The organism is Butyrivibrio sp. VCD2006 (assembly GCF_000423925.1).
Taxonomy (GTDB): domain Bacteria; phylum Bacillota; class Clostridia; order Lachnospirales; family Lachnospiraceae; genus Butyrivibrio.
This window is the reverse complement of record NZ_AUIX01000021.1, coordinates 1-108,706: the sequence shown is the minus strand read 5'-3', so window position 1 is coordinate 108,706 and position 108,706 is coordinate 1. Positions and strand designations below refer to the sequence as shown.

Sequence of the window (108,706 nt, the reverse complement as noted above, 5' to 3'; positions counted from 1 at the left end):
TTGTCAACTACCACGCACCTAAAGGTACGTGGCTTGCGACTCCCCTGTAGTTTGTTGCAATAACTCCTACATTTTGTCGGTGTAACTTCCGTGGGGTCGCATCATGGGACGGTCGACACCGCCCCTTACAGACAAGACATGCTTATCTGTAACTGTATCAGGTACTCTATATATTAACCTCACGGATAATATATTCCCATGCCGTACAGTAAACGCTAATGCTTGAGTATATTTTACGTAACACCAAGACTTATGTGTTACAACCTCATATATACTTGCCAATGTACAAAGAGTGCCTTTGGTGAACAGCGCACCTAACGGTTTTCTCGTAAAACTTGCTGTTGAGTACATTATAGCATGTATGTTCTTGGATAACAATTTACAAGGCTCCTCCCACCGCCCAAGGGCAGTGGGTTTCCGCCTACGACAACCGAAAGGAATTTATTTATGAAACGGTCCGTATTCCTTGTGTAACTTGTTCTTTTCTTCTTTTTCTTTTTTTGCCATAATTATTCCCCATTATATTAGCCCCCTCTAAACTCTTAGTATCTTATCTTTTTTGTAAGTGATTGGCTTAGCCTCATACCGTAAAAACAAATCTTTTTATAAGGTATATCACCAGTAAATGCCCCGGATAGAAAGCGTAGAAAAACCATTTTAATCCCTTACCCCTTTTACCGTTATACATAGCCAGCGGTATGAAGCTGAGTCCTGTCGTGCAATAGTACCCCATGGTTCTCGTCAAAGCCAAAAATCCCACACCTACCCCGCTCCTTATGAGATGTTTGGAATCCTTGAAAACATAGAACAGGAATACCGATATCACAGCGAAAAACGTATAGTCTGCCCTAAGTAAGAGTGCAAGAAAAGCGAAAACTATAATCACCAAAACTCCAAGAATAGTTTTAAATACGCTGTACTTACCACTGGTTGCAATCTTCTCCCCTCGAATAAGATCAAACAACCTCAGCGCAATAATGGACAAGAAAAATGTCAGCATAATATTCTGATGTTCAAGTCCTATTACCCCATCAAAAGCCAGATCAAATGGTGCTTTGCTTATAAGCGCGAATATCCCAAGCCTTAGAAGATATCTGTTCTTATCCCTCGTATGACAGTACCCCTCGGCGATACAGAATGCAAACAAAGGCATAGCAAGCCGTCCTACCATTCTTAGCCATAACACTCCGGGAAAAAACACATCTCCTACATGATCAAAGACCATACTGATAATAGCTATTACTTTTAACGTAGTTACGTCAAATATTTGATACTTTTTTGTGGTATTCATTAAGAACTTATCCCCAATAAGAATCCCCATGATCAGAGACTTCCGTGTTAATTAAACGCTTATAACATCTTAACATTAATACAAAACTATGGCACTAAGAATATATGTAAAACGGCATAGTATCTACACGAAAAATCGGAAAGTGTAACGGCACCTGTCAAATATTAGTGACATATAATCATTATAGGTGTAGTATAGATAAGTTGCACTATAAACGAATCTGTTTTGTAAAAAAAGGATTTTAAATTTAGGAGGTATTGAAAAAATGGATTCTAAACGTATGAAATGGACCACGCTTGCGTTCATGGCTTTCTCAACGGTTTGGGGCTTTGGTAACGTATTAAATGGTTTCGTTTACTTCAATGGTATTCAGGTTATTTTCAGCTGGATACTTATGTTCGCACTTTATTTTGTTCCTTACGCGCTCATGGTTGGTGAGCTTGGTTCTGCATTCAAAAATTCAGGTGGTGGTGTAAGCTCCTGGATTCTCAATACAACAGGCAAAAAGGTTGCTTATTATGCAGGCTGGACTTACTGGGCTTGCCACATCACTTATATCGCATCAAAATCATCAGGCGGTCTTAAGGCTCTTAGCTGGGCTGTTTTCAGAAATGGTGAGACATATGACACATTCCCTACACTTGCAGTTCAGCTTGTAACACTTGCGATCCTTCTGTTCTTCTGCTGGGTTGCATCAAAGGGTCTTAATCCTCTTAAGAAGCTTGCAACACTTGCAGGAACAAGTATGTTTGTAATGTCCATTCTTTACATCATCATGATGTTCGCTGCACCTGCAATCAATCCCGGTGCAAGCTTTGTATCAATGGATTTTTCAGCAAAAAGTCTCATCCCCCAGTTTGATGTTAAGTACTTTACATCACTTTCAATCCTTGTATTTGCTGTCGGTGGATGTGAGAAGATTTCTCCTTATGTAAATAAGGTTGAGAATCCCAGTAAGGGCTTCCCTAAGTCCATGATCACTCTGGCAATCATGGTTGTTGTCTGCGCAATGCTCGGAACAATAGCTATGGGCATGATGTTTGATCCCGCTGAGATCAACGCATCAACAGAGAGCTTCAACGCTTACAACTCAAACGGAAGCTACTGGGCTTTCCAGAAGCTTGGCAACTACTATCATGTTGGTAACCTGCTTCTTATCATCTATGCTGTATGCAACATGGTTGGTCAGCTTTCAACACTTGTTATCAGTATTGATGCTCCTCTTCGTATGCTTCTCGACAACGAGGATGCAAGAGAGTTCATTCCTTCCGGTCTTCTTAAAAAGAACGAGTCCGGCGCTTATATCAACGGAATCAAAATGGTTGCTATCCTTTCAGGTTCAATCATCCTGATTCAGTCATTCGTTCCCGGTGCTGCTGCAGTACTTAAGCAGCTCACAAAGCTCAATTCAGTATGTATGCCTCTTCGTTACCTCTGGGTATTCTTCGCATACATTGCACTTAGAAAGTCAGCTGATAAGTTCCCAGCTGAGTATCGCTTTGTTAAGAACCAGGGAGTTGCACTTTTCTTTGGTGGATGGTGCTTCCTTGTAACAGCAGCAAGCTGCATACTTGGTATGTATGACACTGATCCTTTCACCTTTGCACTTAACGTAATCACTCCTCTTGTGCTCACAGCACTCGGAGTAATTCTTCCTATCATTGCAAAGAATGAGAAGTCAAAAGCAGCTTAATTCAAATTAAAGCACATCAGAAAATCGCCACGGATAAAATCAATCCGTGGCGATTTTTTATACATCAATATTTCATTCACCCAATAGTTACCATACAGATAAGTCTCACAATCATAGCCACAATCCACGCAACAGCGCATTGCCATAATACCACGCAGATCGCATACTTGCGGCCAAGCTCACGTCTTATGGAAGCGATTGCTGCCACGCAAGGTGAATAAAGAAGTGAAAATACAAGCAGTGTTGCTGCTGCGGTAGCAGTAAGAGCTGTCTCTACTCCTCCGTCAAAGAGGACTCCCATTGTGGAGACAACGCTCTCTTTAGCGATAAATCCTGTAATAAGTGAAGTTACAACTCTCCAGTCTCCAAGTCCTAAAGGTTTAAATATCGGAACAAGGAGTCCGGCGATAACTGCCATTATGCTTGTGCTTGAATCACTAACAATATTGAAGTGAAGATCAAAGCTCTGCAAAAACCATACAACAAGTGTTGCAAGGAAAATTATCGTGAAGGCTCTTGTCAAAAAGTCCTTAGCCTTTTCCCAAAGGAGCTGAAATACACTCCTTGCTCCCGGCATACGATAGTTTGGAAGCTCCATTACAAAGGGAACAGCTTCACCCTTAAACAATGTATGCTTATAAATCAGAGCGATAATTATTCCAACAAGTATTCCAAGAAGATACAGTCCTATCGTAATGATTCCGCCCTGCTTAGGGAAAAATGCATTTACAAAGAACGCATAAATCGGAAGCTTTGCCGTACAACTCATAAAAGGTGTAAGAAGAATTGTCATTCTTCTATCTCGCCTTGAAGGAAGCGTTCTCGTGGACATTACTGCGGGAACCGTACATCCAAAGCCTATCAGCATCGGCACTATACTTCGGCCGGAAAGTCCAATCCTTCTGAGTATCTTGTCCATGAAGAATGCGACTCTTGCTATATATCCACTGTCCTCCATAAGGGACAGGAAGAAAAACAAGGTAACAACAATCGGCAAGAAGCTCAGCACGCTTCCTACACCCTCGAAGATTCCCTGAAGCACCAGTTCCTGAACCACTTCATTAACTCCGGATGAAACCATCCAGCTCTCCGTAGCTGATTTAAAAGCATCTATTACTATCTCAATAATGCCCTGTAAAAATGGTCCGACTGCGATGAATGTCAGATAAAATACCAGTCCCATGATGAGAATGAAGCATGGAATTGCTGTCCATTTTCCGGTCAGAATCTCATCAATCTTCTCTGATCGAATGCGCTCCTTACTCTCACCGGGCTTAACAACTGTCTGCTCACAGACACGCTCAATAAAGTCGTAGCGCATATCCGCAATAGCGGCTGCTCTGTCCATGCCACTATCTTTTTCCATCTGAACAATAGTATGCTCGATCATTTCAAGTTCGTTGTCATCAAGACCAAGCTTATTAAATACAAGTTTGTCTCCCTCTATTGCCTTTGTTGTGGCAAATCTTATCGGAAGTCCTGCTTTCTCAGCATGATCCTCTATGATATTTTGAACCGTATGAATCGCTCTGTGAATTGCTCCGCCGTGATCACTCTTTTGGCAAAAATCCTGCTCAACAGGTTTTTCCTGATAAGCTGCAATATGCACTGCGTGTCTTACAAGCTCTGCAACACCCTCGTTTTTTGCGGCAGATATCGGTACGACAGGCACTCCCAAGAGTTCCTCCATCTTATTGATATCGATGGAGCCGTTATTGCCCTTAACCTCATCCATCATGTTGAGCGCAACTACCATGGGAATTCCCATCTCGAGAAGCTGCATCGTGAGGTAAAGATTTCTCTCGATATTCGTCGCATCAACGATATTGATTATTGCTTTGGGATGCTCGGATAAAACAAAATTTCTTGATACGATCTCCTCACTACTGTAGGGAGACATTGAATAAATTCCGGGAAGATCGGTAACCAGTGTGTCAGGAAATTCCTTAATAGGTCCGTCCTTCCTGTCTACGGTTACGCCGGGGAAATTGCCCACGTGCTGGTTTGAACCTGTAAGCTGATTGAAAAGTGTTGTCTTTCCGCAGTTCTGATTACCTACGAGCGCAAAGGTTAAAAGGGTTCCCTCGGGAAGCTTTTCTCCCTCACCCTCTTTATGGAAAATACCATCCTCGCCGAGTCCGGGATGGAAAGAATTCTCTATCTTAGTGATTCTGTCGTGTTTGTTTGTACGCTCAGGTATCGTCTCAATCTCTATCTTCTCCGCATCCGCAAGACGAAGAGTGAGCTGATAACCATGTACCTGAAGCTCCATTGGGTCACCCATCGGTGCAAATTTTATAACGGTAACCTCCGCTCCGGGAATAACTCCCATATCTAAAAAGTGCTGGCGAAGTGCACCGCTTCCGCCAACGGTTTTGATAACAGCCGACTGCCCTATCGGCAATGATCTTAAATTCATGAAATCTCCTTAGAGCCCTTATTAATTATATTTCTTATATTTAGATTATCGTCCATCAGAACGATATTGGCAAATTTTCCTACCGAAATACTTCCGTAATCCTTATCGATTCCGATGGATTTTGCGGGATTAATTGTAGCAGCTCTCAGCGCAACTTCAAGTGGAATATCCATTTCAAGCACGGCTGTTTTCATACAGTCAAAAAGATTTGTCACAGAGCCGGCAATAGTTTTACCATCATCGGAAAGCACAGCCTTTTTACCGGAGACAGTAACTGACTGTCCTCCCAGCTGATAAGTGCCATCCTCAAGTCCGGTGGCTTCCATGCTGTCCGATATAAGGATCACCTTATCCTCTGAAAACATGTCGAAGGTCTGCCTTACCATAGCAGGGTGAACATGGATGCCGTCAGCTATGATTTCAACCTCCGCGTCAGCCTCCCTTGCCGCAGGAATGGGCCCGGGAGTTCTGTGATTAATTCCAGGCATTGCATTGAAAAGATGCGTCATATGCTTTGCGCCAAGTAAAAATGCCTTTTTAGCAGTATCGTAATCACAGGCAGTGTGCGCGATAGATATCACTGCTTCCTTTGAAAAACGCTCTATAAACTCCATCGCTCCATCCATCTCAGGTGCCATATCAACGAGCTTAATTAGTCCTCCGCTTCGTGACTGGAGCCTTAAAAACATTTCCCGGTCAGGCTTCATTATATACTCGGGATTCTGTGCTCCTGCCTTTTCAGGATTGATGAAGGGTCCCTCCATATTGATGCCCACTAAAGAAGCGACTGAATTTTTATCAGAAGGCGCTGACACTTCTTCAAAATTCTCATAAGCAGCAGCAAATGCCCTCGCAGCATCAATGACATTATCAAGAATCTCTTCGTTATAACTCATGGTCGCAGGACAGATTGCCAGGACTCCGTTTGCCGCCTCATACTTTGCTATCTCTAAAAGAGCATCCGCATCGGCATCACAAAAGTCGTGCCCCACTGCACCATGAAAATGAATATCAACAAGCCCCGGAACCGCAAAAAGCCCCGATGCATCAAGGATATCTTCTCCTTCACTATTTGCATCAGGGTTCTCTTTAGCATCGGCGATACGCGTAATACGACCTCCGGTTATATATATTGTTTTTTCTTCGAAGCTGAAATTATCGGTGAAAACTTTAGCATTCTTTATGATCATAAGCCCTCATTCAATATTATTTTTCGAAGTATGCACAGGCAATGGCACCGGGTCCCGCATAGGTACCGATGGTAGCTCCGACATTTGCTATCGGAATGTCAGCGACATCGCCCTCATAAATGTGTTTACTGTCCTCCCTATATTTTATCAAAAGTGCATCGGAAAGTCCTGTATAACCTAACATATATGGCTTACTAAAATCGATTCCGCCGTGCTTATCGATATATTGGATCAGCATATTGTTTCCGTTCTTGGATCCTCTTGCCTTTCCGATAACCGCAACCGCACCATCCTCAATCGTAATAACAGGCTTGATTGAAAGAACTCCTCCTGCAAAAGCTGCGGCGGAAGAAATTCTTCCACCTAGCTTTAGATATTCCAGAGTGTCGAAGACAGCAACAACTCTCGCTTTCTTTTTCTCCTCTTCAATTATGTCTACGATTTCCTTGGCGCTCTTGCCTTCATCTCTGAGCCTTACAGCGCGTAAGACAATTATGGCTTCCGATATGCAAAACTGCAGGGTATCGATGACGTGCACCTTACCGTCAAAATCATCAGCGGCAATACATGCGCTCTGGTAACAGCCGGACACCTTACTTGAAAGCGTGAAGCATATAACCTCATCACCTGCTTCTACAGCCTTCCCAAATTCCTCTCCATACTCAAAGGGCGGAATCTGACTGGTCTTGGGAAGCTCATCAGACTCAACAAGCCTCTCGTAGAACTTATTGTAGGGCATGGTCACCCCATCAAGAAATTCTTCTTCACCGAATCTTACCTTCAAAGGAAGAACTGTGATTCCAAGCTCATCGGCCTGCTTCTGTGATATATCGGTTGCTGAATCTGTGATTATTCTTAGGCTCATGTGATTTTTCTACCCCTCATCCGGCGCTACGCGCCACCTTCTCCCAAAGGGAGAAGGCTTTTTTGTGTATACCTTCCTCCAGAGGGAGAAGGCTTTTTGTGTATGCCTTCCTCCAGAGGGAGAAGGCTTTTTGTGTATACCTTCCTCCAGAGGGAGAAGGCTTTTTGTGTATGCCTTCCTCCAGAGCAGGAAGGCTTATTTCTATACGATGCTCGCACAAAAATTATGACATCTTTGAAACGTGCTCGAACTCTCTTACCATATCCTCATCAGGCTCAGCTGTTGCAAGACTTACAACAACGATCATGATGATTGCTACTAAAAATGCAGGAGCAAGCTCGTAGAGATTCCAGAAGCCTCCGATAGGTCTTACAAGGTATTTCCAGATAAATACCATGGCACCGCCGGATACCATACCTGCGATTGTTCCGAACTTGTTTGCTCTTTTCCAGTAGAGAGACATAATCATTGCAGGTCCGAATACTGCACCAAATCCTGCCCATGCAAAGGATACGATTCCGAATACTGAGCTGTTGGGATTCCATGCGATGATAACACCGAAAACTGCAACTGCGATAAGTGTTGCTCTTGCAGTCAGCATAGCTGCTGTCTCTGTAAGGTTGATTCCAAGAGTCTCCTGAATAACATTCTCGGAAACCGCGGATGAAGCAGCGATGAGCTGTGAATCTGCAGTAGACATTGTTGAAGCAAGAATACCTGCGATGATCATACCTGCGATAAGTGCAAAGATGAAATTGTGCTCACTTATCTGCTGCGCAAGAACTACGATAAGAGTCTCTGCTTTTGATGCACTTGTGGGATCTTCAATAAGTGATTCCAAAGCTCCACTCTGTGTCATTGCACGTCCGACAATACCAAGGATAACCGCAATACCAAGTGAGAATACAACCCATACGGAAGCAATTCTTCTTGAAAGCTTAAGCTCTGATGACTTGCGAACAGCCATGAATCTCAAAAGGATATGAGGCATTCCGAAGTATCCAAGTCCCCAGCAGAAGGTTGTAACCTTACTGAAAAAGCCATAAGAATCAGCACTGCCTGTAGCATTATTGTATGTGGCATTGATATCCAAAAAGCCCTGCATGTTCTGAAGATTATTGCTTACTGCAGATAATCCTCCGGCTGAGATAATTCCATAACCAACTACAAAGAACAGAGCTGCAGTCATAACTATAGACTGAATAAAGTCGGTTTTTGATGCTGCAAGAAATCCGCCGGTTGTTGTATATCCGACGATGATTACAGCTGAAACGATCATAGCAAGCTGATAGTTTACACCAAACAAAGATGAGAAAAGCTTACCGCATGCTGAAAATCCTGAAGCTGTATAAGGAACGAAAAAGATCAGAATGAAAGCAGCTCCGATACACAGCAGTATATTACTGTCATCCTTGAAGCGCTTTTTGAAATAATCCGGAATTGTGATAGCATCCAGTGACTCTGTATAGTTACGAAGTCTCTTTGCTGTGAAAAGCCAGTTAAGATATGTACCAACTATAAGTCCTGCTGCCGTCCAGCCCGCATCAGCGATACCGGAGAAATAAGCAACACCGGGCACACCCATAAGCAGATATGAGCTCATATCCGAAGCCTCGGCACTCATGGCCGTTACAAACGGTCCGAGCTTTCTGCCGCCAAGATAGAAATCCTTGACGTCATTAGTATCCCTTGAACTTACAAATCCAACCAGAAGCATTCCGGACAGATAGACCAGAATAGAAATGATAATACCAATTTGTGAGAGTGTCATTTTCTTATCCCCTTTAACTTTTTTCATAATGATAACGCTTTATCATTTTAGCACATTAAAGGGGTAAAGAAAACAACTTTCTAAATCAATCACTCATTTTTATGAATTCGAAACTAAGCATAGTAATATCATCGAACTGCTCAGCTTCACCTTTAAACTTTGTAAGGCTCTCCGACATGGCTGAGAGGGTTTCGTCAACAGACATCGAAGTAGTGGTATTTAAGTTTTCTATCATCCTCTCAGTGCCGTACTGTTCGATTTTTTCATTCAGAGCCTCTGCCACACCGTCAGTGTATACAAAGAGTCTGTCACCCGGCTGCAGCTGTATCTCATATTCCTTAGGCTTTGTCATCGGCATTGCCGCAAGGGCCAGAGTATGCTTATCCATTATAAGTTCATACTCTCCGCCCTTATGGCATATAGCAGGATACTCATGGCCTGCATTTGCACAGCGCATGACACCTGTTCTCAGATCAACTATTCCTATCCATGCCGTGACAAACATCTCTGCTTCGTTGCCCTCGCAGAGCTCTGTGTTTGCCTTTATGAAAATCTCCTCGGGAGATCCGCCCATTTCAGCAAAGCTTCTTATGGCAGTTTTACTGCGCATCATAAACAGCGCTGCCGGTATTCCTTTTCCGGATACATCAGCAATTACGAGAGCGATCTTATCCCTGTCAATAAAGAAGAAATCGTAGAAATCGCCACCTACTACCTTTGCTGCCTTCATGGATGCAAAGAGCTTAAACTCATCCCGGTCAGGGAATTCAAAGTTTCCGGGAAGAGCTGATTCCTGGATTGTTCTTGCGAGAATCAGCTCCTGCTCTATTCTCTTCTCCGCAGCTGCAATATACCCTTTTAGTGTAACTACGGTCTGATTGATATCATCTGAAAGTGACGCAAATTCAGATGAATTCCTGACAGTTACCACCTCGTTCAGATTACCGTTTGTAATCTTGGAAAGTGACTGGTTGATCAGCCTGATATTATTAACAACGATCTGGTTTACAAGATATGCGATCAAAACATAAATAACCGTGAAAAGAAGTATGTCAGCCAGCGCTATCTCATAAGCCTCAGCATCTCTGTACCAGTAAACCTCGCTTTTCTTCATGGCACATACAAGAATTGTCTTCTCATTTACCTCATTAACATAAATCAGTGATTTCTCACCCCACAGCAGGCCTTCAAAAAACTTTTCCCTGTTTTCGCTAAAACGCTCATATTCATCCGCAGGTAACTCTTTTCCCTCACTCTGACCTCTTATTACGACATGGTCAGGTCCGATAATTTCATAATTAACATTGTGATCAGCTTCAAGGTTAAACCTGTCCAGCAAAAAGTTTTTCCTGATAGTCTCAACATTCTCTGAGATAGTATTCGTGCTATCCTGATATGCGGATTGTGTCTGAAGAATATATGTGAATATAAAATTCCCAAGTATTACTATCGATATTACCGCAAACAGATATCTCTGGAATTTCTGGGAAATCGGAGTCCGCTCATCCTCAGTTTTTTCAAAGGGATTTATCCACTCATCCGTAAACACCTGAAGCAAAATGGATGATACGGAAAGTCCAAGGCCGGTAAATATAATCATCGGAACGCAGCAGGTGCTTACTACCGTGAATGCCATTCTCATGTCCTGATGATGTGTTATAAACACAACATACATATGGAAAACTTCCATCACCGCGCCCATGAAGAAAGCATACAGAGGCGCCGGTTTTTTCCCGTTAAATACCTTAACCCTCATGACAAGAGCCACAAAGCCGGCAAGACATGTTGAAACGCTACAGGCTATTCGTGTGTAGGAACCGATCCCGAAATATGTGCCTACAATGTATCTCTCAATACCTCCTATAAGTCCGGCAATCACACCGGCAGAGGGCGAAAAGAACAAACCTGCGGCAAGCGGGCCTATATCTCTTACGTTTATTACCATATTCTCAAAGGCAACTCCGAAATGAGTGGATAAAACCGAGCTTATTCCGAATACAATTCCTATAACGAGCTTATGGAATATCGCAAGTTCCTTTTCCTTGGTCCAATACCAGACTGCTACGGTAAGTAAAATATAAAGCAGTGTGATCCCGGACATTTTAATGATCATTGTAAGCATAGACTACCTCTGAAAAAACATTTTCATAACTCTTTATTCTGTGATGGTAATTCTTCCTTCTCCAAATGGATCTGCGTATTCCTCTCCAACAGATCCGCCAAGAGTATCAACTATATAATCAATAAGAACCTGATTATCCAGTTTAATCCTATCCTGCACTACCTTTGCTCCGTCAAATGCAGTGAATCCATCACCATTTTGCTGCATTAAGTATTCATTTCCGGCAACTGTATAGGTCTTTTTAGGATCAATATCCTTTCCGTCCACCTTGACATTCTTAACTCTTCGCGTACCCTTAATTCCGGTACACATAGAGTTTTCATCTTCTGAGCAGGGACTCTTTACGGAAGCATCGATCTCATAGGTAAGTCCTGAAACCTGAAGGAATCCGCCTGATTCATCAGGTACAGATCTTGCTCCCCACTCAAGGGCATCAAGTATCTGCTGTCCTGATAGCTCAAGCACACTTACCATATTTCCATAAGGATGAACATTGATTATGTCTTCATAAGTAATATTGCCCTTCTCAATAACAGCACGAATGCCACCGCCATTTACAAAGGCAATGTCAGCTCCTGTCTGATCCCTACATGCGTCCGCGCAAAGATCACCAAGATTGGTCTCAGATCTGCGAACCATGCGGATAGGATTTCCCGAATCATCCTTTTCCTTAGGATCAAATATCGTCAGCTCTATACTTGTCTTAGCCACAACCTTTTTAAGTGTGTTTTCAAGCTCATCTTCCTTTTTTGCAACCTTGTCAGCCATATCGTTTTCAATGTTAAGAAGCTTTGGTGCAGATTCACTGTTAGGCCAGCTCCACACATCAGTCTCCACTATTTCCTTATCAGCTGAAATATGACTATAGCCGATACAGTTGAGCTTTGTTCCGACTGCTGCCCTTGTTACCTCATCACCGTCTTTATTCTTCATGACAACCTGGTCGGTATCATGGCTGTGCCCATCAAGAAAAACATCAATACCGTTTGTATTTTCAATTACATCGGCATATGTCCAGGGCTCACAGATATCTTGATTTCCAAGATGTCCCATAACATAAACGAAGTCTGCTCCTTCTTTTCTTGCGGCATCAACAGCTTCCTGGACAGCTTTGTAAACGCCTTCGCCTGTCTTATCCCCCATGAAGCCATAAATATAATTTCCTTTATTATCCTGGAAATAAGCAGGAGTCGAAGTGGTAATGGTTTCGGGAGTTGTAACGCCAACAAAGGCAATCTTCATTCCGGCTGCCTCTATAATTGTGTAGGGATCAAAAATAAGCTCTCCATCTTTATTAAAATTGCAGCTTATGTATTTAAACTTTGCCTTTTTATTTGCAAGATTCAGAAATGTATCCATTCCATAATCAAACTCATGATTGCCGGGAATTGCCACATCGTACTGAAGATCATTCATAAGGTCTACGATGGCCTCACCATCTGTAATGGTCCCCATGGCTTCACCCTGAATTGAATCACCGTCATCAACAAGGATAGTTTCATATCCCTGCTCCTCAAGGTTCTTTCTGATCTCATATAATCCGGTATATCCAAATCCCTTGGAAACACCGCAGTGCACATCACTTGTAAAAAGGATATACACGTCACCGTTTTTCTCTGTGCCTTGTTCCTTCTTATCATTTGCTCCGGCAGCCTTTACCGTGCAGGGATAAATTACAAGAATCAACATCAGCACAGTCAGAAAAACTGAAATTATCCGCCTCATACTTATTCTCTCCATACTCATTCTCTCCTTCATAAAAATTAATATGTTAATCCTGCACCTCTTTTATACAGGTACTCAGTACCATAACTTAATGTCCCATCCTGCTGCTCTTCTACAACCGGAACATTTACAGGGAGTTTTCCTTTAGGTGAATTTGCACCGCAAATTGTTTCTATGGCCGCAATTATGTTTGCGTTTATTGCCTGCATTCCACCGTTGTCGGATTTATCGGTGGGATCAACTCCCAGTCCCGATCCCATATACGCAAGAACGATTGCATCAGCATCGTCATAAATGGCTGCATCGTAGGGAAGATTTTCGCTAAGCAAAACGAATTTCCCTCCTCCCTTATGCACATCATCAAGTGCATTGTGAAGAGCTATAAACTGCTCACTCTCCTTGTCCAGCGCACCATTTCCTCCTGCATATGAAAAAGCTATTACCGCATCAGCTTTTTCTATATCCGACTTCATCTCATCGGTATAATTTAGTTTCTCATCAGCGGAAGAGTCATAGTAGTAATACACCCTGGATACTGCATCCTCAGAGATATATCCCTGTTTTTTCATGTTGTCTATTGCATAGCCTATATTTGTCAGATCCGCCGGCTGTCTTCCGAAAAATACAATACTCTTCATTTCTTTTGAAAGCGGAAGAAGATTATCATCGTTTTTCAGAAGCGTAATAGCCTCCTTAGCCATATTCATTTCTTCATCATGATGAGCCTTTGAGCCCACAATTTCCTTACTATTCTCTATTCTTGTCTCGATGTCTTCCTCCTCAGGAGCTTTGTTTTCAGGATCAAAGATTCCATATTTTGCTTTGAGCATCAGTATGCGTTTTACGCTCTCATTTATTCTCTCTTCACTTATTTCTCCGGACTCTACCTTATTCGAGAGTCCTTCTATGTATTCGTCATAGAATGTAGCCACCTCAGAGTTATTAAGGTCCTTTGGAAGAAGCAAAATATCAGCACCGGCATTGATAACCTCTGTTGCAATATTTACATGGTATTCCGAAGAATCCTCCTTGCCGGGTACGAGTCCTGCAGTTCTTATGGCATCCATTTCAAGTGCATCTGTTACAACGACGCCATTAAAGCCAAGATCACCTCGAAGGATATCTGTGATGATCTTCTTCGACATAGTAGCCGGATAGAATCCCTTTGTTACTCCATCACCATATGTAACTTCCTCATCTATTAGCGGGAAGGTTATATGCGCTGTCATTATCATATCCGCGCCATGACCAATAGCTTCTTTGAAGGGAACAAGCTCCGTCTTTTTTATCTCATCATAGGTTTTCTCAACAGATGGTGTTCCTATGTGACTATCAACACTTGTATCGCCGTGTCCCGGGAAGTGCTTAAATGTAGCAATAATATTGTTCTTTTCAAGTCCTCTTGCGTATGCTATGCCAAGTTTTCCGACCTTTGCGGGATCATCAGAAAAGGATCTGGTTCCGATAACCGGGTTTGAAGGGTTATTGTTTACATCAACATCAGGTGCATAGTTGGCGTTAAAGCCTACAGCCGCGAGCTCTTCCCCAAGAATTTCTCCTGTCTTTTTCGCATTATTCTCAGCATCAGGAGTTGCTCCTATGGCCATATTTCCTGTCATACGTGTTCCTGCAGTAAGACGTATAACTATTCCGCCCTCCTCATCCACCGGTAACAAATAGGGGATATTTGTCGACACTTCCGAATTTTCGCTGTTATTCTTCTGAAGGTCATTTATAAGCTGTGTGATCTGATCATTTCCTGTTATATTTGAGCCAAAAAGAATAATGCCACCATACTGATGCTTTTTAAGTACTTCCTTAAGTACGGGAAAAGCTTCAAGATCTGTTACATTTTCCTCATTCCAGGTTCTTATGGCAGGTATTATCATCTGGGATATTTTCTCATCCAGTGTCATATTCTCGATTGTTTCATCTACCTGTACCTCAGGAATATAGCCCCCTGCATATGCCGGCATTAAAAATGTACCGGCTGCCAGTATAGCTACCACACCAGTAGAAATAATTCTTTTACAAAAGCCCTTCATTAGCCTAGCCTCCATCCTTTTTTATTATCTTCTGTCCTTATCTATTCTCTCCAGTATTATCACCGCTACCAGAATATAAAAAAGTGTCCATCCTATGATCCATCCCCAGCACGTGTAAACTACATTCACATCAAATGCATAATTGGGATTCTGATTCTGCTCTGCGCATTTCAAAAGAATTTCCTCTCGTTTATTCTTTTTTTCTATTTCAACGAGAGCATCCTGAAGCGGTTTCTCACCACCTACCTCATAGTTCTTCATCTTTACTGCATTATTCCAAAGACTGACCATGGGAAGCGAGTTATAATCGCCCTGCGCACACAGGGCTGTGAGCCCCCATTTTGTTGCGGTAAGTTTTGTAAACGGCATAGCCTGCTCAGGGAGATTGAAAAATGCCCCGGAAAACAGAAGCTGCACTATGAGCATGAACGGCATGATTGTCATAGCTGCCGTCGTTGTCTTTGCAAAGGATGAAATCAAAAGTGCCAGCATATCAGCACAATATGTTATAAGGAACAATGATATCCCAATATCAACTAGCGGAAATGAGGTGACAAGACTCTTATCCGGCATCTTTACCCCCATCCTCGTGCTGACAAGAATCATTATCACTACCTGTAGAAGACAAAGAACTGCCTGATATATCATGTGCGCCAGGATATAAGAGCTTATGTGAAGCCCGGACCTGTGCTCTCTTTTTACTATTGCCCTCTCTCGACAGATAGACTGAATTGAATTAAAAAATCCGTTCCATATGCAAACGCACGACAACGCGAAGGTTCCCATTAAGGTTCCTTCCATAGTCTTGAAGATGTTGCCACCCACCGCAAAGGCCACAAGCCCCGCGATAACTGCTGACATAGGAAGCACCTTCCAGTCGTTTTGAAAAAGAAACATTCGAAACAGCTTCCCCAGATAAATAATCGTTTGCGATACCCTGCCTCTTCGTCTTACAATCTTTCTTCTTCCATTCACCATTGATCACCCCACCATTTTTCCTATTCTGTCCGCATATTTAGAGACAAATTCGTCGGCTCTTCCCTCACCGCCTTCATCCTTTTGATTGATTGAAAGAAGGATCTCTTCCATGGATGTTTTTCCAAAGAATTCATAGGCGTCCTTCACAGGGCCATACCAGGCAAGACGTCCTGTTTTATTTGCATCCTTCGCAAGAACAATAACATCGTCAAATAGATCTATTACTCTGTCAGGTGTGTGTGTTATGACAACAACAATTTTTCCTTCATCCGCAATTGAACGAAGCTTTTCAAAAAGGTTCCTTGCTACCACGCCATCGAGTCCGGAATCAGGCTCATCAAGTATGAAAAGTGTGGGATCAGATATAAATTCCATAGCAATAGACAATCTCTTCCTCTGCCCACCGGAGAGCTTCTCTACAAGACTGTCCTTTACAGCCGTAAGTCCGAACTGCTCAAGAACCGCATTTATTCTTTTATTTCTTTCACCAAGGGAAACACTTGAAGGAAGACGCAGCGTTGCCGCATCGTAAAGAGTAAGCCATACGGTATCATTCCCCCTCATAAGATCCTGCTGTGGCACAAAACCTATGTCATACATCATTTCCGCGTAGTCGAGATACACATCATTATTGCCAAGCAGAATATGTGCATCAGCAGGTTCATATCCGGTTATAGCGTTGAGATATGTCGTCTTACCGGCACCGGAACCGCCAAGAAGAAGCACCATATGCCCTTTGGGGATACACATATGAATGTCCTTTAACAGGACCTTTTTGCGGAAAAAATCTATAGCTGTACGCTCTTTGATGTTTACCGTAAGGCCTTCCTGAATACTCTCTATATCCGTGCCAAACACCTTAGCTGCAGCTATCTCAGACACATCCGCTGCCCTCTTTGTGGGTTTATAGTCAGAGTTAAAGCCCCAGTATAATACTGCTATCGCCTCAAATAAAACCAAAACAGGTACCCATTTTCTTGATTTTCCAAACAGCTTGACAAGACCTGTATAAATTCTGGTCAAATACACAAGCTCGGTGATATTCATAGCAAAAGCCAAAATACCAAATACACTTACAGCTATAGACAATATGTAATTATTAAAATTATGTGGAATAGCTGTAAAAATACTATGAAGGTATAAAAAAGCACGAATCCCAACGTAAACTTTCCCTTCTTCTTCCCTATCAGCACAAAGTGCCAGATGGTATTCCTTTGTAAGCGGAATCCATGCCCATCGTTTACTAATACCGCATTTTTCAAACAGTTTCATATACCCCAAAGAAGTCAGGATATACAAAATAACATCAATAATGTGGCCTATATTTAAATTCATTGTGCTTGCCATATAATCCTCCTAAAACGCAAAAAAGACCAGAGACGTCAAATCTCTTTGACGCCCAAAGCCTTTTTCAATACCGTTTTCCCATCTCCCCAATTTATATGTCTATTATAATAATTTAGGGGATGAAAAATCGAGCCATTGTATTCGTTTTTTAGAAAACTTTAATCTTTTTATATATCAGCTTGCAAGGTCTCTTCTGTTGTAATTCCAAAATGCGAACAAAACTCCAAGAGCAAGCACTATTACTGCCACCACAAGTGCTTTTGCAGGCGTATCAGCTCCTGTGAAAATCTCAGCGGCATTGCAGTAGGAATAAGGCCCCCAAAAAAGGCTGTCCTTAAGATCAGGCACTACTCTGCCCATGACATCATAGCTGTATAGGAGAAGTGCAATTCCAAGTCCAAGACCTATTCTGTTTTTGCCGGCAAGAGAGGATAGACCGAAGCATATACCTGCAATCTCCGCGTTCATAAGGAGCTGACTCCCCATAAAGGTGAAGAACTGATCCATTGGCATATCTTCACCAAGAATCTTAAATCCAACGATATAAAATACAGTACAGACTGCTGTGAAAACAACCAGCATGATTGCAACACATATTCCCTTTGCAGCAATGATCTTAGACCTTGAAAGCGGCAGGGAAAAGGTGAATTCTCCTGTATGCCCATCCTCTTCCTTTGAAATGATGCTTATGGCTGTAATTGCGGCAAACATTCCACTTCCAAGGCCATGTACAGCACCAATCTCAGTTGCGAAGTATCCTTTTAATGAAGCGATACTTAAGGTGCTCATTCCAAAGGCATCAGAAAAAGCTCCCATGTTGGAGAAGGCATCTGCCATCTCCTTCATATCACCCTGCATAGACTCATACAAAAGGATACATATAAGCCCCAGAATTCCCACTGAAATGCTCCATATAAGCAGATTCTTTATATTTTGAATTAATTCTCTTTTCAAAACTGTTCTCATAATTATTCCTCCTCATCCTCGTAAAAACTCAAAAATGTTTCATCATCAATATGCGGTGTTTCAAGCATCATCAGCCTGCCTTCTCGCATTATTGCGGCATGTCTGCAATACTTATCAACCTCAGAGAGAACATGTGTAGAAAGAAGGCAGGTAGCATCATTATCCACATATTCATTTATCAGTCCAAAGAACTTTTTCTGGATAAGAGGATCAAGACCGCTTGTGGGCTCATCAAATATAAAAAGCTTTGGCTTATGCTGCATTGCACAGGCGATACTTACCTTTTTTCTGTTTCCAAGAGAAAGCTGCTTTATTCTCTTTTTGATATCGACCTTTAGTATCTCGCAAATTTTCCCAGCCTCTTCTGTGCAGTCAAGACCGCGGACATCTGCTGCATATTTTATTACGTCAGAGACCTTCATGTTATCGTAGAACCATGCCTCAGAGGGCATGTAACCCACATCCCTCAGGATCTTTTCATGGTCCTTTATGCTGTCCATACCGAGAATCTTTATACTGCCTGAATTTATCTTAAGGAATCCAAGCATTGAACGGATGGTGGTAGATTTGCCCGCTCCGTTTGGTCCAAGAAATCCAAAAATATCTCCCTCCTCAACGCTAAAAGAAACATCAATTACTCCCCTGCTCTTTCCGTAGCTCTTTGTAAGATTATTTATCTCAATTACTTTTTTACTCATAACGCGCCTCCTTTATTCTTGTATCTTATACATATCAAAAATAAAAAACGGGAACAATACATGTTCCCGTAAGGTGCACTATTTTGCCTTTATCATTCACTTTTTTTGGTGATTTGTCTGGAATAATCTCAGCTCTTCGTTAAGCTTTTTATCATCTATTCTTCGCTTGGATCTGTAGATCAGGAACACGCAGAAGTAGGTAAGCAAAATGTAAGCGGCGAATACCAAAGTAACTACAATTCTCTTATCAAACCAGTTCCCAAACCATGACACAATACAATAAAGTGCTGTACAGATGACCATTCCAAATATTTCCCTGACTCCCAGGCTGTCAGCCTCATCGAAGTTCCACAGAAGATAAACCTGAATGTATCCGATAAAGTAACAGGTAAAAATCAGCACCGTCATGTGAAGAATACTGGCATCAAAAATGCCGTTCAGCATCCTGTAGCAGCAATAGAAAAACAAAAAAGCAAAGAAATAAAGACATGCCTTGAACTCAATGCCGATTTCCTGTGTCAGATATCGTTCCCACAGCGTAAGCTTCTTGTCATCCTTCATTTTATCTCTCCCCTTTCAAAAGTCTTCTAAAGTCAGAGGCATATCTTCTTGATATGATAATGTGCTCTCCGCCTTCCATAGTCGCATCAATCCTGTTTGATGAAAGGCTCCTTAGCGCCTTCACCCGATTTACATTTATGACCATGGATTTACTGCATCTAAAGAAGCTCCCATCATCCATATCCATCATGAAAGAATTAAGTGTGCCCTCAATCCTCATGACTTTATCTCCGGTATAAGCAAAAAGCTTATCATCCACCGACTCTAAATAAAGGAGATCTGCTATGTCAGCGCATACACTTCCGCTCTCAGTTTTCCCCCAAAGTTTGTTCTCCGGATTCTCAAGAATTCCTATTATTCTGTTTATCATGGGTGTGCGCTCTATATATCTGACTACTACGCTTTCCTCCCCATCAGTAATCTTCTGAATGTCAATTTTCATATTTTTATTCCGTTTTTCGTCTCAAAGCTCTTAAACAGGTCCATACCCCGATTCGCATTACATATTCATAATACCCTACTTAATATATATGTGTTTCATATTTTTTTAATTAAATATCTCAAATAATTAATATTATTTGCATTATTGCCTAGTTATAATGATTATTAGGAATATCCTGTTCTTCTGATATGAGGGAATGAATATAATGAAAAGATTTTTTCGTATGCTAATTTCAGTAACAATGATTGCATGTTTATCACTGAACATGCTTGCATGTGGTTCTGAAAATTCAGCACCTGTCGCAGATTCAGAAGCTGCTGATCATCAGCTTCTGGATTTCCTTTCCATCTCAGAGGGAAATGTTCCGATGAGCAGCACTCCTGCTACTGATAGCGATAACACAAAATATAATGAAAAAGTGTTACCTGATGCAGGCGTGACCTTAAATCTTCCGGAGGAGTTTGTTAATACCGACGGATATATTTATTACAGCAGCCAGGATATTTCAAGCGGAAACGGAATATATTATGCAAGCGCCATTTATTATGGGGTAACTGAAGAAGAATTTTTTAACTATCTCACAAAAGAAGAGGTAACTGAAGAAGAAACGGAGGCCCTCGCCAGACAGGCTGACTCTATTTTCTTTATCTTCGGCATCGATGATAATCGAAGCCTGACCGAGCTTGTTGACTATATTAATGAGGGTATGCCCGCTTCTGAAAAATACTCTGAAAGCAGTTTCCATAAGCTCACCACTGTAGATGGCTGTACATTTTATGAATTTACCGGTGATGCCGGCTTCAACTCACAGTTTCAAGATGAATACGCAACTGAATATGAAACCCTGATTAGTCTTAAGGATGAGCTTATCAGAAATGCTACATTTACTGCACCCGAGAGACCTTTCGCAAATCTGGTTGGCAGTAAGCTCTCCTTCACAACTAAGGATATTGATGGAAACACAATCACAAGCGATGAGATTTTCTCACAGCACGAAGTCACAATGCTGAATGTATGGGCTACCTGGTGCCATTACTGCATAGAAGAGCTTCCCGATCTGGAAACGCTAAATAAAGAATTGTCACAAAAGGACTGCGCTATTGTTGGACTTTTGGGAGATGGTACAGATCAGAAAACAATAAATGATGGCCTCGATATAATGGCGGAATCAGGTGTCACCTACCTGAATATTCTCCCCTGGGATGGATGGGATACCTCTCTTGAGGTTAAATCCTGGCCCACCTCATTCTATGTAGACAGAAATGGTTATGTTGTTTGTCTCCCGATCGTAGGTGCCTCTGTGAGCAAGTATGGACCTCGGATTGACAGCATCCTCTCTGGTGAAATTTCCTTATCCGATCATGAAAATAATGTTCTAAATGATTCTGGTGGTGCATACAGAATTTTTGTAGTTGATAAGGATAAAAACCCTGTTTCCGGTGTTACGGTTCAGTTCTGTGCCAATGATATATGCAAAATGGCTGTAACCGGTGAAAGCGGCATGGTTTCCTTTAATGATGAAGAGAGCGTATATGAGGTGCATATTTTAAAGGCACCTGATAACTACAAACCAGACAACAATGTATATTACACAGAAGATAAATATTGTGATCTTACATTAATACTTGAAAAGAAATAAAAATTTCAGGGAGATCAATTATGAACAAAAAAACAGTTTTATTGACAATACAAGCCGTTTTATGTGCTCTGACCGCAGCAGTACTGATCGGCTCTGACCTTTCAATTTATCTGACAGGTCTCAGGGCTCGCGCAGAAAATCCCATGGCGAACATATACACGGTAGAAGCAATTACCTCTAAAGCTGTTTTTGTGTTACCCGTTTTCCTTGCAGCAATAGCAGTAACAATTATAAATGCAGTGCTTGGAATACGGGACGATAGTCAGGATAAAATAGTAACCGGTATCGATATCGGGAAAAATGTGGCTGACGAAAGAACAAAAGAGTCGGTTAGCAGGGTTAGACTTGTTGTCCTTGTACTTGCCATAGTTTTCATCGTTATCGGTATCTTCAACGGTAGCATGGGTGATGTTTTTATTAAAGCATCCAAGATATGTACGGAGTGTATTGGCCTTGGATAATAATATTTCTTCAACAAGAATTTCCTGGTGGGAAGCTCACAAGCCCACAAAACGCAGAATCATTCAACTTTATAGTGCTCTTCTTTATAATGCACATTTACGGGGATTTGCAGAGGGCAAAATTTTTACAGGGAAGTCTAAAGCAATATGTGTTCCCGGCTTTAACTGCTACTCATGCCCGGGCGCTATAGGTGCCTGTCCGCTTGGGTCTATACAAAATGCCCTGGGTTCACTGAATAAACATATCGGCTTCTATGTGCTTGGTGTCATCCTTTTATATGGAATGCTGCTTGGCAGAACTATCTGCGGGTGGATCTGCCCTCTTGGAATGATCCAGGAGCTCCTTCATAAGATTCCTACTCCAAAACTGAAAAAGAGCCGTTTTACCAGGACCCTCAGTTATCTAAAATATATTATCATAGTTATTTTTGTGGTAGCGATCCCAGTGTATTATGGAATTTTCCAGGGTATACCGGTTCCCGGATTCTGTAAGTATATATGCCCCGCCGGAACCTTTGAAGGAGCTATGGGGATGATTCCCAAAAACCTATCCTTCCTGTCCATGCTTGGGCCCATTTTTACACAAAAATTCATAATCATGGTAATAATCGGCCTTGCATGTATATTCTGCTACAGATCCTTCTGCCGGTTCTTGTGTCCGCTTGGAGCAATTTACGGAATGTTCAATAAGCTGGCTGTAATAGGTGTAAAAATTGACACTGACCGTTGTAATAACTGCGGTGTCTGCGTGAGATTCTGTAAAATGGATGTAAAAACCGTAGGTGACCATGAGTGCATTCACTGCGCACAGTGCGTGGCCCGTTGTCATCAGGGCGCACTATCCATGAAGGCAGGAAAGTTCACTTTGATACAGCCTTCCAAGGAAGAGTTTGTGAATGCGGAAGAAGTTAAAAAATTCAAGAAAATTGGACCCGTCTTCTGCTTTATTGCAGCCCTTGCTCTGGTAGTTGCCCTTGTATGGACTAACTTCCTTGATCCCTCACTGAAGCCAAAGAGCGCTGCTCCTGCTCCGTCTTCGAATACTGAAGCCACTGTTTCAAACGAAGCAAATGACGAATCAGATGAGGATAAGGGCACCGAACTATCAAATAGTGACCAGGAAGCTGATAATAACGAAAATACTGAAACAGCTAAAAAGGACGACGATACAGATACCGCCTCAGATTCTACAGATGCAGAAGTTGATAACTCAGATGTTTCCGATGCGAATGCAGAAGCTGATATCTCAGAAGATACTGCTACAGAAATAGAAGAAAGCACTGCTCCTATCGGCTATGAAGTCGGTAACAAGCTTCAGGATTTCGAGGTGACATGCCTCGATGGAAGCAGCTTTAATCTTGCAGAAACAAGAGGCAAGGTCGTTTTCATAAATCTGTGGGCAACCTACTGCGGTCCCTGCGTAAAGGAGCTTCCTCATTTCAATGAGCTTTACCATGAGCATGAAGGTGATATAGCAATGCTTGCCGTACATGCAAATCTTACTACAGAGGATGTAAATGCTTATATCGCGGAAAAGGGCTGGGATATACCTTTCGTGATAGATGATGAAAATGAGACGATATTTGAAATAGTAAATGGGTCCCTCGCACTTCCTCAGACAATTGTTCTTAACCGAAAAGGAGAGGTAATATACAATCAGGTTGGTTCAATAACATCCGAGGTTTTGGAAGTGCTCTATAAACAGGCAGCAGAATAAAACAAATAAATAATACCGGAAAGGTTAAAAGAAAGGTCGCACGGTGGATATATCGTGCGACCTTTTGAATTCAGTTACATGCGAAACCTGATTTTCTACTCTATGTATTAACTTAATATGCAGATCCATAGAAGTTTGTATCTACCTGCCAGTCTTTCATTTGTCCGTCACTAACTGAGACACTTATAACCTTGCCATAATAGGAATCTCCTCGCTGATCTATAATCCTGGTAGCTATAGCATATTTGCCATTCTCAAGACTCTGATACTCTAAGTTTGTTTTCTTTGAGTATTTTATATCATCTCCTACCATGTAATAGGCTTCATCGGCTTCCATATCCATAATCTGATAGATTGGTGCAATGATTGCTCCCTCTTCCAGATCATAGCAGGATCTTGTATTAGCCTCACTTGAAAATACATCGCTTTCCGGCTTGATTCCCGTTATAAATATCTCGTCAGTATTCAGATCTCTTGTAAGGACGAGATATGCCTCCTCAGAATTGTAGTTAACATGTGCACGATACTGTGCATAATCCATTCCAATTCCTATAGGTTCAAGATAAAGCGGTATACCATCCATATGTATCCAGTAACCATCAAAGTTGCTGGCAAGATTTCCCTCATCGTCAAGATACACACCATACTCTGTACCTAAATTAATCAATTGATTATTACTCTCATCCACCAATGCAAAATCAACATTATAATCTACTATCAGCTCCTGAAGCTTTTCTGATATTGGAATAAGATAACCAACATCATCAAATTTAGGTTCTGCTGTAGCAAATGTCTTAAATTCATCCAGATTCAAAACTTCAGGCTTTTTATCTGTAAGAGTTTTAACATATGCTTCCAGTTTTTCATTAAGACATCCCGATTGCTTGTAGTAATATAGAGCAATAGTACTTCTGTCATCACAAACATTATTTAAATAATCCAGATACTTTAAAAGACCGTGAAAATTGTCTACCGAAAAAGGTATATAAACACTAATGCCCTCCGATTCTTCAAGCCACCCATTTTCCCTGTGGTAAAGTACTGTCTCTCCGACAAGGTCTTTTATTTTGCTGCACTCATCCGGATAATTATCGATCATGTAATCAACATAATTACCAATATCACATAGATTATAGCTATTATATGCATCCATGGCATAACATGTAGCTCTCTCGGCACATCTTTCTATATCAACAAGGACTCCGGGATTATCCAGTGAATCTAAAAGCTGAACCTTTGCCAGATCACAGTATGCTTTATATAGCTCTTCTGCCTTTCTTGCATCTATGACTGAAAATGTAACTTGATTGTATAAATATGAATATGAAAGATTGTCAACCATGTAGAAATCTGTGTATGCATCTGCAATTGCTCTTCCAACCTTTGCAGGGCTCATAGTCGGATCTTCCGTCATTGCTTTAAGGAACGGTCCATAATCCCAGCCATCTCCTGGCTCAACTTCTTCACTTACACAATAATAGTCCGCAAAACCATAAAGATAATGTGTAACATCCAGATTACTCATAAGGCAGGCATCACATCCTATGATGTCAAATGCCGGGTTATTTATATTCGGAAGATAGACGTTTCTTAGTGCACTACGCATCTCCCTCAGGGACATAAAACCGTCAAATATTGAATCATGTCCATATCCGAAGGGTCCTCCTCCATGATTCCACAATACCAGCATGCGGTGATCAGATTCATAGTTGTCTTTACAATACCTTAAAAAGCCGGTAAGTGTTTCCGGATCTCCACCATCCTGAGCAGGAAGATTATCCACCTCGTGAAAGTTTCCCTTATAGTACTCAAAGCGTTGTGTACGGTTAGGATTAACCATCTGGTTCTTCCAAAATTTTGCTCCTGTTGTTTGAACAACAATCTTAATGTTATCAGACCAGATTCCCGAAGTCATCTCGGAAATATCCTTAGTTGCGGCTCCGTAAAATTCATTTATTTCTTCACTATTATCGTCAGCATCCATTTTCTCCAGATACGGTTCAGGCTCATAATAAAATGCAGGAAAATCCAATCCCGATGCAGAAAGCTCTTCTTCATATTGCATAAGCATTTCATAGTTTTTCTCATATTTGGCTGCTTTATGCTCAGCAATGCTTTTTTCAGACATATAATCACATAAATCAGAAAGGGAATTTCTATTTCCATCCTCAAGGTTTGAACCGGTCATATAGATACATATAGTCCAGGTTTCATCCTTATCAATGGCAGGAAACTTATCTATCTTAGCTGCACCTTTCTTGTCAATAGGTGATAATTCATGTATGGCATCAGACGTCTCATCATCGGTTTCTTCAGTGCTATCCGATGATTCTTCCTTAGTCTCTTCCGATTGTTCTTCCTCAGTCTCTTCCGATTGTTCTTCCTCAGTCTTTTCTGCATGTACCAAGGTGGTAAATGTTCTCCCAAAAAGAGTGACAAAAACAAATGCAAGCAGCAATAACATACTAAGTAATCTTCCACGTAGCATGCGTATAGATCGGTTACACTCTTTATAACTTAATCTATGCATTTTCCTATTCTCCTTTCCGCTCAAAATACATCATAGCAAAGCAATCTTAGCACTCCGCTATAATAATTATATTTGGAAATGTGATAGTTCTACTATTAAACTACTATTAAATAACTATGAAAATACACTCAATTTTCTCTAATATAATACTGTTGCATTAACCGGAGACGGATCTTGGAATCGTGTTATATTTAATAGTTTTTTATGATTCGGGAAAGAATTCCTATGGTAAAATAACATTAATCTAAATTATTGATTATATATATCAATATTGTTATTTGTTATGAGGAGGACACACTATGAAGACAATTTACAAACGTCTGCTAACCACCGTTCTTGTCTTTGCGCTTGCAATATCATTTACACCTATCAGAACACTTGCAGCTAAGGATAACGATAATGACAAGGGCAAAAAAGAGAAAGTTGAATATGGAACTGTGGTAAAGGCTAATTCCGGTACTATATCCACTATTATGTATCCGGGAGCAAAAGCCAAGAAAGCGTCCTTTAAAATCACATCAGAAAAGGGTGACAGATATATCGATACCAATAATAACAATAAGGAATACGATTGTTATGAAGTAACAATTACCCTGAACAAGTCGAAGCTTTCAAGCAAAGATATAAATAAATCTCTTTATGACTACAGAAAGAAAAAGGGTACACTTCAGGATTATGCAATAATCATGATTGATAAAGATGGCAAGAGCGCTAAAGGTATTAAGGTAGACGGTGGTATTAATGAATATCTTTCATCCGCACCTCAACAGCTTAAGGCAAAAGATGGAAAGAAAACCAATTATTTTGGCGGTTGGCGTAAAATAGTAGTATATACCTTCAGGATTATGGTGCCTGAAAATAGCAAGGGTGTATACGTTGGTGTTGCAGGACTTAGAAACGGGCAACTTACAAAGGATACAAAAAAGCAATATCAGTCCGATAAGATCAACTTCTATAAAGCCGGTTATGGAAATAACAACCGAGGCTATTGCTATGTAAAGAGAATAAATTAGAATACCGGTTAGAAATACGGGGCTGTCGCACTAATTTAGTGCGCAGCCCTTTTTGACGCCCAGCCCCCTCAGGCATCCGGACAGAAATGCTTGTGTTCGTCTGCGGTGTGATTTTCTAAAACTCATTAAGCATCAAATGCCTCATTTCGACGTTGCTCAGAGAAATCGGCATTTGATGCTTTCTTCGTTTTGAAAAATCATCATCCTCGTCCGAGATCTGCACATTTCTGTCCGGATGCCTGAGAATGCTGGTCTGTCAGTAAATAGCTCCACATAACACAAAAACCAGACTACGAAAAGCCTGGTCTTTGCTGTAAAATATATTTATGCTACTAAATAAAATCTTACAAGGAAATTATAGCCTTTCTTCCTTAAATCATCAAATAAAACTTCCGCTCGACATAGACCTATCAGTAGCAGATGACGATCCGGTACGCCTGGTAAGCGCATTCGTGGAGGAGATGGACCTTTCTGATCTTTATGCAACATATGAAAGAATCAGAAAAGGCCAGGCAACGCCCCGTCATATGATGAAGATAGCAGTCTATGCAGCAATGAACAGAATCTTCTCATCTCGAGACATAGAAACCTCATGCAAGCGTGATATCAATTTCATGTACCTTCTTGAAGGCTTGCCCGCACCGGACCATTCAACCATTGCAAGGTTTATTTCCCTGCATCTGTCACAGTGTTCAAAACAGGTGATGGCTCAGGTTGGAACAATCCTTCTTGATCTTGGTGAAATCTCTGGGGAGAACATCTTCATCGATGGCACAAAGATTGAATCCGTGGCGAATAAATATACTTTTGTCTGGAAAAAAGCAGTTTCAAAAAACATGGCAAAACTGGCGGAGAAGATATGCCTCTTCTGCGCAGAGTGCGAGGAACTTTATGGCCTGAAGATTGTCTATGATGACCAGATATCACTTCATACATTAAAAAGACTCAAAAAGAAACTTTACAAGATTAAGAATGATGAAGGAATAGAGTTTGTCTATGGCTCCGGAAAGAGAAAAACTGTTCTTCAAAGGTCTGTCGAAACACTTGAAGAATACATAAAGAAACTCAAGGATTACACATATAAGCTGTACAAGTGTGGAAATCGTAACAGTTATTCAAAAACAGATCCGGATGCAACCTTTATGCGCATGAAAGAAGATGCCATGCTGAACGGACAGCTTAAACCTGCTTATAATCTCCAGCATGGTGTCGATGCCGAGTATGTCACCTGGCTTGATATATATCCAAATCCCACAGATACTCTGACACTCATTCCGTTTCTCAATGACATGGAAAAACATCTGCCGTTTAAGTACAAGAACATCGTGGCTGATGCCGGTTACGAAAGTGAAGAGAATTATGTTTTTGTCGAGGAAAATGACCAGACAGCATACATAAAACCTCAGAATTATGAACTTTCAAAAACAAGGAAATTTAAAAATGACATCAGCAGACGTGAAAACATGGATTATGACAGTGAGGATGATGCTTATGTTTGCAGGAATGGCAAAGAATTAAAGGCAATCTTTACCCGTAGCGAAAAAACAGCAAGTGGCTATTCAAGAAGTGTCACTACGTATGAATGTGATAGCTGCAAGGAATGCCCGTACAAGAAAGATTGCATTAAAGGAAACAACTGCAAGACACCATTTGAAGACAGGAACAAAAGGCTTTACGTTTCGAGAAAGCTTGAAGAAAAGCGTAGTGAATGCCTTAAGCGGATAACCAGCGAATTCGGCACGCAGCTCAGAATGAACCGAAGCATTCAGGCGGAGGGTTCATTTGCAAATGTAAAAGAAGACATGAACTTCAGAAGATATTTGTATAAGGGAACGAAGAATGTTCTTGCACAAAGCGTGTTGCTTGCAATCGGATTCGATATCAATAAACTGCATCACAAGATCATGGCCGGCCGAACAGGAACTCATCTTTTTGAGCTAAAGAAAACAGCATAATTTTTGCTCCTTCAAAATCAAACTCCTGTATATGATCCGAAGATATCTTCGGCCTATTAAGTTACTCTAAAAATATGATATATGAGCAGAAAGCAGATATAAGTACCGATTTTTGACCTGAAAAAGGGCTATCGCCCAGATGATTTAATCATCTAATGCGACAGCCCCATTTGCTTTCAATCAAAGAATATCTATATGCTCTCCGGAAAGAGCTTTGTTCATGCTTCTTACGGCACAGAACTTACCGCACATTGAGCAGGTATCATCAAATTCAGGAGCCCTGTCAGCTCTTATTGCCTTTGCTGTCTCTTTATCAATTGCACACTCCCACTGCTTATCCCAGTCAAAATTCTTTCTGGCGTCTGCCATCTCATTATCGATATCCATCGCATGGGGAATCTTCTTTGCAATATCAGCTGCATGAGCCGCTATCTTAGATGCGATAATTCCCTGTTTTACATCATCAACATTAGGAAGTGCAAGATGTTCAGCAGGAGTTACATAGCAAAGGAATGCTGCACCATTTGCACCTGCTATCGCACCACCTATTGCAGAAGTAATGTGGTCATATCCGGGAGCAATATCAGTAACCAAAGGTCCAAGTACATAGAAAGGTGCACCCATACATATAGTCTGCTGAATTTTCATATTGGCCGCAATCTGGTCCATAGGCATATGTCCCGGTCCCTCAACCATAACCTGAACATCCTTCTCCCACGCTCTCTTAGTGAGCTCGCCAAGTCTTACAAGCTCCTCTATCTGGCACACATCACTGGCATCGGCAAGGCATCCCGGTCTGCAGGCATCTCCCAAAGAAATAGTCACATCATACTCTCTGCAGATTTCAAGTATCTCATCATAATACTCATAAAAAGGATTCTCCTCACCTGTCATAGTCATCCATGCAAATACCAAAGACCCTCCTCTGGATACAATATTCATTTTTCTCTTGTGCTTTTTGATCTGCTCGATGGTCTTTCTTGTTATGCCGCAGTGGAGTGTTACAAAATCAACACCATCCTCCGCATGAAGTCTGACTACATCAATAAAGTCCTTTGCCGTGAGCTCAGAGAGGTCTCTTTGATAATGAATAACGCTGTCGTATACCGGAACTGTTCCAAGCATAACAGGACACTCCTCCACAAGCTTTTTTCTGAAGGGCTGAGTGTTTCCATGTGAAGAAAGATCCATGATAGCATCGGCTCCCATATTCACGGCAGCCATCACCTTTTCCATCTCTATGTTGTAATCCTTACAATCTCTTGAAACTCCAAGGTTTACGTTTATCTTGGTCTTAAGCATTGAACCAACGCCCTTTGCCTCAATGCATTTATGATTTTTGTTTGCGCAGATGGCAACCTGTCCCTTAGCAACAAGCTCCCTTATTTCCTCAGGTGTTCTGTACTCATCCTTTGCTACCTTCTCCATCTCGGGTGTAATGATTCCCTGTCTTGCTGCGTCCATCTGTGTTGAGTAATTTCTCATGTTTTAATCCCTTTCAACTAAACTTTTTTCATTTGTATTTTTGATATATGTCTATTTAAATTATTGATTTTTAGTGTTTGCCATTACTCTGTTTTGTCAGCTTCCCCGGCAGATACTCTATGCTCAAGAGGACCTCTCCCCTTACCTATATCAAGCCCTGATTCTATGCACTTTGTGAGATAATCCTTCGAAAGCTTCACTGACTCTTTTAGAGAAAATCCCTGTGCCAGATTACATGCTATCGCGCTTGATAATGTGCAGCCTGTTCCGTGGGTATTGGGGTTATCTATTTTTCCTGATGAAAACCATACAAAAGCTTCATCGGTATCTTTAGCTATTAAAAGGCAATCCTCGCACTTTTCACCACTAAATTCGCTATGACCTCCCTTAATGAGAACGCTGCAGCCACATTTATCTTTTAGAGCCTTTGCTGCTCTTTCGACATCCTCCTTAGAATTTATTGAAAATCCGGTGAGGATTTCTGCCTCCGGAATATTAGGAGTTATTAGCTTGCATAGCGGGAATATTTTTTCCGTCAAAAACTGCCTCGCATTATCAGCTGACAGCGATGTTCCCGATGTGGAACTTAGCACCGGGTCAAGGACAATATTACGGGGCTTATATTCCAAAAGTGCATCGCGCACAGCCTGCATAACTTCAATATCCGGCAGCATCCCGATTTTCACGGCATCAGGAAAGATGTCATCAAACACTGCCTGCAGCTGCTTTGAAACAAACTCATAAGGCACGGCAAATTTCCCAGTTACTCCCAATGTGTTCTGCGCGGTCAGAGCAGTTATAACGCTCATTCCATAAACGCCATGGGCCTCCATTGTCTTTAAGTCAGCCTGAATTCCGGCTCCTCCTGAAGGGTCACTTCCTGCAATCGATAAAACCTTTTTCATGTAGCCCTCCCTGTCTTTTTAAATGCCGCCGATTCCAAGCTGATCCATTTTTTCTATAAGTCCCTTTGTGGCTTCGTAAGAATCACCAGCCTTCATGATGGCGGATACCACACAGATCCCCGCAATGGGAACTCCCTTTAGTACATCAATATTTGTACTATTAAGACCGCCGATCGCGTTTGCAGGTATATGTACTGAATTGCATATATCCCTTAAGGTTTCAACCGGCGTAAGCACTGTTTTTACCTTTGTGGTTGTGGGATAAATTGCCCCCACGCCAAGATAGTCGGCATCCATTTCCTGTGCCCTCTTTGCCTGCTCTACTGTCTTTGCGGTAGCACCGATTATTTTCTTATCTCCAAGGATTTTCCTTGCAACATCTACAGGCATGTCACTCTGCCCAAGGTGAACTCCTTCTGCGTCCACTGCCATTGCGACATCAATTCTGTCATCAACAACAAGCGGCACGTTATAGCTCCTGCTGATATCATGTACCTTTCTTGCAAGCTCTACATATTCATAGGTGGTTCTTTCCTTCTCTCTTATCTGTAAAAAGCTGACGCCTCCCTTAAGTGCCTGCTCGATTTTAAACAGAAATACATCCTCCGGAAGATTTGTGCTATCCGTAACAAGGTAGAGCTTTAGCTGCTCCCTACTAACTCTTTTCATGAAATTACTCCTTTTCCCGGTTGTCATATTCTTTATGTCTGACGCCTTTATTTGACGTTCCTTCTTTCCTGCAACAGGTCGTCATTCATTAGCGAAATGTTATCCAAAAGTCTTATGAGGAATGTTCCGGAGCCGATCATGCCAATGTCAGTATGTCCTACATCCGGATTAGCTGCCATTTCACCGGCAATTCCAAGAACAGCACAGGCATCTGCCACAGTTTTGGCATCTCGCTTTTCCGAAAGAAGAGCCGCGCAGATTGCTCCAAGCATGCAGCCTGTTCCCGTTATCTTTGAGAGCTCGAGGCAGCCATTGTGCACAAAATAAGATTCTGATTTCTGTACAACCACATCAACCATTCCGCTGGCAAGTATTACTGCATTGTACTTTTCTGAAAGCTTTTTTGATACGTCACATATCACTTCCGTGCTGATACCTTCCTTTGCATCAACCCCCTCAGATTTATAGCCGTCATCATAAAGCGCCATGATTTCGGAATAGTTTCCCTTTATTACTAAAAATGTATTACTTCCTCTTTTTTCCAAAAGCCTTGAAATGAATTCCCTTCGAAGTGATGAGCAGGCTACTCCGACAGCATCGATAACTACCGGAATATCTTTTCTGACAGCCTCCTCAAAGGATATTTTCATCGCTTCCATTCTGCTGTCCGATATATTGCCCAGATTAATCAAGAGTGCATCTGCCGTCGCAGTTACCTCTTTTACTTCAAGGGGGTGCTCGGCCATGATTGGCCTTGCACCCAGTCCAAGTATCGTGTTTGCACACTGCATCATTGAAATGGGATTAGTTATGCAGTGTATAAGAGGACCACATCCTTGTTTTCTCATGCCGAAACCTCATCCTTTTGGTAGTCATCCTTAAGACTTTCCTGCATTCTCTTAAGTGCTCCGGACATCTCCAAGCGCTTCAGTAAAAGAAATGCTATGCTGCCTCCTATAAGGGTTCCCATGATAAATGAAGGCACATAGAAAAACCATGTGAGTCCTTCTTTTCCCCACAGATAAGTCATTACAGGATAGGATACGATAGCTCCTATAATTCCTGTTCCGATTATTTCGCCCAGAACAGCTGCAATTATTTTTCCCTTTGATATCTTGTAGAAGACACCTGAAAGTGTCGCACCGAAAACCGCGCCTGTGAGTGCAAGCGGCGGAATACCCATGATGGCCATTCTTATTATTCCTATAAGAACCGCACATAAAAGAGCGTAACCCGGCCCAAGAAAAACGGCACAGGTAATGTTGATAAGATGCGCCATGGGACACATTCCCTCAACCCTTAGGATTGGTGATATCACCACTCCCAGTGCTACAAACATCCCCAGTAGCACCATTCTTCGTAGATAGTTACTTTTTTTCATACCAAGCTCCTTTCGCAAGACGGGGAGCTCTGCTTCACACGCAAAAAAGGAAGCTACCTGATAAGGCAGCTTCCGCAAATATTCCATAATAAAAACTGGCGTCCCTACGTTGGCATTATCCAAATCAGGTTCTCGGTCGAAGGTCATACCTTCCTCTCAGCCTGTAATACAAGCTCCCGTCTTTTCAGTTGTCTTTACTTTTATACAACAGATTTCGCTTACGCGCAATATTATTTTTTATAAGCTTTTCTTTTATTTACGATTCCGAAGATCGTCAAACTGATGATTGTAATTGCATAAGGTATAGGTGATGCAAGGTTCGAATCAACTCCGATAGATGAGAACTTGATTCCAAGTGCCTGAGCAAATCCGAAAAGAATCGAACTTAGCATACCGCCAAAGCATTCTCCGCCGCCCATGGCCTGTGCCGCCAAAGCGATAAATCCTCGACCAGCTACCATATCAAGTGACCATCCCTGAGCATAGCTCATTGACATAAATGCTCCGCCAAAGCCGCTCATCAGTCCTGAAAATGCAATAGCAATGTACTTGATCTTCAAAACCGAAACACCTACGGAAGAAGCAGCTCCGGGATTTTCTCCCACCGCTCTTATATTGAGTCCGAGGCTTGTTTTATAAAGCATCAGGTAAGTCAGATAGCAGAAGATAAACGCAAGGTATGTAAGGAGGCTGTGTCCCGAAATAACTCTTCCGATAAAGGGAATACTGCTGATTATCGGAATATTTATCGAAGGTATCATAAGCTTTGATGTAACAAGTCCGGTAGTTGATGCAAGGGTATTTCCTTCGGTAATTCCGGTTATAACCTTACAAAGGAATAATGTTCCTCCTGAACCCATCATGTTTATGGCAATACCTACCAATATGATATCTGTCTTTAGCTTGAAGGCAAAAAAGCCCATAACAAGCGACATTACTACTCCCACAAAAAGTGCAAATATAAAGCCCCAAAACCAGTTCTGTGTATAGTAGCTTATAAGTGACCCGAACAATGCAGAGAACATCATAAGGCCTTCAAGACCGATGTTTGCAAAGCCGGCCTTTTCAACAACAATCGCTCCAAGCGTCGCATAAATAATTGGCGCTGAAATTCTGAATATTGAAAAGAAGAATTCAGGTGTGAGCATGTTAGCAATAAGATTAGCCATTTGCCGCACCTCCTTCCTTTGAAAGAGCTGCCTTTGCGGCAATCTCCTCCTGAGCTGTCTTTACAACAAGACTCTGCTTATATTTTGAAAGGAACTGCTCAGCTGCAAAGAACAGGAAAATAACTGCCTGAACTATGCTTATAAGCTGCATGGGAACGTTCGCATAAGTAGCCATCATATCGCAGCCCTTCTGAAGATATGCCATAAAAAAGGCTGCAAGCGGAACATAGTACGGGTTGTTTCCTGCAAGGATCGCAATGGTAATACCTGTCCATCCATAGCCCGGAAGGGAACTCCATGAGAATGTATTGTATCGACCAAGGACCTCTATTCCGCCACCGGCACCTGCGAGAAATCCTCCGATGACCTGAGAAATCACAATGATAAAACCAACCTTCATTCCTGAATATTTGGAGAAATCCTTATTAATACCAATCATTCTTATCTGATATCCCCACCTGGATCTATACATGAAAAGTCCGGTTATTATCACTGCAATAAGTGCAATAACAAAGCCCCATGTAAGCTTTGCGGAATTGATAACAGGATTATTTACAATTGAAGCTATTCTTGAAGAATTAAGAAAAGGATATGTCTGAATCTGTCCCTTTGTCTTATCAGCATAGTAGTTGTTCATCAGATATTTGATGATATACATGATTACATAGTTAAGCATCAGCGAGCATACCATCTCACTTACATCAAGCTTTACCTTAAGTATTGCAGGAACAAGCATTACCAGTGCTACTACAGCGCCGCCGATAACAACAGCCATAACAGCATGAAGCCCTGCAGGCATAGGATAATAGATTGCCACAACCGCAGAGACAAATGCGCCAAGCATTATACCACCCTCTGATCCAAGGTTAAACTGATTTGCTGAGAACATGACGCATACTGAAAGTCCGGTGAATATTGTAGGAATCATGGCAGATAAAATATCGGCCAGTCTTTTTCCTTCAAAGCTTACACCATTTGCATTAACTCTAAAGAGCGGACCAATAAGAAGCTGTTTTAATGCTTCTCCTGTCATTTTAAATTTTTCTCCAACAGAGCTTCCATCAGCACTAATGAAAATAAGAAGCATCGCAACTACAAGCGATATCAGAATTGCAAGGGCTGCTCTGACGATAGAAAATATCATCTCTCTTTTTTTAGTCATGGCAGACCCTCCTTATTTCCTCAGGGCTCATCTCCTTAAGTCCCAACATATACTCTCCCATTTCTTCGTCAGATAGTTTTTTCGTATCATCAAAATAGGCTACGATTTTTCCATTATGCATAACTATAAGACTATCCGAAAGCTCCATAACTTCAGCCAGATCAGCTGAGACAAGAAGTACTGCTATTCCGGAGCGCGACAGCTCCACAAGCTTTTTACGGATAAACTCAGTCGCACCTACATCGATACCTCTGGTAGGTTGATTAGCCAGAATAAGCTTGGGATTATTGCTGAATTCTCTGGCAACAACAACCTTCTGAATATTTCCTCCTGAAAGCATTCCCACCTGCTGCTCCGGAGATTTACATAATACCTTGTAATCCTCCACCAGCTTTTCGGACAGGTTGTGAATTGCCTTCATATCGAACAGAGGACCTTTGTTCAGATTTTTAGCATTGCAGCGGTCAGAAATAAAGTTCTCTTCTATCGTAGCATTCCCGGCGATTCCGTAGAGCATTCTATCCTCCGGAATCAGTGAAACTCCAAGTTCTCTTATTTCCTGCTGTCCCTTTGCAATAATAGGCTTTCCCTCAACTGTGGCAGTTCCTGCCATCGGTCTTGCAAAGCCAAAAAGCATATCAACAAGTTCCTTTTGTCCGTTTCCTTCTACACCTGCGATACCAAGAATCTCACCTTTCCTGACATCAAAGGAAACCTTGTCCAGCATCTTTTTATTCCACTCATTAAGGTATTCAAGATCACGCACGCTGAGTATTGTTTCCCCGGGCTTAGCCTCATCCTTTTGAACATTGAGGACAACATCTCTTCCGACCATGAGTCTTGAGATTTCTTCTTTTGTTACATCCTTGGTCTCATAAACACCCATGCTGCGACCGTTACGCATTATCGTTATACGATCCGTGATCTCTTTAATTTCGTTTAGCTTGTGAGAAATAAAGACTATTGTGTATCCCTGCTGTTTCAAGTGAGTGAGCTCTCTGAAAAGCTCCTCAGTTTCCTGGGCCGTAAGAACAGCTGTAGGCTCATCCAGGATCAGAATTTTCGCACCTCTGATAAGTGCCTTCAGAATTTCTACCTTCTGTTTCATTCCTACAGGAATGTCAGCAACTCTCATCTCGGGGTCAACATGAAGATTGTACTTCTCCGCATTTTCTTTGGTTATCTCAATGGCCTTAGCTTTATCAATAAAGATTCCTTTTCTCGGAGCCATGCCAAGAACCATATTCTCAGCAACCGAAAGGGAGGGTACCAACATAAAGTGCTGATGAACCATTCCTATTCCCTTTGAAATAGCTACAGACGGTGATGAAAGAACCGTGGGCTCTCCGTTTATGACTATTTCACCGGAAGTAGGCTGTTCCATACCGAAAAGCATCTTCATCAGCGTAGATTTTCCTGCGCCGTTTTCCCCCATAAGAGCATGAATCTCACCAAGTTTAAGATTGAAATCCACTCCCTGGTTAGCAGCTACTCCATTAGAATACACCTTTTCGATTTTTTTCATCTGAACGACATATTCTTCTGCCATCTGATCATTCCTTCCCAAACATAAAGATGTCAGGGCAAAAGAATCTGTAAAAATCCTTTAGCCCTAACACCTGTTAAGTTCTATGTGTTTTTTTTATATTATGGCTGAACAGCCTTCTTAAGCTCGTCAACCTTTCCGCTTGTGTCACCGATAGCTGAATCAACCTTGATAGCACCGCTGAGGATATCGGCCTGAGCCTTCTCTACAGCTGCCTTGGTCTCATCGTTTGCATACTTGTCAAAATTCTTGTCAGTAACAATACCAACACCACCTTCAGCAATACCAAGGTTTACTTCTGTTCCCCAGTGTGTTCTTCCGGCATCCCACTCATCAATGAGCCATACAAGTGAGTTACCTACATTCTTAAGTCCTGAAGTAAGTGTAAGCGCAGCAAGGTCAGGTGAGAATGTAAGCTCCTGATCGGAATCAACACCGATGAACCATGCTTTTCCTGTCTCAAGCGCTGCCTCAGCTGCACCATTTCCTGCATTACCTGCAACACCCCAAATGATGTCACAGTTGTTGTCGTTGATCATTGAAAGACCATACTCTTTAGCAATAGCTGTATCAACATAATCGTTTGTGTAACGAACATCAACCTTAACATCAGGATTAACTGACTGAGCACCCTCAATAAAGCCAATGAGGAAGTCGTTGATAACCGGTGAATCAACACCACCAACGAAACCGATGTTGGACTGGTCATTCATTTTGTCGATTGAAGTATCAGCAGTCATGTTAGCAGCAAATACACCAATAAGATAACCCATCTCATTCTGACGGTATGTCAGGTTAACAACGTTAGGGCTCTGTCCGCTATAGGTATCATCATCAAAGATTGCATATTTCTGATCCGGATAGTTTGCAGCTGTTTCCTTAAGATAATCAGGCATCTGGTAGGTTCCGCAAATGATAAGGTCATATGTACCTTCTGCTGAAACATCATCGAGAGTAGATGCCCAACGAGGCTGATCCTCTTCAGCTCCACCCATCTCAATTGTAGTAACATTTGCTCTTCCTTCTGCCTTAAGCTGATCCAGACCACTCTGAGCTGAATCAAAGAAAGACTTATCACCAAGGTTGCCGTTTACAAGATAGACGATGTTGTAAACCTTGCCCTCTCCGGTTGCTTCAGCCTTTTCCTCAGCTGAATCTGTTGCTGCTTCAGTAGTCTCAGCTGTCTCGGTCTGAGTCTGCTCAGCGGTATCAGCAGGTGCATCAGTAACAGCAGGCTGTCCTCCGCAAGCTGACAGTGAAGCTGCCATAATAAGTCCCATTGCCAATGCAGTGAATTTTTTCATTTTTTAATCTCCTCTCTTATCGTCACAGCATTTAGTTCTCTATCCAATATTGTACATAAAGTTTTTTGAAAATAAAGATTATATTTCATTATTTAATAGTAATTTTAAAAATTATTTTCAAATCATCATTTTTTTAAAGAAGTTTAAGCAATTCATCTCTGTCAACAGCTGCCATAAGCTGTCTGACCTTATCATATTTTTCCTTGTACTCCCCCGGTATTTTATAACCTGAAAGCATACTCATGATTCCATCTGCCGTATCAAAATCAAAAGCCTCCAGAAGTTCCTTCATATCCGAAAATGCACCTTCAATTTCATCAGGAGAAATCTCGGGAAGCTCCTCATCATTTGACTCAGGATTTATTGCCGCCAGTTTTTCGTTATAGCTTCTAAAAAGTTCAAGAAGCTGCGGCGTCTTTTCCATGATCTCGTTTTCATCCTCAGCGTTGCCGCTATCCTCAAGGTGCGCAGCCATCTCTGATAATTCCATGGCTCCGATAAGCCTTGCAGAGCTCTTAAGAGCATGAACATTCACGGTATAATTCCTGTAGTCTTTTTCTTTTGCGAATTTCTCAATACTGTCCGCCTTAGGATCAATTGAGATAAGGAATTCTTTTACAACTTCCTTTAAGAGTTCGGTGCTTCCGCAGTTTTTCTCTGCCATGGCAAGATCTATTCCCTGCAGTTTACTAAGAAGCTCCAAGTCACTTTCTTTACCGTCTTTCTTGCCGCCCTCTCCGTCATCTGCTTCAGAAGCTTCACTAGCATAGGCTTCGCCGGTTGTAATGAATACCTTCTCGGGAGGAAGATATTCAATAAGCATCTTCTCTAAAAGCTCGCCGTTAAGAGGCTTAGCAAGGTAATCCATAAAGCCGCGAGAGATATACTCTTCCCTTGCACCTTCTCCGGCATTGGCAGTAAGTGCTATGCATGGAGCATCCAAAGATAAATTATCCGGCATATCCTTTAGAGCTTCCAGGGTCTCTATACCATCCATCTCAGGCATTCTGTGGTCGATAAAAATCACATCATATTTCTTTTTCTTCACCATCTCCAAAGTTTCAAATCCGCTTTCCGCTGTATCGATCTGAATCTTTGTAAGCTTCAAAAAGCCTTTGACTACAGTGAGATTTATGGGCGTATCATCAACCACGAGGATCTGAGCATCAGGCGCTGTAAAGCTCTCATGATAACTCTTCTGACTTCCAAGAAACTCCTTGTATTTTTCCTTAAAATCCCCAAGCTCTTCCCAGCTTGCAACCTGCTGCTTTACTTCGAATGAAAAGTCCGATCCCTCTCCATAGACACTCTTTACTTCAAGTCTGGAATCCATAAGAGAAAGGAGCTTTTTTACTATACTCATTCCAAGGCCTGTTCCTTCGATGGAACGATTGCGAGCCTCTTCTATTCTTTCAAAAGGAGAGTACAGCTTTTCAAGATCTTCTTCCTTTATTCCTATTCCGGTGTCTATAACCTGGAACCTCAAGTAAATACTGTCTTCGTCGGCCTTTCGATAGGTGACGTTAAGAGTGATGCTGCCCTCCTCAGTATACTTAACGGCATTGGAAAGAACGTTTGTCGCGCACTGCTTAATCCTTATCTCATCTCCGATAAGTTTTGTCGGAAGCGTGCTGTCTATATTCATCTTAAGTTCTATTCCCTTGTCTTTTGCTTTTACAGCGATGACATTTACGAGGTCATTTATAGTTGAACTCAGGTGATACTCCACAGGCAGGATCTCCATTTTTCCGGCTTCTATCTTTGAAAAATCGAGAATGTCATTGATGATTCCCAGAAGGGAATTGCCGGCACTTTTTACACTGCTTGCATATTCCAGTATCTGGTCCTCATGACTCTCGCGAAGTATCATCTCATTAAGACCAAGAACGGCATTGATGGGAGTCCTTATCTCATGGGACATATTTGAAAGGAAAGCTGATTTTGCCTCCGAGGATTGCTTTGCAACCTCAAGCTCTTTTTCAAGCTCATACTCCTCGTTTATATGATTTATGTAATTCTCGATCGCCAGAACCGTTTCCTTAATTGATTCATGAACAACGCGTATTTCATCGTTAGTCTTAATTTTTATCTGACTTGCCTTGCGGCCTACTTCAATTTTTTTATCATCATCCGCTTCGGCATATTCCTTCATAAAATCAGATATATTACCAAGAGGTGTTCCTATTGTAACCTTTATAAAAAAGTTTGCGATTCCGGCCATAGGTACACCTGCACAGAGCACAAGAATCAGCATCTTAAGATCGTAGCTTACAGCTTTTGCATTTAAACTGTATTGAACATTTTCAAATCGATGCGCAAGCTCCTCCTCGGTCATATTTCCACCAATATCCTTAAGCACTTCTCCCTTATGCATGGCACCTACAAACATTTCTCTGGTGTCCGGGAAAAGAACAATCATAAATATGGCCACAAAAATTCCGAGCATTACTTCAACAGCTATTATGATTGCACTTATCTTGACACTTATTCTTGTTTTCCTAAGTCCCCTCTGAAAATCCTTATCTTCCTTGTAAAATCCTGTATATGCTACAGCTATAGGGAAAGGATATTTCCAGTGTTCCGGGGCCTTTGTAAAGTATAAGTACAATAGGAATGCCATAATGATAATCCCGACGGATTCTCTGATAAGGAAATCACCATAATTCTTCAAAACCTCAAATTCATAATCACTTGACCCAATTATGGCAAGACAAGCAAACTCAGTAATAGATGTGAGTAGCAAAGTAAGAGTGGCAACCAGTGCTGTTTTCTTTAAGGAACTGAACCAGTGATACTGTCCAAAAAGAGCAAAGCAAAGCATTGCAACAAGATAGATTGACATTGTATATGCTCTGTCCATGTTGTAAAACAGCGTAATACAAAAGGAAATAAGAAAAACAATCAAAGAAATCAGATAACCATATAATCCAGCTATAAGCAGAAAGGGCCATATAAAGAAAGCTATGCCGAATGTTCCGAGATCAAAATACATATATTCGCCATACACAGCTGTAATTATGCAGAGCGACGCTAACGTGATCAGGACGATTACACCAATAATAATAACCGCAATCACCGTAGATTTTTTATATTTATCCACTCCGAATCCCAGCATAGCTCGGCCCTCCGCCTTTTACTTAATGGTTTCTTTCAGAACAGGTCTTAGTGATAAACATTGGCCATATACACATTGCAAAAAGCACCATTAGCCCACGGGCTATCATGTTCCCCCAGTGACTTCCAAATGCCGCAACAATAGTTGCCGGTGCAAAGAATTCCTTCCATCCGAACATGATCGCAGCACCGGTACATGTCAGAATCGGAAGTTCCGGCGCACCTACAGGAATTTCATATTTCAAATAATGTCTGTCGCAATAGCTTCCAATCATGAATCCCAGAAATGCGCCACAGGCCTTGAACGAATCATTCATCATTTTCTGAGGATCAACCAGAAGCTGTCCATCAACATAATCCATGGGATAAGGTTTAAAAAGAATGTAAAGCAGTGTCCCCACTACAGCAATTATTCCGACAAGAGTGAGGATATCGATTACCCTCTCATTTCCTTCGACTTTTTTCTGAACAATACCGACTACAATAATAATTACAACCGACTCACAGAATCCGACAATAACATCCTGCGGCGTATGTACTCCCAGGAAGTTCCTGGAAAAACCCGTCAGGAGAATCAGTACTCCGCACAGAATCGCAAGCCATCTTCGTTTATCTTTTTGCCATACAATAGTAGTTCCATAAGTTACCGTGGCAACCAGGGTATGACCACTTGGAAACGAATAGCCTGTCGCTGCCGTCTTCGAATCCCCCGCCGGCTCTATCAGATCAGATCGTATCCACGGCCTGTATGCACATACCGTCAACTTAATGATACCGTTTATTATCTCACCGATTCCCCATGTTGTTATAAATCTATATCCCCATTTCTTATCAGCGCCCCAGAAAACTACAAATGGTAAAAACGGCATTATGTCCACCGCAAATTTTGACAGCGCGTTGAAAAACTCATCAAACACTCCCCCGGTGGCATTTCTAATCTCCTGTAGCCATAACAAATACTGAATATCCATGTTTTTCCTCCTCATAAGTTGTTTTTTCTCCAAAAATCACATTTTCATGTGCTTTTGGAGACATGCAATTCAGTATCATTTTACCATTTAACGTTAATTTATTTTGTAAAAAAAGTATAAAGTGTTCGAAGCCGAACACTTTATACTAATTCACTAAAACTTCCCATACCCGAAAGAGCTCTAAGCCTTGGCCTCTTTTGGATATCTTCAAATGTTTTTGTCTCTGGGGCACCGAACAGGCTTATTTCTTACTTTCTATGCCGAAATTCCAAAATCTGTCTATGTTTATATGTGTGATTTTGCAACATGTTTGAGTGATTTTCAGGCGATGGCGCTGAGAGTACCTGCCGTATACGTTCCCATTATCTTCAAGAGATTTTTCTAATGCCCATACATTCATTGTTTATCGCGCGCTACGAAAAAAATAGGTTTTCTTCGCGCGCACAATAAATGTTTATGGGCATAAGAAAAATCATCTCTCAGCTATAGGAAACGTATACGGCAGGTACTCTCAGCGCCATCGCCTGAAAATTATGAGTTATGCAAAATCACACATGCTTATAAACATAGGCAGATTTTGGAATGTTATAAGGCACGAAAGTAAGAAATAAGCCTGTTCGGTGCCCCAGAGACATTGATATTGTCAAAATACCAAAAGGGGCCAATGCATAGTGCCCTTTCGGGTATGGAAAGTTTTAGTAATTCATCAATAATATCTCCGATATTCTATTAGCCTTTTGATATATCTCCCTGCAGATACCTGTACGCCAAAACGCAAAGTCCAAAAGTGTCTCTTTATTTTCCGACTTTGTGATCAGGTACTCCTTATATCCGTAGCTACTTTGCGAAAGCTGAAAAAGATAGATATATGGCATCGCCTCCAAATCCTTTTTTGTAAGCGGTGCATATTTCATATATTCTTTGACATATAAAGTAAAATCTTCAATGTCAAAATCAGATCCATCGCGGCTCACTCCTCCGGACTGGATATATGATCTCATTATCTCCCAGACCGCCGGTATGCATCCCGCTGATGAAAAGTCTATTACTGCCTTTATATTATCTTCATCACAGATTAACTGGCATGCAGTGTAGTCACCATGAGTGGACGTATATGTTACTTCTTTAAAATATTCTTTCCAGGCATCTATGGACTCCAGTAGTTTCTTTTTGAATATTAGATCATCCCGTATTCTTTCATAATTGGGATCTGTCTTATTTTCATCCAAAGAAGACAAGAGCCTGTTGAACTTCTGCGAAATTGCTTCATTTGAGAAGCCTTTTGCCCAGTTGTAATCCATGGTCTTTTCCATGGGATAATCCTTAAGAAGCATATGGAGTTTGCCAAGGTACTTGGCACTTTGGATCAGAATTGAATGGGGAAGATCGTTTAGATATGATTTTCCTTCTATGAAATTCTGAACACTGATCACATGACCTTCATATACAATGCAGCTATTTCCATCCTTTGTTTTAACAAATTCAGCAACAGGAAAATCTTTAGATATAAGGTATGCTGTAATATCTGCTTCACGGCAAACCATGTCAGGGGTGAAATCACTTTGATACTCTTTAAAAAAGAAATCTCCCTCTTCACATTGAACCTTATAGCAATTAGCTGATCCTAATGCCAGATTTTTATTCTTTATGAGATGTAGTCCATATTCATCACGGAGTATCAGACTCATCTTTTCATTATTCAGAACACTCTTTTCAAGTGCCATTTTTTCTCTCCCGGTTGTCTTTTAATTATGTCTTTTTTAAATCTCAATCTTAACGCTGTATCTCACTATAACAGCCTTTTAAGTCTATTGGTATTACTTTGAGATATATTATTCAAAAAACTCCGGTTGTAATAGTTTGTTGTATGTGTCTTTAAATCCATTTTTCCAGGCATACTGCATCCTCTTCCTTTTCATAGGGCGGATAGTTCTTGCATGTGGAATAGCCATGCTTTCTGTAAAAACTGATGGCATGACCATTCCCTTCGCGGCACTCAAGTACCAGATGACTATAACCTGCTTCCGCTGCACGGTTCTCCATGGCCTCCATCAGCTTCGCACCTAATCCATCCTTGTTATGATCCGCATAGACGCGCTTGATCTCACCTGTTTCATCATCAATCCTTCTAAGGCCCGCACAGCAAACAGGCTTTTCCTTGTCATAGCCTATGAGAAAAAAAGCTTTATCATCCTCAAAATCACCGTAAGAAACATGCGCTGTCCCATCATGCCCCAATATGTCCTTAAGCGCCATATTAAGCCTGTTTATCATAATCTTGGCATCCGCTGACCGTATGCTTTTCTTAGTAAAATTAATATTCATGATCTACCGTCCTTTTATTTCAAGTCGTTTTATTAACCAAAGTATTTATCTTTTGTATTTAGCCTAACACGCAAATAAAAACAAGCCCTCCCTTACACAGAAATAGACCTGTTTTTCCCTTCTTCAAATACACAGTCGTTAAACTTGGCAAATGCTCTCAGTGTCCTTTGAAGTGCTGCATCCAGCTTTTTGGTTTTCCGGATTCCCTGCTCCCACCATAGTCCTTTTACACATAAAATCTTATTTTTTCGATCAGGAATAGCCTCAATCCTTCCGACGAATTGTTCTCCAAAAAGAATAGGCAGTGTGTAATAACCATACTTACGCTTTACTGCCGGAGTGTATATTTCCCAGGAGTACTGAAAATTCCACAGTGAAAGTATCAATGACTTGTCCCACATAAGAGGATCTAGAGGAGCTATAAATGACATCCTGGGCTTTAAGTCTGCACTTCCTTCAATTACTTGTTTCATCAGGGCGGCGTCAGAAAAAAGATAGTAGAATGTTGTTTTCAAACCCTCAACCATAACCGGGCAGATTTTGCCTTCGTTCATAAGCCTTTGCAGTATCTTTTTTCGCATTTCAGCATTTATGTTAATCCCAAGAAGTGCTGTACTGTTCTTGTCCCAAAGAAGGCCGACCGCACCGATTCTCCTAAGTACCCGCCAGCAAATAAAGCTCTCCTCATCCACACATGGATTCTCTGCATCCAAAATAGATTCAGGCAAATATTTCTTTGTGAGATCATAGAACTTACGACTTCCTTTTTTATGGTGAATGATAAGTTCTCCATCAGTATAAAGCTGCTCAAGAACAGATCTTGCTGCAGCAGATTTCTTATGCCAGTTACCGCTCCAATGCATTGATGAATGCCAGTATATTTCTCCTTCCATTGGAAGTAAGTCGCTTGAAACCGGACCATTTTCATCAATATACTCCCTGGCCTGTGTCTTAAGCTCCTCTAATCCATCAAAGCTTCTCCCAAGTTCAAGGCTTCTTTCCCTATAGGGAGAAAAATACGGCCAGTCCTCTGTAGGCCATATTGAGAGCTCCTTATCCGCGTAATCAATCAATTTCCTGTCAACATATAGGAGTTCCTGAAGCATAGATTTTTTGAACCCCTTAACACGCGATTGTAAGGTCAGTTCAGCATTTTTCCCGCAGACATCTACCGGATCATACTGAATACATCCGGCCTGCCTGACATAATCATACGCTCCATCTTTTCCTTTAAATCGATATTCCCCAATAAGTCCCTGCTTTGAAAGAATAAACTGTCTGGCTTGTTGTTTAGAAATTGTTATCATACCACTCCTCTAACCAGCCTCCTCAATCATCTCGAAAAGTCGCCGATTGATGTAGCCGCCGCTTGATTTAGAGCCTATCTTCTTCGTCCTTCTCTGTGAAAAAAGTATCCAAGATTAATCCTGACTTCCCTGCGACCAATGTCATTGTTTGTATAGCAGCAAGTATCAAAACCGATCAGTTCAAAACCCTGATGAATATAGAATCCGATTGCGTTTGTATTGCAGGATTGCGTTTCCAAGATGATGGCACGCCTTCCTTGATGCTGAGCAACTTCCTTTGCCTTATCCATCAGCATCTTTCCGATGCCTTTTCCCTGAAGCGTATCATGCACCCATAGTTCCGTAACAAGAAGTCTGTTGGACCACTCTTCAGGGCATACTTCAATGCAGGCTAACATATCCCCGGAATCGCTCACAATGCCGTAAGCTTCAGCACCCTCCCAATGATCCTGATAAAGTGAATCGGGAAAATCATATTCCTCCGGTGTGTGAACAATCTCCTTTTCTACCGGTTTCCTGACGATCGAGATGGTACATTCTTCATTGTTTAGCGGACTAAGCTCAAAATCATATTGCACGCCATTCGTCAGCTCAATTATAAGCCCGTTCCTGCCCCCTGGGGCTAAGTCAACGCCTAAACTTAGTTTTTCTTTGCCTTAACCGCAAACATCAGCTCAGTGATTCCTTAGGGATTTCTTTATCCCAGAAATAGAGAGTCAAATCACCTTTCCTGGCAGAATCCATCTCTTCTTTTGTAGCAGATACAGTCCAATCCGCATTATTATCTACAAGGTTATCCATATTCTTTTCAACCTGATCAAAAACACTTCCCATATAAAACCTCTTTCTATACCCCTCTACTACGATCAAGTGCTACCTGACCATATTAAAAGGTAGCTCATTCCTTTTATTGACAGCTTCACCAGCCCCATTTATGATAGCACCAAGGAATGAGTTTTTCACCGGGGCAGGGTTTTAGCCTGACAGAACTTGCTCGTTTCTTTTTTTATTTCCATAACGTCATATAGGTATGTCTTCCCATTCAAATCATGGGTGAATGTTTTTTGTTCTGCTCACTATTTTGCATAAATTATTATGGTATGACCTATGGAACCAGAATAATAATTGAATTCTCAAACAATATATTTCCCAATCAGCATTTTTATTATTCTATCATCAAGAACAACACCTGAAGTCTCATAAGAAATAATTAGTTTGTCTCCTGGCAATATTCCATTTGCAATGTATGAATTAATCTTCCTGACAGCTTTCTCTGCATATTCAGGATCATCCATTCTCCCATCATGTTCCCAATAAATTTCTTTTCCATCTCTCCTACGAAGTATCGTGAAATCAGGATAAACAATCCCAAAGCCTTTAAGTTTCAAAGGGCATTCATATTTATATTCAATTCCCAGATCATAGAAAGTATCTGCGAGTATCTTCTCAGATTTCGAGCGAACTCTTTCGCCTTTTCTTGAATATATTATAGGAATATTTTCTGCAAATTCCTTTCCCACATAAGGCTTACTCTTCCATTCTTGCAAACGTTGTTCCCATGGTGCTTCAACTGCCTTAATCAGCCCCTTTCTGATAGGATGAAGATTGTCATAAAGTTCGGATATTTCATCGTCCTTGTATTCTTTATTAATCCGTTCTATCTGCTTAAGTCTTCTATCAACAACTTTCTTAACTTTTTGATCATATGTTTTTTGAGCAAGACGATTGGCAAGTGCTATATCCTCTTGTTTTATATAACTTCCTTGAATTTTGCTTTTGTTGTCCTTGTCTGTACAATGCATAAATTGAACTCGTTTTCTACATGATGTTATTCTTAAGCACCCATCGGGTACATCATTAAGCCTGCCATCAACTATCTGCTTAATTGATAGTAATCTTGCTTCCTCATTTATAAGCATTTTTTTTAATCCGTACATAATTTTATGAATCTCCTCTGTTTAAACTTTTTGTGTTTAAATCTACCTGCCTTGCTTTTTGATTTTTGTTTTTTTAGCAGTCGGTTTAAACCTTTTCTGCATGCCATAATTTTTATTTTTCTACTTTTTAGCATGCGATTTAAGTTACTTCTACATGTCTTAATCTTTATTTTGCTGTTTTATAGCATGCTTTTTTAATTACTTCTGACTGTCATATTTCCCTGTTTATTGTTTTGCAGCAGGCTAAATTCATCAAAACTGCCTGCTCTTCTTCTCAAATTCTATGTTTGCAGCAGTCAGCCTTTCTCAAAATTTCATGCTGCATTCCTATAAATGCCCAATCGCAGCAGACAAATGCCCCACAAATTGCCTGCCTTATTCTAGAAATAGATGGATCGCAGCATGTATCTACCATAAAAATCTCTTCAGCATTTCTTAAAGCATTAAAACAAACAAAAAATTGAAAAAATATACGGGGACAAACACCGTACATGGAAAATGTGTATTAATAACACAAGAGAAAATTATAGCGGCTGACATCAATTTGTCAACCGCTAATATAATAGTCTATATTCTATGGCATTCCATGCCTTGTCTCAAGCTGATTGGAATCTGTTTTTCCATCAAAGTATAAAATATACTGGCTATCATTCTGCTCTTCACCGCTGATAACTGCCTCTACACAGTTTTCCTTCCATGTGACCTTCCATGAATCAGGCTGAACGTTTCCACCATCATTCAACACATCAAAAGAATACTTTGATATCGTTCCTGATTCATCTTTAAGAACAAGCCTTGCATGAGTGTGTCCAAAAGGCCAATCCGGATCTCCAACCTGCTGAAACAATAACACATACATTCCATCTTGAGATATTGAATCCGCCACCTCATGTATTTTATATTCTGTTTCATAAATAAAGCCTGTAGCTAAAACAACAATCATAATGTTAATTCCAGCTATTATTCCCAAGATGCCTCTGACTACAGGTCTCTTTATTTCTATGCATCCTAATATTGAAAAAAATATTATAACTAGTGGTATGCCTATAATCATTTCCTATCCTCGCATATTCAGACCAAATATTGAGAGTTAGAAATTGATTGCAATTTTCACTCCTTAATCATTTCTTACCCAATATCCATCGTAGACTACACCATTTTTACCATAAAGGAGTTTCTCGGATTTAACAAAGCCGGCTTTACTAATAGCCGCCAATCGCTCAACCGCATAGAGTGCACCTTTGGTAATAACACCTTTACAGCCTAAAAGTCCTTCAATATGAGGCGTGATCAAAGAAAAAATAGAATATAATTCTTTCTCATTTTCATAGTCACTTCTTACATCAACTCTCAAAATCCCCATATTATTAAAATCATCGTCAGATACTCTCGTACACAGTTCAACTGAGCCTATGACTTCAGACTTTTTCTTATCAACAATCGACATTCTGACAAACCATCCTTTTTCATAAGACATCTGCCAGAATTCCAGGGCATTTCTCATTTTTTCTTCGGTATTATAAAAGAAATTGTCACCATCACAGTTATCGCTGTTAAAATACGGCAACGCATTCTTGTCCCCATAAACCTTCAAATAATCATGGCAGTCCTCATTTCTAAACAATCTTAATTCATAGCTCTCGTTCTCAAATGTTGGACATTCCTTATAGATATTCATAGTTCTATACCTCGCAATTTTCATTAGTTCGTTGCTGCATTATACATTCCAATGCCTGCATTATTACTTCAAAATCCGTCAAATGAATATAATGTCCGCTATTATCGGCTCTTAACAGGATTGAATGCTTAGAAAAAGTAAGATATTCCTGCATCAATGACTGCCACAGTGCTTCAACTTTTTCTGCGAATGCTTTTGTGGTTTGGCCAAATTCCATTATTTCCTTTATTTCAAATTCACTTCCATGGGTGATAAGCACGATTGGAATCTGCGGAAAATTCCCTTTTTCTTTTAGGTGGCTGATCTCTTTTTCCTCATGTGCCAGGCGGTATTCCTCTAAGGCAGCATCGTGAAACTCTACCTTTGTTAATTCATCTAAAATATATTTCTTTGCTTCCAGTGAAAACTGATCATAGTAATAAAATGGCGGTGCTTTTCTCATGAAAAGTTTTATTAGAAATCCCAAATGGCATGAAGCCATCTTTCGCATGATTACAAAGTTTTCTGATTTATTAAAGCCGCTCTTTTTCTGCTCATCAGATGTTAAAAATACTGATTTATACTTATTGTCATTTGCAGATAAAGGATCTACAAATACTATTCCGCGAACCATATCCGGATACATTCTGGCAAATTGCTGCGCATACAGCCCTCCCTGTGAATGTGCCAAAATTGTAATATTACTTTTACATGGTAATTCCATTAGCAAAGCATGTAACTCTTTGGCAATGTTTTTCGGCGAGCGAGCCTTGGAAATATTTCTTCCGCGCTCATACAAAAGAACGGTAAACTGTTTTGACAGCTGTTCTGCGATGTGCAACCACTCGCCGGCAACTGCACCAAGTCCCATTTCAATAACCAGATCAATATCTCCCTCGCCAAATATGCAATAGGATATATTCTGCCCTTCTATCACTTTGCTAGCCATCGATAAAGACTTTTTCATTTTGAATTCTCCCTTAATCTCCCTAAATAACTGCAACATCCTGGAACAAAAATATCACAAAGGTAAAACAGACCTTATCCTTACACGGATTTAGGTCTGTTTTTCACTCCACTATTTATTAGGAAAATTCCGAGAGAACTTGCAATCAATCGGCCCAACAAATTGAATTTACTCACAATACATACAAATAGTTCCTTGTGACAATTTAAAACCATTATTTTCATAGAATTTGAAGGCAGGTGCATATTCACTGGTATAAAGGACAACCCCAGCATATCCTGTTTCCTTACTATAATCTAATAACGTCTTCAGTAATTGCCTACCAATACCTTGGCCCTGTCTTTCAGGCAAAACTGCCATTTCGTTAATATATATTTCTTTTTTACTTCCTGATATCTTACATAATGCAAATATACATCCAATTACCACGTCATCTTCTTCATACACATATCCTACAAATTTTTTCTGCTCGTAATAATCCAATAAATATTCTTTTGCATTATCAGGGTTCCAATCAATCCCCCAATATTCTATAGGAAACGCCTTAGCATATATCACTCCACACTGTTGCAAATCTTCCTCTTTCATTTTTCTTATCATTAAAATCACCTCGCATGCTTCATAAAAATACTATTTGTAAAATTACACTCTCGGTTTTTGATTCAATACACGTTCCAGCGGTACCCAGCCGAGATATTTAGGATGATTGCCGGTCAACGCCGTCAAGCGTTCGATCTCCGTATAACCATCGATCCTGATCACATCCCATGCGTGAATGATCTGTCCGTCTCCGAGAGAAATACCGCAGTGCCCCCAGTTTACGGGGCCATCTTTGCTCGGACAGAGACAGTCGTAAAAGACAAATGCACCTCTTTCGGGAATACCGCTCCTAAGCGCGTCCTTATACATCTCGCTTCATCTTTTCTGAATGTAGTCATTTTCTATACCTCTCCATTCCGGATAGCAACACATTCATTGATATCTCAAAGCTTTCATCAAGCGAAATTGGATTTCCAAAGGAATTATGAATCTGAAGCATGATAAACCCTTCCAGAAAGGCTCTGTATGTTCTAAGCAGGTGATTAGCTATCTCACGGTCAATCCCCAGGCCATCTGTTTGCTTGAAGAAAAATGAATATAATCCTTCTGTAGCGGCAAGCAATGTATCATCTGAGTATTTGTTATACCAGAGCATCGCTTCGAACACGCCTGGGTTCTCGATTGCAAATTTATAAAATCTTCTTCCGTACTCAAACAGATTTGCTCTTTCATCGGAAGAATCAATTCCACTTACAACCTCCTCCGATAAAATTCGCCATCCATAGATCATAAGACTTCTGTGCATATCTTCTATTGTCTTCATATGGTTATACAATGACGGCTTTTTAATTCCCAAATACTCCGATAATGTAGTAACCGACAAGTAGGATAGCCCTTTTTCATTGGCTAGTTCTGCAGCTTTTTCCACTATTTCTTCTTTTGATAATCCTGTTCTTGGCATATCGACTCCTAAATAAATAACTAACATTGTTAGCTATTGTTATACTAACAATGTTAGTTATTGTCAAGTAACAAGTTTATTTGTGGAATAGCCTTCCTGAATTGCAGCGAAGGTAGCCACAAAGCATATTATTACTGCACTGTATCGTAAATCTATAATCTTTAGCGTCAAAGGCAAAACAAATAATAAACCACCTACAGTCTTATTCATCACAGAATGAACCGCAACAACCAAGGTATTCTTCAATTTTTTTAACTGGAACCAGCTCTATATAGCCTCGCTCACCCTTGGGCTCGAGTTGGATACGAGGATTAGTGTCATCCCATTTAAATCCAATAAACTCCGGATTGTACTTTTTCTCAGCATCCCAGATTTCTCTTATAGCCGCCTCATAGTTCTCTTCAGCAAATGGTTCTCCTCTGAAAAGAAGATATGTGGATGCAGGAAGATCAATCACTTCAAATCCTTCAGGAATCTCTCCTTTATAATCTGTCTCAACCTCTACGCCCTGTACATATTCGTTTGTTACGGGATTTCTGAGTTCCTTAGGAAGAAACAAACATACAGGCTCTCCACTAATAGACTTTATACTGGTCAGAAGCCCCCATACATCACATCCAACTTCATCGCAGTAGCTCCAATACTCTGTTGCATTAACTCCTCTTTTGATGATCACCTTGTGTGCAGGTTTTTCCACCACCTGAATAAATACATTTCTGATATCACTCATATCACTCTCGCTCCTTTCTTTATCAATGATGAATGAAGGAGTAAAAAGCCAGACTGGAATAGGGCTTGTGGCGTACTCTTTTGGATTTACTCCAAATTCACGCCTGAATGCACGCTGATATCCATCGACACTTCCGAATCCCATATCCAGTGCTACTTCGAGAACCTGACAAGATTCGTCGCGAAGTCTAAGTGCTGACTTTGACAGCTTAAGGCGCCTAATATAAACTGCCGGAGTCATGTCGAGATACTTGATGAATATCCTTCTAGCGTACCAGGGAGAAAAAGATGCCGCTTTTGCGAGATCTCCAATGGTTATCTCCTCAAAAATATGATCATTGATATAATCCTGCATCTTGCGTACTGCTTTTCTCTGTTCCTCCATCTGCTCACCTCCTTATGAGCTGATAATATCTTATGAGGCTTATTCATTTCTCGACATTTTTTGCCCTTTTCCCATAAATACTGAGTTTACATTATAACGATAGCACTAAAAATGAATCCTGTTTATTAAACAACTCTTACTTGAGATCAATCAGAAATTTTTTAATCAAAATCTGTACTAACAAGAACTCTCCCATTATTATTGCAAACCCCAATTTAAAATATGATACCTCCATAAGAATCCAAACAAGAGTTAATATGAGTACAAGTAATTGCTCTGCTCAGTCAAAATATTCTTTGCTGATCATGGCTTCTATCAGCATCTTATATAATTCAAAGTTTTGCGGATACTTCTTTGCATATGGCTCACACACTCTGATAAACCAGTCATTATCACTATGATGCTTATATTCACTGCCACCTCGAACCGCACGATATAGTGAAAACAGCTCATCAATACTAATAATTAAGTTCTCAAAAAACATATTTTTCTATCAGCATCTTTATTATCCTATCATCAAGAACAACGCCTGAAGTCTCATAAGAAATTATCAGTTTATCTCCCGGCAGTATTCCATTAGCAATGTATGAATTAATCTTCCTGACAGCTTTCTCAGCATATTTAGGATCATCCATTCTCCCATCATGCTCCCAGTAGATTTCTTTTCTATCTCTCTTGCGAAGGATTGTGAAATCAGGATAAACAATCCCAAAGCCTTTAAGTTTTAACGGACATTCATATTTATACTCTATTCCCAAATCAAAGAAAATATCAGCAAGTATCTTCTCAGATTTTGAACGAACTCTTTCTCCTTTCTTTGAATAAATTACAGGTATATTTTCTGCAAATTCTTTTCCCACATATGGAGTATTCTTCCAATCTAGTAATCGCTGTTCCCATGGTGTTTCAACTGCTTTTATTAATGTCTTTCTCATAGGATGAAGACTGTTATAAAGCTCATCTATCTCATTATCCATGTATTCTTTATTGAGACTTTCAATTTGCTTAAGTCTCCTATCAACAATTTTCTTAACCCTATGGTCATATGTTTTTTGTGCAAGTCGATGAGCTAATGATATATCTTCTTGCTTTATATAAATTCCCTGTTCTTTACTTTTATTGTTCTTATCTATGCAATGCATGAACTGCACTCGGTTTCTAGTTGATGTAATTCTAAGACTTCCCTCGGGCACATTAACAAGTCTGTCATCAACTATCTGTTTTATCGTGTATAATCTTGCTTCCTCTTTTGTAAGCAATTCTTTTAATCCGTACATGTATTTATAAAACTCCTTTGTATATACTTTTGGCTCTAATCTACGTTCTCTCACTTTTAACTATCTTTCTTATAGCAAGCACTTTTTATTTTTCTGTCTGCTCCTGCCATTGTTTTATTGTTTCATTGCAGACATTTTATATTCTCTTTGTCTGCTATTGCCTTTAACTTGCCATTATATAGCAGACATTTTTAGTTCTCTTTGCCTGCTATTGCCCTTGATTTGCCGCGTTATAGCAGACATTTTAAGCCCTGTTTGACTGCTATTATCTTAAGTTTGTGATTCTATAGCAGACATTTTTGGACTCTATTATCTGCTCCTATCCTTAATTTCTACATTTATAGCAGGCAATAATATCAAAATGTTTCTGCCATGATTCTCAAAATCCTTAATCATAGCAGACATAGCCACACAAAAATTCCTGCTCTGTTTCTCAATTTTGGCAATCATAGCAGACTGACCAACCTAAAAATCATACAAAATCAACCAATCCCACCTGCTATATTCTCTAGATCGTCAAATCATAGCAGGTGAAGCCACACAAAAGTGTCTGTACCAATCAGCAAACTAATAAAATACAGCATGTTTACCATATTTAATTTTCTTCAGAATTCAAACCTGGGAATTAGTAGCGATGAATAGAACCGCTATAGATATTTATATACAAATCAAACAACAAAAAAATTATAGCGGCTGACTTAGATTTGTCAACCGCTAGTATTATAAAGCTTGTTTAAGTTGTGTCCCTTCGCTTTTTCACAAGGAAGTTCTGTTCTCGCAGATATTTGAATCATTATAAATTCTGTAAAACTCATGGTAGACTTGCTCGGGATAGTGATATTTACCTGTAGTCCTGATTCCATAGATTTCCTGAACACTATATGGCAAGTTATACAGAGGCTGTCTTGTAATCAAGACATAATAATTCGAAGAAGCCTGTACCAACTCCACAAAATCTTTGGAATAAATATATTGATAATCTTCATCAATAAATACTATACAATTTTGATAAGCTTCTAAAATCGTCTTCCAAAGACCTGCATCTCCACCAAATACCACACATGGAACATCTGACTGTAGACTGATTCCACTTTCTTTTCCAAATCTTGAATGTGTCCCCAAAAGGTCCAAGAGTGTAGTCTTTCTTTTTCTTAGGCCATGAAAGCATAGAATAGTGCATCAAGGCAAAATATTGTCCATTAAGAGATACTGTCATAAAATCTCTCACATCCTCAAATAATCCTGGATCATATTTTTTATCATGATTACCAGAAATGAGGTACTTCTTGCCATTCATTTTTTGTATCATTTCATTAGCGGCATCCGTCGTCATGTGATGACAAATATCTCCAAGAATATATACCGTATCATCCTTGTGAACTACTGCGTTGTAGTTTGTAAGAATAGTCCTATTCATTTCCTCAACAGAATCAAATGGACGATTCTGCATTGATATTATTCCCCGATGTCCCAAGTGTTGATCTACTGTCTAATCAGTTTTGGTGACGTGTCCACTTTCTGGGGTCCATTTTAATATGCTATAATATGCTGGTATTATTCGTATTAAACCTTATTTTCTTAAGAGTGGGGAACCTATGATCAGAAATAACGATTTTACTCTTGAATATATCGGCGACACTCCTTGTCTGCTAACGCATGGTCAAAGCGCAGCAGATAGGAAGAAAAGCTTATTTCTAAATGATACCGGTGTTTATATCTGGAATTTACTCTCCAAAGATCTGACAATTGAAGAAATCTTTGATAGTTGCTATGAACACTTTGAGATAGACGAGGCAGATCGCCCTGACGCAAAGCGTTCCATTCAAAGCTTTATGGATTCCCTTTGTTATTCAGGAATGGTTATAGATACTGATTTTTATAAAAAACTTAAACTCAAGAAATATGTCAGCATGAATATTGCCGGTATCTGCGTAAATCTGTTCGGCAAGGAAGAACTGTTTGATGATAGCTTTATGGCTTTTGCTGATGATGAATACACTTGCTCAGCTGATAAAACCCAGAATATTTATGTCTATCATATTGCACCTGTAATACATAAATCCGGTGAACTGATTATTCGTGATAAAGAGTTATCCGTCATAAAAACATGTGATAAATATATTCTCATTTTCCCGTTATGGGAGCATGTTGACGAGCTTCATATATCACCGGACGGACAGATGGTATCTGTTTTTGTTAAAGATACTGATAATGCCAAGGAAGAAGTATTCTGGGCTATTCGTCACGCTTTCCTTTATATGGCAAGAATCCATAACTTATTTGCCATACATTCGGTTTCCGTAGAGTATGATTACAAAGCGCTTCTCTTTTCTGCCGGATCCGGAATCGGCAAAAGTACACATGCAGCGCTTTGGAATAGGTTGTACGGCGTAAGACAGATCAACGGCGATTTGAATCTATTGGGAAAAGGTGATGATGGCAAAATATATGCGTATGGCATGCCATGGTGTGGAACTTCAGGAATCTATGATGCTAAAGACTATGAGCTTAAAGGAATAGTACTGCTTCGTCAGGATCCCAAGAATTTTGTAAGTCATTTGCAGCCGGAAGCTAAAGCTCTGGCTATTATGAACCGAATCATCTCTCCGATGTGGAATAGTGAGATGTCCTTAAGCGTTATTCGCTTCGCGCAGGAAGTTAGCGCTAACTATCCAGTATGGAATTACAGCTGCAACACCTCAGATGATGCAGCTGCATTCATAAAGTCCCAAATCGATAGTACAACAGCTTAAGTATTCAGGCGATGCTTTCCATCTCGCTGATTTCCTCATCAGATAACTTACAACAGTTGCCGTTTCTGATAGCATATACTCTATCGCATTGTTTTAATACTGAAGGTCTATGTGTAGTAATAATAGTGGTCCTAGGATATTCATCTGCCATGATATTCTTAAGGACCTCTTTTTCTGTCCATACATCAAGAGCAGAGGTTGCTTCATCCAGAAGAAGTATAGGCGACTGTCTAAGGATTGCTCTGGCAATAGACAACCTCTGGGCCTGTCCCTCTGAAAAGCCACTGCCGTGCTCTCCCATCTCACTGTTTATGCCTTCAGGAAGTTTCTTGACAAAGTCCCACGCACAAGCCATTTTCAGGGCTTTGATGATCTCATCATCCGTTGCATCCTTTTTTACATTTCTCATATTTTGAGCTATAGTTCCCGAGAACATTGTATTTCCTTGTGGAACATATGCAAAAAGACTTCTCGTTGCAGCTGTTGCATAGAGACTATCTTCAAGTTCCCCATCACCGGTCGTTATACGCACCTGTCCCTCACCGGGCCTTATTATAGCAAGAAGTAGTCTTAGCATAGTTGTCTTTCCTTCGCCTGAAGGTCCGACAAATGCAACTGTCTCATGAGGATTAGCATTAAATTCAGCCTTGGAAAAGACATTTTCTGCACCTTCGTAAGCAAATGACACGTTCCTGGCTTCTACTCCTATTCCCTTACCTGCATGCTCCTGCCCAAATCTTTCAACCTCTTCGGCATTGGAATAATCATCTCTTGGAAGGTCCAGTATGCTTTTAACTCGATCAGCTGAGTTAAACAAGCTAAGAGACGTTGGTACAAAACTGATAAGATTAGAAACTGAGCCTGTAAGAGAACTTGAAAGGCCTATAAACATGGTCATTGTTCCGTATGTGATAGCTCCGCTCCAAACCTTGTATACGCCCCATGCCTGTGCAGAGTAGGATACAAGCATAGATACAAATGTCAGTATAAAAGTATTGAGCATTGATATCTTCTGGTACTTAAGCGTAGCTTCTGAATATCCTTTTTGTATTTCTTTTAGCCTGTCTATGTGATATGACAGCATATCAAAAGCTTTTATTGTCTGAATATTCGAGAAGGTCTCCTGATGAAAACCGTTCATTCTAGCGGATGCTGACATAGTTCCCATTCCGCTCTTTCTCATCATCTTCATAGAATAGCGCGAACTGATCAGTGTTATCGGGATGCTGGCAAGCGCAAAAATAGCGAATGTCCAATCGTATATGCAAACCATATATAAAGCGGATGCAAATCTGAAAATATAGATTATAAGGTTTGGTACAAGTGTCAAAATTCCTGATGCAATATTGGAAGCGTCACTTCCGCATCTCATAACAAGGTCCCCGGAATGATATTTAGACAGGGATTGCCAATCCGTTCGTAATATTCCTTCAAAGATCTGCGCCTTTATCTCATTATTAACCTTAAGACTGATTTTGGTGGAAAGGTAACTTGATATCTGCGAAACACAAGTATTCACTACTGTAAGTACAATCATGATTATAAATGTGCGCAAAAGTTCCCCTGTGCGATGTCCTGTGATTATATCTACCAGGTCTCGTGAATTAAGGCTTGTAAAAAGACCAAGTATTATGCCGGTCATGCCAAGTAAAGTGTATATTACAATAGCGGGTATATGGTTTATTGCATATCCATATATCCACTTGAATATCATTAGCTTGTCTTTTAGCTTTCCTTCTTTAATTTTGTTGAAATAATATCTTATCTTCCCCATATCGTAAAAAAGGAGCACCACGTTCATATGTGGTGCTCCAATAAAAATCTTTAATAATTAGTTAAGAGGCCGTACATCTCTTATTTTAAGTTCAGTCATTGTACCACTTGTACCTGATTCACGAATAGCGCCGCCTTCACCAACAACTTGGAATATGAAATCTGTCCATTCGTTAGCATTAAGATGTCTATTAACATCAATACGGAAAGATGTATCAGATTCTTTTGTTATTGAATACTCAGAACTTCCAAAGCTCTTAATTGGTACTGTTGAATCAATATAGATAATGAATCTCTCCCAAGCCTCATTTAATGGATTCTGGAAGTGTACTCTGACGTCTGTATGAGATCCGCCATTGTTGTTATCGTCATTAAGCCATGCGCTAGGTGGATTCGGAACAGGAGTTCCACTTCCGACAAAAACACCTTCAGCCGTAAATTCGAGGCCAAGTTCCATTAACTGTGGTACTTCAAAAGTCTTCATCATATACACCCCCATTAAAATAGATTTTATATCATCCATTTCCATTTTTTGATAGTGAAATTATAAAATGATTTATAACAAATAACAATGAAATATCGATAATCTAACAAAATTGAAAGATTGTTATTCCTTAAGAAATTTCTTTGTCAGTCGTCTTTGTTAAAAGCACGACGGTTTCAACATGCGTAATCATCTATGTTTGCATGTACATATACGGACTAATACTGTATACCCCTTTGGAAAAAATAATGATTATGGGTGTTAAAAATTTAAGCAAATACATTTTCCTGATATTTGCTGTATATGCTATATCTTACTTAGTACATACGGATGTATTCGCACCCTCAGTATGTGCCAAAGCCAGAACCTGTCCGCGTTTGCATTAAGAGTTTATGCAGTGCGTAGGGATTTTATTACCTATAAAAGACTTACTTTCTCTGTATCTATATACTTCCCGTCACTTATTTCCATCTGGTGACTCTCATCCCAGAACTTGGAATTGAGAACGCCATCAATGTCTAAAAAGATTATGTTCATGGCTATATTTATTCCACTTTTTCTTCATTTTATAAGCTTTTCTTTTATCTTTTCCTGTTCCTCACTTCCAATACCTATTGCAGAAAAATACCCCTCTATAGTCCCGTGGCTCTCTTCTATCATTTCCATAAAAGAAATCATATTATTTTCATTAGAAATTACAATATTCATATCAAGATCAGGGAAGTTTTTATGTATCAGTTCAAAGCGTTCTTTATTGTTTTCCTTGGTTCTCATATAGTCATATATAATATCACTCTTTCTGACACCGCAAAGCCACAAAATAAGTGCACTGTTGACACCTGTTCTGTCTTTTCCCGCAGAGCAGTTAAACATAACTCCCCAATTAGCATTTGCTACTGTCTTGAACACTTTACTTATGTTTTCAGAATGTGCGATTTTGTAATAACTCTCCGGAACCGCATCTACGCTCTCTGGGATACCGCTTCCCTCAGGAATAGGAATAGCATGATATTCAAAGCCTTCTACATCATCAAGACCATGAGGCTTTTTCTCTTTTTCCTCCGAAGATCTGGTATCGATTATGGTTGTAATACCGGTGTTTTTCAAAAACTCTATATCTTTTTCAGATGGATAATTAGCAACGTCACTTCTTATAAGTCTTCCATACCTGGTATAGTTTTCTGTTCCATCTATTCTGTAGCCACCAAGATCCCTGGTGTTTAGCGTAGTCTCTAAAAGAGAGTAAGTTCTATTATCCCAAGCATTATCGTAGCTCTCAATAAGCTTCCCACCATTCATAAATGCATCCAGTTCTCTTATGCAGAGCTCAACTGCCTCGGAAATGTATTCATCAGCCATTTCTTTCGTAAAAAAGAAAATCTCTCCATCCACTTCTTTGAAATAGCCATACATAGAATCCATAAGCCATTTCACATCGAATGAGCAAAGATCATTTATGGGCTCACTATCAAAATTTACCGGAACGGTAATGTCGTTCTTCAAATTATACTTTTCAGCAACATAGAAATTTATAATGGAATAATCTTTGTGGAGTTTCTCGACATTACCTGGAATCATTGGATTCCAATGATACTTGTCATAAACAAAATGCCTGTAACAGATATCCTGAACAAGATGAAGATAATACCCAAGATATAAGTCGTCCTGCCTCATCAGCTCTCCGAACTTATTTCTAAAGAATTCGAAATCATAAGACTTTTTGTTGCGTCCCCAAATAAACTTGTTTACATGACCTGCTTTGCCTTTGCCCGCATCAGGAAGAATTGCCCCAAACTTAAGTCTGTTCTCATCCTTGAAGGTATGGTGCTTAATAAGCTCGTTAGTAACAGCCAGATGTATAATGCTTGATGCCATGTTATTCCCCTTTATTCCCAATTATTCAAAACTATTTCATCAGAATTTCTTTATATGAATCATTACTTCTGAAACATACTCATAATCATACCATGGAAAAATCCCAAAGCCTACATAATAGATATATTTATGCACTTTTTCGCATTTTAAAAGAGGCATCAATTCAGTGAATACCTCTTTTGTCATTTCCTTGACAGATTTAGTTCTTCTCAAAATAAATAATATCCATCAACCCACTTATTTTCTCCATCTTGCCAGTCCGCTTATACCCAAGCTTCTCATAGAGATGAAGATTACCTTTTTCTTGAAGGATAGTATCAAGACTCCAGTTGTCATCACCATAAATTCTTTCAGCTTCAATGATTGCCTGCTGAGCATATCCTTTGTTTCTATACTCAGGCATTATCCATATTGGAGAAATTCGTTTTCTGCTACCGTCCCTCTTATCAATAACTCTGATGCCACCAACTTTTGCCCCATCTGCCACGATAAAATAATATGTAGTTCCTGTGAAATCGTATTTCTGTAAAATACGTTCATAGCTTTCCGCTGCAGGGCTCATATCATAATCATGATATTTTTCTAAAAGTCCTTTAAAAGCTTCTACCTGTGCTTCCCATAGTTCATGCATATCTTCTCTGTTTGCCTTCTGTAACTTGATGCTCATAATTTTCTTCCTCTATATCAATTCTTTATAAATATTTGAACAACATGATTGGAATAGCCCATAAGATCAGGCCTTTCAGCTGTTGCTATTAAGTACTGAATCCATTCATTTTCATGCACAAAAAAGCACATCAGTAAGATTCAAATCTGCCTGGTGTGCTTTTCAAATATCATCATAAGAAAAATCTACACAGACAAATAAAACCTATTGGCTTACAGCTGTGTAATAATCCTAGCTATAAGCGAATATGTCTATACATCATCTCCATGTAGTTATACATATAGCGCTGGTTCATATGTGCTCCTAAATTGATTATATTGATAGTAATAATATAGCTACCTCAATAACCTGTCAATTATTAATTATTCAAGTCATCCCTAGATACTTCAATCTCCACATGCTGCTTAGCATCCTTAAGTTTGGACAATAAACATACTGTCTCAACATGCGGTACTACTGCAGACAATTTAAACATACTGCGTAGATACTGGGCTTTGATATGTTTACCCCTTTTAACATAGTTTGGGGTAAAGGGGTTAAGAAATAGCGGACAACTATTTTCATTTTGGAAAAAGTTGCCCCTTTTAAACGAGGCTATGTATCTCTTTTTCAAGCTTATAAAGATACTCAATAATAGCATCAAAAGAAGGAACCGTGCCATATATCATGTTTTCCATAGCTTTATAGTCAGCTTTGACATCCGCCATTATATCTTCTCTTGGAATAAGCTGTACATTTGCTAATGTAGCTGTTTCATAATGAGCCCCTTTGGAATAATAAAACTTCTGCTTAAAGGCAACATCCTTTTCCAACAGTTCTTTTCTTCCAAATGCAGACTCTTTAACCGCTGAGTTTCCCATAGAGTATACATCATAAAGGTGTCTTGCATATCTTGCAGGTAAAGGCTTACCTTCTGGGAAATTAGCAAGTTTATGGAGAATCGTAATCTTCTCCCAGAAAGTACGCTCAATATCTATAGTTAATGCAGTTGTGGTTTTCTGCTCAAATACATCCGGATACTTCTCTGCTGCAAATGGCATAATCTGTGTCTGATGTGATGGCATCCACTCTGCCAACGGTCCAATCTCAAGTCTTACCACTGGACGCAGGTAATCAACATCAAATAGCTGTGGATAAAAGAAATTAACAACCATCTCATCCTCTGTATCCACAGATATGAGTCCTGTTTTTCCAAGCTTATCAGACAATTCTTTATCCAATGTCGGTACCAGTACTTCTCTATAGAAAGAAGCTGCCTCAGAATTAAGCTCCTTATTATATTGATCCTGTTTGGTTTTGGATCTGTTATCCCATGGGTCAGCCTTTCCCTCAGTGACTTTTCTCCAATCCAGGATTAAATCTATATCCTCAGAAAACCTTTCTATAGCATGGTAAGACTTTGATAAGCTTGTCCCACCTTTAAAAACAAATATATCCTTAAAACTACTTTCATTAAAAAGATGATCTATCAGGAAACATATCCAAAAGTCCTTCTCTATTGCATCTGCTCTTATCCCTACCTTTGCTGCAGTTGCTTCAAAGAGGTCCCTTCTATCCTGATCACTTGCTGTGGCTACCTTTCTCATTAGCAACAAACCTTCCTTATAGTTTCATGTATCCATTCTGCACTGTCAGCCGATTCCATAAGGATCAATTCCTTATCCTCATGAGCAATCTTATTTCTAAGAGTTTTTATTATGCTCTCATCTACTCTTTCTTTTCCTAATGTCTTTAAGGCTTCAATAATCATCACGGTTAAGGTCGACATATTGCTGATATCTCTATTAGTCCTGTGTTTAAACGAAAGCTTCGCATTCTCTATTTCAAACTCCCTATATGGGCCATCACTAACAAAAACCCAAACAGATGGAACCTGCGTTGAAAGTCCTAACTTATTGAGAGCAACATCACCCGCAGGAGAAATACTCCAGTGATATCCCCTGGCTATAGCATAAGCAACCGCCTCTGGATTCGTAGGAAGTGTTTCTTTCAAAAAAGAACTATAACGTGGCTTTTCATATACGCCATCCATAACCCTTTTGATATTGCCTTTTTCAGTTTGCCTTCCAAGGCACTTCCTAACCGTAGTATTACTTGCTAAGTCCGAAAAATCAGATGTAAGGAAAATAGCACCATCTTCTGCTTCTAATATTCTATTGTTGATTTCATTAGAAATAGTCGTAGCCATTTCGCTCCTCCTGTCACGATTATTATACAATTATCGTGACACTTTTTCAATACGCAAACACCCTGTTTCGTCAGATAAATTGTGCAGTTTATCTGACGATCTGCTGCGGCTATTATGATGAGTGGTTGTTTCCAAAATAGAAATAACCACCTTCAGCATTTTTCTATTGGCATCAAACATATTTCAGTGCAATATGCCTATATTCCTCAGCAGAATAAACCTTCTTGTGCGCATTGAGAATTTCAATTTCTATATCACCACAGTCATCAAAGGGCAAATAGTATCTCAAATTAACAGTAACATCTTCTCTACGTCCAATCTCAACAAGCCACTTGGCACAATTCTCTCCGCACTTTGTAGCGTTATACATAAGATCAGGCATCTTATAAATACAAATGAGTGTTTGTACTCCTTCTGAAAGCCTTTCTGGCGGAATAGGCCCCATCTCATCATTTATGATAAGCTGATTTCCCTTATAATACGACTTATCTACATCTGCCATTATTTCAGCTACAAGAGGATCCTCAAACCACTCCTCTTCGTAATTAAATCTGAACCATGATGGTACATGCATAGCTCCTTCTGTTTCACCAAAGATAATTCTTAGCATGTTTTATCGTCCTCATCCTTTTTAAACAGCTTTTCCATTCTTATGTAGTACTCCAAAAGCCTTACTACATAGTCCGGAGCATGGCGCATATCACGTTCCCATTCAGTGACAGTTCTATAAGGGATATCAAAATACTCACAAAACTCCTTGCGGTTCATGCCAGTACTTTCACGTAGTTCTTTTATTTTTTTAGCTTTATCATCCATAAGAATGCTCCTTCAAACAAAATACACGTTGTGTATAAGAATAACATATCGCTCTTATTTACACAACGTGTATTATCAAACATATATCAAAACAAATAAAATAAACCGGTTCGAAAGTCAAGGACTTTTTTGTGACAGATTTTAAGGTTGAATGGAATCATAATAGACAGTGCAAAAATATATATGACAGTGATGGATTTTAAGTAGTACTACGATAGACTTTAGGTTGACAGTAGTACTTTTTTTATGGCTTTTTGTAGGGGATAATGATAGAGGGTACAACAAATAGGCCAGAGGATTCCCTGGCAATCAAAAAGCTGTACCGTCAGAGAGTGAGGTGAACTCGCATTTGCGATAAGCCAGACCCTTACTGCCACGATACAGCTGCGTTTATTATACAGCTGTAAAGTATTTAAAAATATAAGATTTTGAAGAATATATAGATCAGAACAGTTCGTTCATCATGAATACATAACTTAATTCAGTATATTTTCTCCATGCAAGTGGTTCTTTAAGCTCAGAGCGTTTGTCTTCTGTAAGTGACTTTATGAACTGAAGAGCGCTCTTGGCCTTTTCCAGGACAGCCTGCATTTTTGTGATCTGATTAGATGCTGTCATTTCCTTATCCTTCCACTTATCTATTACTGACTTAAGAAGGCGTTGGTCACGAAGTATTACTTTTTCAGGATCAACAAGCCGTTTTTCTTCACGATGCTTTTGGGATGCTTCTCTGCGAGCTGCAGCTTCTTCATCAGCATATCTGCGTCTTACTTTCTTCAGATCACCACCTGTCATCATAATTGATGCAGGAACACCAAAGTAGTTGTCAAGTGGATAAACTCCCGTTGTGGCATACTGATAGAATTCCTCAGGAGTAAGTCCTGCAAGATCATACTGATAATGCTCTGAATTGTATGCCTTAAGGTAACCATCCACAAGCTGTCTTGCAGACGTAAAATCCCTGCACATAGCAACCATATCGAGGATGGCTGTTTTAAGCCTCCCAAAGAAGCTCTCCATAGGTGCGTTATCCTGAGAATTGCCTCTGGCTGATACAGACTGTACAAAGCCATCATCGTGAAGTAGCTCAGTAAAGGAAGTGGCAAGGTACTGGCTCCCCTGATCATGGTGCACATAAACTTCATTGGTCCTCATGACTTCCGCAAGTTCGCCAGCATGACCACTCATCATATCCCGGTAGGCTTCTTCTACGAGTTTTAGAGACATATATCTCCCTATGCTCCAACCAAGGTTTTCACGAGTATAGGCATCCCTGAATACGCACAGATAAAATGTGGTCCGATATTCACCATAGTAAAGATATGTTATGTCTGAAAGAATGACTCTTCGCGGAGCGATAAAGAAGTTCTGGTTCACCGCATTTACCGGCGCCGCGCACACGTGATTATGTGATGCCTGATGCTTATATGCATCTTTATGCGGCATCTGTGCCTGTATGTTCATCTCAGCCATAAGCGCCGCTATCTTTTTGGTATTCACAGTCCTGCCAAATCTTCTAAAAAGCTCCACCCTGAATGTCCTTTTTCCAGGAACCACGCCATTTCTGGCAATGATAATCCTACGCATAAGTTCCTTGATTGCATCCCTGTCGGCTTTTTTCTCCGCCTGTTTTCCAAATATATCTTCCTTACGGCCTTTCCATGCATAGTAGCCAGAGTCAGACACTCCAAACATACGCAGGCATTGTGAAACGTTATACCCATTGAGTTTTGACTTCTGCTTATTTATAAATGAATCAACCATAACAAATCTGTCTGCCCGGATTTCCTTTTCCTCAATCAGGTAAAGTACTCCTCCAATTCGGATCGGATTTTTTTTGAGCCAAAAGCATTTCTTCAAGATAGTGGTTACGCGCTACAAGATATGCCCGTTCTTCTTCTGGCGTGAGATTTCCCATCTGTTCACGGGAGACGGAGCCGTCGTAATTCGTCTCATCTACAGTAAAAAGTTTGTTGTCTCTGGCCTTCTGCATTACGCGCTTTCCGGCTGAATAGGCTCGGTCTTCTCCCAAAACACTTGTGTCAAATCCAAGCGCATTATAAGCCTGAACATATGTCATTCCTTCATCATGGATTTTCTTGTACAGGGCAATGTCAAAGTCTTTAGAGTAGAAGATCCTGTCCTCTTTGAAGCCAGTAACAAACTCATTATCGAGAAAGGGAATGATCTTTTCATCAGGTCTGTCACTGCCGTCCTCATATTTATACTTTTTTGAATGATCCACCAGTTTCATCGTTTAATCCCCCAATACTTTTTTCTGTAAACTCCTTATAGCTTCTTGCAGCCGTGTGAGCGTTTTTTGCTGACTTTACCTTCATCTTTTCAAAGCGTTCTTCTTCTCTTGCCAGATATTTGGCGAATTCTGCTTCACTCATCTGTTCCAGGTATTGTTCATACTCTGCAGGTGTCATCTTTTCTCTATCCCACATGCCTCTTTCATTATTATAGTAAAAGCCATATCTATCAATACATTCCTGCAACTCATCCAAAGATTTACAAGCTTCATAAGGGCACTCATCTTTAAAATGTCCAAAGAATGATTCCTGAACTGCATTATCCCAGCAGTTCCCGCGTCTTGACATTGACTGCGTAAGTTCTCGTTCAACAACTGCAGCCTGAAAGTCATCACTCATGTAAAGCATGCCCTGGTCGGAATGAAGTATTGCACCACTTTTGGCAGGGTAAGAATCCATTGCTGCCAGGGTATCAAGCGCAAGCTGAAGATCATTGTTTTCACTGACAATGAAGCATATGAGTCTGCCTGTAACCGGATCCACAGATGCTGAACCATAGGCACGCAGGCCATCACCATAGTCAAGATATGTCACATCTGTAAGCCTTATTTCATTGGGTCTGTGAAGCCTGAATCTCCGCATGATGAGGTTGGCTTTTTGGTTTCTCGCTATGAGTTCTTTCATTGCTTTTCTATTCCGGCTGGGACGTCTTATTGTTGTTCGGATTCCGTATTTATTCATAAGCCTGCGTATCTTGTACATGCTAAAAGACTGTCCGGTAACCCTTGGCATAAGCATATATACCTGGCGTATACCTTTCTCAAAGCCTTTGTATGCAAGTACCTGGCGAATTATTGCTATATATTCCTCATCTCTGCGACACCTGTTAATTTTGCCTGTTCCATATGTTTCATTATGTAGCAGTGCGTAATAGCGGCTTTTTGATAAATCCATCAGTTTCAGTATCCTTTTTCTGGAATAGTATCCCCAAGGATCACTGGGGAGTCCATCTGCCCATCGACAAACTTTGCGCTGAATATCATAATTGTCAGTTTTGAATATCTGTCCTAATTCGCAAAAACCTTTTCTTACTTCCTGGAACATCATAGAAGCCCGTCTATTCTGTATCTTCAAAATGCCTTCATTACATGGAATAACCTCTGTCTCCAAAGGCTTCCATGCTTGCAAAGATGAATTGATCCGCGTTTTACTCCAGGTATTCACCAAGCTATCATCAATTCCGTATATCTCAAAAATCTTTGAAAGCGGAATGGGTATCATGTATACCTCATTAAAGAAGGCATTTTTCATGTACAGATTTCCACGTACTATCTTTTCTACATAGGGATTCTCTAAGAGCTTGGGAGAGGCTGCAGAAACATGATCCTCGACTTTTGAAACACCTTCAGACGCAGCATATCGTTTGAATATTTCTCTCTTAAAAGCCTGTTCCAATCTGCCGATTCTTTCACATCCGACATCAAGTGGATCAATCCCATTGCGCCTTAACATATCTTCAATTGATGTGTCAGGGTAAGCTTCCATTAATTCTTGGCGAAAGCCGGGATCTATCGTCATTCCGAATCCTCGTTTCTTTCTGTAAAACTTCCCTGACAGTATCAAAGGATTAGTTTCTTTATATTCCGGATCTATTTCAGGGTGAGATTTTTCTGTAGGTAGAGGATATCCGCCGTATTTGAATCTTGCACATATATCTTTAAATGAATGGGATAAGAGGTCTATTGCCAGAATATCAACTTTCTTAAGCTCTTCCTCTATGGTTTCAGGGGTAGGGTTTTCTTTCCATTTTTCGAAGAGTTTTATCCTAAAGGGAAGTGTAAATCCCACTGTTTCACCATAGATGGTTTCGACAACCGGATTATCATTTAGCTTTTTTCTGTTTATATCCCTTCCATACATTATGATAGATTCCTCCTGACAATAGAAATACCCAGACAATGGGTATTTCAACTGTCATGTTGAAGTCCATCATCTGGGTATCAGTTTAAAATGTGCTCCCATTGGACACTTCAATGAGAGGTGTGGGAGCTCCTGTTAAGCTTATTATAGCGAATATAGTTAGTTTTTCAACAGCGTTTTCATAAAATGGTTGTTGCAAAAAATGCAACAACCACTAATCTCAGCATGCATATTTAACTTGTAAACCATTTTAGTTTACGCTTCCAAAACAATATCCTTGATTCCTGCCCTGATCTTTGACTTGGGCACCACATGATTCAAATTTCCATTCTTCCAAAAACTGTCCATGACATAGCAATCATGACTGCAGTATTTTCTAAATTTATTCCCATATGCTGAAAAGTACCGCTTGCAGTAGGCGCACTCAAAAGTGTAAGTTGCTTCTTGGGAATGAACACTTTTCTCCGGGTGTTGCTTCCACCATGCTCTTCTGCACTCATCCGAGCAAAAGAGCTTCTTCCCGGATTTAGGATTTCTCTCGATCCTTTTACCACAGAATTTGCATCTGCTAGGGGCATTCTCATCTTTGAAAGTTGCCTTTATCTGCTCAACATCACCTGCAAGACCATGTGTCTTACAAAAATACCTGACATTCTCTCTTGATGTTCCTACTACTATAGCTATTGATTTGTAGCCAAGGCCTTTCATTCTTAGCTGCGTTATCTGACGCGCCATTGCTTCTGTCATTGTGATACCTCCTTATTTGAACATATAGTGTTTGTCCCACGTAGCGGGCATACTATACGTCACTCTTAAGAAGGTATTAGTCAACTGTTATCAGTTTTCGCACACTTCCATATGTTTGAAATTACTTTTTACGCTGCTAACCGCTTATTTATTGCCATTCTATGATTTTGCATTTTCCCATAATTGTTTTCAATAGCGGGTCCCTCTCAGAATACTCTTGATTGCCAACAATGAATATCCTATCTCTGGCTCTAGATAGCGCAACATTGATCCGCCTATCATCAGCAAGGAATCTATATGATCCCTTAGTTCTGGTAACCGAAAAAATCACAACATCGCTTTCCTTTCCCTGAAAGCCATCCACTGTGTCTATTTTTACACGATCCGAATTAATACACGCCTTTCGCAGAGATGATATCTGGGCACGATATGGTGCAATTACAGCAACTGTTGTATTTGGATTACCCTCGCTAATAATCTGCTTCACCAAGTCAGCAACTATCTTACATTCATCCTCATTATAGATCTTTGGTCTATCCGATAATTCTTCTGTTGGAATAGGCCAGTCATTTGACGGTTCATATGTGATCCAAGTTAATCCATCTTCAACATCCTCATTCCAGCCATTTTTCAAAGAGCCATTATAAAACAAATCAGAAATCATACAACCAATCTGATTTGACATACGATACTGTGTATCCAGCACAGAAACCTTTTTGCATTCGTTAAAAAGAGTATCTATGTACATGAAACGGTTCAAATTACAGTTTTGAATGCTTCTTATGATCTCTTGTTCTTCAGAACAAAAAACGGGCGGTAACTGCTTAGGATCGCCAAGCAGTACCGCTTTTCTTGAAATAACAAGTGGCGATAGGATTTCCGGTAGCGTTGCCTTGCAAACCTCATCGATAATTGCAACATCGAACATTTCTGTCCTATCTTTAAAATCATATGCAGCGGCCCTATTACAAGTCATCCCCACAATATTAGCAGAAAGAGCCAATGCCTTTTCAATTTTATTTTCATACGTTGCTTTTGTCTCAGCAGACGACAAAGGCAGGTCCTTGACATTCAAAGTTACGCCTATTTTCGGGCTTTCTGAAAGTTTGGACAAAAGTACCACAGTTTCGACGTGGCAGCCAGCAGCTCTAAAGCACGATAAATACTGGCTTTGAACACATTTCACCTTTTAACGATAGGCCTTAAAATGAACCCAGTTTTGAAACCACCATAAAGTTCCGTTTCTTTAATATACTATACCTGGTCATTTACGAAGGCTCCATTAAATGCTCATAGGGGCAACCAATCTGCCCCCTCTCAACTCTGTCAGGATACCCAAAAGCGGCTCTTGTTATTTCCTCTACCCTTCGATAGTCTTTTTCTTCTTCAAGTCTGACATTTATCTCCATGCACTTCTCCCAACTGCTAATTTGTCTATTACTTTACACTTTTTTTCATCTCTTAAGGCTTTTAAAACTATGCATATATCAGTCTCAACTGAAGCAAGATATTTTATCCTATTTATTGTATTTTCCGTTTCTACTTCTCCAAGCCTTATCTCTTCAGCATCATTACTCACCAGGCCTAGTGCGCGCCTAATATTGTATTCAAGCCATTCTATCCAGGTAAATGCTATTCCAAACAAATCATCATAAGACCTGAATCCATTGTCATAAGCATTAAGATACCCCTTGAAAAAAGCCTCCAAATTGTCTTTATTGAACCTGCCGTTCACAGTTCCGGACCATTGCAGCGCAAGATCAAGGCATGATGATATAGGATTACTGTATCCCAAACATTCCAGGTCAATCACATAAGCATTTCCGTCATGCCACATAATATTCTTGGGATCCATATCATCATTACTGATTGCTCTCATTGCAGGAAGATTTTTCCTGGCCTCATTTAACTTTTCCTGTGACTTAACAAGAAGAAGCATATTTGCTTCAAGTAGAGGTGCTATCTCACTATCTTTAGCCTTAGCACTTTCAAGTAATTTTGCAAAATTAACCTCACTTAACGTAGGTTCTTCTTGTGATATATTTTTTACATCAATACCATGAATTCTTCCTAGTATCTCACCGGCTTTATAACTCTGATCATGTGAAATATCATTAAAATCTGTTATTTCGCCTTCTTGCCAAGGAAAAATATAATAATGCCTTCCACTAATCGAAAGCATTTTTCTACCATCAAAAGATAATGCCGCCACAATAGGAAGATTATTGTCTTCCAGGATTTTTTCCAGCCTCTCTGCTTCAGCATAGTTCTTCATGGCATCCGCTCTACTCATTATTTCAGGATTAAGACATTTAACCGCATATGTTCCTGTTGTTGTATTCACTTTATACATCTTATGCATCAACCCACCTGATACAGGAAGAATCTGCCCTTTAATTGTCCCCAAACCGCATTGTGCTACCAATGCACATATATTTTCCATACTAAAATCCTTTTAAGTTTTCCTCGCCGACTTATAACTCTCGCCCCGAATAATCATAGCATAGCCGGGCTTTCCAGCATACACAATAGCTACAATCATGTATTTCTGCACTCTGTGAGCTTATTATGTAGATTCTCTTTAATATCAGATTAAATACTTTGTAATCATCATTTTAATAATCTTGTCATTGATTACTACTCCCGATGATTCGTAAGATATTATCAGGTGTTCTCCCGGAAATATTCCATTTGCAATGTAGGAATTTATCTTTCGTATAGCTTTCTCCGCATAAGCCGGATCATCCATTCTTCCGTCATGCTCCCAGTAGATTTCCTTGCCATCTCTTTTCCTAAGGAAAGTGAAATCCGGATATACGACTCCATAGCCTTTTAGCTTCAATGGACACTCATACTTGTATTCAATTCCCAGATCATAAAAGGTATCCGCTAAGATTTTCTCCGATTTAGAGCGAACTCTTTCACCCTTCTTGGTATAGATTTCAGGTATACCAGGAGCAAACTCTTTTCCTACATATGGATTACTCTTCCAGTCTGTAAGTTTCTCCTCCCAGGGTATTTCTACCGGGTTAATCAGCGTTTTCCTGTTTGGATGAAGCTTGTCATAGATTTCTTCTATCTCATTATCCTCGTATTCATTGGTTAGTTTATCTAGCTGCTTTAAACGCCTGTCTACAAGCTTTTTTATTTTCTGATCGTAAGATTTCTGCGCGAGTCGATAGACAAGTGCCATATCATCTTTCTTGATATAGCTAAGCTTGTAGCCAGTTTCATTTTCATCTTCAACACAATGTATATATTGAACCTTATCCTTGGATGATGTCACTCTAACAGTGCCATTTGGCACATCAATGAGCCTGCCATCAACATTCGCTTTGATAATCTTTAATCTCTGTTCCTCTAATGACAATAATTCTTTTAATCCATGCATTTAATATATTGTTCCTCTTTCTATTTATGTGTCTTCTGTAATATTCCCTTTTCCAACTACTTCAACCATTTTGCTGACGTCAGCAAAATGGTCTGATACAGCTATCTTGTTTTGGGGCTTGAAGTTTCTACTCATGCTCTCCTGTTGAATTTACATTTTCCAAGTTCTCAACAGGCTGTTTTTATCCTTGTTTTCCTGCTGATAATCCAGTTTTATCATATTTCAACAGGCTGTTTACACCGCCTTAGCCTGTTGAAATCAATATATTTCGATTTCCAACAGACTATTTTAGATATTTCCACCTGTTGAAATCAGCAAATATCTCATTTCCAACAGGAAGTTCAGGCTATTCCTACCTGTTGAAGTTCTCATTATCACATATTACAACAGGCAAATGCCGCCTTTTATCACTGTTGAAATCTAACAAGCCAACAATTTCAACAGGAATGCCCCAAGTTTTCAGCCTGTTGCAAATCCAAAAACATCAAAATCCAACAGTCCCCAAAAACAAAAATAGTTCAAATAACTTGGAAATAGTCCGATCACAATAGCATCATAAGCCATTGTGCGGAATAGATGCGCGGCTGGCCACGCCAGCCGCAAAACTAGAATAATCTAAGATATAATTCTAAAATACTCTCTTGATAAGTCGACCAATTCCCTAGGAGTCAAACCGATACCTCCTTAAGTCGACCAGTTTCCTTTATAAATCGCCTCAAACCCGCATTACTTCCCACCACTATTTCACAATGAAGTTCTGCTCTCGCCCCAAAATACGGGGCTCGCCAGAACAACCGCGCCTGTAACACTCAGCCTTCGCTACCGCTTGTCTTCGTTAACAGGGCGACGGTTTCAACATGATTAGTCCAGGGGAACTGATCCACAGCCACTGCTCTCTGAACGTAATATCCGCCCTCGGCGAATATCTCGAGGTCACGAGCAAGGGATGTAGGTTTGCAGCTGACGTAGATCATGTGCTTCACGCCATAGTCGATGATCTTCTTAAGGGCCTTGGGGTTGATGCCTTCGCGGGGAGGGTCAAGGATGATGAGATCAGGTTTTTCTGTGATGTCATCAAGGACCTTCAGGACGTCTCCTGCGATGAATTCGCAATCCACAAGGCGGTTGCGTGCAGCATTTTCCTTGGCTGCAGCAACTGCTTCTTCAACTATTTCAACACCGATAACCTTGTTGGCAATGGGTGCAATTATCTGCGCTATTGTTCCTGTACCGCAGTAAAGATCGTAGATTATCTTGTCACCGGGATCCTCACTGGTGTTGTCGTAGAGTCCGTCAATGTACTCTCTGACTGTTCCGTAAAGAACCTCTGCACTAAGTGAATTGGTCTGAAAGAATGAGAAGGGTGTGATCCTGAACTTAAGTCCAAGAAGCTCCTCATAAAAATAATCCTGGCCATAGAGAATGGTTGTGCCCTCATCTATGATAGCATCAGCCTTGGCATCATTTTTAGTGTGAAGGATTCCCACAATATGGCCGGAAAGCTCCAGAGTCAAAAGCATCTCAGCATAATCCATAAGATTATGATCTTCCTGAGTTGTTGTTACTATATCGATCAGGATATCGCCAGTCTTCTGAGCCTTTCTTACGAGAAGGTGTCGAAGATAGCCCTCCTGTTTCATTCTGTGGTAGAAGGTGATTTTTTCATCCCTGTACATCTCTCCGAAATATGAGAGTGTTGCGCTGAGGATGCTGTTGTAGTCATCGTCGACGATTCGGCAGCCTGTAACACTTACTATGTCATGCATGCTGTTTCTTTTGTGCATGCCAAGAGCAAGGGGTCCGCCAAGCTCTTCATCGCCGAAGGTAAACTCCATCTTATTTCTGTATGCAAATTTGATAGGGCTGGTTTTTATACCTTCCCAAGTGTAGTTCTGTTCCTGTCTCTCCAGAATAGGATTAAGGATGTGTCTTACCTGCTGCTCCTTCATGCCAAGCTCCTTGACATAAGGCATGGTAAGATAACTACAGCCTCCGCATTTACCGAAGTGAATGCAGGGGCTTTCTATAGCATCAATAGGCTCTTCGAGAACCTCGAGGAGCCTACCTTCTGCTCTGCCATTTCTGTTTTTAATAATCACACTGGACACCTTCTGACCGGGAAGGGTATTCTTTACGATTACCTTTCCTTCAGGTGTCTCCATGATTCCCTTGTTAGGAAATTCAACTCGAACAATTCTGCCCGTTACTATATCTTTTTTCTTCATTTCTCCAAATCCAGATCAACGAAATCGTCATCATCAAAGTCGTCGAAATCGTCATCGTCATAATCATAATCATCCTCGTACTCGGGCATCATGTAATCGAAAACGAGATAAGCGATTGTCGCTACTGCTGCAATTGCTCCGAAAACTGCCAGGCACCACAATACTATGTTCGCGGGCTTCTTAGCGTTTGCTGCTTCCTTCTTCTCCAAAAGTTCATTGATTCTTGTCATCTCAAGAAGTTCTTCAATTCTGTTCTTATCCATTACATTCCCCTTTCCAAGATACTATAGTTACTTAAACCCTCATCCGTCAGCTTCGCTGACACCTTCCACCTTAAAAGTGGGAAGGCTTAATATATCAACTTATCTGACACAATTACAAATATAATTATATCCAATAAATGGTAATGTTTCTATCGCTTTAGCACAGTTTATATTTTTTTAAGCTTAGCAAAAGCGGCGAACATTATCTTCTGTCCATACTCGTCAAAATTGATTGTAACCTTATAATCTCTGGGTTCCTTCACAATATCAAGCACTGTTCCGGCTCCGAATTTTACATGGGCAACCCTATCTCCGACACCGTACTCAAGTGCTGCTGATGCAGGTGCTCCTTTTGACAGACCTGCAAGTCCGGGCTTTCCGAGTGAAGCCTTGCTGTGGGCACTTGCCGCTCCCGCTATGAAAGGTTTATCCTTTGGAACCGCTCTCTTCTTAGGAGGTGCTGGCTTAGCCACAGGTCTACCATAAGCAGGCTGCGTGGCAGCTTTTGTTCCTCCGTAAGCACTTCTGTGAAGCGGTGAGCTTGCCGTTCCCGCTGCATAGGTGGGCTTAGAAAAATCCATCTTTTTCTTAAAGATCCTGCCTGTATCCAGATCGATATCATCATCGTCATCGATGGATTCGCCACCGTCATACATATAGGCAGCCTCTGCTGCTCCTACCTTCTCCAGAAGCTCATCAGGTATCTCTGATACAAATCTGCTGATAGCATTGTACTGAAGCTGTCCCCTTGTCATTCTGCTTCTCGCAGTTGTGAGAGTCAGATGCTTCCTTGCTCTTGTGATTCCCACATAAGCAAGACGCCTCTCTTCCTCAAGTCCCTCAGGATCTTCACCCTCGTTCATGAGCGCCATAAAGCTCGGGAAAACATTCTCCTCCATACCTGTCAGATAAACATGGTCAAACTCAAGCCCCTTAGCGCTGTGGAGTGTCATTAAAAGAACCTTATCATCATCCTCTGAGACATTATCGATGTCAGCCACGAGAGCCACTTCCTCAAGGAATCCCGTAAGTGTAGGCTCTTCCTCCTTGTCCTCATAGCCGGCCATCTTGGAAATAAGTTCGTCCACGTTCTGCTCACGCTCGTTATCCTCAGTATTCGCATCTTCATCAATCGTATAGAGGTAATCGATGTAGCCAATCTCTCTTATAATATGCTGCATGAGCTGATCAAGTCTTGCTTCCTTAGCAAAGGCTCTGAAAACAGTGATCATATTCGCAAATGCTTTGCACTTAGCCTGAGCAGTTTTATTAAGTCCCGGAATCATGTCAGCTTCCGCACATGCCTTAAGAAAACTGATATTAGCCTTATCTGCGTACTCCTGAACATGAGTGATGCTGGTAGCACCGATGCCGCGCTTGGGTACATTTATGATACGTCTCGCCGCAAGATCATCCGCACCTGAATCAATGGTTTTAAGATATGCCAAAAGATCCTTGATCTCACGTCTTCCATAGAAGTTTACTCCGCCCACAAGATCATAGGGAATTCCCTCGTAAACAAATCGTTCTTCCAAAAGTCGTGACTGTGCATTAGTTCTGTATAAAACGGCGATATCGCGATAATCAGCCTTTCCGGTTTTCTTTAATTTGCAAATCTCTGAGGCTACAAAGTCAGCTTCCTCAGGAGCCTGTCCAACTACCTTAAGTCTTACAAGCTCGCCCTTACCTTCATCGGTCCAAAGTGCCTTATCTTTTCTTCCGTAATTATGTCTGATGACTGCGTTTGCCGCATCAAGGATGCTCTGTGTAGATCTGTAATTCTGCTCAAGCTTTATTACTGTAGCATCCGGATACACCTTTTCAAAGTCCAGGATATTCCTGATATTCGCACCGCGGAATCTGTAAATACTCTGATCATCGTCACCTACGACGCAAAGGTTCTTATATCTGTCGGCAAGAAGTCTTACAAACTCAAACTGCACATTGTTTGTATCCTGGTACTCGTCCACCATGATGTACTTAAATCTCTCCTGATACTGCGCAAGTACCTCAGGCTCGTCCTTGAAAAGCTTTACAGTATTAAGCAAAAGATCATCAAAGTCCATGGCATTGTTCTTTTTAAGAGTGCTCTGATACTCCATGTATGCCTTGGCGATTTTTTCCTTGTTTCTGTCTCCGCCTGACGCAAGTCTGTACTCTTCAGCATCAACGCAATTATCCTTCGCATGAGATATTGAGTTCTGGATATTTCTGAGTTTTAGCGTTGTAGTCTCAAGCTGATATCTCTTACAGATGTCCTTTAAAACGGACTTTGAATCATCGGTGTCATAGATCGTAAAATTGTTATCATATCCGAGTCTGTCAGCGTAGCGTCTAAGAATCCTCACACAGGTTGAGTGAAAAGTCGCAACCCAAATGCTCTCTGCGCCAAAGCCAACAATCTTATCAACCCTTTCTCTCATCTCGCCTGCTGCCTTATTCGTAAAGGTAATGGCAAGAATGTTCCAGGGATTAACTCCGCATTCATCAATCAAATAAGCGATTCTGTGTGTCAACACTCTGGTCTTTCCGGAACCTGCTCCCGCAAGTATCAGTACCGGACCATCTGTCTGCAGAACCGCTTTTTTCTGTTCGGTATTAAGTGTATCGTATATACTCATTAAAAAAATCAAACCTTTCTGAAAATCCCCTCATCCGCCCTTCGGGCACCTTCTCCCCAAGGAGAAGGCATATATAATATTACTGCTCTTCTTTTCCAAGAATAATTTTCTTCTTTTCCAAGAATAATTTTCTTCTTTTCCAAGAATTATTTTCTTCTTTTCCAAGAATTATTTTCTTGTTTTCCAAGAATTATTTTCTTCTTTTCCAAGAATAATTTTCTTCTTTTCCAAGAATTATTTTCTTTTTTTCCAAGAATTATTTTCTTTTTTTCCGGTACTCTTTTCTTTCTCCAGATTCGCCCCTCTCCTCCTGAATATGGTCAATAATATTCTGGATGAGAAGCATTTTCATGAAAACATCATAGGAAAGCATGGATACAAAGTTGAACATCTGAAGCTCATTCTTATCCTGGCCCTTAGCCTCAGGGAACGACTCCTGTGCACGCTTATACTTTTCCTTTATATCTTCCTTAAGATGAGCGATGATGTCCTCCTGCTCATCATAAATAGTCTTATAGATATCCTTTAGGTTAATGTCTTCATCATCTTTTCCGAACCTCTTGTAGACAGGCTCGAAGAGAGTCTGAATGTCACTGAAGGACAACATGTTTTTATAGTAATAGATAAACATCAAAAGTATGATATGGTCCTTCGAATACTTCTTCTTGACGGGAGGCGGAAGAAGGTCGTTCTTGGCATAGTTGTTGATCATGGTCTTTGTAAGGATCTTGTCAACATCAGGATGCCTTGATGACTTTCTAAGGCTCTCGTCCATAAAAGTAAGCAACTGGTCCATATACAGGTCAATGTTTGGTATGTCATTAACATCAACCTGCTTGGTCCTGTCCATGCTGGCCATAATGCTGTTTAAAAAATCGTCGTAATCTAGTGTCATATCTTATCTCCGGTCATGGATCTGTAATCATCTGATCATTGTTATCATGCAATTTCTTTCTTAACGCCATCAGCTTGTCGCATCATCTCTCTCGCATTTTCCATGGTGGAATCTGTTATCTGTGCTCCGCCAAGCATTCTTGCAAGTTCAGATGCCCTCTCATCATCAGAGAGCTTTCTTATGCGGGTAACGGTTCTCTCACTTCCATCCTCTTCGTGAGTTCCCTTGGCAATCTCATAGTGAGTGTCCGCCATTGAGGCAATCTGCGGAAGATGTGTTATGCAGATAATCTGGTGTCCTCTTGCGAGTATTCCAAGCTTCTCCGATACCTTCCAGGCAGTCTGTCCGCTGATACCCGCGTCGATCTCATCAAAAATGAGAGTGTCGATGTCGTCCTTCTCCGCAACTACAGTCTTAATCGCAAGCATAATTCTTGAAAGCTCACCGCCGCTTGCAACCTGCTCCAAGGGTCTTATCTTCTCACCGGGGTTAGTGGAAATCATAAATTCCACATCGTCATATCCGTTAGCTGAAGCCTTATCCTCTGAAGAATCAACATCTATCTCAAATCTCACATCGATAAAGTTGAGATCCTGAAGGGCCTTTTTAAGTAGTCCTGACAAAACATCAGCATTCTTTTTTCTAAGATCTGAAATTTTCTTGCAGGCTGCTAAAACTTCACTGTGAAGCTTCTTCTCATCTAAGAGAAGTTCTTCCCTGTATGCAGACAGATCCTCAAGCTTTTTGAGTTCTTCTTCCTTCTCATCTCTGTACTTAAGAACCGCTTCAATACTTCCGCCGTACTTATCCTTAAGATGATTTATGACGTTGAGCCTCTCCTCTGTATTGGCAAAATCTTCGGGATCAAACTCAAGCTCATCGATATAGGATGAAATAGCATGCCTAAAATCCGATAATAAATTATCGATATCAGAAAGCTGATCAAGAAGTTCTCTTGCTTTGTCATCATATCCGCTGACAGAAGATAGTTCTCTAACTGCCCTGCCTATGGCATCGGCTGCGCTCTCGCCAACATCACCGGCTCCCGTTACCTCAGCTGCGATACCTGCTGCCTCGGCAATCTTACGTGAGTTCACCATTCTCCTATATTTGGTGTCAAGCTCCTCATCTTCACCCTCTTTAGGATCGGCCTCAGTTATCTCATCGTACTCAAAGCTTGCGAGGTCTTTTTGTCTCTCTCGCTCTCTTTCATCGAGATTAGTTTCATCGAGCTTTTTTAAAATTTCCGTCCAGCTGCTATAAGCCGCGCTGCATTCTTCCTTGAGCTTTATAAGCTCTTCGCCTGAAAAATCATCGAGTATCTCAAGATGCTTTTTCTTGTGTAAAAGCTCCTGATGATCATTCTGTCCATGGATGTTAATAAGAATATTTGAAAGGTCACGAAGCTGTCTTGCGCTTACGGTCTCGCCGTTAGCCTTGCAAACACTCCTGCCCTCCATGATTTTTCTCTGAAGGATCAGTGTTCCATCATCTTCAACAGGAATATCGAGCTCCTTAAGTCTTCGTAGCTGTCCCTCATTTTTTATTCCAAAGGTCAGCTCAATAAGAGCATATTCTGCTCCCGTGCGGATCATTCCGCTATCAGCCTTAGCGCCCAGAGCCAGATTAACGCTGCCGATTATCACTGACTTACCGGCACCGGTCTCACCACTCATGATGTTAAGTCCGTTCTCAAAGTCAACCTCCTGCTCATTTATAAGAGCAAGATTCTTTACATGTAGATTGTATAACATATTTACCTCTTTCCTTTTCTGCTTCTTCGGGCAAGTTAAGGAAAATGTTTATCCTTCAGAACCAAGTGGCAATATTCCACTGCCTTGATTCTTAAAGGTATCAACCGATCATTTCGTTCAGAGCCCTCATAACATTCTGAACATCATCGTTGGTACGTATTGCAGCCATAATGGTATCATCTCCGGCAATACAGCCAACTACTTCTTCAAATTCCAGCGCATCAATAGCTGCAGCAACTGCCATAGCCATACCAGATACTGTACGAATAACAAGTATGTTCTGCGCGCTGTCCATACTGATAAAACCTGCTCTTAGTACATCTGCATACTTATCAGTCATTCCGGCACTATCCTGAACGAAAACATATTTATGTCTTCCGTCAGGCGTTGCCCTCTTGGTAAGCCTTAGCTCCCTTATATCTCTAGAAACAGTTGCCTGAGTTACCTTGAACCCTTCAGCATTTAGCATATCAGCAATCTGCTCCTGAGTTTCTATAACATTATTCTGAATGATTTCAATTAACTTATTATGACGTTTTTTCTTCATACGAGTTTTTTCCTCAAAATATTTAAAAAGCTTTCACTGCTGAGTTTCAATATCTTAGTAACCTGTCTGGCAGCGGTAATATCTATCCTGTCCCCGCTCTCCATGATCATCCTTCGTCCGCCGTCCAGCGAGGCCTCCAGCCTCTGCACGGAATCACCTCTGCCCTTTCCGATTTCAATTGTAACCTTATCATTTTCAGAAAGAACGATTGTCCTTGCTGTAGCAGCATGGGGACATATCGGTGTAAGCAGCATGATCCTCGCCCTGGGATCCACAATGGGACCACCGGCTGACATATTATAAGCTGTAGAACCTGTCGGTGATGAAAGGATTATCCCATCAGCCTGATAGCTCGAAAGCGGCAGGTCATTTACATATACATTAAAATTGAAAACCTGGAGTGATGAACATCTTGCGATTACGATATCGTTTAAAGCGTAATTGATAACGCCCTTCTCTTCTCCCTGACAGAGAACTCCCTGAAGCATCATACGGTCTTCTATTTCATACTCATCATTAAGAAGCTTATCCATCGCACTCTCGGCATCTGAAAGCTCAACCTCAGCCATATAGCCAAGAGTACCGAGGTTAACTCCGATAAGCGGGATATTTTTCCCAAGCACATTTCCCGCAGCCTGAAGCATTGTTCCGTCGCCTCCGAGAACTATGCAGCATTCCACGTTATTAGGAATCTTGTATGAATACTCCCTGCTGCCATTTTTATCAGAGAATCTCTCATCCTCGGCCACCTCGCAAAACGCTCCGTTGGCTTCAAGATAATCCCTGATGCGTGCAGTTGCCTTCATACCGGGATCCTTGCCTCTATTTGTGATTATGAAAAACCGTCTCATAGATATTTACAACTCCCCGTGTGCTCTTCCCACCGTCTCCTCAATCAGCTTCTTCATCTCGGGCTCAGTTGAAAATCCGTTGCCCACACTCAAAACCTCTGACAGCATATGAAGTCCCTCGCCTTCATTTATCTCGCTAACTTCAGCGTTTTTGCTCTCATCCTTTTTGATGTAAAGAAGATATTCGATATTACCTTCCGGTCCTCTGACCGGTGAAAAATCAAGATTCAAAACCTTAAACCCGATTATATGAGCAAAATCTATTACTTTACAGATGACCTCCTCATGGGTCTCAGGTTCTCTTACAACACCCTTTTTTCCTACCTTCTCCCTGCCTGCTTCGAACTGAGGCTTGATGAGACATACCATCTCGCCGCCGTCCTTTAGAAGCTTTCTTGCAGGTATGAGGATCTTTGTAAGAGATATAAATGACACATCAACCGATGCGAAATCAAGATCATCATCTATGTCATCTCTTGTGAGATATCTGAAATTTGTTTTCTCCATGCAGACAACTCTCTCGTCTGATCTGAGCTTCCATGCAAGCTGTCCATGTCCCACATCCACAGCGTAAACCTTGATTGCTCCGTTCTGAAGCATGCAATCCGTAAAGCCTCCGGTGGACGCTCCGATATCCATGCATACAAAGCCGTCAAGCTTAAGTTCAAAGCTCTTCATCGCCTTTTCAAGCTTAAGTCCGCCTCTGCTCACATAGGGGAGCTGCTCACCCTTGACTTCAAGTGATGTGATTTTTGATTCATCAAAGGAGGTTCCGGGCTTGTCCTCTCTCTGTCCGTTTACAAAAACATCGCCTGCCATAATGACAGCCTTTGCCTTTTCCCTTGACGGTGCAAGCCCTCTGGAAACCAGAATGACATCCAGTCTTTCCTTAGCCATTTATTTCTATTTCCTCGTATTTTTTCATTACTTTCTTTGCAACAGACTCAGCATCCACACCCAGCTCCTTGTAGAGCTGATCGCAGGATCCATGTGTCACAAATGAATCAGGAAGCGCGATGCATAGATGATGTATGTCAACTCCCTCATCGCATATAAAACGTCTTACCTGATCACCAAAGCCGCCATATTCAACATTCTCTTCCATAGTAACCATGAGTTTATGCTTCTTGGCTGCTTCCTTTATATACTCTTCGTCGAGAGGCTTAACAAATCTCGCATTTGTGAGCGAGCAGTTGTAGCCCTTTTCAAGAAGAATTTCTCTTACCTTTTCAGCGGTCTTAACCATGCTGCCAATTGCAAAGAGTACTATGTCTCTTTCCTTGTAAATCGGCTCAGCTTTTCCCATTTCAATCGGTGCACGGAAATCAGCAAGTCCGTCGTAAGCCGTGCCTCTCGGATATCTGATAGCCATAGGCCCGTTAAATGCAATCGCAAACTTCATCATATCAGACAGCTCCCATTTGTTCTTGGGTGCCATGATATGCATATTGGGCATACTTGACAGATAAGACAGATCAAATATTCCCTGATGTGTCTCGCCATCACTACCTACAAGTCCTGCTCTGTCTATCGCAAATGTAACAGGAAGGTTCTGCAGACATACATCCTCCATAACCTGATCATAGGCCCTCTGTAAAAATGAGCTATATACGGCAAATATAGGATGGTATCCGCCAACCGCAAGTCCTGCGGCAAATGTAACCGCATGCTCCTCTGCTATCCCTGCGTCAAAGAATCTCTCGGGATACATATTTCTAAATCTCTTTAATCCGGTACCATCGGCCATAGCTGCAGTTATTGCAACCGCTTTTGGCTCACGCTCGCCGATCTTGCACATAACAGTACTGAAAATGTCCTGATAATTAGCTGTGGTTCTGGGATTCCTCGGAATACCGTTTTCAACGAGGAAAGGTTCCGTGCCATGGAAACGCGCAGGATGCCTCTCAGCAGGCTCAAAGCCTTTACCTTTCTTGGTAACCACATGGATCATGACAGCCTTGCGGACCTTCTTAGCTTCTCTGATAGCTGCTCTAAGTGCAGGTATATTGTGACCATCAATAGGTCCAAGATACGTGATACCAAGATTTTCAAAAACCATGCCCGGTACAAAGAGCTGCTTAAAGCTGTTCTTTGCACGTCTGATTCCGCTTACCATCTTAGGACTTGAGTCCTTAAGGGAATTGTAAATATCATCCCTCAGATTAAGGTATCCTTCCGCGGTTCTTACAACATTGAGGTATTTCGCCATTCCGCCGACGTTCTCTGAGATTGACATCTCATTGTCGTTTAATACCATAATGAAATTCGTATCAAGCTTTGCAGCATTATTAAGAGCCTCATAGGCAAGTCCGCCTGTGAGTGATCCGTCACCGATAACTGAAACAACAGTGAATTTTTCATCGGAAAGCTGCCTTGCTCTCACCATTCCAAGTCCCGCAGATATACTGGTTGAACTGTGTCCTGTATCAAATGAATCACAGTCGGACTCAGATCTCTTGGGGAATCCGCTCATTCCTCCAAATTTCCTGAGATTATCAAAACCATCCTTACGTCCGGTAAGAAGTTTATGTGTATAGGACTGGTGTCCTACGTCCCATATGATCTTATCCTTTGGCAGATCAAGTTCCAAATGAAGTGCCATCGTAAGCTCAACCACACCAAGATTAGATGCAAGATGTCCTCCTGTATGGCTTATCTTTTCTATGAGAAAATCACGAATTTCCTGCGCAAGCTCTTTCTGCTTGCCAGTCGGAATTTTCTTTATGTCATTTGGTTTATTTATGTTGTCGAGTAACATATATGCCCTCATCCGTCATATTCTACACTCTGCAATATCACAGCAGAGTATCACTTTTTGCGGGAAATCATCCATTGTACCAGCGGAATCAGAAACTCTTCGCTTCCACTGTATTTCGAAAGAATCTCCACTGCTTCATTTGAAAATTTCTCAACTTCCTTCCTGGAAGCCTCAAGTCCATGAAGCGTGACATAGGTTGTCTTTTCATTCTTCTCGTCGGAGCCTATCGGCTTTCCAAGTTCAGCCTCATCGCCTGTCACATCAAGAACATCGTCCTGGATCTGGAAAGCAACTCCTATCTTCCTGGCAGCCTGCTCAATATCAGAAACCGCTTTATTATCAGCGCCTGCAAGAAGCGCTCCTATCATCATGCTGCTCTCAAGCATGGCAGCGGTCTTATTCTCATGTATGAAAATCAGCTCCTCTGACGTAGCCGAAGCCTTACCCTCAGCCTCTATGTCGGCACACTGTCCACCGACCATTCCGTATATGCCGGCTTTTCTTGTGAGAATTTCAAGAGCCTTGGCCCTTCTGTCACTTATATCACCATCAAAAGCTGTAAGTTCACATTTGCATAAAAATACTTTCAGCGCAGTCTCGTATGCATAATTCAGAAGTCCGTCACCTGCAAGAGTAGCCATTCCGGGGCCATAGACAACATGGGTGGTTTTTCTGCCTCTTCTGTATTCGTCATTATCCATTGCAGGAAGATCATCGTGAACCAGTGAATAGGTGTGGATCATCTCTATCGCAGCAGCCATCGGTGCAATCAGCTCCTTTGGCTCACCGGAGAATATTTTAAACATCTCCAGCATCAGCACCGGCCTTATTCGCTTTCCACCGGCCATAACACTATAGTTCATGGCCTCAATGACCTTTTTCTGATAACCCTCTTCTGCCGGCAGAAAACTTCTTATTATCTCTTCCGCCTCAGCAGCTTTTTCATCCAACATTTTTTCAAATTCGGACATTATTCGAAATCCTCCGTACGGCCGTCAGCCATAACCTTCTGTACCTTCTTCTCAACCTTGTCTATTGAATCATTACAGTACTTAAGAAGGTCCATGCCTTCCTTGAAATACTTAAATGACTCCTCCAAAGTAACGTCGCTCTTTTCGAGAGCTTTGATTCTCTCATCGACTTCACTGAAGGCTTCCTCTATTGTTAATTCTTTTTCTTCGTTCTTATTTGCCATATGACCCTCATCCGTCAGCTTCGCTGACACCTTCCCCCAGAGGGGGAAGGCTAATGTTGTCTGCCCTCCCCTTCTAGAGAAGGCTTATGTTGTCTGCCCTCCCCTCTAAGGAAGGCTTATGCTGTCTGCCCTCTTTCTATGCCTTCCCCCTTTTGGGGAAGGCTTATGCTGTCTGCCCTCTCTCTATGCCTTCCCCCTCTGGGGGAAGGCTTATGCTGCCTGCCCTCTTTCTATGCCCTCCCCCTTTGGGGGAAGGCTAATGTTGTCTGGCCTCCCCTTCTAGAGAAGGCTTATGCTGTCTGCCCTCTTTCTATGCCTTCCCCCTTTTGGGGAAGGCTTATGCTGTCTGCCCTCTTTCTATGCCTTCCCCCTTTGGGGGAAGGCTTATGCTGCCTGCCCTCTTTCTATGCCTTCCCCTTTGGGGGAAGGCTTATGCTGTCTGCCCTCTCTCTATGCCTTCCCCCTTTGGGGGAAGGCTTATGCTGCCTGCCCTCTTTCTATGCCCTCCCCCTTTGGGGGAAGGCTTATGCTGTCTGCCCTCTTTCTATGCCTTCCCCCTTTGGGGGAAGGTGGCACGAAGTGCCGGATGAGGGCTAATTTCTATAATCTATCGGCTCAGCATTTACTACTTCCGCTCCGATAATACCGTCCGCTACATTTATCTCGATCTTATCGCCTGCAGCTACATCCTTAATGCTTCTGACATTCTTACCATCCATATCTGAAACATAGGAAAATCCCGACTGCAATTTATCAAGAGGACTAAGTGCTTTGAGCCTCTCAATATCAACGTCAAGGCGATGCCGTTTTTCCTTCAAAATATCAGTCATGAGTCTCTCAAGTCTGTCAGCTGCCTGAGCGGATCTCATTCTCTGATCGCGGATCCTTGCTTCCGGTGAAAGATGCTGCAAAAGTCTCGTGTCCGCAGCAGCCTTATCACGCAGTCTGCTAATCCTGTCGTTCATCCTGCGTACAAGAATATCTCTGTAAGCATCAATATCCTGAAGCAGAAGGTCTATCTCATATACCGCAAGCTCTGCTGCCGCAGATGGTGTAGGTGCTCTAAGATCTGCAACAAAATCCGCTATAGTCCAGTCTGTCTCGTGTCCGACAGCTGAAATTATAGGGATGGGACAGTTAAAAATCGCTTCCGCGACAATCTCCTCGTTAAATGCCCACAGATCCTCAATGGATCCGCCGCCTCGTCCAACAATTATAACGTCCACATTCATTTCTGAAAGTGTCTGTATACCGTGAACAATGCTGTCCTTTGCCTGGTCTCCCTGAACGATCGCGGGATACAGGTATATCTGCACATAGGGATTCCTTCTTGTAGAAATGTTAATGATATCCCTTACCGCCGCACCTGTCGGAGCTGTTACAACTCCCAGTGTTTTTATATGCTTTGGTATTGGCTGCTTGTACTCAGGCGCAAACATTCCACGTTCAGCTAGCTCTTTTTTTAAGACCTCAAAACGCTCAAATAAAGCACCTGCTCCATCTAACTCAATTTTAGTGGCATAGAGCTGGTACTTGCCGTCTCGTTCATAGACATCAACCGATCCCGTAACCTGAACCCGCTGTCCCTCCTGCATCCTGAACTTAAGTCCGGATACAGTACTACTGCGGAACATCACACATGAAATCGCTCCGGACGCATCCTTAAGCGTAAAGTAGATGTGACCGGAGGAATGATATCTGCAGTTACTTATCTCGCCCTTCACTATCAGTGATGAGAGGAGAAAGTCCTGCTTGAACATATTCTTGATATAGGAATTTATCTGCCCAACTGTATATACGTTACGCAAGTTTAGCCAATACTCCGTTTACGAAGGATGATGCTCCGTCCTGGCCGAATTTCTTGGACAACTCAACTGCCTCGTTTATAGCCACTCCGGTAGGGATAGCGTCATCAAACTTAATCTCATAAACCGCAAGTCTGAGGATTGCAAGTTCAACCTTACCGATTCGTCCTGTATCCCATCCTGTGGTTACTTCGTTAATAAGCTTGTCAATCTCGGGGAGCTTACCTGCTATGCTCTCATAGCGCTCCTTCACAAAATCAACATCCTTATCTGTCATCTCTTTGTCATTAGTTTCAATAAACAGATCTTCCTGCTCGCGCATCTCATCAGGTGTATTAAACTCTACACGAAAAAGCAGCTGAAAAACCTGTTCTCTAAGTTCTGATCTTTTCATAATATCCTCTACAATCCTTTAGTCAGGCATTTTGATTCCGGCAATGCGAACGTTAACATCAGTTACGTTAAGTCCTGTCATGCTCTCGATTGAGCTCTTTACCTTATCCTGAACCTGTTTGCTGGTTGCAGGAATATTGTAGCTGTAATCCATAAGTATAGACATATCCACGCGAACCTTGCCATCATTAAGAAAAATTCTGGAGCTCTTCTGGAGGTTCTTAGGGCCTGCCTTCTCTATATTTTCACTGGTATAATTACCTGCCATTGCGCTCACGCCATCGATCTCAAGAGCAGCAAGTGCAGCAATCTTGGCAACAACGTCATCAGCTATCTTAACAGAGCCGATTCCTTTTGCCTTAATTAGTGTATTATTCTGTACTTCCTTTTCCATAATAATCACGTTCCTTTCATACTGAAATCCTTATAATTATACAAGAAACCACGGGACTCGGCAACTTTTTATACCCATAAGGGACGCGGGGGTGTTATATGCCTGTGGGGAGTTTGGCCTCGATATTTGTTCGCATGATTTTAGTAAAGCTCACGCAGCTTTTTTTGATATTTCATGCTCGATATATCTCGCATGAAAGTTAAAAGCTGCTATGTGAGCATAACTAAAATCTATGCTCAAAATCACGAGTCCCCACTCCCCACAGGCATATCCTACCCCGCTGGTTATTCATTGCCAAAAAGTATGCGAGCGTGGTTTGGCGAAGGTGGCCCGTAACGTGGTGGGCTCCTTGATTCACGCATGGATGGGTGTGGCGGAGCAGCTCGGCGAATTAGTGACAAGCTACATCGACAGGACGGCAAGAGGAGCTGAATAGCTAAGGCGCTTAGCCCATGTATGCGGAATTGCAATGTTCTCAGCGAGCAGTATGATTTTTTAATTGAAAAAGCCCGGAAATGCTGACCGCTTTGAGCAACGTCGAAGGGAAGCATTTCCGGGCTTTTGAAATTTTAAAAATCACTGCGCAGCCGAAAACATGCAATTATGCATACATAAGCCAAGCGCCGTATTTTATTTAGTTCTTCTTGCTATTATCGTCAATGTACTTGTCGAGCTTGTCGAGCTGCTTGGTTGCGAAAGCTTTTCCGCCGATACCGAAGGAGATTGCAAATGCAATAGCGATAGCTGCAACAATGATGATGAATGCTGAGTTAACGATTGTTGTTGCAATTCCGAGCTGATTAAGAACCATGAATACACCGATCACAAAGATAACAGCCTTTGAAACAAGTGCATAGCCATCCATACCGTTCTTCTTAAGAGCCTTCTCTGCAAGGATTGCTGCAAAATATGTAAGTGTAAGAACGATAACAGCTGCAAGAGCCTTAGGCATGTAACCAATAACTGCAGCACCGATATCTGTAAGGAGCTTTAAGTCTACTACAGCAAAGCCCTGAACGATGAAGATAATGTTGATCACAACCTGCACAACAGTGCCTGTAACCTTTGAAAGTACGAATTTTTCTGTCTTTCCCTCTGTTGCATCAGTGAGCTTCTTATCAACACCTGTTGAAGCAAGGAGCTGAGTAATGATCTGGCCAACAAATTTACCGATGAGATAACCAACAAATACTACAAGGCAGCCTACGATGATACGAGGAATATACTCGATCACGATAGTGAGCATACCTACAGCAGGTGCAGTGATCGCATCAATTTTCAGAACGTTAAGTGCTACGATGAATACAGGAATCATGATAAGAACATACACGATATAAGCAAGTGTGTATGAAAGCTTAGCAGAATCCTTAACTTCAATGCCTGCCTTTGACTGGAGTTCATCAACCTTCAGTCTTGCAAATACAGGAACGAGAAGTGTTCTAACAGTTGAAGCAATGAGATTGCCGACAAAGATAACAATTACTGCGGCAAGAATGCTGGGTACATAGCCCCAGATGGTGTTAAGAAGTCCCATAACGGGAGTTGTAACACTGTCGATTCCCAGTGTATTGAAGATGCTGGGAACAAAGAGTAAGAATACAAGGAAGTAAACCAGCTTACTGATGTAAGTAATGGTCACTCCGGGTCTCGGACCATCTGCCCTTGAAACGATGAAGCCGAGCTTTGTGTGTGTCATCAATTTAATGATGAGAGTTTTGACGATGGAGGCTACGATGTAGGCTATAAGCAGAATAATCAGCGCCACGATCACTTTTCCCAGGCCCCCAAATACGCCTGTCATGAAACCAGTAAAATCTAACATGCCATTTCCTCCTTGGTGATTGAATTGTTACCCGGTAAATATTATTCCGTGAACTTTTATTTCAAAATAATCATTACCGAATGAAACAATTTTACCACCCCAAAAGGTCATGAGCAAGGAATTGTCCAGTAAATTGAAAGGCCCTAATATAGCCAGATTATCAAAATATACTGCTCATCAAAGGTCGTATATGAAACTGTATTGTTTGATCCTTCGATGTAACCAAAGACCTCCTGATCTGTTATGAGTCTTTTGATAAATTCATCATACACAGCTCTGGTGCTGCACTTTATAGTGACATTATTGCTGCCATCAGCATATCTTCGTGAAAAAAGACTGCCGAGAGCATTCATATCATTTTCAGTAAAGTACTCGCCTTCCCTTACATAGTAATTATTCCTCATAGAGGTGCAATCAGGCATAGGCAGAGTTTCAGCTATAGTATGTGTTCTGCTGATATCCTGTGTCGTGCAGCAAAGATAAGTATAGTTAATAAGCGGGAGCTTTTGCGACTCAGCTCCTCCGCTCTCATATTTCTGATATGATGAATCTCCCCATGTGGTATCCACATATGTGTATTCACCATCAGCATAGACCAGATTCCATGCATGCCCCACACCATTCACCTTTCCTGTGACCATAGTGGTTGGAACGCCAATCTTATTAAGCAGATACTGAGTGGCCTTTGCATAGCCCTGGCAAACTGATTTTCCATATAAAAAGACTGAGCAGATATTCTGATTGTCAGGCGCCTCTGCATCATACTCTGTATTTGAAATCAGATAATCATACACATACTTGACCTTGGCATAGTCATCGTCATATAGCGGTGCCCCTGCAAGACAGGTATTAACATAAGCATCAATCTTCTGCTGTCTCGCTGCAATTTCCTCAGGACCGTAAATATAGTTACCTGTAAAAGAAATTTTCTTTAATACACCTGCAACCGTGTAACGGGTATATGTATATCCATCCATGTAGAAAAATTCGGGATGATCAGCAAGTACAAACTGGCAGACAACATCAAGCACTTCCTCGTCAAGCGTGGATACAACTATATCCTCTGCACGCTTTTCGATTATTCGCATGATCTCTACATACAGAGTCTTCCCCTCATCTGTAAGATGCTCGAAGGCGTACTTACCCTGCTGACTTCGCTTTAGCCCTTCAATATCTACAATAGATAATCCCAGTGCTTCTTTTTGTGCCTGCTGGAATGTATCACTGAAATAAGTTGTGGAATCATCCCCCTGACCACCGTCATTTTCTTCAACATCCCTGCGGCGGCCTGTTCTTCCGGTCTCTCTTTCTATCTCGGAAATCAGATCATCAATTGCCTTATTTACTTTATCGGGATCAAAAGTTCCTGAATGGGAAGAATCGTCTCCCTCTGCATCTGAAGCTCCCAGTCCGGAATTACCTGAATCGGAACCATCTGCATTAAAAGCGACTGAATCAGAATTCTCAGTAGCAGCATTTCCACTATTATCATTCTCTGAATCAGATTCACCTGAATTCGAAGAGTCTCCCTCAAAATCTCCTGCATCCGATGTTTCTTGATTAAATCCGGCATTTGCTTCAATATCTGCCGCGGTGATTGTATCATTGCTTTGCTCAAAGCCTTCTGTATTCTCTTCATCGGCTTTATCGCTATCATCATTTTCTTTTTTATCCTTCGCGAATCCGAAGGTATCATCCGAGTTCATCAGATTATTATTTTTAAAAAACTCAGATACGGCATCACCCTCACATCCTGCCAAAACAGCTGCCATAAAAAAGGATGCAAAAAAGACAGATGCTTTCCCTATTAAGTTTTTAAAACATCTGTCTCTTCTCATGCTCATACTATCTCCTGATTATCAGCTTTATTTTATCATTATACCACAATCAGTATATAGTTTAACTATAATCTCTTTTTCGTTTTAGTTCTTTTTGAATTCGCTAAGTGAAAGTCCTTTATTTCTGTCAAGAACCATCTGAGGGCTCCACTCATTTACAAAGATAAGCAGCGGTCTGCCGTTCATATCCTTAATCTTCTTCATGTCAGATGTGCCTACAAGAGAATTCATATCTACATCCTCATTATCAACCCAACGGATGTACTCATAAGGCAGTGTCTCAAGGATAATCTCAACATTATACTCACTCTGAAGTCTGAATTTAAGTACATCAAACTGAAGTACGCCGACAACGCCTACGATGATTTCCTCCATTCCCATGTTAAATTCCTGGAAAATCTGGATAGCACCTTCCTGCGCAATCTGCTCGATACCTTTAACAAACTGCTTACGCTTCATGGTATCGACCTGTCTTACCCTTGCAAAATGCTCAGGAGCGAAGGTCGGAATTCCCTCGTATTTAACAGCATCCTTAGGCATACATACGGTATCACCGATTGAGAAAATACCGGGATCGAATACACCCATAATGTCGCCTGCATAGGCCTCGCTTAATATCTTACGCTCATCAGCCATAAGCTGCTGAGGCTGTGAAAGTCTGAAAACTTTTCCTGACTGAACATGCTTAACTTCCTTATCTGCATCATATCTTCCGGAACAGATTCTCATGAAAGCAACACGGTCTCTGTGAGCCTTGTTCATGTTAGCCTGAATCTTGAAGACAAACGCTGTAAACTCGTGATCAAGAGGATCAATAACCTGTCCCTCTGAATCAGCTCTTCCACTTGGCGGAGTAGCCATCTTAAGGAAGTTATGAAGGAAAAGCTCAACACCAAAGTTCTGAAGTGCAGAACCAAAGAATACAGGTGTAAGCTTACCTGCTCTAACCTCATCGAGGTTGAACTCAGCACCTGCTCCATCCATAAGCTCGATCTCACCCTCAAGATTCTCAAGGGCTTCCTCTCCGATGGTGGAAATAAGCTGATCTCTGTCATCCATGGGAATGATAGTCTCAGTACCTTCCTTTGTTCCCTTCATTGTATCCTGGAAGGTAACTACATGCTTCTTTCTTCTGTCGTAGATTCCCTTAAAGTTCTTACCTGAACCGATAGGCAGATTCATGGGGCATGTAGCGATTCCAAGGTGATCCTCGATATCATCAAGAAGCTCGTAGGTATCCATAGCATCTCTGTCGAGCTTGTTGATAAATGTAAAGATCGGAATATGTCTCATTGTGCAGACCTTGAAAAGCTTCTTGGTCTGGGGCTCAACACCCTTACTTGCGTCAATTACCATGACCGCAGAATCAGCAGCCATAAGTGTTCTATATGTATCCTCTGAGAAATCCTGGTGTCCGGGTGTATCAAGGATATTGATACAGCAATCCTCAAAGTTAAACTGAAGTACTGAAGAAGTAACTGAAATACCTCTCTGCTTCTCTATCTCCATCCAGTCAGATACAGCATGTCTTGCTGTTGCCTTACCCTTAACGGAACCTGCAAGGTTGATAGCTCCACCATAGAGAAGGAACTTCTCAGTAAGTGTAGTCTTACCTGCATCAGGGTGAGATATAATCGCAAAAGTACGTCTCTTATTGATTTCTTCTGTAATCTGGTTGTTACTCATTTTGAACCTTTCTGAAAAACTCTACAAAAACATTGCGCATGGAATAGAATTTCACTTGCGAAATTCCAGCGCGCGAGCAGTATTGCGAAGCAATTAAATACCTAACTGCGAGCTGCGCAAAAGTAAGCGCACCCTTCCTATTTTATGAAAAGGTGCGCATAAAGTCAATTATTATATCAGTTGCCGATTTGTTTTATATTCTTTTATATTCTTTACCACAAAATTATAGCATTGAAGTTCCTTCAAACTCAGGCTTAATTCCGAAGTAATCAAGAACCGTTGCACCGATATCCGCAAATGTGCTTCTGGTTCCGCGGTTACCGGGTTTTACATTCTTACCATACATGATGAAAGGAATATACTCTCTTGTGTGGTCTGTAGTCTTCTGATAGCTGGGATCACAGCCGTGATCTGCAGTCATCATGATGATGTCATCATCCTTAAGCTTAGCTACCATCTCAGGAAGCTTGGTATCGAAATAGTTAAGTGCCTTTGCATAGCCGTCGATATCTCTTCTGTGTCCATAAAGCATATCGAAATCAACAAGGTTAACGAAGCAAAGTCCGTCAAAATCTTTATCCATGTAAGCAAGTGTCTTATCTATTCCGTCAGCGTTACCCTCTGTAAATACGAATTCTGTAAGTCCTTTTCCTTCAAAGATATCGCGAATCTTGCCTACTCCGAGAACGTCCTTGCCTGCAGCCTTGAGCTGATCAAGCATTGTAGTCTTCGGAGGCTCAAGTGAATAGTCATGTCTATGAGGTGTTCTTGTGTAGTTGCCGTTTGATCCTACGAAGGGTCTTGCAATTACACGGCCAACTCCAAGGTCGCCCTGAAGCATCTCTCTTGCAATATGGCAGTACTCATAGAGAGTCTCAAGCGGAACCACATCCTCGTGAGCTGCGATCTGGAATACGCTATCTGCAGATGTGTATACGATAAGGTCTCCGGTTTTCACATGCTCATCGCCATAATCGTTAATTACCTGAGTTCCGGAATAAGGCTTGTTGCAGATAACGCCTCTACCAACTCTCTTGGAAAATGCATCAAGGAATTCCTGCGGGAATCCATTAGGGAACTTGGGCATGGGCTTAGGTGAAATCACACCTGCAATCTCCCAGTGACCAATTGTGGTGTCCTTATCCTTACTTGCCTCCTGGCATCTTGCAAAGCCGGCTGTGGGAGCAGGTACTGCAGGTCTGCAGTCAACACCATCAATGTTAAAAAGTCCCATAGCACCCATATTCGGCATATCAAAGAACTTACTTGTTGCGCAGGCTCTGATTGTGTTTACGTCAAAATCACCATACTCAGCTGCATCCGGTTCCTCGCCAATGCCAAAACTATCTAAAACTATCAAAAAAATTCTTCCCATAAAAGTTTACCTCCTAGGAATAAAATCTATTAATTGAATAAGGGGACGCGAAGTCTCGCATCCCCTTTATTTTACCATAATTTGCCCTCATCCGTCAGCAGAGCTGACACCTTCTCCCACAGGGAGAAGGCAAGCAAAATAATTACTTCTGAGCTACATCCTTCATAGAGAAGCTGATTCTGCCCATACGATCCTTACCAAGGCAAACAACCTTAACTTCGTCGCCAAGTGTAAGAACATCCTCTACATGGTCGATACGCTCGTTAGCGATCTTGCTGATGTGAACCATTCCTTCTTTTCCGGGAGCAAACTCAACGAATGCACCGAATTCCTTAATGCTTACAACTTTACCTGTGAAGATCTGGCCCTTCTCAAAATCAGTTGTAATGATGTTGATCATATCGATAGCCTGCTGCATCTTATCCTTATCTTCGCCGCAGATGCTTACCTTACCATCATCTGTGATGTCGATCTTAACGCCTGTGCGGTCGATGATCTCGTTGATTGTCTTACCTCTCTGACCAACAACATCACCAATCTTATCAGGATCAATCTCGATAGAGATGATCTTAGGAGCGTACTGGCTAACCTCCTTACGAGGCTCAGCAATTGCCTTGCTCATGCACTCATCCATGATGAAGAGACGAGCTTCGCGACACTGAGAAATAGCCTGCTCTACGATTGCCTTTGTAAGACCATGGATCTTGATATCCATCTGGATAGCTGTGATACCTTCCTTAGTACCTGTTACCTTGAAGTCCATATCTCCGAAGAAGTCCTCAAGACCCTGAATATCTGTAAGTACTACGAAATCATCATCTGTATCGCCTGTTACAAGACCACAGCTGATACCTGCAACCATCTTCTTGATCGGAACACCTGCTGCCATAAGTGACATACAAGATGCACATGTGGAAGCCATTGATGTTGAACCGTTACTCTCAAAAGTCTCGGATACGCAACGGATTGCGTAAGGGAACTCTTCCTCTGAAGGAAGTACAGGGAGAAGTGCTCTCTCTGCAAGTGCACCGTGACCGATCTCACGACGTCCGGGTCCTCTTGAAACCTTTGTCTCACCTACTGAATAAGCAGGGAAGTTGTACTGGTGAATATATCTCTTACCTGTAACGAAAGGATCAAGTCCTTCAACCTTCTGCATCTCTGAAAGAGGTGCAAGAGTTGTAACGTCACAGATCTGTGTCTGTCCACGAGTAAACATAGCACTTCCGTGTACACGGGGAATAAGATCGATCTCTGCAGCGAGAGGACGGATCTGATCAAGTGCTCTTCCATCAGGACGCTTGTGATCCTTAAGGATCATCTTACGTACTGTCTTCTTCTCATACTGATAAATAGCTTCGCCAAGGATTGCAAGATACTCCTCGTTGTCAGCGAACTTCTCTTCAAGACGAGCAGTGATGTCAGCGATGTTTGCCTCTCTCTTCTGCTTCTCATCTGTAAATACAGCGTTCTCCATCTCTTCCTGAGGAACAACTTCCTTGATTGCATCAAAGAGCTCCTGAGGAACTGCGCAGCTTGCATACTCGTGCTTCGGCTTACCAACCTCTGCTACGATGCCCTTGATGAACTCGATAAGCTTAAGGTTAACATCGTGTGCAAGATAGATAGCTTCCTTCATCTTATCTTCAGGAACCTCGTTACAGCCTGCCTCGATCATGATAACCTTCTGTCCAACTGAAGCAACTGTAAGGCGCATATCGCCCTTATCCCACTGCTCCTGTGAAGGGTTAACAACGAACTCACCGTCGATAAGACCGATCTGAGTCATAGCGCAGGGGCCATCAAACGGGATATCAGAAATTGATACAGAAACTGATGCGCCAAGCATAGCTACAAGCTCAGGGCGGCACTGTGTATCAACAGACATTACCATTGTCTCAATAGTTACATCATTACGATAATCCTTGGGGAAAAGAGGACGCATGGGTCTGTCTATAACACGGCTTGTGAGAATTGCATTCTCAGAAGGCTTACCCTCGCGCTTGTTGAATCCTCCGGGGAACTTACCGATAGAATAGAATTTCTCACTGTACTCAACACTGAGCGGGAAGAAATCAATTCCGTCCCTGGGCTTGTCTGAAGCTGTAGCAGTACAAAGAACTGTTGTATCGCCGTACTTCATGAAAGCACAACCATTAGCCTGTTTTCCTACCTTGCCGATTTCGATTGTAAGAGTACGTCCGGCAAGTTCTGTTGAAAATGTTTTCATATTAGTCTCCTTCTCGCGCCATCCTCGGGCGCATTAAAATATGTAAATTATTAGTTATTTAATGCCATTAGCCCCTCATCAGTCAGCTAAGCTGACACCTTCCCAATAAATTGCAGGAAGGCATAACAGCATCAATAATTACCAAAATAATTAACATGATAAAATAAAACAAGGCGGAACAAGCCGACTATTTCTAATCGACATCCCCGCCCTATTCTCCTCCGGATATGGGAGCCGTTCCTTACTGCAGGGCAGTTTAAAACGGCACACCCAATCCCATAGGAAATTACTTTCTGAGTCCAAGATCAGCGATAAGCTTACGATACTTCTCAAGGTCCTTCTTCTTAAGGTATGCAAGAAGAGCACGTCTTCTACCTACCATCTTAAGAAGACCTCTTCTTGAGTGGTGATCCTTCGGATGTGTGTTGAGGTGCTCGTTGAGCTCCTTAATACGTGTTGTAAGGATTGCTACCTGTACCTCCGGTGAACCTGTGTCGCCAGCTGTTCTAGCAAACTGATTGATAACCTCTGTCTTCTTTTCCTTTGTAATCATGTTTCTTCTCCTTTATAAATACAATTTGCCGAATACCAGGAAGCGGCTGGAGTAACCATCATCCGAGTATCGGTAATAACATTATCGTTCCTCATGCGAGAAACCAATTGATTTTAACATAGACAGTCATGAATGTAAAGACTCGAAGAAATTTCTACCTGCTTCAAGATCCTGATCAAGCTGAGCCCTTAATGCATCAACTCCTGAAAATCGCTGTTCTTTTCTGTGAAATGTAAGAAGCGATATCTCAAGGTACTTGCCGTAAAGATCAGCATCCAGGTCATAAATATAAGTTTCTACACTTATCTGTCCATTGTTTGATACAGTAGGCCTTAGTCCGATATTTGTCATTCCATTATAGGTCTGTCCATCTATCTCGACCTCTGAAAAATAAACTCCGTTAGGAGGAAGACACTTCTCAGCAGGCGGGAGCAGATTTACTGTGGGAAAACCGATTGTTCTTCCGAGCTTTTTTCCGTGTTCCACAAAGCCACCTACATAGTAGTGTTCGCCTAAAAGCTCCGCAGCTCTCTCCATCTCTGCCTTAAGAATTTCCTCTTTAATAAAGCTTGAGCTTACGTTTCTTCCAAACATCTGAAGCTTTTTTATAGCGTGCGTCCTATAACCAAGCTCAGGTGCCAGTTCATTAAGAAGAGTAAAATTACCTCTTCCCTTATAGCCATAGGATAGATCGTCACCTGCGGCAACATATGCAACATTCATCTGCTCATGAAGAATCCTTCTTACAAACTCTTCTGGTGCAGTATGTGCTGTTTCAAGATTCATTGGGAATTCAACAAGGATGTCCACTCCGAGATTTTCGAACTTACGGCGTTTTTCATCCTTAGTAAGGAGCTGAGTAAGAATCGTCTTTCCAGCCTTGTCAGTATCAGCACCTGTCATTTTTATATGTTCTGAACCATTTGAACCATGAACGGCATTCTGCTTAGTAGCCATCTGTGAAAAGAATACAGCCGGAGGCGGATCGAAGGTAAAGATCGTGGCCTTCATGCCCTGCTGCTTTTTATCAAGAATGTGCTTAAGGAGCTTCTGGTGTCCCATGTGAACGCCGTCAAATTTGCCAATGGCGACGGCTGTCTTGTCTTCTATATGAAATTGTGCGTCGCCTGAAATTATTTGCATTGTTACTCCTATTACCCCTCATCCGGCACTTCGTGCCGCCTTGTCTTCGCTCCGCTTCGGTCCGCGCAAAACAATCGTCCCCCGGACGATTTGCGCCCCCAAGGGGAAGGCTTTATTTAGAAGCCTCTACTATCAGTTCCCCCTCTCAGAAAGGTTTTACTATCTGTTCCCTATCTTAGGAAGGCTTTACTGTTGTGAGTAAAAGAATTTCTCAACCCGGAACTGCCCCGTTCTCTCGTCGCATTTATAAATGCCAAAGAATGTTCCATCCTCGGAATATACTCTGACTCTGGTTCCATCGGCATATAGCTTTTCAGGTTCCACAAAGTCCTGCTCGTCCTCGGGGGCTTCGCTCACGAGATTCTCCACCTTGAAGCTGTTGCCATTTTCAAGCATTCGTCTGAAATCATCTTTTACGATGCAATAGTCAAGATCTCTGAAAAGGCTCTCAGTAGAAGCAACTATCTCATCAACTCTTCCCTCGTCACGTAGCTGCTCAATCTGATCAAGAGTATGAGCCGTCTCAAGATGAAAGCTTCCAACGGCCGTTCTAGTCAGGTGTTCCATGGCAGCGCCGCATCCAAGAGCTTCTCCGATATCATTGCAAAGGGTTCTGATGTAAGTACCCTTAGAGCACTTAACTTCCATGGTGAAAATATGCTCATCTTTTAAGTGGGATTCATCAAGTATAGTGATCGCCTGAATTGTTATTCTTCTTGGCTTTCTCTCAACTTCCTTACCCTGCCTTGCAAGCTCGTAGAGCTTTTTTCCACCTATTTTGATGGCGGAATACATGGGTGGAATCTGATCATACTCACCAACGAATTTTTTAACTGCAGCATGAAGCTGCTCGCTTGTGACGTTCACTTCATTCTCTGAGAGAACACGACCCGACATATCCTGTGTGTCAGTAGTCACGCCAAGTCTGCACACTGCGATGTACTCTTTATCATGATCAGTGAGCATATCACAGAGCTTCGTTCCGTTTCCCACACAAATAACAAGGACTCCGACCGCATCCGGATCCAGAGTCCCTGTATGTCCGATCTTTTTCATTTTTAAAATGCCACGGAGGCGTGCCACAACATCACTTGATGTATAGCCTGCCTCCTTATAAACATTGATCAGTCCGTTATAACTCAAGAAACTACTCCCTTTAATGACCTTTCAATATATTCCGAAAGGCTGTTGATTATATCGTGCTGTGTTCCGTTCATTGTACAGCCCGCAGCTCTGGGATGACCGCCGCCACCGAAAAGCTCTGCAATCTTTGCAACGTTCACTTTTCCCTTAGAGCGTAGGCTTACCTTATATTCAAGGCTTCCAATCTCATACATGAAAATCGCACACTCTGTGCCTGTCGTGAGAAGAAGCTGACTTACTATTCCGTCAAGATCACTGGATTCAACCTGATAGAACTCCATTGTCTGTCTGGAAACAACACTTACCACGCAGTCTCCATGCATGATGCGCATGCTCTCAAGGAGAGCTCTTCCCAAAATCTGATTCTGTACATAAGTCTTCTCATAGAAAACATGATCTATAAGACTCCCAAAATCAAAGCCATAGCTGATAAGATCAGCTGCTACTCTCATAGTATCGGGTGAGGTGTTGTTGTACTTGAAAACACCTGTGTCTGTCACGATACCCATATAGATAGCTTTTGCAATATCAGCATCGAGCTTATCCTTATCAAGACAGTTATAAACAAGTTCTGCAGCAGAGCTTGCTGTAGGAACAATGTAGTTATCATCGCCTGTTCCTGTGTTACTTACATGATGGTCGATATTGATTCTTTTCTTTGCTGCATCAAAAATTGCCTCAGCCTGGCCAAGTCTCTCTTTTCCGCAATCAATCGCAAAGAAAACATCATAGCTGTCTACATCAGTTTTGAACTCAGAGTTCACTTCAGCTGTGGCCTCGATGATCTTATAGCACTCCGGAATCTTCTCAAGAAAACAATCAACTCTGATGCCCGGATAGTTCTTTTTAATATATAGATATAGTGCCATGTTGGAGCCTATGCAGTCTCCATCAGGACGGATATGTCCGCTGATGGCAACGGTTTTGGCTCCGCTTATTATGTCGTCAATTCGCATTATTACCCTCACTCCCCTCATCCGTCTGCTTACGCAGACACCTTCCCCACAAGGGGAAGGCTATAAGAGAAATCCTAATTCTTCGTTAGTATTATTCTATACTATCTTCGTCTGCAATATCCTCTTCAGTCTCGCCTCTTGCTGCCTTGGCTGCTGCGTCCTGTGCTGCTACCTCATCGATCTTCTTGGACATATTGATAGCATACTCAATGGAATCGTCCATGATGAATCTGAGCTCAGGAGTATTACGCATGTTAAGTTCCTTGGCAACTGTACTTCTGATATATCCTGCAGCGGATTTAAGGCCTTCTTCAGTACGAAGTCTGTCCTCATCATTTCCCATAACGGAAACCCAAACCTTGCAGGTCTTAAGGTCAGGAGCAACCTCGACATCCATTACAGATGTCATAGGGCTAATCCTGGGATCCTTACTGAATCTAATCGCTTCAGATATTACCTTCATTACTTCACCGTTAATACGGATATTTTTAATACTGTTTTTTCTCATATTTTGCTCCTTAGTACCTGTAAAGGTACAGGCTGCATTTTTTATTATTAGTTCTTCTTATCAAGTTTCTCACGAGGCACTTCAACCATGATATAAGCTTCAACAACATCGCCTACATTGATTGAATCAAAGCCATCGAATACAAGACCGCACTCATAGCCGTCCTTAACTTCCTTAACGTCATCCTTAAAACGCTTAAGTGAAGCAAGATCACCTTCGAAGATCTGCTCGCCTTCTCTGCTGATACGAACCTTACAATCCTTCTGGATCATACCGTCTGTAACGATAGCACCGGCAATGTTACCAACCTTGGATGCCTTGAACAGCTGACGAATCTCAGCATGTCCGATAACCTTCTCCTCATAAACAGGAGCAAGCATACCCTTCATAGCGTATTCAACATCCTCAATAGCCTGATAAATAACCTTGTAAAGCTTAATCTCAACGCCTTCGTGCTCAGCTGTGCTCTTTGCTACAGCATCGGGACGAACGTCAAATCCGATGATGATAGCGTTTGAAGCAGCTGCAAGTGATACGTCAGATTCAGTGATGGCACCAACACCGCCGTGGATAACCTTAACAACAACCTCTTCATTTGAAAGCTTAAGAAGACTTGCCTTAAGTGCTTCCACACTACCCTGAACGTCAGCCTTGATGATGATATCAAGCTCTTTTAACTTACCTTCCTCAATCTTGGAATAAAGATCATCAAGGGACATCTTAGCCTTAGTCTCCTCGATAAGATCCTTCTTCTGCTGCTGAAGGTATGTGTTAGCGTACTGCTTAGCTTCCTTGTCACTCTGGTGTCCAAGGAATACCTCACCTGCTCCCGGTACATCTGAAAGACCGAGAATCTCCACAGGCTGTGAAGGACGGGCTTCCTTAAGTCTCTTACCCTTATCATCTATCATTGCACGAACCTTACCTGAGCAAGCACCTGCAGAAATGAAGTCACCTACATGAAGTGTACCCTTCTGAACAAGTACGTTAGCGACAGGACCACGGCCCTTATCAAGCTTAGCCTCGAGGACAAGACCTCTTGCCTCACGGTTTGCATTAGCCTTAAGCTCAAGAATATCAGCAGTTATAAGGATTGTATCAAGGAGTACATCCATTCCCTCACCTGTCTTAGCAGATACAGGAACAAACTCTGTAGATCCGCCCCAATCTGTAGCGATGAGGCCGTACTCTGTCATCTCCTGCTTAACTCTGTCAACATTAGCACTGGGCTTATCAATCTTATTTACAGCAACGATGATCTCAACTCCTGCAGCTTTTGCATGGTTGATAGCCTCGATTGTCTGAGGCATAACACCGTCATCGGCAGCAACTACAAGAACTGCGATATCTGTTGAGTTAGCACCACGCATACGCATAGCTGTGAAAGCTTCGTGTCCGGGTGTATCAAGGAATGTGATCTTTCTATCCTGAACCTTGATCTGGTACGCACCGATACGCTGTGTAATACCGCCTGCCTCTTTGTCAGTAACGCTTGTGTCACGGATAGCATCAAGAAGTGATGTCTTACCATGGTCAACGTGACCCATTACGCAGACAACCGGAGGTCTGGGAGTAAGAAGGCTCTCATCCTCCTCTTCCTCCTTAAGGAGTTCTTCGATAACATCGACCTGAACTTCCTTCTCACAGATAATGTCGTAATCAATCGCAATATTCTCAGCATCCTCATATGAAAGCTCTGAGTTAACAGTCACGATCTGACCTGCCATAAAGAGCTTCTTGATGATTGCTGAAGGCTGAAGCTTCATCTTATCAGCGAGTTCCTTGATAGTAAGCTTATCAGGAATTGTAATAACCTTGATCTGCTCCTCAGGCTCCTCTACCTTCTTCACTTCAGGCTTAATGAAGCGACCAACCCTCTTACTTCTGGGCATCATCTCTTCATTCTCTTCATAAATATGATCTTTCTTGGATCTCTTGTCCTTATCCTGCTGGGAAGAACGTCTCTTGCCTTCGCCCTTTCCTTCATTTATAGGAGCTGCCTCAAAGCCGCCTCTATCCTTATTGCCCTTGGAGAAGTCCTTACCTTTACCTCCCTGAGGACGATCATTTCTATCATTGCCGGGTCTTCCCTGAGCGCCCTGTCCGGGTCTTGCTCCCATGTTCTGACCGGGTCTTCCCTGTCCGGGACCTCTTCTGTCGTTCTGTGAACCTCTGCGCTGCTGTCCGCCCTGATCTCTGTTGTCACGGTTATCACGGCTGCGAAGCTCTCCGCCACGATTCTCGCGATTGTCACGATTATCACGGTTGTCGCGATTATCGCGGTTATCTCTGTTATCGCGATTCTCATTCTGATTCTGAGGCTTAGGCTGTGTCTCAGCTACAGGCTTAGCAGGTGCCGGTGCAGGCTGCTGTACAGCAGGCTTCTTTGCAGGCTCTGTCTTAGGTGCTACAGTCTCAGCCTTAGCAGGCTTGGATGCCTGTTCATTATATTTAGGTATCTCTGTGTTATATGATTCAAGCTGTGACGGTGCTGTCAAAGGCTTGATCGGATGATACACGTTCTGTGAGCGGGCAAATGTACCCTGCTTCTGGCCACCACGATTGTTATCATGATTCTGGGGCTTTCCCTTGCCACCACCCTGACGGTTATTATTGTTATTCTGATTTTGGAAGTTGCCGCTCTTGGAGTTATTGGGATTGGTTACGAAGATGATGTTTTTCTTCTTCTTTACCGCGCCGTCTCCCTCGGGCTTCTTCTTAAGGGGCTTTACAGCCTTCTGATCAGCGGACTCAGGTTTAGCCTTAGGAGCTTCTTCCTTTACAGGAGCCTGTTCCTTCTCCTTTTTCGCATCTGCATTTCCGCTTCCGAAGTGTTTCCTTACTTTTTCCGCATCATCGTCTTCGATTGAACTTGTTGATCTCTTTGCAGCCTCAACACCCTGATCCTGCAGGAATGCTACAAGCTCCTTACTTTCAACACCAAGTTCCGAAGCGAGTTCGGCTATTTTAATTTTCGACATTCGCATTTCCTCCGTACAATTCATCTACGCGTAAGTTCTTCTGAAAGCTTTTTGCAAATCCGTCATCCGTGATCGCAACACTCGTTCGAACTTCTTTACCGATCGCATGTCCCAACTTCTCTTTGTCCCCAAACATGAAAATCGGCACCTTATAATAATCACATTTATCCCGGAATTTCTTGCCTGTATTATCAGATGCATCTCTGCTCACAATAACCATACAGGCCTTCCCGCTCTTTATGGCATTCTCCACCGCAAACTCACCGCTTACGAGTTTTCCTGCCTTCTGACATAATCCGAGCAGAGAGTAAATCTTATTTTCATCCATTTACCTCAAGCTCCTTTTTTAACTGTTCCAAAGCTTCCTCCGGAACGCTGACTTTAAGTGACCTCTCAAGACCCTTTTTCTTTATGGCCTTCTCCAGGCACCCCGCTTCCCTGCATATATAAGCGCCTCTGCCGTTAGCACGTCCTGTGGGATCTAAATGAATCTCACCATTCGTATCACGGATCACGCGGATCAAGAATGCTTTTTCCTTGCTCTCTCCGCATCCGACGCATTTTCGCATAGGTTTCTTTTTTTCCATAATTATCCTTTATACAAAGTAATATATAGTTGAAATAGGATTATTCCTCATCAGCAGACTCTTCATCATCTGCGGGCTCCTCAGCCTCTTCAGCTTCCTCGTACTCGCCCTCTTCGTACTCAACTTCCTCGCCGTTCTCGTACTCGTCATCATCGTATTCTTCTTCATCATCCATATAATCTTCAATACGGAATCCGGGAGCATCCTTAGCCTGAGTCTCAGACTTGATATCGATCTTATAACCTGTAAGACGTGCTGCAAGTCTTGCGTTCTGTCCTTCCTTACCGATTGCAAGTGAAAGCTGATAATCAGGAACAACGACCTTAGCACTCTTTTCATCAGGATCAGCAAAAACTGCTACGATCTTAGCCGGTGAAAGTGCATTCTGAATAAGGTTTCCGGGGTTCTCATCCCAGTTAACGATATCGATCTTCTCACCATTGAGCTCATCAACGATGAGGTTAACTCTGCTACCGTTTACACCTACGCATGCGCCTACAGCGTCAACGTTAGGATTGTTGGAGTAAACAGCAATCTTAGTACGGTTACCTGCCTCACGGGCAATGCTCTTAATCTCTACTGTTCCATCCTGAATCTCAGCAACTTCCTGCTCAAAGAGTCTCTTAACGAGATCGGGATGTGTACGTGAAACAAGAATTCTGGGACCCTTGTTACCGTTTCTAACCTCAAGGATATATACCTTAATACGCTCAGTGGGACGATAGTGCTCAGTCTTAACCTGCTCGTTCTCATTGAGCATTGCATCTGCCTTACCAAGGTTGATGCTGATATTCTTACCGATAAATCTCTGAACCACACCGGTTACGATGTCATGCTCGTGCTCGTAATACTCGCTATAGATCGCATCCTTCTCCTCTTCACGGATTTTCTGAAGGATCACGTTCTTAGCGTTCTGAGTTGCAATACGTCCAAACTCCTTAGAGTTGAGTGATACAGCAACTACATCGCCGATCTGCGCTTTGGGATCGATCTTGTGTGCATCATCAAGACAGATCTCAAGAAGAGGATCCATAACATCATCCTCGAGCTCAACAACCTCTTTATCTGCGAAGCATCTGAAATCGCAGGTATCGCGGTCAACCTCTACGCGGATGTTCTCAGCTCTGCCAAAGTTGTTCTTGCAGGCAGTGATGAGAGAATTCTCGATAGCATCAAACAGAGAGTCTCTGCTAATGTTTTTCTCCTTCTCAAGCAAATCGAGTGCGTCCATCAATTCTTTACTCATAGTTTTTTTCTCCTTGATCTATGAAAGTTTAATCTATCAAATGTATTTATGCCCTCATCCGGCACTTCGTGCCACCTTCTCCCTAAGGGCGAAGGCATATTAAAAGTCAAGCGTAAGCTTAACGCTAGAAACTTCTTTTCTTATAAAGGTCTTATCTCCGGTAGCCATCTCAATGGTGATCGTATCGGAATCATACCCTTTAAGCTTTCCGGTGAATTCCTTGGTTCCGTCAAGCGCCTTGTAAAGCTTGACATCAACCTCCAGCCCTAAGCTGTTTTCAAAATGTCTGTCCTTCTTAAGTGCTCTTCCAAGTCCGGGGCTGCTAACCTCGAGGATATACTCCTCATCGATAAAATCGTGCTCATCAAGAGCATCGGAAAGCTCATGGCTGACATCTACACATTTGTTAATATCAACTCCGCCGTCCCTGTCAATGAAAGCTCTTAAGTACCACTGTCCCGCCTCCTTGACGAATTCAACGTCGTAGATTCGGACTTCATTTTTCTCAGCGATAGGCTTTAACAAAGCTTCTGTCTTGTTTTCTATTTCTTCTCTTCGTGACATTACAGTCCTTTCAATATGAAAACAGTAATTTGAAATCTCATAGAAAAAGTGGGCTCTTGCAAGCCCACTTCTAGTCTGAATTATTATTTAGTTACAAGTGTAATATAGCACCACTACAGTATTTCGTCAACCCTTGTTTGTCTAATAGCTTATGAAAGCTGCAAATGTCAGCCCATGTCCCGTTAATCAGTTCTGTAATAAGGGCTTAACGGTCCTCTCCATTGCCTTAAGTATTGTATATGTAAGGAATGTGTCAACCGGAAGCATGCACGCATTCTTCACCAC

96 protein-coding genes and 1 riboswitch are annotated in these 108,706 nt (G+C 41.4%); of the genes, 7 read left to right on the top strand and 89 right to left on the bottom strand.

Going from position 1 to position 108,706, the window contains the following annotated elements:
* Positions 1–580 precede the first annotated feature (580 nt).
* On the bottom strand, positions 581–1,321 hold the full coding sequence (locus G586_RS0109370; RefSeq protein WP_026527560.1) for a TraX family protein: 741 nt from the start codon (positions 1,319–1,321) through the stop codon (positions 581–583).
* A gap of 235 nt (positions 1,322–1,556) precedes the next feature.
* Between G586_RS0109370 and G586_RS0109365 the strand changes: the two genes are divergently transcribed.
* Positions 1,557–2,984, top strand: a complete 1,428-nt coding sequence (locus tag G586_RS0109365; protein WP_026527559.1) for an APC family permease — start codon at positions 1,557–1,559, stop codon at positions 2,982–2,984.
* Positions 2,985–3,060: 76 nt separating this feature from the next.
* Here G586_RS0109365 and feoB read toward each other — a convergent pair whose 3' ends face one another.
* The 13 genes from feoB to G586_RS0109295 all read right to left on the bottom strand — a co-directional run bounded on the left by feoB (position 3,061) and on the right by G586_RS0109295 (position 20,113).
* Positions 3,061–5,403 carry a ferrous iron transport protein B gene (gene feoB, locus G586_RS0109360; RefSeq protein WP_026527558.1) on the bottom strand — a complete coding sequence of 781 codons (2,343 nt, stop codon included), beginning with the start codon at positions 5,401–5,403 and terminating at the stop codon, positions 3,061–3,063.
* A complete protein-coding gene (gene nagA, locus G586_RS0109355; protein ID WP_026527557.1) occupies positions 5,400–6,593 on the bottom strand; it encodes an N-acetylglucosamine-6-phosphate deacetylase in 1,194 nt (397 codons plus the stop codon). Before nagA ends, feoB begins: the two co-directional genes overlap by 4 nt.
* Before the next feature lie 16 nt (positions 6,594–6,609).
* Positions 6,610–7,458, bottom strand: coding sequence for a DegV family protein (locus G586_RS0109350; RefSeq protein ID WP_026527556.1), 849 nt, complete (start codon positions 7,456–7,458; stop codon positions 6,610–6,612).
* 223 nt (positions 7,459–7,681) lie between these two features.
* The gene (locus tag G586_RS0109340) at positions 7,682–9,229 is read right to left on the bottom strand and encodes a sodium/proline symporter (RefSeq protein WP_026527554.1); all 1,548 of its coding nucleotides are present in this window, start codon (positions 9,227–9,229) and stop codon (positions 7,682–7,684) included.
* Positions 9,230–9,314: 85 nt separating this feature from the next.
* Entirely contained in the window at positions 9,315–11,351 is a 2,037-nt protein-coding gene (locus tag G586_RS24860) for a SpoIIE family protein phosphatase (protein ID WP_051204681.1), read from the bottom strand.
* A 33-nt stretch (positions 11,352–11,384) separates the two neighbouring features.
* Positions 11,385–13,091 carry a bifunctional metallophosphatase/5'-nucleotidase gene (locus tag G586_RS0109330; protein WP_026527553.1) on the bottom strand — a complete coding sequence of 569 codons (1,707 nt, stop codon included), beginning with the start codon at positions 13,089–13,091 and terminating at the stop codon, positions 11,385–11,387.
* Between the two features lie 23 nt (positions 13,092–13,114).
* Positions 13,115–15,121 carry a glycoside hydrolase family 3 protein gene (locus tag G586_RS0109325; protein WP_026527552.1) on the bottom strand — a complete coding sequence of 669 codons (2,007 nt, stop codon included), beginning with the start codon at positions 15,119–15,121 and terminating at the stop codon, positions 13,115–13,117.
* Positions 15,122–15,145: 24 nt separating this feature from the next.
* Positions 15,146–16,018, bottom strand: coding sequence for an ABC transporter permease (locus tag G586_RS0109320; protein ID WP_242831999.1), 873 nt, complete (start codon positions 16,016–16,018; stop codon positions 15,146–15,148).
* Positions 16,019–16,102: 84 nt separating this feature from the next.
* On the bottom strand, positions 16,103–17,446 hold the full coding sequence (locus tag G586_RS0109315; protein ID WP_242831998.1) for an ATP-binding cassette domain-containing protein: 1,344 nt from the start codon (positions 17,444–17,446) through the stop codon (positions 16,103–16,105).
* Positions 17,447–17,620: 174 nt separating this feature from the next.
* Complete coding sequence (locus tag G586_RS0109310; RefSeq protein WP_026527549.1) at positions 17,621–18,412, bottom strand: ABC transporter permease subunit; 792 nt, start codon at positions 18,410–18,412, stop codon at positions 17,621–17,623.
* A gap of 2 nt (positions 18,413–18,414) precedes the next feature.
* Positions 18,415–19,110, bottom strand: a complete 696-nt coding sequence (locus G586_RS0109305) for an ABC transporter ATP-binding protein (RefSeq protein ID WP_026527548.1) — start codon at positions 19,108–19,110, stop codon at positions 18,415–18,417.
* A gap of 96 nt (positions 19,111–19,206) precedes the next feature.
* Positions 19,207–19,671, bottom strand: coding sequence for a DUF3021 family protein (locus tag G586_RS0109300; protein ID WP_026527547.1), 465 nt, complete (start codon positions 19,669–19,671; stop codon positions 19,207–19,209).
* 1 nt (position 19,672) lies between these two features.
* Positions 19,673–20,113 carry a LytTR family DNA-binding domain-containing protein gene (locus G586_RS0109295; RefSeq protein WP_026527546.1) on the bottom strand — a complete coding sequence of 147 codons (441 nt, stop codon included), beginning with the start codon at positions 20,111–20,113 and terminating at the stop codon, positions 19,673–19,675.
* 205 nt (positions 20,114–20,318) lie between these two features.
* Between G586_RS0109295 and G586_RS24855 the strand changes: the two genes are divergently transcribed.
* Genes G586_RS24855 through G586_RS25590 form a run of 3 tightly spaced genes read left to right on the top strand, consistent with a single transcriptional unit; the run spans position 20,319 to position 23,930 of the window.
* Entirely contained in the window at positions 20,319–21,752 is a 1,434-nt protein-coding gene (locus G586_RS24855) for a TlpA disulfide reductase family protein (protein ID WP_051204680.1), read from the top strand.
* A 20-nt stretch (positions 21,753–21,772) separates the two neighbouring features.
* Positions 21,773–22,213 (top strand): CD1871A family CXXC motif-containing protein, encoded by a 441-nt coding sequence (locus G586_RS26955; RefSeq protein ID WP_035772876.1) that lies wholly within the window; start codon positions 21,773–21,775, stop codon positions 22,211–22,213.
* The gene (locus G586_RS25590; RefSeq protein WP_242831997.1) at positions 22,206–23,930 is read left to right on the top strand and encodes a redoxin family protein; all 1,725 of its coding nucleotides are present in this window, start codon (positions 22,206–22,208) and stop codon (positions 23,928–23,930) included. The genes G586_RS26955 and G586_RS25590 overlap by 8 nt, the downstream gene beginning before the upstream one ends.
* A gap of 112 nt (positions 23,931–24,042) precedes the next feature.
* On the opposite strand, the gene G586_RS0109275 is transcribed toward G586_RS25590, so the two are convergent.
* On the bottom strand, positions 24,043–26,460 hold the full coding sequence (locus tag G586_RS0109275) for a clostripain-related cysteine peptidase (RefSeq protein ID WP_081674301.1): 2,418 nt from the start codon (positions 26,458–26,460) through the stop codon (positions 24,043–24,045).
* 299 nt (positions 26,461–26,759) lie between these two features.
* Between G586_RS0109275 and G586_RS0109270 the strand changes: the two genes are divergently transcribed.
* On the top strand, positions 26,760–27,473 hold the full coding sequence (locus G586_RS0109270; protein WP_026527544.1) for a hypothetical protein: 714 nt from the start codon (positions 26,760–26,762) through the stop codon (positions 27,471–27,473).
* A gap of 326 nt (positions 27,474–27,799) precedes the next feature.
* A complete protein-coding gene (locus G586_RS0109265) occupies positions 27,800–29,428 on the top strand; it encodes an IS1182 family transposase (RefSeq protein ID WP_026527543.1) in 1,629 nt (542 codons plus the stop codon).
* A 180-nt stretch (positions 29,429–29,608) separates the two neighbouring features.
* Here the strand turns inward: G586_RS0109265 and thiC are convergent, their stop codons facing one another.
* The 28 genes from thiC to G586_RS22310 form a co-directional block, all read right to left on the bottom strand.
* Positions 29,609–30,913, bottom strand: a complete 1,305-nt coding sequence (thiC, locus tag G586_RS0109260; RefSeq protein ID WP_026527542.1) for a phosphomethylpyrimidine synthase ThiC — start codon at positions 30,911–30,913, stop codon at positions 29,609–29,611.
* An 83-nt stretch (positions 30,914–30,996) separates the two neighbouring features.
* Positions 30,997–31,818 carry a bifunctional hydroxymethylpyrimidine kinase/phosphomethylpyrimidine kinase gene (gene thiD / locus G586_RS22340; protein WP_035772874.1) on the bottom strand — a complete coding sequence of 274 codons (822 nt, stop codon included), beginning with the start codon at positions 31,816–31,818 and terminating at the stop codon, positions 30,997–30,999.
* Positions 31,819–31,836: 18 nt separating this feature from the next.
* Entirely contained in the window at positions 31,837–32,487 is a 651-nt protein-coding gene (gene thiE / locus G586_RS0109250) for a thiamine phosphate synthase (protein ID WP_026527541.1), read from the bottom strand.
* Between the two features lie 47 nt (positions 32,488–32,534).
* Positions 32,535–33,335 carry a hydroxyethylthiazole kinase gene (thiM, locus tag G586_RS0109245; protein ID WP_026527540.1) on the bottom strand — a complete coding sequence of 267 codons (801 nt, stop codon included), beginning with the start codon at positions 33,333–33,335 and terminating at the stop codon, positions 32,535–32,537.
* Positions 33,332–33,868 (bottom strand): energy coupling factor transporter S component ThiW, encoded by a 537-nt coding sequence (gene thiW, locus G586_RS0109240; protein WP_026527539.1) that lies wholly within the window; start codon positions 33,866–33,868, stop codon positions 33,332–33,334. Before thiW ends, thiM begins: the two co-directional genes overlap by 4 nt.
* Positions 33,869–33,952: 84 nt before the next feature.
* Positions 33,953–34,055, bottom strand: a riboswitch (TPP riboswitch).
* Between the two features lie 43 nt (positions 34,056–34,098).
* Positions 34,099–35,037 (bottom strand): ABC transporter permease, encoded by a 939-nt coding sequence (locus G586_RS0109235; RefSeq protein WP_035772872.1) that lies wholly within the window; start codon positions 35,035–35,037, stop codon positions 34,099–34,101.
* The gene (locus G586_RS0109230) at positions 35,030–36,199 is read right to left on the bottom strand and encodes an ABC transporter permease (RefSeq protein ID WP_026527537.1); all 1,170 of its coding nucleotides are present in this window, start codon (positions 36,197–36,199) and stop codon (positions 35,030–35,032) included. Before G586_RS0109230 ends, G586_RS0109235 begins: the two co-directional genes overlap by 8 nt.
* Positions 36,192–37,748, bottom strand: a complete 1,557-nt coding sequence (locus G586_RS0109225; RefSeq protein WP_026527536.1) for an ABC transporter ATP-binding protein — start codon at positions 37,746–37,748, stop codon at positions 36,192–36,194. Before G586_RS0109225 ends, G586_RS0109230 begins: the two co-directional genes overlap by 8 nt.
* 98 nt (positions 37,749–37,846) lie before the next feature.
* The gene (locus G586_RS0109220) at positions 37,847–39,049 is read right to left on the bottom strand and encodes a BMP family ABC transporter substrate-binding protein (RefSeq protein ID WP_026527535.1); all 1,203 of its coding nucleotides are present in this window, start codon (positions 39,047–39,049) and stop codon (positions 37,847–37,849) included.
* Between the two features lie 133 nt (positions 39,050–39,182).
* Positions 39,183–42,164 carry an ATP-binding protein gene (locus G586_RS0109215; RefSeq protein WP_026527534.1) on the bottom strand — a complete coding sequence of 994 codons (2,982 nt, stop codon included), beginning with the start codon at positions 42,162–42,164 and terminating at the stop codon, positions 39,183–39,185.
* Positions 42,165–42,186: 22 nt separating this feature from the next.
* Positions 42,187–43,134 (bottom strand): phosphatase PAP2 family protein, encoded by a 948-nt coding sequence (locus tag G586_RS0109210; RefSeq protein WP_026527533.1) that lies wholly within the window; start codon positions 43,132–43,134, stop codon positions 42,187–42,189.
* Positions 43,135–43,829: 695 nt separating this feature from the next.
* Positions 43,830–44,858, bottom strand: a complete 1,029-nt coding sequence (locus tag G586_RS0109205) for a phosphotransferase (protein WP_026527532.1) — start codon at positions 44,856–44,858, stop codon at positions 43,830–43,832.
* A gap of 151 nt (positions 44,859–45,009) precedes the next feature.
* Complete coding sequence (locus G586_RS0109200; RefSeq protein ID WP_026527531.1) at positions 45,010–45,459, bottom strand: GNAT family N-acetyltransferase; 450 nt, start codon at positions 45,457–45,459, stop codon at positions 45,010–45,012.
* A 92-nt stretch (positions 45,460–45,551) separates the two neighbouring features.
* Positions 45,552–46,766 (bottom strand): winged helix-turn-helix domain-containing protein, encoded by a 1,215-nt coding sequence (locus tag G586_RS0109195; RefSeq protein WP_026527530.1) that lies wholly within the window; start codon positions 46,764–46,766, stop codon positions 45,552–45,554.
* Positions 46,767–46,840: 74 nt separating this feature from the next.
* Positions 46,841–47,344: a GNAT family N-acetyltransferase gene (locus G586_RS24850; RefSeq protein WP_242831996.1), complete on the bottom strand. Its 504-nt coding sequence runs from the start codon at positions 47,342–47,344 to the stop codon at positions 46,841–46,843.
* A 91-nt stretch (positions 47,345–47,435) separates the two neighbouring features.
* A complete protein-coding gene (locus G586_RS26065) occupies positions 47,436–47,600 on the bottom strand; it encodes a hypothetical protein (protein WP_155834079.1) in 165 nt (54 codons plus the stop codon).
* 299 nt (positions 47,601–47,899) lie between these two features.
* Positions 47,900–48,703 carry a hypothetical protein gene (locus G586_RS0109180; RefSeq protein ID WP_026527529.1) on the bottom strand — a complete coding sequence of 268 codons (804 nt, stop codon included), beginning with the start codon at positions 48,701–48,703 and terminating at the stop codon, positions 47,900–47,902.
* 574 nt (positions 48,704–49,277) lie between these two features.
* Complete coding sequence (locus G586_RS22330) at positions 49,278–49,757, bottom strand: hypothetical protein (RefSeq protein WP_051204678.1); 480 nt, start codon at positions 49,755–49,757, stop codon at positions 49,278–49,280.
* A gap of 63 nt (positions 49,758–49,820) precedes the next feature.
* Positions 49,821–50,381 (bottom strand): GNAT family N-acetyltransferase, encoded by a 561-nt coding sequence (locus G586_RS0109170; RefSeq protein ID WP_026527528.1) that lies wholly within the window; start codon positions 50,379–50,381, stop codon positions 49,821–49,823.
* A 4-nt stretch (positions 50,382–50,385) separates the two neighbouring features.
* Complete coding sequence (locus G586_RS0109165) at positions 50,386–51,327, bottom strand: alpha/beta hydrolase (RefSeq protein WP_026527527.1); 942 nt, start codon at positions 51,325–51,327, stop codon at positions 50,386–50,388.
* A 168-nt stretch (positions 51,328–51,495) separates the two neighbouring features.
* On the bottom strand, positions 51,496–51,927 hold the full coding sequence (locus tag G586_RS24845; protein WP_051204677.1) for a GNAT family N-acetyltransferase: 432 nt from the start codon (positions 51,925–51,927) through the stop codon (positions 51,496–51,498).
* Positions 51,928–52,261: 334 nt separating this feature from the next.
* Positions 52,262–52,828 carry a TetR/AcrR family transcriptional regulator gene (locus G586_RS0109150; RefSeq protein WP_026527526.1) on the bottom strand — a complete coding sequence of 189 codons (567 nt, stop codon included), beginning with the start codon at positions 52,826–52,828 and terminating at the stop codon, positions 52,262–52,264.
* A 63-nt stretch (positions 52,829–52,891) separates the two neighbouring features.
* Entirely contained in the window at positions 52,892–53,038 is a 147-nt protein-coding gene (locus G586_RS26060; RefSeq protein ID WP_155834078.1) for a hypothetical protein, read from the bottom strand.
* Entirely contained in the window at positions 53,031–53,942 is a 912-nt protein-coding gene (locus G586_RS22315; protein ID WP_051204674.1) for a helix-turn-helix domain-containing protein, read from the bottom strand. Before G586_RS22315 ends, G586_RS26060 begins: the two co-directional genes overlap by 8 nt.
* Before the next feature lie 280 nt (positions 53,943–54,222).
* A complete protein-coding gene (locus G586_RS0109140; RefSeq protein ID WP_026527525.1) occupies positions 54,223–54,426 on the bottom strand; it encodes a hypothetical protein in 204 nt (67 codons plus the stop codon).
* Entirely contained in the window at positions 54,416–55,273 is an 858-nt protein-coding gene (locus tag G586_RS0109135; RefSeq protein WP_242831995.1) for a hypothetical protein, read from the bottom strand. Before G586_RS0109135 ends, G586_RS0109140 begins: the two co-directional genes overlap by 11 nt.
* A gap of 702 nt (positions 55,274–55,975) precedes the next feature.
* Positions 55,976–56,170, bottom strand: coding sequence for a hypothetical protein (locus G586_RS26055; RefSeq protein ID WP_155834077.1), 195 nt, complete (start codon positions 56,168–56,170; stop codon positions 55,976–55,978).
* A 34-nt stretch (positions 56,171–56,204) separates the two neighbouring features.
* Positions 56,205–56,669, bottom strand: a complete 465-nt coding sequence (locus tag G586_RS22310) for a metallophosphoesterase (RefSeq protein ID WP_155834076.1) — start codon at positions 56,667–56,669, stop codon at positions 56,205–56,207.
* A 145-nt stretch (positions 56,670–56,814) separates the two neighbouring features.
* On the opposite strand from G586_RS22310, the gene G586_RS24840 reads away from it, so the two are divergent.
* Positions 56,815–57,972: a PqqD family protein gene (locus G586_RS24840; protein WP_026527523.1), complete on the top strand. Its 1,158-nt coding sequence runs from the start codon at positions 56,815–56,817 to the stop codon at positions 57,970–57,972.
* 4 nt (positions 57,973–57,976) lie between these two features.
* Here the strand turns inward: G586_RS24840 and G586_RS0109120 are convergent, their stop codons facing one another.
* The 46 genes from G586_RS0109120 to rimP all read right to left on the bottom strand — a co-directional run bounded on the left by G586_RS0109120 (position 57,977) and on the right by rimP (position 108,421).
* A complete protein-coding gene (locus G586_RS0109120; protein ID WP_026527522.1) occupies positions 57,977–59,746 on the bottom strand; it encodes an ABC transporter ATP-binding protein in 1,770 nt (589 codons plus the stop codon).
* 57 nt (positions 59,747–59,803) lie between these two features.
* Complete coding sequence (locus tag G586_RS0109115) at positions 59,804–60,232, bottom strand: hypothetical protein (RefSeq protein ID WP_026527521.1); 429 nt, start codon at positions 60,230–60,232, stop codon at positions 59,804–59,806.
* 558 nt (positions 60,233–60,790) lie between these two features.
* Positions 60,791–62,104 (bottom strand): tyrosine-protein phosphatase, encoded by a 1,314-nt coding sequence (locus G586_RS24835; protein WP_051204673.1) that lies wholly within the window; start codon positions 62,102–62,104, stop codon positions 60,791–60,793.
* Positions 62,105–62,303: 199 nt separating this feature from the next.
* Positions 62,304–62,771 (bottom strand): GNAT family N-acetyltransferase, encoded by a 468-nt coding sequence (locus tag G586_RS0109095; protein ID WP_196811569.1) that lies wholly within the window; start codon positions 62,769–62,771, stop codon positions 62,304–62,306.
* Positions 62,772–63,355: 584 nt separating this feature from the next.
* Positions 63,356–64,357, bottom strand: a complete 1,002-nt coding sequence (locus G586_RS0109090; protein WP_026527519.1) for a nucleotidyl transferase AbiEii/AbiGii toxin family protein — start codon at positions 64,355–64,357, stop codon at positions 63,356–63,358.
* The gene (locus G586_RS0109085) at positions 64,357–64,959 is read right to left on the bottom strand and encodes a DUF6088 family protein (protein WP_026527518.1); all 603 of its coding nucleotides are present in this window, start codon (positions 64,957–64,959) and stop codon (positions 64,357–64,359) included. The genes G586_RS0109090 and G586_RS0109085 overlap by 1 nt, the downstream gene beginning before the upstream one ends.
* Before the next feature lie 172 nt (positions 64,960–65,131).
* Positions 65,132–65,569 carry a DUF4869 domain-containing protein gene (locus tag G586_RS0109080; RefSeq protein WP_026527517.1) on the bottom strand — a complete coding sequence of 146 codons (438 nt, stop codon included), beginning with the start codon at positions 65,567–65,569 and terminating at the stop codon, positions 65,132–65,134.
* Entirely contained in the window at positions 65,563–65,775 is a 213-nt protein-coding gene (locus G586_RS0109075) for a helix-turn-helix domain-containing protein (protein WP_026527516.1), read from the bottom strand. The genes G586_RS0109080 and G586_RS0109075 overlap by 7 nt, the downstream gene beginning before the upstream one ends.
* A gap of 444 nt (positions 65,776–66,219) precedes the next feature.
* Positions 66,220–67,539 (bottom strand): IS3 family transposase, encoded by a 1,320-nt coding sequence (locus tag G586_RS0109070; RefSeq protein ID WP_081674299.1) that lies wholly within the window; start codon positions 67,537–67,539, stop codon positions 66,220–66,222.
* Between the two features lie 31 nt (positions 67,540–67,570).
* Entirely contained in the window at positions 67,571–68,029 is a 459-nt protein-coding gene (locus G586_RS22295) for a hypothetical protein (protein ID WP_051204672.1), read from the bottom strand.
* A complete protein-coding gene (locus G586_RS22290; RefSeq protein WP_051204671.1) occupies positions 67,998–69,950 on the bottom strand; it encodes an IS3 family transposase in 1,953 nt (650 codons plus the stop codon). Before G586_RS22290 ends, G586_RS22295 begins: the two co-directional genes overlap by 32 nt.
* Before the next feature lie 255 nt (positions 69,951–70,205).
* Positions 70,206–70,697, bottom strand: a complete 492-nt coding sequence (locus tag G586_RS22285) for a hypothetical protein (RefSeq protein ID WP_051204670.1) — start codon at positions 70,695–70,697, stop codon at positions 70,206–70,208.
* A gap of 148 nt (positions 70,698–70,845) precedes the next feature.
* Positions 70,846–71,811, bottom strand: coding sequence for a DEAD/DEAH box helicase (locus G586_RS22280; protein WP_207640721.1), 966 nt, complete (start codon positions 71,809–71,811; stop codon positions 70,846–70,848).
* 154 nt (positions 71,812–71,965) lie between these two features.
* The gene (locus G586_RS26560; RefSeq protein WP_196811567.1) at positions 71,966–72,106 is read right to left on the bottom strand and encodes a hypothetical protein; all 141 of its coding nucleotides are present in this window, start codon (positions 72,104–72,106) and stop codon (positions 71,966–71,968) included.
* Positions 72,097–73,140, bottom strand: a complete 1,044-nt coding sequence (locus G586_RS0109040; protein ID WP_035772870.1) for an aminoglycoside phosphotransferase family protein — start codon at positions 73,138–73,140, stop codon at positions 72,097–72,099. Before G586_RS0109040 ends, G586_RS26560 begins: the two co-directional genes overlap by 10 nt.
* 144 nt (positions 73,141–73,284) lie before the next feature.
* Complete coding sequence (locus G586_RS0109035; RefSeq protein ID WP_026527513.1) at positions 73,285–74,088, bottom strand: hypothetical protein; 804 nt, start codon at positions 74,086–74,088, stop codon at positions 73,285–73,287.
* An 809-nt stretch (positions 74,089–74,897) separates the two neighbouring features.
* Positions 74,898–76,313 (bottom strand): 23S rRNA (uracil(1939)-C(5))-methyltransferase RlmD, encoded by a 1,416-nt coding sequence (rlmD, locus tag G586_RS0109025; protein WP_026527512.1) that lies wholly within the window; start codon positions 76,311–76,313, stop codon positions 74,898–74,900.
* Positions 76,310–76,576, bottom strand: a complete 267-nt coding sequence (locus tag G586_RS0109020) for a hypothetical protein (protein WP_026527511.1) — start codon at positions 76,574–76,576, stop codon at positions 76,310–76,312. Before G586_RS0109020 ends, rlmD begins: the two co-directional genes overlap by 4 nt.
* 167 nt (positions 76,577–76,743) lie before the next feature.
* Complete coding sequence (locus tag G586_RS0109015; protein WP_026527510.1) at positions 76,744–79,197, bottom strand: ATP-dependent helicase; 2,454 nt, start codon at positions 79,195–79,197, stop codon at positions 76,744–76,746.
* Between the two features lie 8 nt (positions 79,198–79,205).
* The gene (locus G586_RS27220) at positions 79,206–79,340 is read right to left on the bottom strand and encodes a hypothetical protein (RefSeq protein ID WP_255346250.1); all 135 of its coding nucleotides are present in this window, start codon (positions 79,338–79,340) and stop codon (positions 79,206–79,208) included.
* Between the two features lie 113 nt (positions 79,341–79,453).
* On the bottom strand, positions 79,454–80,092 hold the full coding sequence (locus tag G586_RS0109005; protein ID WP_026527509.1) for a DUF1836 domain-containing protein: 639 nt from the start codon (positions 80,090–80,092) through the stop codon (positions 79,454–79,456).
* Positions 80,093–80,136: 44 nt separating this feature from the next.
* Positions 80,137–81,846 (bottom strand): DNA repair protein RecN, encoded by a 1,710-nt coding sequence (recN, locus tag G586_RS0109000; RefSeq protein WP_026527508.1) that lies wholly within the window; start codon positions 81,844–81,846, stop codon positions 80,137–80,139.
* 100 nt (positions 81,847–81,946) lie between these two features.
* Positions 81,947–82,393 carry an arginine repressor gene (gene argR, locus G586_RS0108995; protein WP_026527507.1) on the bottom strand — a complete coding sequence of 149 codons (447 nt, stop codon included), beginning with the start codon at positions 82,391–82,393 and terminating at the stop codon, positions 81,947–81,949.
* Positions 82,390–83,244, bottom strand: a complete 855-nt coding sequence (locus G586_RS0108990; RefSeq protein ID WP_026527506.1) for an NAD(+)/NADH kinase — start codon at positions 83,242–83,244, stop codon at positions 82,390–82,392. The genes argR and G586_RS0108990 overlap by 4 nt, the downstream gene beginning before the upstream one ends.
* A gap of 6 nt (positions 83,245–83,250) precedes the next feature.
* A complete protein-coding gene (locus G586_RS0108985; RefSeq protein ID WP_026527505.1) occupies positions 83,251–84,141 on the bottom strand; it encodes a TlyA family RNA methyltransferase in 891 nt (296 codons plus the stop codon).
* Entirely contained in the window at positions 84,134–86,002 is a 1,869-nt protein-coding gene (dxs, locus tag G586_RS0108980) for a 1-deoxy-D-xylulose-5-phosphate synthase (protein WP_026527504.1), read from the bottom strand. Before dxs ends, G586_RS0108985 begins: the two co-directional genes overlap by 8 nt.
* Before the next feature lie 50 nt (positions 86,003–86,052).
* Positions 86,053–86,973 (bottom strand): polyprenyl synthetase family protein, encoded by a 921-nt coding sequence (locus G586_RS0108975; protein WP_035772868.1) that lies wholly within the window; start codon positions 86,971–86,973, stop codon positions 86,053–86,055.
* On the bottom strand, positions 86,973–87,197 hold the full coding sequence (gene xseB, locus G586_RS0108970; RefSeq protein ID WP_026527502.1) for an exodeoxyribonuclease VII small subunit: 225 nt from the start codon (positions 87,195–87,197) through the stop codon (positions 86,973–86,975). The genes G586_RS0108975 and xseB overlap by 1 nt, the downstream gene beginning before the upstream one ends.
* A gap of 593 nt (positions 87,198–87,790) precedes the next feature.
* The gene (xseA, locus tag G586_RS0108960) at positions 87,791–89,005 is read right to left on the bottom strand and encodes an exodeoxyribonuclease VII large subunit (protein WP_026527500.1); all 1,215 of its coding nucleotides are present in this window, start codon (positions 89,003–89,005) and stop codon (positions 87,791–87,793) included.
* Positions 88,998–89,396, bottom strand: a complete 399-nt coding sequence (nusB, locus tag G586_RS0108955; protein ID WP_026527499.1) for a transcription antitermination factor NusB — start codon at positions 89,394–89,396, stop codon at positions 88,998–89,000. Before nusB ends, xseA begins: the two co-directional genes overlap by 8 nt.
* A gap of 18 nt (positions 89,397–89,414) precedes the next feature.
* A complete protein-coding gene (locus tag G586_RS0108950) occupies positions 89,415–89,789 on the bottom strand; it encodes an Asp23/Gls24 family envelope stress response protein (protein WP_026527498.1) in 375 nt (124 codons plus the stop codon).
* Positions 89,790–90,423: 634 nt separating this feature from the next.
* Complete coding sequence (locus G586_RS0108945) at positions 90,424–91,611, bottom strand: mechanosensitive ion channel (protein WP_026527497.1); 1,188 nt, start codon at positions 91,609–91,611, stop codon at positions 90,424–90,426.
* Between the two features lie 143 nt (positions 91,612–91,754).
* The gene (locus tag G586_RS24830) at positions 91,755–93,383 is read right to left on the bottom strand and encodes a transglutaminase domain-containing protein (RefSeq protein WP_196811566.1); all 1,629 of its coding nucleotides are present in this window, start codon (positions 93,381–93,383) and stop codon (positions 91,755–91,757) included.
* Positions 93,384–93,533: 150 nt separating this feature from the next.
* The gene (locus G586_RS0108935; protein WP_026527496.1) at positions 93,534–95,135 is read right to left on the bottom strand and encodes a peptide chain release factor 3; all 1,602 of its coding nucleotides are present in this window, start codon (positions 95,133–95,135) and stop codon (positions 93,534–93,536) included.
* 223 nt (positions 95,136–95,358) lie between these two features.
* Positions 95,359–96,510, bottom strand: coding sequence for a phosphopentomutase (locus G586_RS0108930; RefSeq protein WP_026527495.1), 1,152 nt, complete (start codon positions 96,508–96,510; stop codon positions 95,359–95,361).
* A gap of 142 nt (positions 96,511–96,652) precedes the next feature.
* Positions 96,653–98,740: a polyribonucleotide nucleotidyltransferase gene (locus G586_RS0108925; protein WP_026527494.1), complete on the bottom strand. Its 2,088-nt coding sequence runs from the start codon at positions 98,738–98,740 to the stop codon at positions 96,653–96,655.
* 286 nt (positions 98,741–99,026) lie between these two features.
* Positions 99,027–99,293, bottom strand: a complete 267-nt coding sequence (rpsO, locus tag G586_RS0108920; protein ID WP_026527493.1) for a 30S ribosomal protein S15 — start codon at positions 99,291–99,293, stop codon at positions 99,027–99,029.
* Between the two features lie 126 nt (positions 99,294–99,419).
* Complete coding sequence (gene ribF / locus G586_RS0108915) at positions 99,420–100,436, bottom strand: bifunctional riboflavin kinase/FMN adenylyltransferase (protein ID WP_026527492.1); 1,017 nt, start codon at positions 100,434–100,436, stop codon at positions 99,420–99,422.
* A 186-nt stretch (positions 100,437–100,622) separates the two neighbouring features.
* Positions 100,623–101,579, bottom strand: coding sequence for a tRNA pseudouridine(55) synthase TruB (gene truB / locus G586_RS0108910; protein WP_035772866.1), 957 nt, complete (start codon positions 101,577–101,579; stop codon positions 100,623–100,625).
* Positions 101,576–102,535, bottom strand: coding sequence for a DHH family phosphoesterase (locus tag G586_RS0108905; RefSeq protein WP_196811565.1), 960 nt, complete (start codon positions 102,533–102,535; stop codon positions 101,576–101,578). Before G586_RS0108905 ends, truB begins: the two co-directional genes overlap by 4 nt.
* A 91-nt stretch (positions 102,536–102,626) precedes the next feature.
* Positions 102,627–103,043 (bottom strand): 30S ribosome-binding factor RbfA, encoded by a 417-nt coding sequence (gene rbfA / locus G586_RS0108900; RefSeq protein ID WP_026527489.1) that lies wholly within the window; start codon positions 103,041–103,043, stop codon positions 102,627–102,629.
* Between the two features lie 47 nt (positions 103,044–103,090).
* Complete coding sequence (gene infB / locus G586_RS0108895) at positions 103,091–106,024, bottom strand: translation initiation factor IF-2 (RefSeq protein ID WP_081674297.1); 2,934 nt, start codon at positions 106,022–106,024, stop codon at positions 103,091–103,093.
* Positions 106,011–106,352 carry a L7Ae/L30e/S12e/Gadd45 family ribosomal protein gene (locus G586_RS0108890; protein WP_026527487.1) on the bottom strand — a complete coding sequence of 114 codons (342 nt, stop codon included), beginning with the start codon at positions 106,350–106,352 and terminating at the stop codon, positions 106,011–106,013. The genes infB and G586_RS0108890 overlap by 14 nt, the downstream gene beginning before the upstream one ends.
* Positions 106,345–106,611: an RNase P modulator RnpM gene (gene rnpM, locus G586_RS0108885; protein ID WP_026527486.1), complete on the bottom strand. Its 267-nt coding sequence runs from the start codon at positions 106,609–106,611 to the stop codon at positions 106,345–106,347. Before rnpM ends, G586_RS0108890 begins: the two co-directional genes overlap by 8 nt.
* Before the next feature lie 40 nt (positions 106,612–106,651).
* A complete protein-coding gene (gene nusA / locus G586_RS0108880) occupies positions 106,652–107,857 on the bottom strand; it encodes a transcription termination factor NusA (RefSeq protein WP_026527485.1) in 1,206 nt (401 codons plus the stop codon).
* A gap of 99 nt (positions 107,858–107,956) precedes the next feature.
* Positions 107,957–108,421: a ribosome maturation factor RimP gene (rimP, locus tag G586_RS0108875; protein ID WP_026527484.1), complete on the bottom strand. Its 465-nt coding sequence runs from the start codon at positions 108,419–108,421 to the stop codon at positions 107,957–107,959.
* Positions 108,422–108,706 lie beyond the last annotated feature (285 nt).

Coding starts and splice junctions, on each gene's coding strand:
- rpsO (WP_026527493.1), bottom strand. CDS start 99,293: ATGATTACAAAGGAAAAGAAGACAGAGGTTATCAATCAGTTTGCTAGA.
- G586_RS0109315 (WP_242831998.1), bottom strand. CDS start 17,446: ATGGCAAGCACAATGAATTTAAATATAGGCCACATTATTGATGTTATT.
- G586_RS0109150 (WP_026527526.1), bottom strand. CDS start 52,828: ATGCCAAGAACAGGATTATCAAAAGAAGAAATAGTGGAAAAAGCTGCA.
- G586_RS0109040 (WP_035772870.1), bottom strand. CDS start 73,140: ATGGAAAATATATGTGCATTGGTAGCACAATGCGGTTTGGGGACAATT.
- G586_RS26955 (WP_035772876.1), top strand. CDS start 21,773: ATGAACAAAAAAACAGTTTTATTGACAATACAAGCCGTTTTATGTGCT.
- G586_RS24845 (WP_051204677.1), bottom strand. CDS start 51,927: ATGATAAGAAAAATGAAAGAGGAAGATTTGCAACAGTGTGGAGTGATA.
- G586_RS0109195 (WP_026527530.1), bottom strand. CDS start 46,766: ATGATAACAATTTCTAAACAACAAGCCAGACAGTTTATTCTTTCAAAG.
- G586_RS0109350 (WP_026527556.1), bottom strand. CDS start 7,458: ATGAGCCTAAGAATAATCACAGATTCAGCAACCGATATATCACAGAAG.
- G586_RS24830 (WP_196811566.1), bottom strand. CDS start 93,383: ATGGCAGCTGTTTTGGCAGGATGTGAGGGTGATGCCGTATCTGAGTTT.
- G586_RS0109120 (WP_026527522.1), bottom strand. CDS start 59,746: ATGGGGAAGATAAGATATTATTTCAACAAAATTAAAGAAGGAAAGCTA.
- G586_RS0109330 (WP_026527553.1), bottom strand. CDS start 13,091: ATGGAGAGAATAAGTATGAGGCGGATAATTTCAGTTTTTCTGACTGTG.
- feoB (WP_026527558.1), bottom strand. CDS start 5,403: ATGAATTTAAGATCATTGCCGATAGGGCAGTCGGCTGTTATCAAAACC.
- G586_RS0109265 (WP_026527543.1), top strand. CDS start 27,800: ATGCTACTAAATAAAATCTTACAAGGAAATTATAGCCTTTCTTCCTTA.
- G586_RS0108905 (WP_196811565.1), bottom strand. CDS start 102,535: ATGCGAATTGACGACATAATAAGCGGAGCCAAAACCGTTGCCATCAGC.
- G586_RS26065 (WP_155834079.1), bottom strand. CDS start 47,600: ATGGGAAGTGTTTTTGATCAGGTTGAAAAGAATATGGATAACCTTGTA.
- G586_RS0109230 (WP_026527537.1), bottom strand. CDS start 36,199: ATGACTAAAAAAAGAGAGATGATATTTTCTATCGTCAGAGCAGCCCTT.
- argR (WP_026527507.1), bottom strand. CDS start 82,393: ATGAAGAAAAAACGTCATAATAAGTTAATTGAAATCATTCAGAATAAT.
- G586_RS0108990 (WP_026527506.1), bottom strand. CDS start 83,244: ATGAGACGGTTTTTCATAATCACAAATAGAGGCAAGGATCCCGGTATG.
- nusA (WP_026527485.1), bottom strand. CDS start 107,857: ATGAGTAAAGAATTGATGGACGCACTCGATTTGCTTGAGAAGGAGAAA.
- G586_RS0109115 (WP_026527521.1), bottom strand. CDS start 60,232: ATGATGAAGACTTTTGAAGTACCACAGTTAATGGAACTTGGCCTCGAA.
- G586_RS0109310 (WP_026527549.1), bottom strand. CDS start 18,412: ATGAGAACAGTTTTGAAAAGAGAATTAATTCAAAATATAAAGAATCTG.
- G586_RS0109235 (WP_035772872.1), bottom strand. CDS start 35,037: ATGGCTAATCTTATTGCTAACATGCTCACACCTGAATTCTTCTTTTCA.
- G586_RS0109270 (WP_026527544.1), top strand. CDS start 26,760: ATGAAGACAATTTACAAACGTCTGCTAACCACCGTTCTTGTCTTTGCG.
- rimP (WP_026527484.1), bottom strand. CDS start 108,421: ATGTCACGAAGAGAAGAAATAGAAAACAAGACAGAAGCTTTGTTAAAG.
- rlmD (WP_026527512.1), bottom strand. CDS start 76,313: ATGAAGAAAAAAGATATAGTAACGGGCAGAATTGTTCGAGTTGAATTT.
- G586_RS0109005 (WP_026527509.1), bottom strand. CDS start 80,092: ATGACACTAGATTACGACGATTTTTTAAACAGCATTATGGCCAGCATG.
- G586_RS22315 (WP_051204674.1), bottom strand. CDS start 53,942: ATGGAGGAACAGAGAAAAGCAGTACGCAAGATGCAGGATTATATCAAT.
- xseB (WP_026527502.1), bottom strand. CDS start 87,197: ATGGCAAATAAGAACGAAGAAAAAGAATTAACAATAGAGGAAGCCTTC.
- G586_RS22310 (WP_155834076.1), bottom strand. CDS start 56,669: ATGCAGAATCGTCCATTTGATTCTGTTGAGGAAATGAATAGGACTATT.
- G586_RS0109020 (WP_026527511.1), bottom strand. CDS start 76,576: ATGGATAAGAACAGAATTGAAGAACTTCTTGAGATGACAAGAATCAAT.
- G586_RS0108945 (WP_026527497.1), bottom strand. CDS start 91,611: ATGTTAGATTTTACTGGTTTCATGACAGGCGTATTTGGGGGCCTGGGA.
- G586_RS0109370 (WP_026527560.1), bottom strand. CDS start 1,321: ATGGGGATTCTTATTGGGGATAAGTTCTTAATGAATACCACAAAAAAG.
- G586_RS0109015 (WP_026527510.1), bottom strand. CDS start 79,197: ATGAGTATATACGATACACTTAATACCGAACAGAAAAAAGCGGTTCTG.
- G586_RS0109035 (WP_026527513.1), bottom strand. CDS start 74,088: ATGCATGGATTAAAAGAATTATTGTCATTAGAGGAACAGAGATTAAAG.
- G586_RS0109365 (WP_026527559.1), top strand. CDS start 1,557: ATGGATTCTAAACGTATGAAATGGACCACGCTTGCGTTCATGGCTTTC.
- G586_RS22295 (WP_051204672.1), bottom strand. CDS start 68,029: ATGAAACTGGTGGATCATTCAAAAAAGTATAAATATGAGGACGGCAGT.
- rnpM (WP_026527486.1), bottom strand. CDS start 106,611: ATGGAAAAAAAGAAACCTATGCGAAAATGCGTCGGATGCGGAGAGAGC.
- G586_RS0109180 (WP_026527529.1), bottom strand. CDS start 48,703: ATGTACGGATTAAAAAAAATGCTTATAAATGAGGAAGCAAGATTACTA.
- G586_RS22330 (WP_051204678.1), bottom strand. CDS start 49,757: ATGATTATAGGCATACCACTAGTTATAATATTTTTTTCAATATTAGGA.
- nusB (WP_026527499.1), bottom strand. CDS start 89,396: ATGAAAAGATCAGAACTTAGAGAACAGGTTTTTCAGCTGCTTTTTCGT.
- G586_RS0109080 (WP_026527517.1), bottom strand. CDS start 65,569: ATGCTAAGAATTATCTTTGGTGAAACAGAAGGAGCTATGCATGTACCA.
- G586_RS0109225 (WP_026527536.1), bottom strand. CDS start 37,748: ATGGCAGAAGAATATGTCGTTCAGATGAAAAAAATCGAAAAGGTGTAT.
- G586_RS0109095 (WP_196811569.1), bottom strand. CDS start 62,771: ATGAGCATCAAGTTACAGAAGGCAAACAGAGAAGATATGCATGAACTA.
- G586_RS0109085 (WP_026527518.1), bottom strand. CDS start 64,959: ATGGCTACGACTATTTCTAATGAAATCAACAATAGAATATTAGAAGCA.
- G586_RS22285 (WP_051204670.1), bottom strand. CDS start 70,697: ATGACAGAAGCAATGGCGCGTCAGATAACGCAGCTAAGAATGAAAGGC.
- G586_RS0108930 (WP_026527495.1), bottom strand. CDS start 96,510: ATGGGAAGAATTTTTTTGATAGTTTTAGATAGTTTTGGCATTGGCGAG.
- G586_RS24840 (WP_026527523.1), top strand. CDS start 56,815: ATGATCAGAAATAACGATTTTACTCTTGAATATATCGGCGACACTCCT.
- G586_RS0109140 (WP_026527525.1), bottom strand. CDS start 54,426: ATGTTTTTTGAGAACTTAATTATTAGTATTGATGAGCTGTTTTCACTA.
- G586_RS0109090 (WP_026527519.1), bottom strand. CDS start 64,357: ATGAGAAAGGTAGCCACAGCAAGTGATCAGGATAGAAGGGACCTCTTT.
- thiD (WP_035772874.1), bottom strand. CDS start 31,818: ATGAAAAAGGTTTTATCGATTGCAGGAAGTGACCCTTCAGGAGGAGCC.
- G586_RS0109075 (WP_026527516.1), bottom strand. CDS start 65,775: ATGGATGATAAAGCTAAAAAAATAAAAGAACTACGTGAAAGTACTGGC.
- thiW (WP_026527539.1), bottom strand. CDS start 33,868: ATGAAAAAAAGTAACTATCTACGAAGAATGGTGCTACTGGGGATGTTT.
- G586_RS0109200 (WP_026527531.1), bottom strand. CDS start 45,459: ATGAATATTAATTTTACTAAGAAAAGCATACGGTCAGCGGATGCCAAG.
- G586_RS0109295 (WP_026527546.1), bottom strand. CDS start 20,113: ATGAAAATTGACATTCAGAAGATTACTGATGGGGAGGAAAGCGTAGTA.
- G586_RS0109275 (WP_081674301.1), bottom strand. CDS start 26,460: ATGCATAGATTAAGTTATAAAGAGTGTAACCGATCTATACGCATGCTA.
- G586_RS24860 (WP_051204681.1), bottom strand. CDS start 11,351: ATGCTTACAATGATCATTAAAATGTCCGGGATCACACTGCTTTATATT.
- G586_RS0109205 (WP_026527532.1), bottom strand. CDS start 44,858: ATGGCACTTGAAAAGAGTGTTCTGAATAATGAAAAGATGAGTCTGATA.
- G586_RS0109070 (WP_081674299.1), bottom strand. CDS start 67,539: ATGGTTGATTCATTTATAAATAAGCAGAAGTCAAAACTCAATGGGTAT.
- nagA (WP_026527557.1), bottom strand. CDS start 6,593: ATGATCATAAAGAATGCTAAAGTTTTCACCGATAATTTCAGCTTCGAA.
- rbfA (WP_026527489.1), bottom strand. CDS start 103,043: ATGAGAAAAAACAGTATTAAAAATATCCGTATTAACGGTGAAGTAATG.
- G586_RS22290 (WP_051204671.1), bottom strand. CDS start 69,950: ATGTATGGAAGGGATATAAACAGAAAAAAGCTAAATGATAATCCGGTT.
- infB (WP_081674297.1), bottom strand. CDS start 106,024: ATGTCGAAAATTAAAATAGCCGAACTCGCTTCGGAACTTGGTGTTGAA.
- G586_RS0109210 (WP_026527533.1), bottom strand. CDS start 43,134: ATGGATATTCAGTATTTGTTATGGCTACAGGAGATTAGAAATGCCACC.
- G586_RS0109165 (WP_026527527.1), bottom strand. CDS start 51,327: ATGAAAAAGTCTTTATCGATGGCTAGCAAAGTGATAGAAGGGCAGAAT.
- G586_RS0109320 (WP_242831999.1), bottom strand. CDS start 16,018: ATGTTTCTTTTTCAAAACGACTGGAAGGTGCTTCCTATGTCAGCAGTT.
- recN (WP_026527508.1), bottom strand. CDS start 81,846: ATGTTATACAATCTACATGTAAAGAATCTTGCTCTTATAAATGAGCAG.
- G586_RS0108935 (WP_026527496.1), bottom strand. CDS start 95,135: ATGAGTAACAACCAGATTACAGAAGAAATCAATAAGAGACGTACTTTT.
- ribF (WP_026527492.1), bottom strand. CDS start 100,436: ATGCAAATAATTTCAGGCGACGCACAATTTCATATAGAAGACAAGACA.
- G586_RS0108890 (WP_026527487.1), bottom strand. CDS start 106,352: ATGGATGAAAATAAGATTTACTCTCTGCTCGGATTATGTCAGAAGGCA.
- dxs (WP_026527504.1), bottom strand. CDS start 86,002: ATGTTACTCGACAACATAAATAAACCAAATGACATAAAGAAAATTCCG.
- G586_RS0109325 (WP_026527552.1), bottom strand. CDS start 15,121: ATGAAGGGCTTTTGTAAAAGAATTATTTCTACTGGTGTGGTAGCTATA.
- G586_RS0108985 (WP_026527505.1), bottom strand. CDS start 84,141: ATGGCTAAGGAAAGACTGGATGTCATTCTGGTTTCCAGAGGGCTTGCA.
- G586_RS26060 (WP_155834078.1), bottom strand. CDS start 53,038: ATGAATAAGACTGTAGGTGGTTTATTATTTGTTTTGCCTTTGACGCTA.
- G586_RS24835 (WP_051204673.1), bottom strand. CDS start 62,104: ATGGCATCAAGCATTATACATCTGGCTGTTACTAACGAGCTTATTAAG.
- G586_RS26560 (WP_196811567.1), bottom strand. CDS start 72,106: ATGGAGATAAATGTCAGACTTGAAGAAGAAAAAGACTATCGAAGGGTA.
- thiC (WP_026527542.1), bottom strand. CDS start 30,913: ATGAGAAATTACTCAACACAGATGGACGCAGCAAGACAGGGAATCATT.
- G586_RS0108975 (WP_035772868.1), bottom strand. CDS start 86,973: ATGTCCGAATTTGAAAAAATGTTGGATGAAAAAGCTGCTGAGGCGGAA.
- G586_RS24855 (WP_051204680.1), top strand. CDS start 20,319: ATGAAAAGATTTTTTCGTATGCTAATTTCAGTAACAATGATTGCATGT.
- G586_RS0109215 (WP_026527534.1), bottom strand. CDS start 42,164: ATGCTGGGATTCGGAGTGGATAAATATAAAAAATCTACGGTGATTGCG.
- G586_RS0109305 (WP_026527548.1), bottom strand. CDS start 19,110: ATGAGTAAAAAAGTAATTGAGATAAATAATCTTACAAAGAGCTACGGA.
- thiM (WP_026527540.1), bottom strand. CDS start 33,335: ATGAGAAAACAAGGATGTGGTCCTCTTATACACTGCATAACTAATCCC.
- G586_RS0108925 (WP_026527494.1), bottom strand. CDS start 98,740: ATGAAAACATTTTCAACAGAACTTGCCGGACGTACTCTTACAATCGAA.
- G586_RS0109170 (WP_026527528.1), bottom strand. CDS start 50,381: ATGAATATCTATAAGGAATGTCCAACATTTGAGAACGAGAGCTATGAA.
- G586_RS0109340 (WP_026527554.1), bottom strand. CDS start 9,229: ATGACACTCTCACAAATTGGTATTATCATTTCTATTCTGGTCTATCTG.
- G586_RS0108950 (WP_026527498.1), bottom strand. CDS start 89,789: ATGGAAAAGGAAGTACAGAATAATACACTAATTAAGGCAAAAGGAATC.
- thiE (WP_026527541.1), bottom strand. CDS start 32,487: ATGAAAAGAGTTAGTAGGGAGCAGCTAAAGCTCTACCTTGTTACGGAT.
- G586_RS0109300 (WP_026527547.1), bottom strand. CDS start 19,671: ATGAAGGATGACAAGAAGCTTACGCTGTGGGAACGATATCTGACACAG.
- G586_RS0109220 (WP_026527535.1), bottom strand. CDS start 39,049: ATGAAAAAATTCACTGCATTGGCAATGGGACTTATTATGGCAGCTTCA.